We start from the raw sequence: 110,458 nt of genomic DNA, 5'->3' as shown, positions 1-110,458 counted from the left end.
ATGTGGCTCCGCCTCCCCGCCAATAAGAATAGTATCGGACAGAACGATCTTCTCTAAGCTGCTCGCCGAACCAAGGGGAGACAAGCCGTGACCACAAACCGTTTCTGGCAGTTGAACAAGCGCCCTGATGGCGATGATGTCGCGAGCGCGCTGTCTCTGGAAACCGAGCCGATGCCGGAGCTGGCGGACGGTCAGGTGCTCGTCAAAGCCGCTTATCTTTCGATGGATGCAGGTACCCGCATGTGGATGACCGAGCGCGAAGACAGCTACCAGCCGCCGCTGGAACTGGGCACCAAGATGGTCGGCTTGGTGCTCGGTCATGTGGCCCGGTCCCGCCATGCCGGTTTTGCCGAAGGTGATCTGGTGCGGGGCTTTGGGCAATGGGCGGAGCATGCGGTGATTGAGCCGGAACTGGCGGGGCTGGTTGCCGTCGATCCGGCGGTCAGCGATATCAAGCAGCATTTTGGCGTGCTCGGATTTAACGGCTGGACCGCGCTGTGGGGATTGCAGGAAACCGCGGGCGTTGTCGCCGGGCATAATGTGCTGGTCTCGGCTGCCGCCGGCGCAACGGGCGTGCTGGCCTGTCAGATCGCCCGGATCTTGGGGGCGAATGTTTACGGCCTGGCTGGCGGTCCGGAGAAATGCCGCTGGCTGGAAAGCGAGCTCGGCGTTACCCGCGCGATTGATTATAAACAGGACGATATTGCGGCAGAGCTGGCGAAAATCGACGGTGGAATCAATGCCTATTTCGACAATGTCGGTGGCCCTATTCTGGATGCTGTATTGCCCAATATGGCGCTCTATGGCCGTGTCGCGCTCTGTGGTTTGCTGGCGCAATATAAGGGTGACGGGCGCGGACAGGGGCCGGTGAATTTCGACCAGATCCTGATGAAACGGCTGCGGGTCGAGGGCTTTTTCTCACCAGACTTCATGGATCAAGGCGAGCGGCTGACAGTGCAGCTGCAAGACTGGCTGGATCAGGGGTTGATCGACACGCCCTTTGATGTCACCGACGGCATTGAAAATGTGCTGACCGCTTATGGCAAATTGTTCACCGGCGGCAATATCGGCAAGGTTCTCGTTCAGATCTGAACGCTATTCGGGTTTCTGCTCCGGAAAATACCATACCCGGCGGATCAGACCATCCGCAATCTGATAGACTGCGGTGGCGCTTTGCGCCTGGCGGATTCCCTTGCCGTTCAGCCAGGATGCGGTTTCGATCACGCTGACATAGTCGCCATTGACCGACCAGCCGCTCAGGCTACTGCTGATGCTGGTTGGGCTTTTGAAATAACCGGCCATCTCGCTCACCATCTTGTCCTTGCCATTGGTTGTGACTTCGGACTGGTCGCCTTTTATCGTGATCCACTGGATGTCGGGATGCATCAGCGCAGCCATGGCGTTGACATCACGGGCGTTGAACGCGGCGGTATATTGTTCGACCAGCTGCTGATGGCCGGAGGTCTGCACGGGCTTCTCAGCGATTGCCGGTACTGGCAATAGCAGAAGCAACATCATCAACAGCCTTTTCATTCCATTCTCCCCTGATCCGGTCCCTAGACAATCGGTGCAATCAATAGGTCCGTCAAGTTTTGCGCAGCCGCTGGCCCCACAGCGCGAGAATCATGATCAGACTGGCGAAGACCATCGAAATGCCGGCAATGGCATTCCATTGCCCCCAGGCATAGGCCGCGGTGCCGAGCCAGCTTGACAGTCCGCCGCCGAGGAACATGATGACGATATAGACGGTCATCAACCGGGTGCGGATTTCCGGATTGCGATTGAACAGAATCGTGCGATTGGCCACATCCATCGATGCCCCGCCAAAATTGCTGAACAAGACCGGGATCATCAGCAGCCAGATATTGTCACCGGAGGCGAACAGCAAGGCAGCACCGATCAGCTGGGCAACCGCAAACAGGCCGCGCGCCTTTTCAGCCCCGATCCGATCGCACATCCGGCCGGACCAGGGCCCGACGAAAATGTTGATCGCCGCGAGCAGGGCGAGATAGCCGACCACATCGACGCCATAGCCCATCGCCGGACTCGTCAGGTGCAGGCCGATTCCGAGCCACAGCGCCAGAAAAAAGCCAAAGGACAGGGCCTGCAACAGGCCGGCAATCAGCACGTCCGGCATGGTCTTGATGATCGGCCAGAGCGAGGCGATCAGCGCGGCATAGCTTTCCTGGCCATCCTCGTCATCCTTGAGCACCTCGTCCTTTTCCATGATCAGCGGCAGGATTATGGCCAGCGTCAGCGTCAGTCCGGCCCCCACCCAATAGGCCGAGCGCCAGCCGAAATATTCCCCGAGCAGCCCGGCGCCGGCGCGGCTGCCGAGCAGTCCGGCGGTGATCCCGGCGGTCAAGACCCCGGTGACATGCCCAACACGGTCCGGCTGGACCCGCTTGGTGACATAGGCTGGCAGCAGATAGGGCGTGATGGTCATGAATCCGAGCACCGAGGAGGCGAGCACGAAAAGCCGAAAGTCACGCGCGGCGGCCATGGCGATCAGGGCGAGCAGTTGGCCGGTGACAAACAGGATGACCAGCTTGCGGTTGTTGATCCGGTCGCCAAGCGGCAACAGCAGCAATATGCCCAGTGCGAGAGCGATCTGGTTGAAGGCGGGTACCAGCCCGAGAATGGCGCCGCGGACGCCAAACTCGTCGCCAACCGGGGCGATCAGCGGATGGATATAATAGCCATTGGCCACCGCTGCCGCACAGGCCATGGCAAACAGGAACAGCTTGGTATCGCTGATCCGGCGCGGCGCGGTTTTCGGGCGAGAGGAAAGACGATCGGTCAGAAGGAGGGCTTTCGGGTCAGGGCAAGTGGCGGGTCAGGGCAAGTGGCGGGTCAGGGCAAGTGGAAGATGGACAGGATGATCGTCATGCCCAATCGGGCTAGGGGTGGCCGCTGGTGTTTTCGCTAGCATCGATGGTGCGGATCATCTGGTCGAGGACAACATTATAGGTGCGCTCTCGCAACATTTGCACGAGTTTGGGGTCTGCAACTTTCGGGCTGCCGCTGCTGAACGGGGGATGCGGATCATATTCGAGGCCCAGTTGCACTGCTTCGGCAAAATTCTGACCGGCAATTTCGGCGATAACGGTCAGCGCAAAATCGATGCCGGAGGTGACGCCACCGGCGGTAATGACAGCGCCATCCTGGACGACCCGTTGATCGACATGGGTTGCGCCAAACCGCTCCAGCAGACTGGTATAGGCCCAGTGGCTGGTTGCCTTTTTGCCTTGCAGCAAGCCCGCAGCTCCAAGCGCCAGCGATCCGGTGCAGACCGATGTCACGTAGCGGGCGCCGGCGGCCTGGTCGCGAATGAACTGCAATGTAGCGCTGTCCTCGATGACCGCGCGGGTGCCGAAGCCGCCCGGGACACAAAGCAAATCGGCTTGCGGACAGCCGGTAAAATCATGGGTCGGCAGGATGGCAAAGCCACTATCGGTCTGGATCGGTTTGATCTGTTTCGCAGCGGTGTGGACAGAAGCATCGGGAAGGCGCGCCAGAAATTGTGCGGGTCCGGTAAAATCCAGTTGCGTGATAGCGTCAAACACCAGAAAAACGATGGTGATCGGTTGAGATGCGGGCATCGGGCGACTCCTTCGGTTATGAGAAACGCCCAGGCGAACGGCTGATCAAACACCCGCTTCCCGATGGTATCCCATCCAAACTCGCCAGTCGCGGATGGCACGATCCTATCATTGTCTGCTGCCGAACAAAAGCTCCGCGTTGCTAGGCGTAATAGGCGACGCTCTGCATGCCGGTCGCCATGAGCTGCTGATCGCTGTTCCAGATGCTCATATACTGGCTGCTCGCGCCGTGATCGGCATGATGGGTGACCGAATCGATCAGCCACCAGCCGGCGTCAGTGGCTGGAGTGTCGGCAATGATATTGACCTGCCAGTTCATCGAGCTGACCATCGCATTCTTGTCGAGCAGACCCATGATCGAAGGCGGCAGGCTGTCGCCCATACACAGAATCTCGGCAACCGGATCGAGCCCGTCCCGATCCTTCAGACGCATCCAGCGGGTGAGGCGGTTAGTCTTGACGCTGGTATCGATCCGTTTGCCGACAAATTCCATTTTCGAGGTAAAAAATTGTGGTGGTCCGCTGTGGAGATCCGCGTCTGCGGGCAGCGGCGGGAAATCGGGTTTCGCCATATCGGCGGTTTGGATCGCGGTCTCCCGCTGCGCGGCGAAAATGAAATTGCAATGCAGCCCGAGTCCCTTGTCGCCAAACAGCTCGGATTGCACAAAGGCGGTGCTGCGGCCGCGGCGCAGCATTTTGGTTTCGGCGGTCAGGCTGCCGAACAACGGGCCGGTAAAGGCAATCTGGGCGGATCGCAGGCCGGGCAGATCGGGTTCGATATGAGAGGCGGCCTGATAGGCCAGCGCGGTCGACAGGCCGCCAAAGGCGGTCCGGCCTTGCGTCCAGCCTTCAGGCAGGCTGACCGGATTCGCCGCCCCGCCGGTGCCGCACTGGCTGAGAAGGGTGGTCAATGGGACGTTTTGGTGGCTGGAGGCCGTGGCTTGATCGGTCATCGCAACGGCTTATCCCGGTAAATAACCGAAATCTAGTGATAAGATGCGCCTGCGATTTACAATTTTGCCAAGTTGCTTTATGACATGTGCAAGATTTTCAGGCTCTTATTGGGAGTTATTACGATGAGTTACAGCAGTACCCTCACCCGCGCCGACCTGTCGGACACGATGAATCGCCAGGTGGGCCTGTCGCGTGCGGACAGCGCCGTGATGGTGGAGTCCATCCTCGATCACATGATTGCCGCGCTGGTCGATGGCGAAAATGTCAAAATTTCCGGTTTCGGCACCTTTGTCCTGCGCGACAAGGGCGAACGCACCGGCCGCAACCCCAAAACCGGTATCGAAGTGCCGATCGCACCGCGCCGGGTTCTTACGTTCCGGGCCAGCCAGACGATGCGTGACCGTATCATCGCAGCTGGGTAACTGACAGGTCGCGTATGAGTATGACCAAAGATAGCGGTGCTTTCCGAACCATCGGAGAATTGTCCAAAGAACTGAACATCAAACCCCATATCCTGCGATATTGGGAAGAACAATTCGGCATGCTGCAACCGCTCAAGCGCGCCGGGTCGCGGCGTCACTATCGGCCGGAAGATGTCGAGATGGTGAAAACCATCAACCGGCTGCTCAATGATGAAGGCTATACGATCAAGGGCGCCCGGAAATTTCTGACGAGCCGGAAAAACAAACCGTCATCCGCCATCGAACCGCCCCAAAGTCCATCGACCGCGTCGGCTATTCCGATGGCCGCACAAAATAGTGCGGAGAGCGCGTTGATCGTTGCCGAGCTAAAAACTATCAGGGACCGCTTGTCCAACGCGCTGCAACAAAGCTAGGCGGTTGCAGAGCCGGTGTCCCGCTAATCAGTTGTAATCAGGGCCCAGCTCGGGATCGAGGTCACGCGGGCGCGTGAACCGGTCGAAGGTGGCGCAACCATCCCGCAGGTCGGACCAGCTATCGATAGCGAGCGTCAGCTCGGCCAGCGCGGCGGTCGGATATTTTGCTTCCACCGCCTTGCGATTCTCAGAGGATCCGTCGTCCGGCACCAGGTCGAAGATCAGATCCTCCAGTCCGGGATTGTGGCCGACCATCATAACATGCTCGGCATCGGCCCGCGCGCCCCGCAAGACGTCCATCAGGGTCACCGACGACGCGAGATAGATTTTGCGGTCCCAGTCCGGTTCGAACGACAATCCACTGGCGGGTTCCACCTGGTCCAGTGTTTCGACAACGCGCACCGCTGGCGAGGCGAGGACCTGGTCAACCGCCAGGCCATGGCGCTTGATGAAGGTTCCGATAACCGTGGCGGCGCGTTTGCCCTTGCCGTTTAACGGGCGATCAAAGTCACGCGCTACCGGATCGTCCCAGCTTGATTTGGCATGCCGCAAGAGGGTGAGTTTTTTCATAATTCGCCTGTTTCGCCCGTGTGATCTGCGTCATGCCCGAAAGATATGTCAGGGGAAAGTCCGGATTGCAGCCTTTCGCTCTGGGCGGCCTTTATTTCGGTAAGCGCCTGGGCCAGCGGCATCCGTTCAACCGGGGTTCCTTCCGGAAAGGCGGACAGCAGCCGCGACGGGAAAGCGGAGGACAATATGACGAAATGCCCATGATCATCTGCGCGGCGGATTATCCGGCCAAAGGCCTGGGCGAGTCGCGCACGGATGATCCGGTCATCATAGGCGCTGCCGCCGCCGGCCATCCGCCGGGCCTTGTGCAGGATATCGGGCCGTGGCCATGGCACCGATTCCATCACCACCAGCCGCAAGCTGTCGCCGGGCACATCAACGCCGTCGCGCAATGCATCGGTGCCGAGCAGGCTGGCGCGCGGATCATCCCGAAAAATATCGACCAGTGTGCCGGTGTCGATCGGGTCGACATGCTGGGCATAAATCGGCAACCCGCCTTGCGCCATGCGATCGGCGATCCGGGCATAGACGGTGCGCAGTCGGCGAATGGCGGTGAACAGGCCCAGGGTTCCGCCGCCCGCCGCTTCGATCAGCTGGGCATAGCCGCCAGCCAGCGCGGGCATGTCGCCGCGCTTGATGTCGGTCACGATGATCACCTTGGCCTGCCGCGCATAGTCAAACGGACTGGGCACTTCGAACAGGGTCGCGTCCTGATCCAGATGCACGGCGCCGCTGCGCGCGCGGGCGGTGTCCCAGTCTCCGCCGCCTTTCAGGGTCGCCGATGTGATCATCACGCCATGGGCCGGTTTGGTCACCACTTCGGTTACCGGAATGGTCGGATCGAGCCAGTGTCGGCAAATGCCGATATCATATTCCCGCCCTTCGAACCGGTCGATCATCAGCCAGTCGACAAAATCGGGATCGGCCGGCCCGCCGATCCGCGCGAGCAGCGCCAGCCAGCCCGACAGGGTGTCACAGCGCCATCCCAGACTGCCCAGCGCGCCCTCCATTCGGGCCCGCGCCGGCGCGTCCATCCAGTCGGGACCGTCCTCGATCAGATGCTCGATCTCGCTGGCCCAGCCGGACCAGCGGTTTGAGCAAAGCGTCAATCGCCCCAGCGGCGTTGGCAACGGCGTCGATCATTGATCCCTCGACATCGGTCAGTTCGGTTTCGAGACCATAGCCGGCATCGGCGCTCTGGCTTTCATCGCGAGCGAAGACCATCGCACGGACTTCGGCGAGCAAGGCTTCCAGGGGCCCGAAGGCTTCATTCTCGGACAGCCTTTGCAACCAGCCGTCGCCGGGCAGGGCCTCGGCCGCATGGCGCGCGCTTTCGATCGCGCGGCCGCCCTCCTCGTCATAGGAAGCGAGATCCGCCAGGCGCGCGGCGAGGCCTCTCCGGCGGCCGCGGTTCTTGCTCTCGGGACCAATCACCCAGCGCCGGATTTCAATCGCTTCCTGTCCCGACAGGCGGGCGGCAAACATCGAGTCGGCTGCGTCAAACAGATGATGGCCTTCGTCGAAGATCAGCCGGGTCGGCCGGTTCTGCTGTTCACGCCCGCGCGCGGCATTGACCATGACCAGGGCATGATTGGCGATGACAATATCGGCCTGCTCGCTGGCGCGCGCGGATTTCTCGATGAAGCATTTGCGATAATGTGGACAGCCGGCATAGACGCATTCGCCGCGCTGATCAGTGAGCGCCGTGGTGCCATTGCGGCGAAACAGCGTGGTCAGCCAGCCGGGCAGATCGCCGCCAATCATGTCGCCGTCCTTGCTATAGGCGGCCCAGCGCGCGACGAGATGCGCGAGTATCGCGGCGCGTCCGGCAAACCCGCCCTGCAAGGCGTCTTCGAGGTTCAGCAGGCAGAGATAATTTTCCCGGCCTTTCCGGATCACCACTTTTTCCCGAAAGCGGGTTTCGTCAGGATAGATCCGGCGGGTTTCCTGATCGAGCTGCCGTTGGAGATTCTTGGTAAAAGTCGAGATCCAGACCGCTCCCTCGGCTTTGCTGCTCCATAACGAGGCGGGCGCGAGATAGCCCAGGGTTTTGCCAATGCCGGTTCCGGCTTCGGCGAGCAGCATATTGGGTGCGCCTTTGACTTTGCGGGGGCCGAATATGCCGGCAACCGCAGCGGCATAGCGTTTCTGGCCGTCCCGTTTCTCGGCGCCCTTGCCGGTGAGCTGGTCAAGCTGTTCGCTGGTTTCTTCCGGCGTCAGTCCAATCGGTCGGGGCGATGGACGGGGTGGTGCCTCCTCCCACTCCGTGAGTTTTGAAAACAGCCAGCGTTCGGTCTGTTGCGGCTTTTCTAGGCGCTGGGACAGTTCCGCTGCCCATGGCCAGCGCAGACGATAGAGCGCCTGGGCGCTGCTCCAGGCGCCTTCTCTTTCCAGCCAGTCCGCCGCACCGAGGCGATCGAGCAACAGGCTGGCCGCTTGCTGATAGAGGGCGGGGATATCCGCTTCCTGTTCGGGTACGTCCAGATTCAGAGCCTTGGCCAATCCGGTCGGGGTCGGCACGACAAAGCGCGCCGGATGGATGAACGCGAACAGTTCCAGCAGATCGAGACCGGACAGATCGGGATAGCCGAGCCGTTGTCCCATCAGCGGCGCATTGAGCATGATATGCGGCGTTTCCGCGACGCGTCCGATCGCCTCCCCTTTGCCAATCGCACGCGGTTGGTCATCATTGTCGCAAATCCAGATCCCGCTATGACTGGCGTGCAGCGCCGGATAGGGAAGCGCGCGATCGGTCAAGATTTCACCGGCATCGGTTTACCCTCATCGCCTGCCTCTCATCCTGGGGCGTTGGGCCCGGCGAGCGCCACACCGGCATAAAAGCGGTGCATGCCGAACAGCACGATGTAGAGCACGAGCACGATCACGACGCTCAGAATCTCGCGGCCGACCGTTGCCGTCTCTGTCGGCTTCACCCAGGCGCCTTCATTGCGGGAGACCGTGAATATCGAGATCAGCGCCCACAGACCGATGCCACCGAACAGGATTAGCGAGCGGGTATCACCATTGGCCAGCAAGTGCCCTGCCGCCCAGATCACCACGCCGGTCAGCATCGGATGGCGGATGATCTGCTTGATCCGCGATTTGCCCTGGGCGGCCCCGATCAGATAGATGGCGAACAACATGGTCAACATGTTGAGATGCCGGCCCCAGCTGGGCGGGTCATAGACAAATTCCGATATCGCGGTGCGCCAACCATAAATCATCAGCGCGAGACCGGCGATGATCAGCACGGCCACCAGGCCTTGATGCGGCCCTTCGCCAAGCCGGTTCTGCAAGCCGCGGCGGACGCCCGGGGCGACGGATTTGGTGAGGTGAACGATGCTCCAGAGCAACACCCCTGCGATCAAGGCACCCATTTGAAATCTCCTGCTTTTGTGCTGTTCTAACTTGCTATAGACGGTAATGCCACTATTGGCGCAGAACCAAGCAAAATAAACCACGCAAATCAAATAACAGGACTATTCCATCGTGACCGACTATCGTGAAGCCGCACAGCAATCCAAAGCATGGCCATTTGAAGAGGCCCGCAAATTGCTCAAACGCTATCGCGGTGAACGCGGGGCGCCTGCTCCCAAACCTGGTGGTGAGCCGATGCTGTTCGAGACCGGCTATGGTCCGTCGGGCCTGCCGCATATCGGCACGTTTAATGAGGTTCTCCGAACGACCATGGTGCGCCGCGCCTATGAGACGCTGACCGGCAACGCGACTCGCCTGATTGCCTTTTCCGATGATATGGACGGCTTTCGCAAGGTCCCGACCAATGTGCCCAACCAGGACATGCTGGCCGACCATCTCCACAAGCCGTTGACTCAGGTGCCCAACCCGTTCGACACGGACTATGACAGTTTCGCCGCGCATAATAATGCGATGCTGCGGGAATTTCTCGATCGTTTCGGCTTTGACTATGAGTTTATCTCGTCGACCGAACGCTATCAAAGCGGGGCGTTTGACGAGACCTTGAAACTGGTCCTCGCGCGCAACCAGCAGATTCTCGATATCATGCTGCCCACCCTGGGCAAGGAACGCCAGGCGACCTACTCGCCGATCCTGCCGATCAGCCCGAAAACCGGACATGTCCTGCAGGTACCGGTCGAGATTGTCGACGCCGATGCCGGTATCGTGCGCTTTGAAGATGACGGCGAAATGATCGAGCATAATGCCCTGACCGGCGGCGCGAAGCTGCAATGGAAAGTTGATTGGGCGATGCGCTGGGTGGCTCTGGGCGTCGACTATGAAATGTATGGCAAGGACCTGACCGACAGCGGTGTGCAGTCGGGCAAGATCGCCAAGGTGCTGGGTGCGCGCAAGCCCGAAGGCCTGATCTACGAAATGTTCCTCGATGAAAAAGGCGAAAAAATTTCGAAGTCCAAGGGCAATGGCCTCAGTCTCGACGAATGGCTGCGCTATGGCTCCGAAAACAGTCTCGCCTTCTATATTTACCGCGAACCGAAATCGGCCAAGCAATTGCATATGGGCGTGATCCCCAAGGCGGTGGACGAATATTTCCAGTTCCGCGCCAACTGGCATGACCAGGCGCCGGACAAGCAGCTCGGCAATGCCGTGCATCATGTCCATGGCGGCGATGTGCCATCCGATACGATTCCGGTGACCTTCGGATTGCTGCTCAATCTGGTGGGCGTGATGGGTGATGCCGATCGCGAACAAATCTGGGGCTATTTGCGCCAATATGCGCCCGACGCGACGCCCGAGAAATATCCCGATCTCGACGAGCTGATCGGCAATGCCATGGCCTATCACAAGGATTTCATTGCGCCGACCCTGCAGCGGCGCAAGCCGGAAGGGGTGGAAACCGCGGCGCTGGAACGGCTCGACACCGAACTGGCCGATCTGCCGGCCGAAGCCGCTGCGGAAGATATCCAGACCATCGTCTACACGATCGGCAAGGAAGGCGGCTTTGACAATCTACGCGACTGGTTCAAGGCGCTTTACGAAACCTTGCTCGGCAGCTCGCAAGGCCCGCGCATGGGCAGCTTCATTGCGCTCTACGGCATCGAGAATACCCGCAAGCTGATCGGCGAAGCGCTGTCATGAGCAGCTATCATCTCGCGCAAATCAACGTCGGTCGTTTCATCCATCATCGCGATGATCCGGCCAATGCCGATTTCATGAACGCGCTGGACGATGTCAACGCCATTGCCGAGCAATCACCGGGCTTTGTCTGGCGGCTGGTCGGCGACGGCAATGACGCCACCGATATCGTGCCGGATGCGAGCGACCCGCAGCTGCTGGTCAACATGTCGGTCTGGAGCGATGTCGAGGCGCTGGGCGCTTTCGTATATCGTCAGCCGGACCACCTGTCGTTCATGCGCCGTCGCAAGCAATGGTTCGAGAAAATGGATGTGTTCCAGGCGCTCTGGTGGGTTCCTGCTGGTCATGCGCCTTCGGTGGCAGAGGGTTTGGCAAAGATCGCCGAGCTTGCCGAGTACGGCCCTACAGCAGAAGCGTTTTCCTTCCGCCAGCCGTTTCCGGCACCGGACGGAAAACCGGCTGCGCCTGTCCTGGATGAATGCGCCTGATGATCGACATTTTCACCACCGGCGGCACGATCGACAAGGTCTATTTCGATGCCCTGTCCGAATATCATATTGGTCCGACCACGCTCCCCAATATTCTGGCTGAGAACAACGTCTTTGTTCCGCACCGGGTCACCCAGCTGATGCGCAAGGACAGTCTGGAATTGACCGATTCCGATCGCGCGGACATCCATGCGGCGGTCGCGGCGAGTGACGCGGACAAGATTCTCGTCACCCATGGCACCGACACCATGGTCCAGACCGCCATGATACTGGCCGATATTGCCGACAAGACGATCGTGCTGACCGGTGCGATGCAGCCGGCCACTCTGCGCAACAGCGACGCCGAGTTCAATGTCGGTTTTGCGCTGGCGGCGTGCCAGACCTTGCCCCACGGCGTCTATATTGCGATGAACGGCGAGGTATTCGATCCGGCCACCACGCAAAAGGATCGCGCGGCGCACCGGTTCATTCGGCGCTAGTCTTTTCCGGCGACTTGTCGGGCGCGATATGGTGGGTCATGATGCGCTCCGCAAAAGGCATGATTTTGAGGATGGCAGCGATGGTTGCGATCATCATCATATAAGCGACAACGCCATAGAGCGTCAGCCCGGGGATGGTCCACAGCAGCAGGACATCATTGCCACCCGGGACCGCCGCTGCCCCCAGGCCCATCAGAAAGCCACCGACCATATTGGCCGCGGCCTGTTTAAGAGTACCCAGTTGCGGGTGGAACCGGTTTTTGAGCCAGCTGCTGAAAATCGCGCCACCAAACAGCGCGCCAACCGCCAGCTCGACGGTCATGCCGACCGATAGGCCCTGTCCGGCGATTAGGCTGTTGAGCACGGCTGCATAGGACCATTCCGGCCGGGTGCCATAGATCATCGCGGCGCTGATCCCGATGGTCAATAGCGCCAGCATCGAACCATTGCGCTTGACCAGCACCAGATAGGCGCTGACCAATGCGATGGCTGCGAACAGGACCAGTGCGGCTTGCTTGTAAAGGCTGTCCTCAATCGCGACGCGCCTTTGAAAGACCACCGGATCCCACAGCGCAACCCCGTCGGTGCGGAGCACCACCATGGCGAGGCCCAGGCCGACAAAAGTGAGCAAATAACTGAACTTGCCAGTGCCGATATAGCCGACCGTGCCGATGAAACAGCCCTTGTTGATCACCGCTCCCAGGCCCATGATCGCCGCACCGGCGAATAGTGGCCAACCGATGGCAATATCGACCGGAATATGTGCGCGGCCGGAATATTGCAGCAGCAGAAACAGCACCAATCCGGCCCAGGCGGCAACGACCAGCAGGCCGAAGAGCCAATCGGTCTTGCCGTCGCCAATCCAGCGCATGGTCGCAGCGACCGTACAGGTCGCGGCGCGGACCAGTGCAAAGCCGAGGAGAAAAGCCAGAGGAATGATCAGGAAAGCCGTCATGATTCCAATACTTAGCCGATTATGCGGTATTCTCAATCAAGTGAATTGAAATAGAGACAGCAAAGCCTAGATAGAGACCATGCGTATAAACGCCGAATTTGATAAAACCGTTGTTCTCCGGCCGGAGGATATGACCTGGGTGCCTTCCCCATTGCCGGGAGTTGAGCGCAAGATGCTCGACCGGGTCGGCGGCGAGGTGGCCCGCGCAACGTCGCTGGTGCGCTATGCACCGGGGAGCTATTTCGATCCGCACGTCCATAGCGGCGGCGAGGAATTTCTGGTGATCGACGGGATATTTTCTGACGAACATGGCGACTTCCCGGCGGGCACTTATGTTCGCAATCCGATCGGCACGCAGCATAAACCGCATAGCCGGGACGGATGCACGATATTGGTCAAACTGCATCAATTTGATCCCGCCGACACCCGTCAGTTTTCGGTTGCGCTGGATGATCTGATATTTGAAGACGGCGGCGCGCCCGGTGTCGAATTTGCCTGGTTGCATCGGCATGATGGCGAACAGGTCAAGATTGTTCGCTGGGCGCCTGGTAGCGCTTATCCCGAACATGTCCATGAAGGCGGCAGCGAGACTTTCATTCTCGATGGGAGCCTGTCCGACGAATATGGCGACTATCCGACCGGCACCTGGGACCGCACGCCGCCGGGATGGACGCATAAACCCTATAGCGAAACCGGTTGTCTGGCGTGGACCAAGACCGGCCATCTGACGCCCGAGAAATTGGGCCGTTTTCTCTAGCGCGCTGGTGTTGCCGTGATCACGCTCGGGATGTCGTTGCTGGCGTCGTTACCTGTTTGAGTACATCCCAATAGCCCTTGGCAATAGTCATTTGCTCGGTCCGGCCTGCGGCTTTCAACAGGCGATGCGCCTGTGGCAAATTATAACAAGGCACGCCCATGAACAGATGATGCTCGCTGTGATAATTGACCCAATAGGGCGCAACCGTCGCGCGTTCGAACAGATTGGCATAAGTCGTCCGGGCATGGGTGAACGGATCGTCGCTGCCGGTCGTGGTGCAGGCATGTTCGGCAATATTGCGCAGCCGCAGGAACAGTTGAAAAGTGGTCGCCAGGGCAATCATCCAGATCAGAAACGGCCACGGGCCAAAGCCTGACGCATAGGACAGGCCGAGCAGGGCGAGTTGCGCCAGCCAGAACTGGGCCGTGACCTTGCCGATAAACAGCGTCTGCGCATCACTCTGGCGTCCGGGATCGATCGATTCTCCGGTGAGACCGGTTTCTGGCCGCCCCGCCTTGTCGTCATAGGCGCGTAAGACCGCACCGCGGCTCGTGACCAGAAGCCGGAGCGCCGACAGCATCGTGAGGATCTGCCCCCCGCGCTGCTTGATGAAGGTCAATCCGGTCAGATCGCGCAGGATCTTGCGGGTCATGCTGGCCTTGCTGGTTGGAAAGGGTTGCGACAGGCGCAGATCGGGGTCTTCATCCTGCTGGGTATAGCGATGGTGGACCAGATGATAGGCGCGATAGGCTTGCAGGTTGCTGCCGGTAAAAATGCCGGTGGCCCATTGCCCGAGAAAATTATTGGTCTTGCGGTCGGGATGCAAAAGACCATGCGCCGCATCGTGCATGAGGATGGACAGGCCGAGCTGCCGGCTGCCAATGATCACAATCGCGGCAATCCAGGCGACCGGATGGGCGATCCACAGTGCCGCTGCCAAGGCCAGCAGGATGACCGCCCAGCCATGGATAATCAGCCCGATACCGCGCCAGGATGACACGCGTTTCAGCGCCGCCCAGTCATCAGGCGCAAAAATATCGGTCGGACGGGCGGCTTTCACGGCAGACATGAGAAAAACATACTATCCCCGGCCATAAAAAACCAATGGTTTCCATTTTTCCGTGCCGCTATCGGTCCTGCGCGAGCGATAATTGGTCGCAAATGTCTTAATTCTGTCAACTGTGCACGGCATTCAACAGGGCATGTCGTTTCAATCCCCCAGATTCGATGCGCCGAATATTAGTCTCATCGATCCCGAAATGCGGTCCCGCATCCGGCTTTTATTTGTCGCAAAACATGTGTTTTCCGATGAAGATCTGCATGCCGAAGACGGCAATCACGCGCTTTATCATCGCGAAATCCGGGCGCTGCTTGAGCGTATCGGCATGCCTCTGACGCTCGCTGACAGTTACGAAGTGTTGTTCGATCATCCCGGCTGTGACTTTGTCTTTCCGTTGCTCAATCGCGGCGGTTTTCTGAACAGCGAGATGCTGTTGCCGCTCTTGTGCACGCGCTTGGCGATTCCCTTTCTCGGCGCCTCACCGATCCTGCGCGGCCTTTCGGATGACAAGCATCTGACCAAGCTGGAGGCCAAGGCCCGCGGCATTCCAACCGCGCCCTGGGCGATCTATCGGCGCGGCGCCCCGATTGCCGAGCGGCATTGTCCGATGGCCGACCGGATGGTGATCAAGCCCAACGCTTCGTCTGCCAGCTGGGGCGTGTGTGACGCGACCGACTGGGCCGGGGTCGTCCAGGCGGTGACCGAGATCCAGGACGAAGGGCATGATGCGCTGGTGGAACCGTTTCTTGACGGCCATGATATCGAAGTCCCGATGATCCTTTCCGGCGGCCAGCCGACGCTCTGTCCGATGTTCATGTTTGAACAGGCCGATCCTTCGCGGCTCCGCACCTATGCCGAAAAACGGGATCTGACCCAGCGCAGCGGAAAATATGAAACCATCCTGTTCAATGACCCCGAATGGCAACCGCGGATCGCCCATTTCACCCGGCAGATGGCCGCGGTTTTCCATCCGTTTGACTATGGCCGGTTCGAATTTCGGATCAATCCGGATACCGGCGAGCTGATATTCCTGGAAACCAATCTCAACTGCAATCTTTGGTCGCAGAAAATCTATGGCCGGGTCGCCGACCATTTGCACTGGTCGCATGACCAGCTGATCGAGACGATCCTGTCCGAAAGTTTGATGCGTCAGGGCGTGATCAGTCAGCAAACGATTATGGCGGCCTGACCATGGCAGCGAATGTTGTCATCCTTGCCGCCCAACGCCCGGGGGTGATCGACCCGCTCGCAGCCGATCATCACGTCTCGCATAAATGCCTGATCCCGGTCGCTGGCAAGCCGCTGATCGCCCATGTTCTGCGCCGCCTGGCCAGCCACCCCGAGATCAGGGAAATCCGGATCGCGATCGAACCGATAGCCTTTGCCGATATCCGCATGATCCTCGAACAGACGGCCCGGGAAACCGGTTTCGCAGCCCGCCATATGGCCTGCGTCCCGGCAGCGGACAATCTCACGGACAGCGTGCAGGCGGCGATGGCACAGCTGCCCGACGGTGCGACGATCATCACCACCGCCGACAATGCCTTGCTAACCGACGACGCGATAGATGCGATGCTGGCAATGGTCCCGGGAGAAGCGGATGTCGCCGTGGCTCTGGCGCCCAAGGCGGCGGTGCTCGCGGCGCATCCCGATGGCCAGCGGCGTTTTTACAAATTTTCCGACAATCGCTATTCCAACTGCAACCTCTATGCGCTGAGCGGACGGGAGGCCTTGTCTGCGGCGGAGATTTTCCGAGGCGGCGGCCAGTTTGCCAAGAAGGCGGAACGCATTATCGACAGCTTCGGTGTCCTCAACTTGTTGCTGTTGCGAAGTGGCTGGATCAGCTTGCCGGGTGCGATGCGGCGAGTGTCCCGGCGGATCGGATTGACGCTCAAGCCGGTGGTACTGGCAGACGGGCGCAATGCGATCGATGTGGACAATGAACGGTCTTATCGGATCGTCTCGGGACTATTGGACGCGCCGGCCTCCGGAGCCGGCTAGATTTCAACCAGCCCCTGTTCGAATTCTGCCATCCGGTCGCGCATGACCTGCTGGGTGTCGCCATTGTCGGTCGCGCAAACCAACGTGCCGCCGCCGTCGGCCATGATGCGTTCTATGTCCGGCCACATCGCGTCTGGCGAACGTGCTGCGCGCCACATGCCGGCAATTTTTTCATCCATCCGGCGCTCGCCGCCAAAACGATCCGGTCGGGCTTTGGCGCCATCCCAGATTTCGGTGTTGAGCAAGCCCGGGCACAGGATGGTGGTTGCGATATCCTGTGCCGCCAGCTCGCCGCGCAACGCTTCGGCAACCGCCATCGTGCCATGTTTGGTCGCGGCATAAAGCGGAAAATCGCCCTCCGGCGGTCGCAGTGCTGCGGTCGATGCCGTAATCCCGACATGGCGCGGATCGCCATCGAGCAGCGGAACAAAGGCCTGGGCGGTCCAGATTGTGCCCAGCACATTGACTTCATAAGCCCAGCGCACCTGATCCGGTTTGCCGTTGAGCAGCGAGGCTCCCACGCCAACACCGGCATTGAGCCACAGCATGGCAAGACCGCCTCGATCCCGCCGAAATTTCTCCGCAGCGGTCATGGTGGCGTCGCGATCGCTAATATCGAAGACCAGGGGAAAGGCATCGCCGCCGATAAGCGCGGCGGTCTGTTTGGCGGCGTCTGCCCGAATATCCTGAACCGCCACCACCATGCCGGATTCTGCCAGCCGGGTGGCCAGCATGCGCCCGATCCCATCCCCAGCGCCGGTGACCAGCGCCGTGCGGCCTGCAAAAGCCTGTAATCGAGTCATTGGCTCACTCCTTTTGCAATATTTCCGCCAGACGCATCATGAAGTCGGCGCCGCGGACAAATTGATCGACGCTGCAATATTCATCGGGTTGATGGGCCTGTTCGATGGACCCGGGCCCACAGATGACAGTGGGAAATCCGGCCTGCTGAAACTGTCCGGCTTCCGCCGCGTAAGACACGACGCCAGCAGGGCTGTTATCGCCGGTCAGCCGGCGGACAAACGCCTCCGCCGCATCACTGCCATCGGGGCGCATGGGCGGCGCGTTGGACAATTGGGTGACCGTCACACCAGTGCCGGGAAACGCCTCGCGCAATTGCGTATCCAGCGTCGCGGCCTTGGCCTTGAACGGGCGCAGCACCTGCTCCGGATCAACGTCTGGGGGACAGCGCAGGTCGAACAGGAAGCGCGCATGGCGGGCAAGAATATTGGCGGCCGTTCCGCCTTCCATCTGGCCGATTGTCAACGTGGCATGGGGCGGGACAAAGGGTGAGTGCGGATCGGCATCTTCCCATAGCGACCGAGCCAGTTCTGCCAGATCATGCATCAGGTCCACCGCCACCATATTGGCCGACACGCCGAGATGAGTCAGACTGCTATGCGCTTCATGGCCGATAATCTCGACTTCGTGGACGCAAATGCCCTTGTGCCCGGTAATCACTTTCATGCTGGTCGGTTCGCCGATAATCGCCATGGCCGGATCGGGCAATGTGCGGGCCAGCTCGGCGATCATCGCCGGTGCACCCAGGCAGCCGACTTCCTCATCATAGCTGATCGCGAGATGGACCGGTCGGGCGCCCTGCCGGAATTGCGGGACGCCGGCCAGAGCGAGCGCGATAAATCCTTTCATGTCGCAGGTGCCGCGTCCGAACAGCCGGCCGTCGCGTTCGGTGACGGTGAACGGATCGCTGGACCAGTCCTGGCCGTCGACCGGTACGACATCGCTATGGCCGGAAAGAATGATCCCACCCGGACGATCGGGACCGATGCTGGCATAAAGATTGGCTTTGGAGCCGTCGCCATTGCTGACTCGGGTCGCCGAGATTCCGTGATCAGCCAGATAGTCTTCCACCCAGCGGATCAGCGCGAGATTGCTGATTCGCGATGTCGTGTCGAAGGCAATCAGCGAGATCGAGAATCGCACGGGCAGACGATAGCAACGGATTTGTCATGTTTTTCGCATAGACAGGCGGTCGGCAAAAAGAAACTGGGTTACAAAAAGTCTTTATATTTCAGCTATTTTACATTCTGTTACGGATTAGACATTGGATAATTGGCGGATTCTCGTTAGCGACATGATCATGGTTAATCGGTTGTTTACAGATTTTTTTGTAAAGCCTTCTGAGACCAAGGGTGGCATTTGACATATGAGTAGACATATTTCGATCGAACAGGACTTGGCAACGCTGGCGCATATGGCCGCGCGTCTCCTGTCGGTTCCGGTGGCTACGATTACTGCCTATGGCGAAAATCCCGACAATCATGATGATGGTGAAACGATCGCGCATACCGCGATTTCCTGTCATGACGGCTGGGCCGAACAACATCCGGACATCGATCTACATCAACTCGGCAGTCCGCGCACTGCAGTGACGCAGCATCTTGGATGCTATGCTTCGGTGCCGTTACGCAATGCTGATGGATCCGTGGTTGGCATGGCCGCCTGTGCGGATGATCAATTGCGGGAATTAGGCGATGGGGAGCTTGCGCTACTGAAACATGTCGCCGGGCTCGCAGCCGCCGTCATTCGCAGCTAACGCCGCAATCAGGCTTCAACATCCGCGCATTGTAATGCCGCCTTGCCACGGGCGGTGATCATCGTGTCGAGAAACCGCGGCCCTGATCCTTTACCGATCAGGAATGCCTCATAGAGGATCATACCATTGTCGCTGAGATGCTGGACCAGATCGACAAAGGCGACCTGATCGTCTTGGCGATCACCCTCGGCAATGACATCTGGTGTCACTGTTGCGGCGGATGGCCAGGCTTGGTTGAGAGACCCAAGCACATAGCGCTCGGCTGAGGACAGGGTCTCTTCGGGGGAATAAGCACAAGTCATTTTCAGTTAAAAACCACATCAAATAAAGTATGCCCCACTCGCTTTGATTGCGTTAACCTTTATTAAACGAAAAAGTTAAAAAAGGGTTAACAAACTTTCGGCACCTCTCGGCTCAATCTCCGCTTGCAAGCTATCCGGAACTGCCTGTAACCCAGCTTAGAGCAGGGTTTCTAGACTATTTCACAACCCTTAACGAGAAGCGGTTGCCGGGGACCAAAGACCGACATGACGCCCTTAACGCCAGACGAGTTGAATCCCAGGGCTCTTCGAAGGGCGTCAGTTGGCGGGCTGAGTCTATTGGATCACGCGGATCCAGAGGTGCACCAGCCATGATTGACAATCCTGCCACTTATTAATATAGATATCTAATAATTAGATAACAATGGAGAATGACATGGTGTCGCGGCGACAGGTTCTGGTTTCAGGCGGTGCATCGCTGGTTTTAATGGGTGGGGGTCTGGCTGGCTATGTCGGCACCCGGTCGATCACCCGGGCCCAGCAACCCTGGCGAGACGCGGCCGCGGGTTTTGGCGATCCCCGGCTGGATGCGCTCGCTTATGCGATCCTCGCGCCCAATCCACATAATCGGCAGCCATGGCAAGTCCGGCTGGACGGAGATTCTGGCTTCACCCTCTATTGTGATCTTGAAAAACGCCTGCCCCACACGGATCCGCCGAACCGCCAGATCATGATTGGCTTTGGCACGTTCCTCGAAGCGTTCCGGCAAGCGGCTACTGAAAAGGGCTATCGCACCGCAATCACACCCTTTCCCGAAGGAGAGCCGCAACCGGTGCTTGATCAACGGCCGGTCGCGTCGATCCAGATCACCGCCGATCCCGCGGTTGCGAAAGATCCTTTGTTCGCCACGATCCTGAACCGGCGCAGCACCAAGGAGCCGTTTGCACCGCGCGCCGTGCCGGTCGACGAGCTTGCGATGCTACAGGACATGGCGTTTGCCGGCTTGCTTGATCAAGGGCTCTCTTTCCAGACCACCAGCGAACCCGATCAGGTCGCCCGTCTGCGCGATCTCACCTGGCAAGCCTGGCAAGTGGAATATGATGTCCCGCGGACGCAAAAGGAAAGCGTCGATCTGATGCGGATCGGGGCCGCAGAAGTGAATGCGAACCCGGACGGGATTGATCTGAGCGGACCGATGATCGAAACGCTCGCGCTGACCGGTATTGTCTCGCGGGAAAATCTCGCGACCAAGGGCTCTCAGGCTTATGATTCCGGAATATCCATGTACAAGACCATGCTCGAGGAGACTCACAGTTTTGCCTGGCTGGGTTCGGCGGACAACAGCCGGGCCGCGCAACTGCAGAGCGGCATGGCCTGGATGCGGATCAATCAGGCCGCCCATAAAAACGGTCTCGCGCTGCACCCGGTCAGCCAGATCTTGCAGGAATTTCCCGAGATGGAGAATCTCTACGCGCAATTTCATGATGCGGTCGGCATTACAGCACCAGCGCGGGTTCAGGGGTTGTTTCGGCTCGGCTATGCCGCGCTTCCCGAGGCTTCCCCGCGATGGCCTGTGGAATCCTTCATCCTGAACGCCTAAAGGGAGTTATGACCAGCGACACCGAATCCTATACCGCAGCGCGACCCGCCGGACTTTCCGGCGACCCGATCGAATTTGCGGTGATGACCGAAATCGGCATAATCAATCAGTTCGCCCAGACCCTGTTTGAATCGCGCATGCCGGATGGCATGACAGTGGCGCAATTCTCGGTGATCAATCATCTGTTGCGGCTGGATGTACAACAAACCATCAGCGAACTGGCAAGCGCAATGCAGGTGACTCAGCCAACCATGTCGTCAACCGTCCGCAAGCTCGAAGACAAGGGACTGATTGATCTGATTCACGACCCGGATGACCGCCGGGTGCGACGGGTATCGGTGACCGCTGCCGGTGCCGCTGTCCGGACCCAGGCAGTGGCTGCTCTGGCTCCGATCGCTGACACGCTGCGCGAGGACTTGCCCGCTGCGGAATGGGAGGCGCTGCTGCCCCGGCTCGCCCGCATGCGCGCCATCCTGGACGAGATGCGACCCTGACGGTTTACGAACCGAAAAAAGCCCCCATGCCATGATATCAGATAATCTAATGACTGGCATGGGGGCGAAGATCGTGCGGAATCAGAATCCGCGGGACAGAGGCTAGCGCGCCGCGGCGATCCAGTTGTCGATTTTCTGTTCGAGCACTGTCATCGGCAAAGCGCCGGTGTTGAGCACTTGGTCATGAAATTCGCGCGGATCGAATTTATCACCCATGCTGTCCTGGGCCTTTTTCTTCAGCCGCTGGATCGTCAGCGCGCCGATTTTATAAGCTAGAGCCTGCGACGGAATAGCGATATAACGCTCGACTTCGGCCGTCGCATCGGTTTCACCCATGCTGCTATTGTCGAGCATATATTTGATCGCTTGCTCGCGGGTCCAGCCCTTGGAATGGAGCCCGGTATCGACGACCAGCCGCATCGCGCGGAGCATTTCGTCATCCAGATGACCAAAGCGCTGATAGGGGTCGTCAAACAATTCCATCGGGAAGCCAAGCTTCTCCGAATAGAGCGCCCAGCCCTCGACATAGGCGGTATTGCCGCCAAAGCGCATGAAATTGGGCAGCGACTCATTTTCCTGCGCCAGGGAGATCTGGAAGTGGTGACCCGGTGCGCCCTCGTGCAGATAGAGGGTGGTCATGCCCGATGTGTTGCGGGATGGCAGATCATAGGCGTTGAAATAGAACACGCCGGGCCGCGATCCGTCCGGGGTGCCGCTCTGATAGGAGCCGCCCGCCTGGAATTTCTCGATCGACTCGTCATAGGGCCGGATTTCAAGCGGCGATTTGGGCAGGACCTTGAACTGCTCGCTGATCCGCGCGTCTACTTTCTTGCCCAGTGCATAATAGCCGTCGGTCAGGGCCTGTCGTGATTCCGGGTGGAATTTCGGATCGGTGCGCAAATGGGTGAAAAAGTCCGACAGGCTGCCTTCAAACCCGACTTCGTCCTTGATCGCTTCCATCTCGGTCTTGATCCGCGCCACTTCGCTGACACCAAGTTCATGGATATAGTCGGCTTCGAGCGGCAATGTTGTCGTGCCCTCGATCAGATGTTTGTACATCTTGTCGCCGCCCTTCATGTAGGACAGGCCGACGCCTTCGCGCGCGACCGGCAGATATTCGTTTTTCAGAAAATCATGCATTTTCTGATAGGTTGCGAAAATCTTGGTGGTCATGTCCGCATATTCGGCGGTCAGCCGTTTTTTATCGGCATCGCTGAAATCTTCGGGGAAGTTGCGGGTCGGTGCGGTGAACGGGCTGTTCTCCAGCCCGAGACCGATCTGGGTTGCGAGCTGCTCGATGACATTGCCGATGGTCAATTTGGTTTCGACCACGCCGCTGTCCATGCCCTCGCGGAACCGCCCGATTGAGCGTTCGGTCATGGTGATGAATTCGGCATGCCGTTTCAGATTGTCTTCATAATTTTTGACCGTCTTGAATGGCGCGGCGCCCTTGCCGGACGCAAAATTCGGATAGAAGGTGTGAAAGCCGCTGAAATGGTTGAGCGGACGGACAATGGTGAGATCCATGATCTCTTTCGACATGCCCTTGATCGCCTGGTTCTTGGACCGCTTGAAAACATCATAGGCAATTTTGTCCGTGGCGTTGAGCTTGTCGCGATCAATCGCGTTGAGCATCGCCAGTTCCTTCTTTTCGGCGGCCAGCTCGGCGGCGAAATATTCGTCGCTGATATAGTCGCCCAGCCGGTCGGCATAACGCTGGTCGCCGCGGAACAGCGCGCCAATCGGATTGCGGCGCAAACTGTCTTCATCGCTTTGCGCGAACAGCTGTTTCAAACGGGCGCTCTCGGTCATGTCGGCTTTGGCGGCGCTGTCACTCTGGGCGACGGCAGCGGTGGCCGGCAGCGGACTGGCGGGACTGTGCGCGAGCGCGCCCGAAGCGGTCGCAAGAAGGCTGGTGCCTGCGAGCAGGGGGAGTGTTTTGAAGATCATGGTTTTTCCCTATTTTGAAAAGCTGTTATGCATGGCTAACACGGGTTGGTTTCAGCTGCAACGAGTGTTCATGTCGTTGGTCGAAGCCGGTTGACGGTTGGTCGGTCCGGGCTTGCCGAACGGGAGATTACTGGACCCAGAGGCCTTTCCACCGGTTCAGCCGGAACCATTTGGTGATAATATATTTGGTTCCCTTCTCTACCGGTGTCCCCGCATGCAGCGTGTTGAGATTGGGGCGGCCATCGAGACCCATATTGTTCCAGGCGAGCAACATGCCCTTGCGCGGTTCAACCTGATAATCGAGCTGCGGAAAGGCGGTTGCGCCGCCTTGTTCGGGTTCGTTGAGATAGACCATCGCCGTCCATGTCCGCTGGCCGCCATTGGTCGCCTCGACTTGCCAGTAATCCTCGGATTCATGAAAAAAATCATGGTGATCCTTGAACTGTTGGCCAACCGCATAGCGTTGTCCCTGCAGGGTTTCGCTATGGCTGTTGTCGAGCTGCATCAGATCGCAAATCGCCTGATCGATTCGCTGGATATCGGGATCCTCGGCATTGACGTTGCAACTGTAGCTGGTGCGATAGCCTTCCCGTTCGGTGCCCTTGTACAGACCGGACGGAGTGGAATCCGCATCGATCATCGCGATGAGCAGCGCGCAGTCGGCATCGGACAGGAAATTTTGATGGACGTAAAGTTGGGCATGCGGGCTTTCGAGCCATTGCACGCGCGGATGGGCGTTCAAGGCATCGGTCACCTTCCGGCCGATATCGGCCATCCGCTTGGGGCTGTTATATTTGACGCTTTCCCGCTTGGAGATCTTACGCTGCATCGTGGCGGTTCACTCGATTACGCGGCCGCGGACCATCACCCAGTCGACATTTTCGAGGACGGTGATGTCTTCCAGTGGATTGCCGTCAAAGGCGATCAGGTCGGCGGAATAGCCGGTGGCGACCCGTCCGATCTGATTGTCCATCCCGAGCACCTTGGCGGCGCCTGTCGTGGCGCTGATCACGGCTTCCCTGGCGGTCAGTCCGTGGCGCATCATCAAGGCAAATTCCTCGGCGTTGCGGCCATGATCAAACACCCCGGCATCGGTACCAAAGACCACCGGAACCCCCATGTCCTTGGCCATGGTGACCGCTTTTCCAACGGTCCCCAGAGTCTGGCGGATTTTCTCTTCCACCACTGGCGTATAGATGCCTTTGCCAAGGCCTTCGCTGACGCCCTGAAACGCCATCAGCGTCGGAACCAGAGCCGTACCATTGGCCTTCATGACCTTGAGCGCGGCTTCGTCCGCAAATGTGCCATGATCGATCGTGTCTATCCCAGCGCGGGCAGCGGCTTCAATACCGCGGGCGCCGTGGGCATGGGCCATCACTTTGAGGCCCAGCGAATGGGCGGTGTCGGCTATGGACTGCATCTCGGCATCGGTAAAATGCGCTTCGAGACCCCGGCCTTGCTGGGACAGGACCCCGCCGGTTGCGGTGATTTTGATAATGTCTGACCCGGCGCGCGAAGCCTTGCGAACCTTCTCGGCGCATTCGACCGGGCCGGTGCAGCTATAGCCGCTGGCCAGCTGGTCATTGATCGACTCGGTAAAGCCGGTCGTATCGCCATGACCGCCAACAATCGCTAGCGCCGGCCCGGCGGCGATAATCCGTGGTCCCGGGATGACGCCGTCAGCCGTGCCCTTGCGCAGCGAAAAGGCGGAATATTGCGATGATCCCGCTTCGCGCACCGTGGTGAAGCCGGCCTTGACCGTGAGCAGCGCATTTTTCGCGCCGATAACCACGCCCCATTCGGTTGGCTCCGTGGCCTGTTTCCAGAAATCGCCGCCCGGATCTCCGGTCAGATGCACATGCAGGTCGATCAGACCGGACATGACGGTTTTGTCGGATAGGTCGATAGTTATGGCGTCCTGAGGGATTTCAGTGAGCGCGGCATTGCTGCGCGCGATCTCAACGATCCGGCCATCCCGGACCACCACGATCGCCGGACCCGAAAGGCCATCTTCCGCGCTGGTCATCAGATTGCCAACCGTGATGACCTGAGTCTCGGCCAGCGCGACTGGCGCCGCCAAGGGCATCAAGAAAAGTGCAGCCAGCACCGACAGAAAATTTCGCATCATCAGTTCCCCAGATTATTTCCCCCTGTCTGCGAGCAGTGGGCGCGGGTTTCAAGGGAAAATGTCGTCCGGGGTCAAAACAGACCAGGGCCCGCAATCCGTTCCGATTGCGGGCCCTGCTTGACGAAGCCTTTTGAATGATAGGGCCTTAGTAGAAAAAGTCGTAGATCACGTCGACCACTCGGCCATCATAGGTATCGATCAGCAACACATCGTCATAGTAGCGGATCCAGCGGTAGCCGCCATAAGCCGGGGGCAGGCGATAGCGCCAGGGATCGTTGATCCAGTAGCGCGACCCGAAGAACGCGGTGCCGAGATAGACGCCGACATTCCAGCGCCGGTAGCTGTGGTTGCGATAAGGCGAGTAATAGCGCCCGATCCGATAATGGTTGCGGTTGTTATACCGGTAGCGCTTCCAGTCATAGCGCCGGTCATTCCGCCAGCTGCGGTTCCACCGGCGATAGTCGCCGCGATTGTTGCGGTAGCTGTAGCGGCGCTGGTCGCGATAGCGGCGATCAATCCGGCCGTCACGGTTGCGATCGACCCGGCGGTCGACCCGACCATCCCGGTTGCGATCAAAGCGGCGGTCTATGCGGCCATCGCGATTACGATCGAAGCGGCGATCCACGCGACCATCCCGGTTGCGGTCACCCCGCACGATGGCTCTGCGATTCTCGCGATAGCGGCGATCGATGCGGCCGTCGCGATTGCGATCCACCCGGCGGTCGACCCGGCCATTATTGTTGCGATCAAAGCGGCGATCGATCCGACCATCGCGATTGCGATCGAAGCGACGATCGACCCGGCCGTTCCGGTTGCGGTCGCCGCGTGCGGCGGCCCGGCGATCAGCCCGTATGTTGCGATTGCGTTCGTTGCGCGCGGCGCGCTGTCCGCGCTCTGCCCGATTGGCACGACCGACATCGGCGCGGCTACGACTGCCAGAAAAGCCGCGATCAATTCTGCCATTTTGCTGGCGCACCGAGCGGCGTTGCTGCCGCGATTCGGCGCGGTCGCCCTGGGTACGGACATTAGCATTGCCGCGATTGGCCCGGCGCTCCGATCGGCGTGCGTCGCGATTGCCACGATTGGCCTGACGGTCTGTCCGGCGCGCTTCGCGGTTGCCACGATTGGCCCGGCGATCGCCATTGCCTCTTGCCTGGCGGTTGGCGCGCCGTTCAGCGCGACCGTCCCGCTGCAGCGCAGCTGAACCGCTAAGGTCGACCGGGATTATAATATTGGCTGGGGGCGCAGCCGGACTGCTTTGCTGCGGCGCCACTGGTGCAATATTGGCAGCGCTGGCCGCTGCGGGCGTTAACATGGTGGCTGCCATTAAGCCGGCAATATATAATAGACGCATGGCGATACTCCTCTTTCCAGCGACTCCATTTGCCGCATCTCTGGAACGAGTCATAGTCTATTAACCCTGTCCGACAGCTGAACTTGCCTGTAATATTCAGGAAAGAATCGACTTATATGAACAAATTTACTGCGCGTGCGTGTGTATTTTACGCGTCCTGATCCTTTTCCAGCCATTCTTCGAGCCACTTGATGGTGTATTCACCAGACTGGAATTCTTCATCATAAACAAGTTTCTGGTGCAGCGGAATGGTGGTCTGCACGCCTTCGATGACAAATTCGTCAAGCGCGCGGGCCAGCCGCATCATCGCGCCGTCGCGGGTGCGGCCATAGACGATCAGCTTGGCGATCATGCTGTCATAATAAGGTGGAATGGAATAGCCGGCGTAAAGCCCGCTATCGACCCGGACGTGCATGCCGCCTGGTGGGTGATAGCCGGTGACCTTGCCCGGAGAAGGCGCCCAGGTTTTCGGGTTTTCGGCATTGATCCGGCATTCGATCGCATGGCCGGTAAATTCCAGCTCTTCCTGGGTCACCGATAGATCGCGGCCATCGGCAATGCGAATCTGTTCGCGGACCAGGTCAAAGCCGGTGATCATTTCGGTGACCGGATGCTCGACTTGCAGGCGGGTGTTCATCTCGATGAAGTAGAATTCATCATTTTCGTACAGAAATTCGATCGTACCGGCACCACGATAGCCCATGCCTTTCATCGCCTGGACACAGACATCGCCCATCCGTTCGCGCTGTTCGGCGCTGATCACCGGGGACGGGGCTTCCTCGAGCACTTTCTGATGGCGGCGCTGGAGCGAGCAGTCGCGTTCGCCGAGATGAATCGCATTGCCGCGACCATCGCCAAAGACCTGAAACTCGATATGGCGCGGGTCGCCGAGATATTTCTCGATATAGACGGTCGCATCGCCAAAAGCGGCTTTCGCTTCGGTCCCGGCCTGTTTCATCTGGGTCTCGAGCTCGGCCTCGCTGTTGACGACCTTCATGCCGCGTCCGCCACCGCCGGAGGCCGCCTTGATGATGACCGGATAGCCGACCTCTTCCGCGACCTTCTTGGCTACCGCAAGTTCGCTGACCGCGCCGTCCGAGCCGGGGACCAGCGGGATGCCCAGTTCGCCCGCGGTCTTCTTGGCTGCGACCTTGTCGCCCATGACCTTGATATGCTCGGGCTTGGGGCCGATCCATTTGATATCATGCGCTTCGACCACTTCCGCGAAATGGGCGTTCTCGGACAGAAACCCGTAGCCGGGATGAATCGCATCGGCGCCGCTGATCTCGGCGGCCGAAATAATCGCCGGGATGCTGAGATAGCTGTCGGTTGCCGGCGGCGGGCCGATGCAAATGGCTTCGTGCGCCAGCCGTACATGCATAGCGTCTTCGTCGGCGGTGCTGTGGACGGCGACGGTTTCGATACCGAGTTCACGGGCGGCGCGCAAAATCCGCAGCGCGATCTCACCGCGATTGGCGATCAGGATCTTGTTGATGGTCATGCAGCTGCGCTCATCATGCAATCACGACCAGCGGTTGATCAAATTCAACCGGCTGTCCGTTCTCGACCAGAATGGCTTTCACCGTTCCTGCACTGTCGGCCGCGATCGGGTTCATGACCTTCATCGCCTCGATAATCAGCAGCGTGTCGCCGGCGGCAACCTTGTCGCCGACGCTGATGAAATTGGGAGCTTCGGGATCGGGGGCGAGATAGGCGGTACCGACCATCGGCGATTTCTGGGCGCCGGCATGATCGTCCGCCGGAGCTGCTGCTTCTGTCGGCGCCGCTGCGGGAGCCGGAGCCGGGGCTGCAGGTGCCGCTACTGGCGCAGCGACAGCGTGCATTGGCGCGCTGCCCCCGGTGCTGCGCGAAACGCGTATCTTGCGGTCGCCGTCCTCGACTTCAATTTCGCTGAGGCCCGCATCATCCAATATCCCGGCCAATTCCCGCACGACATTAATGTCGACGTTCATATTGCCATCGGTTTCTTTCTTTGCGGCCATACCCGGTTCCTATGTTGAAATTGAAAAGGTGATTCTAAAATTGTTGAACGGCGTCGAGCGCCAGTTGATAACCCAAAGCACCAAAGCCGCAAATTGATCCTTTTGCAACCGGTGCGATCAAACTCTTGTGGCGAAACGCTTCCCGCGCGGCCGGGTTGGACAGATGAACTTCAATAACCGGCGTTGCGACCGCCTTGACGGCATCATGGAGCGCAATCGATGTGTGGGTCAGCGCTCCCGCATTGAGAATGATGCCGCGTGCGCCGTCGGCCGCGGCTTCGTGGATCCAGTCGACCAGATGGCCTTCATGATTGCTCTGGCGAATGTCAACGCCCAGGCCCATCGTTTGGGCGCGATCTTCCAGCTGCCCGGCAATGTCGTCGAGCGTCTCGTGGCCGTAAATTTCGGGTTCCCGCATGCCCAGCAGATTCAGATTGGGTCCGTTCAGAACGAAAATGGTCGTGTTCTGGCTATCCTGTTCCGGCAAGATAATGCTCCCCTTATCGCGCTTTTGGTTGCGGCACTGGTGACCTCTTTATATGGCTCGTTTTCGAAAAGCGAGTTCAAACAAATGGAAATTCAGGTCATGGCCGAAATAGCGATCCAATTAAATGGCGACAGCAAGGCAGTGGCTGCTGGTCTTTCGGTTGCCGATCTGGTCCAGACTCTCGATCTTGATCCGGCCAAGGTGGCGGTCGAACGCAACCGCGAAATTGTCACCCGCTCGACGCTGGGCGACGTGATGGTTGAGGATGGCGATGTGCTTGAAATCGTCCATTTCGTTGGCGGTGGGGACCAGGGACCGGCGGATGAGGATAGCGACAGCTGGAGCGTGGCGGGACAGACATTCCAGTCGCGGTTGATCGTCGGTACCGGTAAATATAAGGATTTCGAGGAAAATGCCGCGGCGGTCGCTGCCGCTGGCGCCGAGATTGTCACCGTGGCGGTGCGCCGGGTGAATGTCATGGATCGCAACCAGCCGATGCTGACCGACTATATCGATCCCAAAAAAGTTACCTATCTGCCCAATACTGCTGGCTGTTTTAACGCAAGTGATGCGATCCGGACCTTGCGGCTGGCGCGCGAGGCCGGCGGCTGGGATCTGGTCAAGCTGGAAGTGCTGGGCGAAGCGAAGACGCTCTATCCGAATATGCGGGAAACGCTCGAGGCAACTGAAGTGCTGGCCAAGGAAGGGTTCAAGCCGATGGTCTATTGTGTCGATGATCCGATTGCCGCGAAACAGCTGGAAGAGGCCGGCGCGGTGGCGATCATGCCGCTAGGCGCCCCGATCGGCTCCGGTCTGGGCATTCAGAACCGCGTGACCATTCGGTTGATCGTCGAGGGCGCCTCTGTGCCGGTGCTGGTTGATGCCGGTGTCGGCACGGCCAGCGACGCGGCGGTTGCGATGGAACTGGGCTGCGACGGGGTGTTGATGAATACCGCGATTGCCGAAGCCAAGGATCCGGTGCGGATGGCCCGGGCGATGCGGCTCGCCGTTGACGCCGGGCGTGAAGCCTATCGGTCCGGTCGCATGGGCCGCCGGATGTATGCCGACCCCTCCAGTCCCCTGTCAGGGCTGATTTAGTCCAATAATACAGCGTGATTCGGTCTATTCTGTAACTAACTGAATAGTAACAATAGTTACATGTCTGACCGTTAATCGACGCGACATTGTCGTTGGTCGAAGCTTCGTGCTGCCGGTCGATCACAATGGCGGTTTATAGAGTTTCGGCTGATTGCCGCTGCCGGTTCGGCTATTTCAAAATACGAGGCGAGAGCAGATCGACATGTCTCAGGGCTCATCCCCGAGCTGCAGGACTTATCAGACTCTCGCACTCTTACCCCCAGTGGGCAGAGCCGGTCCCCCTGAATTCCGGCTCTCCCCCAAAAAGATATGTGAGGAGTGAACCAATGACGAAGACAGTATTGAACAAAGCCCTGTGTGCCGTGGCTGCCATGGCGGTGACCGCGACCGGATTTTCGGCCGCCAGCGCCCAGTCCCGGATCGTTCGGACAGCAACGGTCCAATATGCTGATCTGGATCTGACCAGTTCTGAAGGCAAAGCCACGTTCGAAGGCCGGATCAAAGGCGCCGTGCGGAAAGTCTGCGGCGGTTATGATGCGCGCAATTTCCGGGACGTCACCGATCATAGCAACTGCATGAAGGAAGCCAAGCAATCGGCCAATCGCGCCAAGGTATCGGTGCTCGCCGCCGCTGCGGCCGGTGAACCGACATCCGGTGAGATTGCCGTTGGCAGCTGAGACTATTTAAGAGCCGCGAACCCCAATTAAGCGGCCGCATTTGGCCAATCAATCCTGAACCCCGGTGCCCCTTACACCGGGGTTTATTTTGTCTGGTGCCGGTGATGATCAGCAGACTGCTCCCGCAGCGGCTGGCAGGACATTCTGGTAACGGGTGGCGAGGAAATGGTCTGGCTATCGCCCGGCGAGTTTTTTCGCTTCGGCCAGATGAGTGCGTCCGATCCGGATCTCGGTCCCGCATTTCAAACAGGCGATCCAGATGCCACCGCCGTCGTGGCGCAAGCCGGCAATCCAGTCCCGCCGCACGAGATGGGAGCGGTGCAGGCGGATAAACTTTTCAGGGTCCAGCCGTTCCTCGAGGCCGGTAATGGTCTGGTGCAGCAAATAGCTCGACCCGCCCGCCTCGGAACCGACATGCAGGCGCATATAATCCCGTTCGGCCTCGATCCGGTTGATTTCAGACGCCGCGATGCGCCGCAATTCGGATTTATAGGGCACCCAAAATTCTTCGGCCCAGGGCGAATCCGCCGCTGTGCTGTCTGCTGTGTTTCCGCCCGTTGCCTTGCGTTCGACAACCCGCGAAATGGCCAACGACAGGCGGTCATTCTCGACCGGCTTCAGGACATAATCGATCGCGGCCACGCCAAAGGCCTCAACCGCGAATTTATCAAAGGCGGTGACAAAAATTATGGCCGGCGCAGGAACGAGTTCAGAGAGTTTGCGCGCGACTTGAAGGCCGTCCATGCCGGGCATGGCAATGTCGAGCAACAGCAGGTCGGGCTTGAGTTGCCCGGCCAGGCGAATGGCCGCTTCGCCATCGCTCGCGGTGCCGACCAGATCGATCGCTTCCTGGCGGGCACAGAGCAGCTGAAGGCGCTCGATCGCCAGTGGTTCATCATCGACGATGAGCGTTTTCAGGGTTGTGCCTGGTGCGGTATCAGCTGGATTCTCCATGATCAAATATCAGCCATCAGGGGCATCGTCAGCTCCGCCACAAATCCTCCGGTGTCCCGCCGTCTTGTCTCTAGCCGGGCTTGCGAGCCAAATCTAGTCTCCAGCCGATCGCGGACATTGGCCAGGCCAATGCCGCTGCCCTGATGGCCGGTTTCCGCGGCGGGTCGGCTTTCACCATCATCAGCCACGGTCAGTTTGAGAAAGTCGCCTTCTGACCGGGCGCTGATCGATATCGTGACCGGACGCTTGGAATGGGCGACCCCATGTTTGATGGCATTCTCGACCAGTGGCTGGAGGATCAGGCCCGGAACCAGTAAGTTCATCAGCTCTTCCGGAATGTCGATTTCGGTGTTGAGCCGGCTTGGAAACCGGACCGCTTCAATATCAAGATAGAGATTTTGCAAATGCACTTCTTCGCTCAGTGCCACGTCCTCGAGCGGGTCGCCGGACAGGCTGGTGCGATAGAATTTGGACAGGTTGAGAATCATCTCTTCCGCTTCGGCGGGCTGGCTGCGCATCACCAAGGTGCTGAGGCTGTTGAGCGTGTTGAACAGGAAATGTGGATTGACCTGATAGCGCAGCGATCGCAGCTCGGCGTCTTGCGCGGCCTGGGCAAAACGCGCCGCCTTGCGTTCGACCGTCCGCACTTCTGCGGCATAGCTGAGCGCGAGATAGAGCGAAGCCCAGCTGATGATGAAAAAGAATCGCGAGATCGAATCCTCGACAATGATTTTCAGCGCGAAATTTTCCTGCGCCATATATTTGCGCATGTCCTCGAGATTTTTCTCGTCGATCAGGCTTTCCGGATTGTAGACGTTGAAGACATAGAAATTAAATGCCGCAATCGCGATGGCGCACGGAATCGCGCCGGTAAAGGCGGTGATGATCCGTGTCGACAAGGCGCGATCCTCAAATTGCCGGAGCAGCAGATAGAGCAGGTAGGTCAAACCAATACCAAGGGTGGTCACGATCACCCGGCGCACTGCCATCTCACCCTGGGCTGGCCAATCGCCGACCGCTGCACGCAGGGTGATGATGATGACAAAGAACAGCCAGAAGCCGAGAATCGACAGGATCGCGACCTGCTGACCGACGGACGGTTTGTGATTTCCGATATCAAATTTTCGCATTAATCGTGCAATTCCAAATGAGTGGCCAGCTTAGGGTAATTTGGTATCAATTGTCTCTAGTTGAATCGTGTCCGGTCGAAACAGAGTAGCGGTTGGTCGAAACCTTGCGCCTGTTGCGGCTTAATTTCGCCGTTGTTTGAAGCTTGTAGGGAATTTGGTTGCCGTGTTTAACCAATTCCTAACCATGTTTTGGTCCAATGATGCGTGTGGGATGGCGACAAAGGAAGCGATCATGACCAAAGAGACGGCGCCTGTTCCGGGGGCGATGACCCTGGCTGAAATGAAAGAATTTGCGAGCTTCGGCTCAGCGGCTCAGCGCTATATCCGGCGCTCGCTCGATGTCGGCCTCAACCGGTCGGATGCTATTGAAACATGGTCGCGCGATGCTGTCGAGGAAGCGGGCATTCAGGTACAAATCAAAATGTATCGGCGTCTGCCCGAGATTTGCAAAGCAATCCCGCAAGATTGCGCGATTGACAGTATCGAGACATTCATGCCGGCGCTGGTGGCGTTATCGGCGTTCGATCTTGGCCAAGGCCGGATCAACAGTTTCCCGGCCTATCGCTTTCTCTATGAACGGCTGCTCGGTCCGGATGCAAGGCCATGGTTGCCGGCGAGCTTTTGTGCTGCCGCATCCTTGCCGCATCTGCACCCGAAGACTCGCAAGCTCCTGCTTCAGTCAATCAGCGAAGCAGCGGCGACCGCTCCAGGCTGGTCGAACCGGGAGCCAAGCTTTTTCCCGGAATGGGTCGACAAGGTCGATATCAGCAAAGCCGCGCACTAGGCCGTTGCGGCCAGACGCAAAGCCGGACATCCGCCGGAAAACAGGATAGCGGCAAGACGGCAAGGGCGTTTTTCCGGGTCAGGCAACACGCCTTTCCGATTGAGCTTTTGCCTTGTCCGGCCTATGCACAGGGCCGTATGAAAGCGGGAAAGCCGGTTTGGCGAGATCCCGTCTCCCTGTTGCAAAGGTCCCGATTGCCCATGTCTATTGCGAAACGACGCCTCTCTCCGGAAGAAAGCCGTGGAATGGCCTTGGCAGCGGCGCGCGATTTGCTGATCGAAGCCGGGCCGCAAGCGGTCACCCTGAAAGCGGTTGCTTCGCGAATTGGACGGACCCATGCCAATTTGCTGCACCATTTTGGATCGGCATCGGGTCTGCAAAAATCGCTCGCACAATATCTCACTGATCTGGTCTGCGGCTCGATCGCAGAGGCCGTGGTCAAATCGCGGACCGGAGAAGGCACGGTGCGGGACATTGTCGATCTGACATTTGACGCTTTCGACAAGCAAGGCGCTGGCGCGCTGGCGTCGTGGATGTTGCTGACGGGCAATGAAGACGCGTTGGATCCGATAGTAGACGCCATTCACGCGCTGGTCGACGAGGTTGGCGAAGGCGGTCATGAAGACCGGGAAATGCACGAAGACACGCTGACTCTGGTGCTAATGGCGCTAGGCGATGCCTTGATCGGAGAGCGTCTGGCCGATTCTCTCGACCTGCCTCGCGCCAGCGCCCGAGACATGGCGGAACGTCATCTGGACCAGGCCCTGGAGCGCTGGAAAAAGGAACATGATGGTTAAAAAAGTCTGAACTCCCTCCGAATCGGTTGAGGTTCGGGCAGATTTTTTGACGGCAATTTACATAATCCGGATCGCAACAATGATTTTGTGAGTCGGTTTCATGCAACAACGCCCGGATGCAATAGGTACGGAAAGAACGGTTCATCCCGATGATCCTGCTTGCCACCTGGTTGGCGAGAGCGCGGCGATCGAGGAGGTGCGCAGCCTGATCCGCTATGCTTCCGCCACCCATATCCCCGTGATGATCACCGGTCCTTCGGGATGCGGTAAGGAAGTGGTAGCGCGGGCGCTGCATCGCTGCTCGGCCCGCCAGGACAATAAATTTGTGGGCGTCAATTGCGGGGCGATCCCGCGCGATCTGCTGGAATCGGAACTGTTCGGGCACGAAAAAGGCAGTTTTACCGGCGCGATAGCCCAGCGCAAAGGCCGGTTTGAAATTGCCAGTTCCGGGACCCTGTTCCTCGATGAAATTGGCGACATGCCGTTTGACATGCAGGTCAAATTGCTCCGCGTCCTCGAGGAAAAACAGATCGAACGGATCGGCGGTACCCAATCCATCTCCATCGATGCGCGGATCATTTCCGCAACCCATCAGAATCTCGATCAGGCGATTGTCGACAAGCGGTTCCGGGAAGATCTGTTCTACCGGCTCTCGGTATTCCCGATCGATATTCCCCCGCTCAAGGACCGGCCAGAGGATATCGGTCCGCTGATTCGGCATTTTCTCAAGCAGATTAACGCCGAATCCGATGATGCGTCGGATGCGGGCTCCGATGTTATTCACTTCACCGCCGAGGCGATGCACGCCCTCGAGGCCTATGCCTGGCCCGGCAATGCCCGGGAATTGCGGAATATTGTCGAGCGTGCCGTGCTGCTGTTCCCCGGCATGATGATTTCCGCACAGCAGGTTGCAACCCTGTTCCGGCGCCGGGCGTCAACCGCACCGACCAGCCAGGAAGATGCGATGCCATCGAGCTTTCCGACGGTTGGAACGCCGCCAAAGCCGGTCAAGGCGGTGAACCCGGATCGCCAGTTTCTGGACGACGGCAGCCTCGTAGATGGCTTTGACCTCAAGCAGCATCTGATGGACGAAGAGCGCAAATATCTGCTTTCGGCTTTGAAAATGGCCGAAGGCGTGGTTGCCGAAGCTGCTGGTCTGGTTTCGATGCGGCGGACCACGTTTGTCGAGAAAATGCGGCGGCACAATATTCAGCGCTATATGGCGCTCGGCGACCCGGCGGCGCTGCAATCAAACCCGGTTCAGTCTGCCGCGAACAGCTGATTGTCATCGGCAAAGGCCTTGAATTCCAAGGCATTGCCGCTGGGGTCACAAAAGAACATCGTCGCCTGCTCTCCGGTCTCGCCAGCAAAGCGAATGGTCGGCGCAATGACAAAATCGATCGCCTGGGCGGTCAGCCGATCAGCCAGTTCCTGCCATTGTGCCATCGTCAGCACGACCCCGAAATGCGGGACTGGCACATGCTCGCCATCAACCGGATTGGTCATCACGGACGGCCGGTCGCCGCTATCCAGATGAGTCACGATCTGATGCCCAAACAGGCTGAAATCAATCCATTGCGTGCTGCTGCGTCCCTCCGGGCAACCGAGCAGATCCCCGTAGAAGACGCGGGCCGCGTCGAGATTGTCGACCGGAAAAGCGAGATGGAACGGCCGGAGACCTTCAGTCATGACGCGGTCCTTTCGGTTTGGGCGCCGCGAGAGCGAAGCAATGGTCGATATCGAGTTCGCGATCGCCTGCGCTTCCAGCGGCCGGCCTTTTCATCTCTTCCTCGATCTGCGTCAGGATGATATCGCTTTCGGTCCCGCTCTTGCCTTCGTCCCGCATCACCTCGCGGGCCCGACTATCGAGGACAAAGGCCAGAGTTTTCAGATCTTGCGCCGTTTTGGACAATTTCTCACGCGCATAGACCGTTTCATAGGCGAGCTGCAGCATCACGGCGCATTGGTTGAGCGTTGGCTTCGGTTTTGGCGGCAATTCCGTGTCCAGCAGCGGCAGGCACAGGGCCATGGCGGCATCCACAACCAGGCTCGGGTCCGCCGCTTCGCTGGCTTGGGTTTGTTGATCGGCGACGGCGGCAAGAATGGCGTCGCGCACCTGTTCCCGGCTTTGTCCGGTTTCGCGCATAACACGCTGTCCGATCAATCCGGCATAGGTCTGACCGCGCTCGCTGAGCAGTGGATATTGCAGCGCCTCTTCGGCGCCCCGTTCCTGTTCGGATGCAACAACCGCAAAAGCCGCGACACAGGACAGGTCCCGTTTATGCGTATCGGTCAATGGGCCGGGCTCAGCCGGTTGCGGGGTGCCGGGCGTCATGGCCAGGGCAGCGAAAAGCAGGATGGTCAGTTTCATCCGCTGATCATAGCGGCTAATAACTGGCTCCGCCAATCGGGAAATGCCAAATAATGTTTGAACCCGGACCGGTTAAGCGGCAAAAGCCGCCGGTGATGACGGTCAAAACCCTGCTTCAAACCCATCCCTATTGGATATCTCTTGCGGCCGGAGCGGTATCGGCGACGGGCTTTGCTCCGCTCGGCCTGTGGCCGCTGACGCTGGCGGCACTGGCGGTCTGGATGGTGGTTGTTGACCGGCAATCGACGCGCAAGTCGGCGTTTCTCGCTGGCTGGCTCTTTGGTCTTGGCCATTTCGTCGTCGGACTCAACTGGATTGCCAAGGCCTTTACCTTTCAGGCGGCGATGCCGGAATGGCTGGGCTATATTGCGGTAGTCCTGCTATCGCTTTATCTGGCGGTCTATCCCGCGCTGACCGCCTTGGGCGCGTGGATGATCGGTAAAGGGCGGCCGGTTGGCCTGGTGCTAGCTTTCGCGGCGCTGTGGATTGTGACCGAGTGGCTGCGGAGCTGGGTGTTTAGCGGTTTTATCTGGAATCCGCTCGGATCCGTCCTGACCACGCCCGCCTATGACACCGATGCCGGCCAGCTGGTTTATGGGATGCTGGCCGGTGCCAGCAGAATTGTCGGGACCTATGGTCTGTCCGCACTCATCCTCATCGCGGCTGGCGCGGTGGTGAGTCTGGCCAGTCGCCGATGGAAATCCGGCGTATTGCTGGTTCTGCTGGCATCGGCATTCTGGGTGACCGGGCTGATGAGTTGGCAGATATTGGGCAATATACCGGCTTGCAAGGATGCCGCATCCGGCGATTGCGGACCCCCGGCAATCACCGTGGTTCAACCCAATATTGGCCAGCAAGACAAATGGCAGGCCGGTTATGAAGAACAGAATTTTGCCAAGCTCGCGCAGTTGACCGCGCGCAAATCGAGCACGCCCCGGATCCTGTTCTGGCCGGAAGCGGCGATCCCGGACTATCTCGAAACCGGCTATCCGCGACGCTATTATTACGGGCGTTCCCCGGTCATGGTCCGCGCCCAGCTGGCCAGTTTGATGAAACCTGGCGATATTCTCGTGCTTGGCGCCCTCAAACTCGAGTTTGACGAGGCCGGAGCACCGGATGAACGGCGTGCGGTCGGGGCCCGGAACAGCGTGTTCGTAATGGATTCCGAGCGCGAGCTGATCGCGCGTTATGACAAGAGCCATTTGGTGCCATATGGCGAATATCTGCCCATGCGTCCCTTGCTGTCTGCTATCGGTTTGTCGCGCCTGGCACCGGGGGATTTTGATTTCTGGCCGGGCCCCGGTCCGCGGTCTCTCGATCTGGGCGTGATGGGCAAAACTGGCCTGCAGATCTGCTACGAGATAATATTTTCTGGCCAGGTCGTGGATCGTGCGAACCGGCCCGACTTCATCTTCAATCCCTCTAATGACGCATGGTTCGGTAGCTGGGGTCCGCCACAGCATCTCGCCCAAGCCCGATTGCGCGCGATCGAGGAAGGTCTGCCGGTCATACGGTCCACGCCGACAGGCATTTCCGCGGTTATTGATGCTGATGGCGCCGTTCGCGACAGTATCGCCATGGGCGTTGCAGGCCGGATTGATAGCGCCTTGCCGCGTCCCAAAGCGCCCACCCTGTTTGCGCAATATGGCAATATTCTGCCGCTTGGTTTTGCCTTCGCGCTGATGATATGTGCCATTGCCATTCGCCAGCGCTCTCGTTAAAGATCATATAAACTATTCTTTATGTCCGAACATACCTTTCGAATCCCCAGAAAACTAGGAAGATCCATGCGCGCAGAGTTTATTTTCACCTCCGAATCTGTTTCAGAAGGCCATCCGGATAAAGTCTCGGATCAGGTGTCCGATGCGATTGTCGATCTGTTCCTTGCCAAGGACCCGGAAGCGCGGGTGGCATGCGAAACCCTGACGACGACGGACCGGGTCATTCTGGCCGGCGAGGTGCGCGGTCGCGGCATGATTGATACGGATGGCAATTGGGCGGATGGCGCGCTGGCCGAGATCGAGCGGGTGGCGCGCGATACGGTTCGGAAAATCGGCTATGAACAGGACGGCTTTCATTGGAAAACGCTGACTTTCGAAAATCATCTCCATCCGCAATCTGCGCATATCGCGCAGGGGGTTGATGAAAGCGGCAACAAGGACGAAGGCGCCGGGGATCAGGGCATTATGTTCGGTTATGCGAGCGATGAAACACCCGACCTCATGCCGGCAACATTGCAATATTCCCATCAGATTCTCAAACGCATGGCCGCCGACCGGCACAGCGGCAAGGCTCCGTTTCTGGAGCCTGACAGCAAAAGCCAGGTCACCCTGCGGTATGTCAATGAAGTGCCGGTCGAAGCCACGGCTTTGGTGGTGTCGACCCAGCACGCTGCCGATTATTACAAGGACAGCAGCAACCCGGCGCTCTACGAGCAATTGCGGGATTATGTGATGGGTGTGTTTCACGACGTGCTGCCGGACGGATTTATCACCGACAATACGGTCATCCATGTCAATCCGACCGGGCGGTTTGAAATTGGCGGCCCTGACGGCGATGCCGGACTGACCGGCCGGAAAATTATCGTCGACACCTATGGCGGCGCCAGCCCCCATGGTGGCGGCGCTTTTTCGGGCAAGGACCCGACCAAAGTCGACCGGTCCGCGGCCTATATCACACGCTATCTGGCGAAGAATATTGTCGCTGCCGGATTGGCAAAACGCTGCGCGATCCAGCTCTCCTATGCGATCGGTGTGGCGGAACCGCTGTCGATCAATGTCGATCTGCACGGCACTGGAACCGTGAGCGAAGAAAAGCTCGAAAAATTATTGCCCGAACTGATGCGGCTGACCCCCAAGGGCATCCGGACCCATCTTGGTCTGAACAAACCGATTTACGGCCCCACTGCGGCCTATGGTCATTTCGGGCGCAAGGCGGATGGCGATTTTTTCACTTGGGAAAAAACCGATCTTGTCGATGCGCTGAAAGCGGCTTTTGGCTGATCACCGACTGGCCAAATCGCAAGCGTCAATGCTATGGTCGGAACAGCTGAAATCGCGCGATCGGAATCAAGCCCTTGGAAATGATTAAAATTCTCGCGGCCTGCCTGGTTCTGTGCTGTCCCATGGCCAGCGCCGACGCTCAGACAAAACCGACCGTCGTCGAGGCGTTGCCAAACGGATCCTGGCAGCATGAACCAACGGGCATTATCGCACCGGGAGCGCTTGCAGATTTTGCGCTGAACAAGATTACCGACCATTCGGAGCAACAGCTGGATGTCGTGCTCGATTATCGCAATGCCGACCAGTCCATCATGACCCTCTATATCTATCGCCCGGCGGTTGATAATCTGCCGCTCTGGTTCGATACCGCGCAACGAGCCTTGCGGGCCAATCCCCAACTCAAATCGGCCGAGGCAGGCGCGATCGTCTCCCGTTTTGTTCCGCCCGGTCAGCAGACCCAAAGCGGTATGCTGGCAGTTTATCCCATCGAATCGGAGGGCTATCAAAGCACCGCAGTGGCGATGGTTCCGCTGGCTGGCTGGCTGATCAAAATGCGGCTGACATCGGCAACCCGTTCAAAGGCGCAATTGGCGGCAGCGATTCCCGGGCTTTTTGAGCAGATCACCTGGCCCGAAGCAATGGCAGCCGCGCGCGATGCAGTGCCTATCGCGATGTGTGACAAAAGCTTGAAACTAAAGCAAAAGGTAAAGCGGTTCCGCCCCACATTGACGGATGCTCTGATTGCGGGGGCGGCAGGCATGGCCGACAAAGATGATGAACAGGCGACCGAAAAAGCCGCGGTGGTCTATTGCCGGGATCCGAAGCTCTATGATAGCTATGCCATTTATCGTGCGAACGGCCGGAAAGATGGCTATATTCTGCCGCTGAGTGATGCCGGTCGCGCCGTATCCGTAGGACGCAATGGCATAAGTGGACTGATTAGCGGCGATAGCCGCAGACGCTATTCACCCGCCGTCATGTTGCTTGATCGCACGTTAAACTATCCCGATATCGACAAATTGCCAACGCCTCAGACCTTGCTCGACGCAACCGCTGATGATGCGGTTATGTCGTCGGTCACGACATGGCCGCGCGGGGACAGCACATTGAATATTGGCGTGCCGGCAGACGAAAATGACTGAACCCAAAACCTCTGATCCGACAACCATTCGCCAGCTTTACGGGCGGCGGCAAGGGCATGCCTTGCGCGATGGCCAGGCCGAGCTCGTCGAAAAGCTCCTGCCCCAGATCAGTGTGCCGGTTGACGGCCCGGTCTCGGCGCCGGTGCTGTTTGGCGACAATCGCCCGCTGCATTTCGAAATTGGCTTCGGTGCCGGCGAGCATCTCGCCACGCGCGCCGATATGTTGCCGGATCACGGCTTTATCGGTTGTGAGCCTTATCTCAACGGGGTTGTCGGGGCCTTGCAGCATATCCGCGATGGCATAATTTCCAATGTCCGTCTGCATATGGGCAATGCGCTGGATGTGCTCGAGCGGATCCCGGATGGCAGCCTCAGTTTTGTCTATCTTTTGCATCCGGATCCCTGGCCGAAAGCGCGGCACGCCAAGCGGCGCTTCATGAATCATGGTCCGGTCGATCTGATCGCAGCGAAGTTGAAGCCGGGTGGCGAATTCCGCTTTGGCACCGATCATCCGGTCTATCTCGACTGGGCGATGATGATCATGAGTCAGCGCACCGAGTTTGAGTGGTTAACCGAAGGACCGCAAAGCTGGCTGATCCGGCCGGGCGGCTGGCCGGAAACCCGCTATGAAGCGAAAGCGCGGCGACAGGGCCATGAAGTCTGGTATTTTCGCTACCAACGCCGATAATCTGAGGTCTGTTATCCCCGGCGAGCGAGTCCGGTGTAAACGTCTAATTAACCACGATTTTTCTAGCTCCATGAGCCATTTGTTAACTCTCTCAGCCTATAATTTGCTTAACCAACGCGCGCAACGGCCGTTGTTAAGATTAAGCGGGAGACGAAAAGAAAAATGGACCACACCCCCTCTGAACATGAGACAGCCTCATTGTCTGGTCCAACTGGTGCGCGCAAAATTGACAGCGTAGAGGGCAGCGCCACGCCTGAAGACTTGTTGATTCAGTCCCGCAATCGCTATTTTTCCAGCGCGGTGATCGAGAGCCGCCGCTGGGTTGGTGGCAATCCTTATGCCAGCGCTTTCTTCAACGCCTTGTCGGTAACGTTCCCGAAGGGGGAAACCTTCTTCATGAAAGTGTTGCGGCAATATCGCGACGACGTACCCGAGAAGCTGGGGCGCGAAATTCGCGGTTTCGTGCAACAGGAAGCGGTGCACAGCCGCGAACATCTCTGTTTCAACCGCCAGCTCGAAGAATCGCATTTCGATCTGGCGCGGCTCGAAAAGACATTGTCCGATGTGATTGACTCCATTGGGGACCGGCCGCTGATTGATCAGCTGGTTGCGACGACTTGTCTGGAGCATCTTACCGCCATTCTGGCCCATGAGTTTATCGCCAATCCGGCGCATTTTGAAAAGGCCGATGAAGAGCAACGCAAAATGTGGTTGTGGCATGCATCCGAAGAGATTGAGCACAAGGGCGTCGCTTATGACACCTGGATGCACGCAACCAAGGACTGGTCCCGTTTCCGCCGCTGGCGCACCAAGACGCTGTTCATGCTGAAAATCTCTCTCGGCTTTGCCAAAAACCGGACCATCGGTATTCTCGACTTGCTGAACCAGGACGGGATTTCAGGAATCCGCGCTTGGCTGGGCTTTGCCCATTATGCGCTGGTCAGCCCGGCCCCCGTGCGGCGCACTATGATCCCTTGGGTTCAGTTTTTCCTGCCGCGTTTCCACCCGTGGAACATCGACGATCGCCATCTGATCCAGAAAGCGGAAAGCGTCTACGAAGCTGCAATCATGGATGACGCGACGATCGTCGAAACAACGGCCGGCACCAGCGAAGAGCGTCGCAAAACGCAGCGGCTTCCGAAAGTCGCCTGATCCGGATCAGGCCGCAATCGGTCGCATGACATCACCTTCGTCGCAGTCATCCAGCGCCTTTTCAAATTCGACAGTTGCCACGGTCTGATTGCGGCCTTTGCTGAAGCGGGGTCGGATTTTTCCGGTGCGCTGAAAGCCCAGTTTCTCCAGCACATTGCCAGAAGCCGGATTATCGACGAAATGGCTGGCGACGACCCGGCGATGGCCGAGCGCACAGGCGTTTTCCAGCGCCGCCCTTCCGGCTTCGGTCGCGTAGCCCAGGCCCCAATATTTCCGGGCGATCCAATAGCCCAGTTCAACTTCGTCTTCATTCTGTGCGTCGACGCCGCATGTCCCGATCAGACGCGGCGCGCCTGCGGTTCGTTGATAGATCAGCCAGCGGGGGCTTTTCGGATCTTGCGGCAGCGACAGGAACTGCGAGGCATCCTGCTCGGTATAGGGCCAGGGGGCCCGCGCCAGATTGCGGATGATCGCGGGATCATTGATCGCGGTATATAGGGCTGGCGCGTCTTCAGGCCAACCGGGTCTCAATAACAATCTTGGCGTTCTAGCAAACATTGGGACTCTCCAGAATTTATTGAACCAGACAGCTGGTCCAAACCTCTTCAATGTGCCGCCCCCGGCTTGACCGCCTCGCCTTAGAATAGCGCGGTGACAAATCGGTGACGAATGAGGCAGGGAGAGATAAAAAAAGGGAGAGGGGGTGACCCTCTCCCTGAAACATGGTGGTCCTTTGGACCATCCGGGTCATCCCTCAGAGGATAACCCGTTATCGGTTATCCGGTTATTCGGCGGCTTCGGCCATCATGTCGACAGACACATATTTGCGTCCGAGCTTGCCCTTGTGAAAAGACACCTTGCCGTCGACGAGCGCAAAGAGAGTGTGATCTTTGCCCATACCAACATTGCGGCCAGGGTGGGTTTTCGTGCCACGCTGACGAATAATAATATTGCCTGCCACAACAGCTTCGCTGCCATATTTTTTCACGCCAAGGCGCCGGCCTTCTGAATCACGGCCGTTACGGGAGGAACCGCCTGCTTTCTTATGTGCCATGGTTTAGTCTTCCTTCTTGGCAGCAGGTTTTTTCGCTGCTGGCTTCTTGGCCGGAGCCTTTTTGGCTGCGGCTGGTTTAGCGGCCGTTTTGGTTGCGGCTTTCTTGGCCGGTGCTTTTTTCGCAGGGGCCTTCTTGGCAGGAGCTGCAGCCTTTTTCGCTGCTGGCTTGTCATCCGCTTTCGCAGTTTCCTTTTTGGGCGCCGCTTTCTTGGCAGCCTTTTGCGCACCAATCGCGTTGATCTTGATCACCGTATGCTGCTGGCGATGGCCGTTTTTCCGACGGTAATTGTGCCGGCGGCGCTTCTTGAAGATAATAACCTTCTCGCCTTTTTCCTGCGCTACAATTTCAGCCGCAACGGTCAGGCCTTTGACGTCCTTCATTTCGCCGCCGTCGCCGGCCAGCAGAACGTCATCCAGAGTAACCGAATCACCCGCTTCACCAGCAAGTTTTTCGACTGCGATTATATCTCCTGCGGCAACACGATACTGCTTACCGCCGGTGCGCACTATTGCGAACATGGCATTATTTCCGTTTCAATCTTGTGGTTCCAGCGCGCAAGCAAGGAAACGCGAGTCTCTCGGCTCACGCTGGAAAGAGCGCTCAGCTACTAGATGCTGAGAGAGGTGTCAACCGGCTTTGGCTGATTTTTCGCCCACTATCTGCGGTTTAGGAGTCCTTTGGTCCGGTCCGGGAGGTGTCAGGTGTAATGGTTTGTGGCCATCATCGCGGAAAGCCCGTTGCAGCGTGTCTTGTCCTCGCTTAGGGATTGTCGCCATGAAAAGAACCACGCTGCTACTCTGTCTGACCAGTCTTGGCCTTTCCGCTTGCGCCATGCAGGAAGGAGATTTCCCGACGTTGACCAAGCGGCCGGTTGAAGATTTGTCCGTGGAATCGCCGCAATCGCCCGCTCCGCCGCCCGCTTTGGGGGCGTTGCCAGAGTCCTTGCAGGATCAGGTTGATGCGGTGGTCGCGCGCAGCACGACGGCGCACACCGCCTTTTTGCGGGGCTTGCCGGATGTGGCGCAAGCCGTTCGCTCCGCGCGGGGTGCGGCCCCGGCCAGCGAAACATGGGTGGTGGCCCAGATGAAATTGTCGGCGCTGGAAAACCAGCGCAGCCCATCAATATCGGCGCTTGCCGATATCGACGCGCTCTATCTGCAGCGGCTGGATCGCGAATATCAGGGCACAGAGCCCGGTGGCGCGGCGATTATCGCGCAGTCCCGTGCGCGGATCGCTGATCAGGTGGCCCGGCAACAACGCGAAATTCAGCAGCTCAAAACGGGCCTGCGCTGACCACCGTTACCCGGCAGCCGCTTCAACAGCGGCTTTGTGGACCTTGGCATTCTCGACATAATGGGCCACGCCCATCCGCATTCCCATGATGGCTGGTTCGGTCAGATCGCGCATATATTTGGCTGGCGATCCCGCCCATAACTGACCTGTCGGAATGCGCTTATTGGGGGTCAAGGTCGCCCCGGCGGCGAGCATCGCATCGCCTTCGATGACGCAGCCGTCCATCACGGTCGTGCTGAGCCCGACAAAGGCGCGGTCCTCAAGCGTGCAGCCATGCAGCATCACCATATGGCCGACCAGCGCGTCATCGCCGATGATCGTCGGGTTGCCATTGGGTGTTGCTGGCGTGGCGCTGTCGCAATGGATAGTGGTGCCATCCTGAATATTGCTGCGCGCGCCGATCCGGATGAAATTGACATCGGCGCGGATCACGCAATTATACCAGACGCTTGATTCCGGTCCAATTTCGACGTCGCCGATAATCTTGCAGCCCGGCGCGATGAAAGCGGTTTCGTGAATTTTCGGCGTTTTGCCATTGAATGGCAGAATCAGCGGGTCAGTCATACGGGTGGGTTCCAGTCCTTGGCTTCGATGCGATAGACAATCGTGGGGTTGAGCGTGGCATCATAATTGGGATCGTGAAAATCCAGCTCTGGCCGGTGGGTCATGCCGAGCCGTTTCATCAGACCAACCGAGGCCTTGTTGCCATCGACGGTCAAGGCCACAACAAACGGTGCATTATAACGGTCAAAAGCGGCACTCATCGCGGCGGTTGCGGCTTCTTTGGCATAGCCCTGTCCCCAGGCATCTTCGCGCAACCGCCAGCCAATTTCAAAGGCACCGGTTAGCTTGGGTTGGGGCGCATTGACGCGTTTCAACCCGCAAAATCCGAGCAATTTGTCATCCGACTTGCGCTCGACAATCCAGAAGGTGTGCCCGAAATCGCGCTCATAGCCGCGGACCCGCTCGACCGCGGCGAGAAAGGCGTCCCGGCTCTGGACACCGCCCAGCCAGCGCATGACCGTGGGCGTATTGAGATGGGTCATGAAGGTTTCAATATCATCCGCGCGCCATTGCCGCAGCCGCAACCGTTCGGTTTCCAGGACCGTATCAGTCACGGAGCAAACGCGCCGCATCGGCGGCAAAATAGGTCAGAATGCCCGAACAGCCGGCCCGCTTGAAGGCGATCAGCTTTTCCAGCATCAACGCATCGCGGTCACCGATTCCCGCCGCCGCTCCGGCCGCCACCAGCGCATATTCTCCGGACACCTGATAGGCATAGACCGGAATGTTAAACTCGGTTCTGGCGCGGTAGATGATATCGAGATAGGCGAGGCCCGGCTTGACCATCACGCTGTCCGCCCCTTCCGCAATATCGAGCGCGATTTCGCGCATCGCTTCATCGCTGTTGCCCGCGTCCATCTGATAGCTTTTCTTGTCGCCCTTGAGCGTACCGCTGGACCCCACAGCGTCGCGAAACGGGCCGTAAAAGGCGCTCGCATATTTGGCGGAATAGGCCATGATCTGGACATTGTGATGATTGGCCAGCTCCAGCGTATCGCGGATCAGGCCGACGCGCCCGTCCATCATGTCGGAGGGCGCGATGATATCGGCGCCGGCATTGGCCTGGTTCAGCGCCTGCTTGCCAAGAATTTCCAGCGTCCGGTCATTTTCGACATAGCCCTGATCATTGACCAGACCATCCTGGCCATGGGATGTATAGGGATCCAGCGCGACATCGGTCAGCACCCCTATCGAATCGCCCAGCGCATCCTTGACCGCCTTGGTCGCGCGGCACATCAGATTATCGACGTTCAGCGCCTCGGCGCCATCGTCGCTGCGTTTTTCCGGCGGCGTGTTGGGGAACAACGCAATGCAGGGTATGCCGAGGTCACGGGCTTCTTTGGCCCGCGCGACAATGCCGTCCACCGACCATCGCGATACGCCGGGAAGGGATGCGATCGGATCCTCGACCTGTTCGCCTTCGGTAATGAACAATGGCCAGATCAGATCCGCCGGAGACAGGCGGTTCTCCTGGACCATTTGGCGGCTCCAGGATGACTGGCGGCTGCGGCGCAGACGGGTGCGAGGATATTCAGCTTGGCTCATGGTCCGTCTCCTACCGGTTTCTTGCCGGTATGAAAAGCATCCATGCGCGATTGCCTTGCGCTGTTGAGGGCGGGCTTTGCCAGTCGCCTAGCTGATGTTCACTTTGCTCAGCCGCTGGATCTCTCTCTTGGTCCGGCTCTCGGTCGAGGCGCTGTTAAGCGTTCCGAGGGCCGCGCCCGGTGTCACTTGCTTGAGCCGGCGCAACTCGTCCTTGAACCGCCGCAACTCGCGGCCGCTCAGTTCCGAACGCTGGACAAATTTGACCGAATTGGGATTGATTGTCCGTCCGTTGCGGTACAGTTCATAGTGGAGATGAGGGCCGGTGGAGAGGCCGGTGGAGCCGATATACCCAATGATCTGGCCCTTGCGGACCTTGCGTCCGTTGCTCACCGCGATCCGGCTCATATGCGCGTAGCCCGAGGCCAGCCCGCCGCTATGCTTGATTTTGACAAATTTGCCGAAACCGCCCTTGCGTCCGGCGAAGGTGACCGTGCCGTCGGTTACGGCATAGATCGGAGCGCCATAGCCACCGCCAAAGTCAAGACCGCTATGCATCCGCTTGTAGCGCAGGATTGGATGGCGCCGCATGCCGTAGCCGGACGTCTTGCGGCCTTTGGTCGGGCGGACGAGCTGACCGCTGGATTGACCAACGCCCGAGGCTTCGAACCAGTTGGTGCGGCCACCGCTGGTCCATTTGACCATCTGGGCCTTGGCCTTTCCGCCTCGCTCGATTCCGGCATAGAGCAGTTCACCCACTTCGACTTCGCCGGTTTCGGCCCGGCGATAGCCAAGGATCAGATCAAATTCGTCGGTCGAACGGATGTCGCGCGAGATCGACATTTTCTTGCCGATCACCTGGAGATATTTCTGGACCGCATCGGTCGGCGCGCCGGCGGCACGGGCCGAGCGGTAAAGGCTGCTGCCGACAACGCCGCGGATCCGCAGCGGCGTGTCATCCACCAATATTGGTTTGCGATTGAGTTTGAGTTTGCCATTTTCGCGGACAATTTCGAGGTTCAGGTCAAAGCGGGCGCGAAACGCGAGCTGATCCAGCGGCCGGGCTTCGTTGCGCGATGCGCGGCGGCCGAGGACGACATCGATTTTGGTGCCTGGCTTGATATCGCCGAGCGCCACCGTGTCCGCGATCATCTGGGTAACTGCCCCTGCTTCCTGATTGGCGACGCCCGCGCGTTGCAGAACCCGGCGCATGCTGTCGCCGCGGCCGAGGGTTGCGACCAGTTCAATCGACGGCCGTTCGGGGCTCTGGGCCAGGGGCCGAACCGCGTCGGTGGCGGCCATGCGGATGCCGGTGTCCGAGCCATAGGCCAGTGGAGCGATGGTTTGCGACCGCGCCTGATCCGCCTGAACGCCGGTTAATGCTGCGGCTTGATGGCCGCGGATCGGCCCGAAATCGGGCAGGCAGGATATCGCAACGCCGCAAAGCAGGCCGAGCGACAGGACACCGCGCAGCCAGACAAGGCTGCCAATGTCGCGGCCGAGATCGGGTACCCAGTCAATGTCGCTCAACTGGTCACGCAGGGGATCGAAAAAGCGGGACAGGCTTTCGGCCGAGGCGATGTCGGACAGGGAGGCGTCGGACGGTGCACGGCCAGCAGCGATAGCGGCTGTTCCGGTTCCCTGATCGGCCAACATGTCAATACTCTTGAACAAACGCACCCCTTGGCGATGCAGATCAGCACAGCATCAGGCTCATCTTGCAGCGCAATATTATTTCTCTCTCTCTGTGAAGGAAGAGGGTTAATGTCAAATTAAGATGCAGACCGATGGGGGAGCGATACGATAAAACGTGTAAATTCGCCGATATCCAGCCGAAAACAGTGATTCGGAGCGGTGTTTCCCGGGTTTCTGCTTGCCAGTTTCCTCCAGATCGGCTGTGGTGTGCGCAATGTCTGACTTTTCCGCTTCCCCGGTTACCGCGGTTCTCGGTCCCACCAATACCGGCAAAACCCATCTCGCTGTCGAACGGATGTGTGCGCATTCGAGCGGCATGATCGGGTTTCCGCTGCGCTTGCTGGCGCGGGAAGTCTATGACCGGGTGGTCGCGCTGAAGAGCAAGAACCGGGTCGCGTTGGTCACCGGCGAGGAAAAGATCATCCCCCGCGACGCCCGCTGGTTCCTGTGCACCGCTGAAGCCATGCCGATGGATCGCGAATTCAGCTTTGTTGCGATTGATGAAGCGCAGCTGGGGATCAATCCTGAACGCGGGCATATCTTTACCGACCGCATGTTGAATGCGCGCGGCCGGGACGAAACGATGATCCTGGGGTCGGAAAATTTACGGCCGCTAATTGCCGCTCTGGTGCCCGAGGCCGAGATTATTACCCGGCCGCGCTTTTCGACGCTGAGCTATGCTGGTCCCCGCAAATTGTCGCGATTGCCGCGGCGTTCGGCGATCGTCGCCTTCTCGGTCGAAGATGTCTACGCAATTGCCGAAATGCTGCGCCGACAACATGGTGGCGCGGCGATTGTCATGGGTTCGCTGTCGCCGCAGACCCGTAACGCGCAGGTCAAGCTCTATCAGGATGGCGAAGTCGACTATCTGGTCGCCACCGATGCGATCGGCATGGGGCTCAATCTCGATGTTGCGCATGTTGCTTTCGGTGCGCTCAAGAAATTTGACGGCCGCCGCCGCCGCCGGCTGACGCTCTCGGAAATCGGTCAGATTGCCGGTCGGGCAGGACGGCATCAGAAAGATGGCAGTTTCGGAACATTGTCCGGCATGGCGTCGTCGGATGAATTGCAGCCGGAAGAAATTGAAAATCTCGAAGCGCACAGCTTTCCCAAGCTGGAATGGCTCTATTGGCGCAATGCCGATCCTGATCTCAAGACAGTCGATGCGCTGATTGAATCGCTCGAGCAATCGCCCGGCGACCGGTTGCTGCAGGCGGCTCCCGAAGCGGTGGATCTGGCGATCCTCAAACGCTTGGCGCAAGATCCCGAAGCCCGCCGGCTGGCGGCGGAACCGCGTCTCGTTCGCTTGCTTTGGGAGGCGGCGTCGATACCCGATTTCCGCAAGGTCGGCGCTGATCATCAGGCCCGGTTTGTGGCGTCTCTCTGGCCCCATCTGGCCACGGGCTCCGGCCGTATTCCGCACCATCGGATGGCCCAGGAAATTGCCCGGCTGGAAAATGTCCAGGGCGATATCGCAACCCTCGGCGCCCGCATCGCTGCGGCCCGGACATGGAGCTATATTGCCCAGAAGCGGCACTGGGTGGAGCAGGCGGATGTGATGATCGACCGCACACAGGCGCTCGAGCGGCGTCTCAGTGATGCGATGCACAATCAGCTGACCCAGCGCTTTGTCGACAAGCGCACCCGGGTGCTGATGCGGGGACTGCTAAAAGACCCGTTGTTCCACGATGTGGCGGTAGAGGATGATGGCACAATTCTGGTTGAAGGGGTGGCGATCGGCGTGCTCAAGGGCTTCCAATTTGTCGTACCATCGGATAGCCGGAGGGAAGATCGAAAAATGCTGCTCGCGGCAGCGGAAAGATATTTGGGACGGATCATGACGGACAAAGCAGACTTGTTGGCCAAAGCGCCAGATAGCGAATTGACCCTGGCCGCTGATGATCAGGGGCAGCCGGTGATTTCCTGGCAGGGATCGCGACTGGCCCAATTGGCGCGCGGCAAAAGCCTGCTCCATCCCGAGATCAAGTTTGATCGCGCGCTCAAGGACATGGCCGCGGACAACAGCAAGAAGGTGGAAGAGCGGGTCAAACATTGGGTCGAGGCGATGAAGGCCAAGCATCTTGAAGGGCTGGTCAAGCTCGATGCGCTGGCCAATGACGCCGCGACCCCGGCATCGGTCCGTGCCTTGTTCGCGCAGATTATCGAAGCGGGCGGCATCATTGCGCGGCGACAAGTGGATCAGGCGGTGCGCGCGCTCGACAACGACTTGCGCGGCACCGCGCGCCGCGGCGGACTGGTGTTCGGTGCGCTCGACATTTATCATCACGCGCTGATGAAACCCGGGGCGGTGTTGTGGCGCACGGCGCTGTTCGCGGCACTCGACGAAGAACCAATGATCGCCTTGCCGGGCGACAATGCCGTGCATTTGAAAAGCTGGACCTTTGCTTCCCCCCAACATGCCAGCCGACTGGGCTTCCGGCAGATCGGATCGGAATATGTGCGGGTTGATATGGCCGAGCGGCTGATCAAACAGGCGCATGAATCGCGTCAGGCTGGTGCGGTCTTTGCGATTGATCCGGCCTTGGCAACATCGCTGGGCTTGTCGTCCGAGGCCCGGGATGTTCTGCTCGACATGGCCGGTTTTGTAAAAACAGATGAGGTTCCGGCCGCCAGCCCCGCAGAAGACACAGCTGTGCCAGAGGCCGCACCGGATAACCAGGACCAATCGGGCGCGAACCCATCTGCAGCAACGGGAACAGCTGACTCATCCGAGGCAGCAGAACCCATGGACGCGCCGGTGGCGGACGCTGACCCGGCAGCGGCTGATGAACCGGCACCAACCTATTGGCGCTGGAAAGGTATGGGCAAGAATCGCGCGACCAAAAACCAAGGCAACCGCAAGCAAAAAGGCGGCGGCAAGCGCAAGTCGGGCAAGTCGGAACCGCGGCGCGCCAAGACGGAACCGGTGCTGGCAACCGCTGGCGGCGCGTTTGCCGAACTGGCCGCGCTCAAGGAAAGCATGAAAAAATAGGGTGACGCGTTGAGGACAAAAAGGAGCAACCGGGACAGCGATCGCAGGGCAGAGGGCCAGGCGTTGCGGATCGACAAGCTGCTCTGGTTCCTCCGCTTTGCCCGCAATCGCGCGATGGCCCAAAAACTGGCGAACAAAGGCTATGTCCGGCTCAATGGTCGCCGCGTCGATCGGGCCCATATGATGGTTCGCAAAGGGGATATTCTGACAATTCCCAAGGATCGCGACGTTCATGTCATCCGGATTGCAAAGCTTCCGGTGCGGCGAACCAGCGCCCCCGATGCCCAATCCTGCTTCGAGCGCTTGACCCCCGGCGACTGAATTGCCTGTGCAAACCAACTATTGACGATAGAGTTTTTGCCGAATAGCAAGATGTTATGAGCCGCGGTCTGGGCGGTTTGGTTAGATGGAGTAGCCGACACAATGACTTATGTAGTGACCGACGCATGTATCAAATGCAAATATATGGACTGCGTTGAGGTTTGTCCTGTCGACTGTTTCTATGAAGGCGAGAACATGCTCGTGATCAATCCGAGCGAATGCATCGACTGCGGTGTGTGCGAACCGGAATGTCCAGCCGAAGCCATTTTGCCGGATACCGAAGACGGGCTTGAAAAATGGCTCGAAGTGAACACCAAATATTCCGAAAGCTGGCCGAACATCACGGTCAGTCGCGAACCGCCAGCCGATGCCGATGAATTCAAGGGCGTCGAAGGCAAATTCGAAGCGCACTTCTCCGAAAAGCCCGGCGACGGCGATTAAGCCGCCAGCGGTTTTCTAAACCGGCGCGAGCGCCCCGCACGCTCTCTCTCTTGTGCGTTGCTAAACCGCTTCCACTTCCTGCCGGATGGCGCCGAAAATCGACCGGCCATCGGCGTCAAGCATCTCGATCTTGACCGTATCGCCCGCTTTCATGAACGGGGTCTTTGGTTCGCCATCGGCTATGGTCTCGATCATCCGGATTTCGGCAATGCAGCTATAGCCGAGCCCGCCTTCTGCTACCGGTTTGCCGGGACCGCCGTCGGCATCCTGATTGGATACCGTGCCTGACCCGATGATGGTACCCGCACAGAGCGGCCGCGTTTTGGCGGCATGAGCGACCAGTTGAGCAAGACTGAATGTGGCATCGACACCGGCATTGGCGCGGCCAAACGGCTCACGATTATAGTCAACATGCAACGGCAGATGGATCACTGAATCCTTCCACGATTCTCCCAGTTCATCCGGGGTGACGGCCACCGGTGAAAAGGCGCTCGGCGGTTTGGACTGGAAAAAGCCGAATCCCTTGGCCAATTCGCCGGGGATCAGCCCGCGCAGCGAGACATCGTTGCACAGCATGATGAGACGGATATGATCCGCCGCCGCTTCCGCGCTGACGCCCATCGGAACATCGCCAGTGATGACTGCCACTTCGCCTTCCATATCGCAGCCCCAGGCGGGATCACCCAGAGGGATCGGATCGCGCGGGCCGAGAAACGCGTCGGAGCCGCCCTGATACATGAGCGGGTCATGATAAAAGCTCTCGGGTACTTCCGCGCCGCGGGCTTTGCGGACCAGCTCGACATGGTTGATATAGGCGCTGCCATCGGCCCACTGATAGGCGCGGGGCAGTGGTGAATGGGCCTCGCGTTCGTGAAAGCGCTCGCATGGAACCGCCTGATGCTCAACATCGCGGGACAGGGCTTCGAGCCGTGGACTGCAATAGTCCCAATTGTCGAGCGCCGCCTGCAGGGTCGGCGCAATATTATTGGCTTCGCAGCACCGCGTCAGATCGGTGGAGACCACGACCAGCCGGCCATCGCGCGTGTTGTTCTTCAGCGTAGCGAGTTTCATCTACTATCCCTTTTTTTGGAGCGCCGGTCAGACCGAACGGAGAAATGGAGACTGCCCGAATAGGGATAGACTATCAATGCTCGTCGCGTGCTTTTTCATGCAGCCAGGCGGCATGCTGGGGTGCCTTCTTGGTGCGGTTCCATTCTTCGAGCATCTCCGGGGCCACCCGTTCGAGCTCGGCCATTTCTTCCGGCGTACCGGTGTTGCAGGCCAGCTCGAGCCGGTGTCCGTTGGGATCGAAAAAGTAGATCGACTTGAAGATACCGTGGTTGGTTGGCCCGATCACCTCGATGCCCTCGGCCTCGGCGCGCGCCTTGGCGGCCATCAGGTCGTCAAGGGTCGGCGCCTGAAATGCAATATGCTGAACCCATTGCGGGGTATTGGGGTCGCGGCCCATTTCAGGCTGTTCGGGCAGTTCGAAAAAGGCAAGGATATTGCCCCCGCCGGCGTCCAGGAACACGTGCATATAGGGATCATATTCACCAGTGGAGGGAACATGGTCCTCGCTAAAGGCAACGGTGAACGGCATTGCGAGAATGCGCTGGTAGAATTCAACCGTTTCCTTGGCATCCTTGCAGCGATAGGCGACGTGATGAATGCCGTTGATCTTGGGCGCGGGCGGGATGGCTGGTGTCTTCATTCGGCAGGTTCCGTGTTGAGCACGCCGCGGGCCACCTGGTCCCGTTCGATGCTTTCGAACAGCGCCTTGAAATTGCCTTCGCCAAAGCCGTCATCGCCTTTGCGCTGAATAAATTCAAAGAATACCGGGCCAACTTGCGCCTCGGCAAAAATCTGGAGCAGCAAACGGGGTTCGCCGCCATCGGTTGAGCCGTCGAGCAATATGCCGCGAGTTTGCAATTCTTCGACATTTTCGCCGTGCCCGTTCAGCCGGCCATCCAGCATTTCATAATAGGTTGCCGGCGGCGCGGTCATGAACGGTACGCCCAGGGCTTTCAGCCGGTCCCAGCAGGCCGGCAGATCTTCACAGATCAGGGCGATATGCTGGATGCCTTCGCCGTTAAACTCGCGGAGAAATTCCTCGATCTGGCCCTTGCCGCCTTCGCCTTCTTCGTTGAGCGGAATACGAATCTTGCCATCCGGCGCGGTCAGCGCCTTGGAGGTCAGTCCGGTATATTCGCCCTTGATGTCGAAGAAGCGAATCTCGCGGAAATTGAACAGGGTTTCGTAATAATCCGCCCAATATTTCATCCGGCCGCCATAGACATTGTGGGTGAGGTGATCGATGGTGTGAAAACCGGCCCCTTCGGGATGACGATTCACCCCGGGCAGATATTCGAAATCAATATCATAAATCGAAAGATCCTCTCCCCGTTCGCCGCCTTCATAGCGGTCGACCAGATAAAGAATGGCGCCGCCTATTCCGCGGATTGCCGGGATATGCAGTTCCATCGGGCCGGTATTGACCGACACCGGTTCTGCACCATTGGCCAGCAGATGATCCCACGCCTTGTGCGCATCGCGAACCCGGAACGCCATGCCGCAAGCGGATGGGCCATGTTCGCGGGCAAAATACCAGGCGGGAGATCGCGGTTCGTAATTGATGATCAGATTGATCCCGCCCTGCCGCCACAGGTGGACGTCCTTGCTGCGATGCTTGGCGATGCAGGTAAAGCCCATGGTTTCGAAAACCGGTTCGAGCACGCCTTTTTCGGGTGCGCAAAATTCAACAAATTCAAAGCCGTCGAGGCCGGCCGGGTTTTCAAAAAGATCAGCCATGGGAGCGTTCCTAACAATCAAGAGCAATATAGTTACAAATGAAACTATACTCGGGCCGGCTGAAAAAGGCAAGCGCTGATAAACTTGGACAGCTCGCTTGATCCGCGGACCCAAATTCGCCAAATGACAGCTGTTCCAGTCATCACAAGGTTCCCGAAGACATGCAGAAAATCAAGGCACTGATCGAATCGGTAGCGTTTCAGAATGCGATCATGGCGGTGATCATCGTCAATGCGATTATCATCGGGCTGGAGACATATCCCTTGGCGATGGATAGCTTTGGCCCGGTTCTGCTCGCCCTTGATACGATCGCGATCACCATTTTCGTGATCGAAATTGTGCTCAAGCTGCTGGTCTATCGCCTGGGCTTTTTCAGAAGCGGCTGGAACGTTTTCGATTTTGTCATTGTCTCGGCGGCGTTGCTGCCGCTTGGCGGCAATTTCGCGATATTGCGGGCGTTGCGGATCATCCGGGCGTTTCGCCTGATTTCGGCGATGCCGAAAATGCGCAAAGTGGTCCAGGGCCTGCTCGCCGCTATCCCGTCCATGGGGTCGGTAATATTGCTGCTCGGCCTGATCTTTTACGTGGCATCGGTCATGGCGACGAAATTGTTCGGCAGCGCTTTTCCGCAATGGTTCGGCTCGATCGGCTCGTCGCTCTATTCGCTGTTCCAGATCATGACCCTGGAAAGCTGGTCGATGGGGATCGTCCGCCCGATCATGGAAGTCTATCCCTGGGCCTGGGCGTTTTTTGTGCCGTTCGTGCTGGTCACATCCTTTGTCGTGCTGAACCTGTTTATCGCGATTATCGTCAACGCGATGCACGAGGAAGCCGACGAAGAGCAAACCGCCCAGCGCGATGAAATCCTTGATGAAATCCGGCACTTGCGCAAAGACGTCGCAGCGTTGCGCGCAGAAAAAGCCGCCGCTATCAAATAGACAGCGGCGGCTTTAGTCTGGTCAATGTGCGACACCGGATCACCCGGTGGCATCGGATCCCGTTTCTAGAAAGCGCCGGCCGTCACCGCCAGGCCGGCGATCGCCAGCAGGGTGGAGGTGACCAATATGGCTGGCATATTCCTGACGCATATGCCCTGGCGCGCTTCATTCTTATCCATAGTCATTAGGGATCCCTTGTTTGGTTCTGTGTGTCGATGGCTGGTGCCCGATCAGGACAAGCTGGCAGACAGCATCCAGGATGCTTCTTCCAGTGCCCCGACGCGAGATGTCAGCAGGTCGGCGGTAAAGACGTCATCTGCTTTCTCCGCGAGCTTAACAAATTCGCGCATCTGATCGGCCACGGTCAGATTGTCGCTCGACAGCTGGGTCAGCATGGCGTCGACATCGCCCCAGTCGGTCTGGTCATCAATCGTGCTGTTGTTGATATAAGTCGACAGACCTACGGGAGTTTTGGCACCCAGCGCCCGGATCCGTTCGGCCAGTGCGTCGATCGATTCTGCCAAATCTTCATATTGGGCTTCGGTCATCTTGTGGACGCTGACAAACATCGGTCCGGTCACATTCCAGTGCACCGACTGCGTCTTCTGATAAAGCACATAGGTGGAGGCGAGTACTTCACCAAGCTTCTCCGCCATCTGCACGCGATCGTCGCGTTTCAGATCGGTTTTCATGTCGCGAATGTCTGTTTTTTCAATTGTCGTAGTCATACCTTGGTCCTTTCATATTGCGTGCTCATACGCTTGGCGGAGCACTGCAAAGGGGTTAGCGACGCATCTCGCTTCGATCCGGCCGGCCTAGTGGGTCGGTGGAGAAGCTATTGTCAGGACCGGCGATGCGTCTAGCTCATCGGCCCCCATCATCTGCGCGACGTCGGTCAGCGCAGAGAGAATGGATTTGCGGTGGTCTGTCGTCAGACCGCCAAATTTGGAGAGGAAGTGGTCCTGCAACAACGGCGGTGCCGCTTGCAGCGCGGCCTTGCCTTTCTTGGTCAGCCGGGAATGCACAATCCGCTTGTCGGTGGTGCTGCGATAGCGTTCCACCAGACCATGCTTCTCGAGCTTCTCGAACATCAGCGTTACCGTTGGCTGGCTCAGACTGATATGTTCGGACAATTGTCGCGTCGTGACTTCACCCAGCGCGTCCACCGCTTTCAGCACGACATGCTGGGGTGTGGTCAACCCGGTTTCCCGGGCCAGCTTCTTGGATTGGACATCAATAGCGCGAATGATCTGGCGCAAGCTCGTGAGAACCTGGTCCGCTTGGCTATCGCCCGAATCGCCATATGTTTCGCTCTCAATCATTTAGTGTCATAATGTTTAGAGTACTAAATGAATATTGTCAAGCCGTGATTTGCAAGGTCGTTTTTTGGGCGGCTCAAACCGCGAATTTCTGCCCCAGTTCATGCATTGCAATCGCTGCTTTCGCTGCCTCGCCGCCCTTGTTCTTCTGGCCTTTGTCGGCCCGGGCCAGCGCCTGCGCTTCATTTTCGACCGTGATGATCCCGTTGCCAATCGCCGCGCCATCCAGCGACAGCGCCATGATCCCGCGGGCGCTTTCATTGGAGACGATCTCAAAATGATAGGTTTCGCCGCGCAGGACGACACCCAGCGCGACAAAGCCGTCATATTGCCCGCTGTCGATCGCCATCGCGATGGCGCCAGGCACTTCCAGCGCTCCGGGAACGGTCAGCGTTTCATGCTCATGGCCGCCGGCCGACAATGCGGCCTTCGCGCCGTCGAGCAGCATGTCATTGAGATGGTCGTAAAAGCGCGCTTCGACGATAAGAAATTTGGCCATTATGCGGTCTCCAGTTCTTTGGCTGCGACGCCTGTGGGGATCGCCCGTTGCCCGACAATCCGCAAGCCATAAGCATCGAGGCCGACCAGGTCATGGCTGGTATTGGACAGCAATTCCATATCGCTCACGCCGAGTTCCGTGAGGATCTGGGCGCCGACGCCATAGTCGCGCAACTGATCCATATCAGCCGGTTTTTCTCCGTTCAGACGCGCGACCTGCCGGGAATAGAAATCGGCCATTCGCGGGCTGATGAAGACAATGATACCGGATCCGGCCTCGCCGATAATCTTCATCGATTCTGACAAAGTACCACTATGATCGCCGGTTTTGCCGAAAATATCGTCGAAAATCGCCGTCGCGTGCATCCGCACAAGCGTCGGTTGTTCCGGATCGATATGCCCTTTTTGCAGAACAATCTGTTCCGATTCCGTCGCAGTGTTGAAAAAAGTAAGCGCCTTCCATTCGCCGCCCCAGCGGCTGTCGAATGTCGCTTCCGCCCGCTTTTGCGCGAGATGATCATTGCGCAGCCGATAGGCGATGAGATCGCGAATGGTGCCGATTTTCATGCCATGATGCTGGGCAAATTCGATCAGATCATCGAGCCGCGCCATCTCGCCATCATCTTTCATGATTTCGCAGATCACGCCCGATGGGTTGAGCCCGGCGAGCCGCGAGACATCGACTGCGGCTTCGGTATGGCCAGCGCGGACCAGCACGCCGCCATTGCGCGCCTGCAGCGGGAACACATGGCCCGGCGTGACAATCTCACTCTTGCCCTTGGTGCCATCAATCGCCACCGCAACAGTGCGGGCGCGATCGGCGGCAGAAATGCCGGTGGTCACGCCCTCGCGCGCCTCGATCGAGATGGTGAAGGCGGTTTCATGGGCGGTGCGGTTATTCTGGCTCATCATGTCGAGGCCGAGTTCCTCCACCCGGTCCTTGGCCATCGCCAGACAGATCAGGCCGCGGCCATATTTGGCCATGAAATTAATCGCATCCGGAGTCGCCATTTGCGCCGGGATGATCAGATCGCCCTCATTCTCGCGATCCTCGTCATCGACCAGGATATACATGCGGCCGTTGCGCGCTTCGTTGATAATCTCTTCGGCTGTCGCCATCACGCCGCTGCCGCCGCGCGCGAGATATTTTTCCAGCTTGCCGAGTGTCTCCGCGGTCGGGTTCCAGTCGCTTTCGCCGAGCCGGCGCAGGCTGTTGGCATGCAGGCCCGCCGCCCGGGCCAGTCCCGCCCGGGTTTCTTGTCCGGAGTCGATCAGGTCAATCAGTTGTTCTATCAATATCTTGCTCATGGATGCAGCCCTGTCTATTTGTAAGGTCTATTCCCTAAGCCGCGCTGTTATCACACTGTAATGTGATCCGTCCAGAGCTATATCACATCAAATGTGATAGGGTTTTGATATTTTCGGCCACCTGCTGCCGGTTCTGCGCGGAATTGCTTCATTATATGCGCCATATTGACCAAACGCGCTTGGCTGCGAGCGGCCTAGAGGAAGGCCCGCAATTCGCCAACAAACTGGTCAAACTGGTCGTGGTGCAGCCAGTGACCGGCATCGGCAAATTCCTTCACTGCGACATTGTCCCCGAAATATTGGATGCGGCCGTCTTTCTCAGGATTGCTCGCCCAGCTGTCGGCGCCATAATGCAATTGCGTCGGACAACTGATATTGCTCCAGAGCTCGTGGATATTGTCCTGGGACAGGTCGATCGAATCCCAGTGCTGGACATAGGGATCGAATTTCCAGCTATAGCTGCCATCCTCGTTGCGAATGACCGCGTGGGTTGTCAGGTGCCGCGCCTGTTCGTCGGACAAATGCCCATTGGCGTCCTGCATCCGTTTGAGCGCGTCTTCAAAGGTCGGATAGCGTTTGACTTGCCGTCCGGCGGCCTTGCGCTTTTCCTCGATGCTGTTGCGGACACGTTGCAGCTGGCCGGTTTTCTCGCGTTCGGCGAGCATTTCCGGTCCCGGACCCAGCCCCTCGATCGCCACCAGCTTGCGCACCGTGTCCGGATAGAGCCCGGTATAGCGCAGCGCGATATTGCCGCCCATGCTGTGAGCCACGATCGTTACCGGCGACAGGTCGAGCTGATGGATCAGTTGCGCCAGATCCGTCACCATCGCCATGGTCGTGTAATTGCCATCGGTGCTCCACTGGCTGTCGCCATGACCGCGGACATCCGGCGCGATGATGTGCCAGTCCTCGCGCAGCTCCTGCGCCACCCAGTCCCAGTTGCGGCAATGATCCTTGCCGCCGTGCAACAGGATCAGCGGCGGCTTGTCGGCATGGCCCCAGTCGGCATAGTGCAGCCGCAATCGCTGCGAGAAATAGCTGTGGGATGCGGGGCCAACCAATTCCATCTTTGTTCCTTGTCTTGCGTCTGGTGATCAGAGGGGTTCGGCTGCTCTATAAACCGGGCTGGCCCGGAATGTCGAAGGGTGATTGTGGGGTAGCGGCCGCGTTCCGGTTACAAGCGGGCGATGGACGGCCGCTTGTAACCGGCTGGCGATGATCACCGGCCGGTTGAAAGTTCACACAAATCACACCGGTTCGGGCGGCTCATCACAAAACCCGCTGCGCGCGAGCAGGCCGCTGCGATCGGCGCGTTCCCACTGGAGATCGTCCCAATTGTCGCGATCTGCCAGATCGAGATCGGAGATATCGATATCCTCTGGTGCCATCTGGTTGATCCGGATCATTGCGGCGCGCCTGGCCAGTTCGGTCCTGTCCTCTGCCCCCGACAGCCCATCGGGATCGGAGCTATCCTGATCGGGTGATGGTGCGGCGTCGGCGTCAATCTCCGCGATCAGCGCTTCACAGGGGCTGCCCCTGCCAATCCCTTCCAGCAGTGCGTCAAAATGCGCCGCCGCCGCCCGCGCCGGCTGGCCTTGCTGATCGATACCATCCGCCATCTGGTCGAGCCGCGCCAGCGCGGCCAGAAACAGCGGCGCGCTCCAGCGCTCCCGGGTGCCGACTTCCTCGCCCTGATGCCACACCGCCTCGCGCCAGCCATTCAGGCCCTTGTCGAGCAGTTCATCCTGAAAAATATCCCGTGCATGGATCAGCGCCGCATCCCAGGCCCGGGCAAAGGCCCGCCCATCCGCGCGCCGCCGCAGCCGATAGGCGCTTTCCCGCGACAATCCGGCATAAGCCGCCGCCGCCTTGACATTGCCGATCCGCGCCAATGCTTCGAGAAACAGCACCTGCCGGTCCGGAGACCAGCCATCATGCCGCACCCGCGGCTGCGCCAGATCGGCGGTCGCAGGGATATCGGCAAACTGGTTCTGGGTGGGTTGATCGGTCATACTGGCTTTCCTTTGGTTAGATAGAAAACCAAAGAATAACCGATTTGGTTATATGTAGGAAAGAGCCGATGGGGGTTGGGTTGTGTTAGGGCAAAGGTCGGGGCAGCCCCTCTTTGGCTCGAGCAATCATGTCCTCTAGTCGGGAAAGCTTCAGTTCGCCCAATGCACGACCGGCATGATCAATGAACCGCACGTCAAAATCATCAGATATACCCCTGCGCAGCTCGATGACGCACCGGTCCTGGGCATAGAGTTCGGCAATCCTTTGCTCTTCATCAGGCGGCGAAGCGAAAATGACTGAAAAGCTCTCTTCTAGATTCATGATTTTCTCATCCGCTTGGAAAAATGAATTTCGGATTGGTCTAGGCGATTGTCATCGTCATGTCTGCTCTGACCCGACAGCGGGCACTAGCGATGCTGCTTAAGTTGAAGCAAATCATAAGATCTGAGAATTTCGATGTCCTGGCTGGTCCAGTCCAAGCCTGATATTCTGTCTCGATCTTCCATTTGGTAAAGACCAGCCAATTCCTGAAATTTCTCATTCAGCAAGCTCAGTTTGCTGTTCAGTATTTCTGACAGACTTGCATCCAGAAAATTGGTTCCTGTCAAAGCCCAACAGCTATGGGCGAACACTACAAGTATAATATCACTCCCGAAATTCGTCACGGCTTCTTCATAAAATTCAAACATCCTGCTGTGGTATTCGTCTGACTCCGATGCCAAATTCTGATCCTGCAATTTCGCATGCAAGCTTTTGAAGTCGGTCAATATTGCGACAAGCAAAATGTCAGTTTCGTGATGCATTTTTTTTGATTTTTCCTTAGTATCAATCTTTGCAATGGATAGCAGTCTTCGGCAGCAGTCTTGACGTTCGCAATATCCCTAAAGCGAATGTTAGCGAGGCCATTACCGTCAGCCACCGGTTCGAGACATTTCCGTCAAAGCCTTCTTTATCAATTCAATAGCTTGGTATTTACCAACGTCGGTTGCGATGAGCGGCACATCAATATCCTTCCTGTCGCCAAACCTTGGAATACAAACAATATTGTGGAACCGTCCCCCCAACCTGATATTATCAATATCAATATCCGACAACGAGTATAGCGTTCGTCTCAGCAACACCAATTCATTGCCGCGGATGCCCAACAGGCAATGCTTGGACAACAAGAGATCAACGGTCTGGAAAAGACAAATCACCAGAAAGGCTGACAGGATGATGATCGAAAATACAGGGTGAAACAACAGATCACGCTGGTTCATCAGATGCTCAAAATCAAAAAAGTCACGGCCAAAATTACTGTACCCAACACCAACGATCACCACCAAGGGCAACCAGCAGATTGCTAGATAGGGAAAGAATTGGGTCCTTAGAATGACCCGATCGCATCTTACTCGATTGAAAAATGTCATTCGTGGTGGTCCGGAGTTGATTTGTTGTAGAAGGCTAGAGTTAGCTTGTTGGTTCAGTGTCGGTGTTATCAGCGAAAGCGGACTTTTAAGTAAGCCGCCTGTCATTGCCAACGTGGCTTCATCCAAGAAACCCTCTGCATCGCTTCGGTTTCAGCCGTCAATGCAGAATCATGTTTGCCGCGATATGGACCAAGTCCCCCCATTCTCCATTTGCGCGAGATTGATGGCGATAGGAGACGGCCCCGTCATCACGTCGCACAAAAACAATTCGCTCCACCTTTGCCGGGTTTTCCATGGTTTTGATCCATGATCGCTCATCACCTTCCCAATTTCTGCGGTATTCCGGAAGCGGACGCAAAAGTTGGACCCATCTAGCGGCCTGGTGTGCGTTGACAGACTTGCTGTATTATAATAGCAACACAGCATGAAGCGTGCGCTTGCCATTGTCATTTGCCTTGTCTTCCTCGGTTCCGGTCTGATCCGTATTGGCGTGAGCGCGCTGATGATCGGGCAGGCCATGGGTTGGTGGATGTTCGATGGTGAAGCTGTCGAAGCCTTGGCCGATACACGGCGCTTCATTGCCGAGCGGCCGGTTAACCTGATCGGTTTTACACCGATCTCCTATTTTGCGTTCATCCTGTTCATGGGTGTGACGATCAGCCTGGGCGCCCTGGGACAATTGTGGCGCAAACAATGGGGCCTGGTCCTGATCGGCCTGTACCTGGTCAGCCATGGTTCGCTGTTCCTCAATTTCATGACCGTGAACCCCAAAATCTTTCTATGGGGGTTATCAGTCGTCGCGACATTGATTCTGTTTTGGGCAAACCGGCCAGAAAGGGAAAGGCCAGGCACCAACTTATCGCGCGCGCAGTGATGACAACGTAAGTTATGCCAAGTGATTGCGTGGTTGTCGGCGTGAATTGAGGGCGGGAGTCTGGTTGGTGTCTGGCGGCGTTTGTCGGCCTCTATGCCGCGCTGTTCTTTCCGGCAAAAACCGGCGGCCGCCATGGCTTGAAAGCATCAGGCCGCGAATGACGGCGTGTGGATAGGGCTCTCGGCGCTGTTCTTATCCGATGCGGACAACCGGTTGCGGTCCTCGCCGCCGACCGGGTGTGACTGGCTCATCGGTTGGATCAACAGGATGCTCAGAAAATATCCGATAATCGCGCTGGCTCCATAGCCCACGATTGGCGTGGGATAGGCGCCCATCGCTGCCGCCGCGATCAGCGCTAGCCAGCATGTGGCGAAGGTGGCGTGCAGCAGGCTGCGTTCGGTTCTCGGGATGAAAAATATCGGGGAAACCAGCGCCATGCAGCCGATCCAGAGCGACAGTCCGGTGATGATATGGCTGTCAAAGGCGGTCCAGAGAATATGATCGACAAAGGGCACTGCGGGCAGGCGGTCCGGTAAAAACAGGGTAGTCAGAAAACCAGTTGCACAGACAAGCGCTGCGGTGAACGGCAATCGGCCTGGCCGCCACCAGCCAATCACGGCGACCGCCGCAAACAGCATGCCGGCCATGGCGCGATCCGGTTGCAACGCCATGGCAATGCCGGCCGTGCAGACCGCCAATAGCGTCCAGATATTTTGCACTCTCGCAAAGCTGAGCGCGATGAGGGGCAGAAGAATGAGGCTGGTCTGTATGAAAAAAGGCCCCATCAAGACCCATCGCCTGGCATCGGCAATCGCATAGCCGAAGGTTGCGGTGGCAAACAGGATCAGCGAAGCCGTCACCGCACAGAGGATCACAAACCGATTGGTGATCCGGACCGATATAATCACGGCGATCGCTAACAGGAGCCCGATCGTCATGGCCGCTCCATTGACGATCATCATCATGGCGGGCGCGCCTGCCACTGCCAGATAAGCCAGCCCGATCAGACAGGCGATCACGCCTGAGACGAATGTTATCCTCGTGAACCGGTCTTGCATCGCATCTCTCCATGGTTTTTCGGGCGACAGTTTCAATTCCAGATGAAAGCGACAGCAGGCGATCAGACAGCCGAGCGCGAACATCACGGCTTCGCTGTCCTTTGGCATGTTGGCCATTTCAGCGTCCATCGCCCGGGCCCATTTTTTGCGATGCGCGGGCGTGAGCCAATGGATCAGACGCAGGAGGACCAGGCGCATCATGCGGATTTTGGTTTCAGCTGCGGGGCGGGTGCGGCGCGGGCGTCATCGATCAATCGCTGGGCCACAACGCGCCCGGCTGCCGAAAGGCTGTAAATATGCCGCGGCGGCCGGCCCTCGACAGCCGCGTCCTGCCAGTGCGAGGTCAGAAAATCCTGATCTTCCAGTCTGGCGAGCATCGGATAGAGCGTGCCGGGTTTGATACCGGTCATCTGCATGATCTCATAGCCATGCAGGCCCTGCGGCGCGTCGAGCAAGGCTGTCAGGGCCCGTTTGGTTGCTTTGGAAGGGGCTCTTGTTTTGCGCATGATCACTATATCGATATATATCGATTTAATGTCAATTCTTTCTTCGCATGACCTGATTCCGAGGGCGGGACCTCCCACCGCACCCATCAGATACCGCCGATTGGCAACTCAGCAGTTGCGGTTGCCCCAGATCAGAAAGCGGACCAGCCAATAGCAGCAGCTGGACGATTCCGCATGGCAATGGCAGGACCAGGGTGTTTTTGCGATGCTCGGCTTTTCATGGGATTGCTGCGATCCGTGAACAGGAGGGTGGGATGATAGGGAGACCGGGCGATGGTTAGCGGGTGCAGAATGCCGTCGCCCGGTCTCCCGGGGGTGCGCTTCTCAGGGAGCTTAGAAGCGCAAGGTCAAACCGCCCAGAACCTGGTTTGAGTCGAACGAGCGCTTATGTTCGTTGCGCCGATATTCGACCCGGAAAGACGCATGGCGGTTGATCGCCACTTCCACGCCGCCGCCGTAGATCAGGCGCCCGCCGGTCGCCTTTTCTGTCACGACCGGCGTGGTGTTTCCGGTCACCAGGCCGCGCACGGTATAGCGGTTGAGGCCATAGCCCAGGCGGCCATAAGCGAGGACATTGGGTGTGATGGCAATGCCCGCCCGCGCCGAGACACCGGCTGACCATTTTGAATCCAGTTCAATCGAACCTTCCGGACGCGCCGCGCGCAGGCTTTTGCCATTGGGGCTGAAATCGGCTTCGAGGCCCAGCACTAGCTTGTCAAACTGGGCATCAAATCCGACAAATCCGCCATAGGCAATGCCGCTGGCCTTGTCGTTCAACCGCACCGTATCGGGGGCTGGCAATACAGTTTCGTCAAATTTGCGGCGTTCCCAGCCGGCTTGCACGCCGACCTTCACGCCTTCAAAATTTTCATCGCCCTCGCGTGCATGGGCAACCGATGCTCCGGCAAAACTGGAGAGCGCAACGGCCATGGTGGATAGGATAAGAGTCGTCTTCATGATATGTCCTTTCTTGACATTTTGGGGAAATTTGGGCGCAGAAAATCTGTCTCCAGAAACGCGGCGTCCCGGTAGTAAAAGTGGTAAAATTTCTAGTCTGTGATGGTGATCGGCTGGCCCGGGCCGGGGTCGGAACCGGAGCGCTTGCGGATCAGGGGTTCGGGCTTATCCCATGCTATCACCCCACCACGGGATGGCCGCGACCGGACATGCAGCGTATGACGATATGCTTGCGGTCTGTTTCAGTTTCCGCCGCACCGCTCGCGCCGCCGATCAGGCCGCCCAACAAGGCGCCAGCAACCGCGCCTTCGACCGAGTCGCCCTCGATCGCGCCAAAAGCACCGCCAATGACCGCGCCCGCCAGAGCCAAAACTCCGCTGCCATCATCATGTTTGTTTTTCGCCAGGGCCTGGCAATCGGCCAGATCGGCATGATAGGCCGCGCCCTCATAACCGTCGATGATCGGTCGATATCCGGATGCGGTGTCCGCACAGCCGCCCAGAACAAGGCTGCAAGCGGTCATTCCTGTGATCGCTCCCATTTTCCAGAGTTCCATGTTTAATTTCCTTCGATGAACATTTTGATTGAATATGGCCCGTTACACCGTAAAATCTTTCTGAACCATGAATATTTTTTTCTGTTATACAATAAAATATATCTGTCAAACAAAAGGTAGTTTCTATGATTCAGAAAGCTTTGGTCCAGAATCGATGGCTTTATCGGGTCTTGCGGGTGCTCGCCGGGGTGATGACGTCGCTCGTCGGACTGGTCATTCTCATCACCGCTATTGGCGCCTTGACGGGCGATACCGAAATGCTCGTCGACTTTATTGATATTGAGTCGACCGCGCCCAAGCTGACCATGGTCGCCCAGGCGGCGATCATCTTCTCCAGCGGTTTCGCGATCCTCACATTCTGGTTGCTGTTCCGGTCGATCAACCAGTTTCTGAAACATGCGGAACAGGGCGAGCTGTTTCTGGACAGCACCGCCGATGCGCTGTCCCGCATGGGCCGCGCGATGATTCTGCTCTATATCGTGTTTCTGTTTTTCGACATTCTCTTGCCGATGCTGATCGAACCGAAGCCGATGATCGAAAACGCCATCAGCTTCCTTGTCTATTTGATCGATCCCAATGCCCTGACCTTGCTCATCGGCATTGTTCTCACCGCGCTGGCCGGTGCGCTGCGCGAAGGCTGTGAGATTCAGGACGAATTGCGGCAGATTGTCTGATGGCTATCGAAGTGACCCTCGATGTGATGCTCGCCGTGCGGAAAGTGAAATCCAAGGATCTCGCCGCTCATGTCGGGATCACCGACGCCAATCTCTCGCTGCTGAAATCCGGTAAAGTCAAAGGCATCCGCTTTGAAACCCTGTCCAAAATCTGCGACTATCTGGAGTGCACGCCCGGCGACCTGTTGCGCCATGTGCCGGCCGAGCCCGATAACGCAGCTTAGCGAGCGGTGAGGAGGAGGTGGGTATTGGTGTGGTCCAACCTAAGGCGTTACCAGTATCCAAGATGTATTTTTTCAACAAATGTCCACTGCGCGTCGTCGTAGTAAAACGCATAGGCGCCTATTTCCCCGCCAGGATCGCTATAAGTCAGGAAGGCATGGTTACGTGATTGTGTTGGTGCATTGACGCGCATCGGGCAATCATCTCCCGAGAATGCACCGAAGGTTCGAGCAGGCGAGATGTCGATGCCATCGGAGTCCAGTGTAGTCTCTATCATACTCGCTGATTTTCTTGTTTCCGGATCCTGAAAAAGCCTGGCTTCCAGCGTTGCTGGCGGCCCGTTTTCGTCTGACTTGATGACCATCGTTTTTCCATGGATCGCGACACATTGTGTCCAGGGATATTGTTGGCTGACAAGCTTGTCGACAAGTTCATCGTCGGTGGTTGGCGCGCATGCTGACAGGAGAAGCGCAACAGGGGCAAAGCGAAACATTGCAAGATCATAGGCCCGGAACCGTCAGGCGCAAGAAAAACGGACTGATGAGCCCGCAGCCATTCAGCCGGGGCTATGCAAGGATTTCCGATAGGCCAGAGTGGCAAAAACAAAGGCAAGGACCGCCGGAACGGTCTGCACAACGGCGATTTTCAGCGCAACCGTATAGGCGCCAAAAATCCCGGCAATGGCGACAAAGGCCAAAAAGCAGGTCGCCACCTTGAACCGCCATTGCGCGTCCCTGATGAACAAGGACCAAGTCAGTCCCACCGCCAGGAAGGCGTTGTATAATCCCTGATTGGCTGCCATCGCCACGGTTGGCTCGAACAAATCAGCGGGCAGGCTTGCAAACACGTCTGGTCCGCGAGACACCCAGGCAAATATCTCGAACCAGGCAATATAGAAGTGCAGCGCCGCTATCAGACCGATCAATAGAGTGGCAATTCTGTGCATAACGATCTCTTCTCATTTGCGGCACATTTGGTTGGTTGTGCGCCGTGATTATCCCTTGTTTCCCAATAGCCGAAAAGATAACTGCGCGGAATGACGATTGCCACATTCATAAACTATAATGACAAACCCATATATCTGACCATCGAACCGTGAGCTGATCGCCATGAAATTCCCCCTTGGGAGAATGCGGGGTTCGCTATCAATTGAAAGATGGTGCGGAAGATCGATCGGCATCTACAATAACAGAAAACGAAATTGAGTTTTGGTGCAACACGGACGATTATGAGATCGACATTGTTTCGCCCACCCCGAGAGATGTGTTTATCTGGGAACTATGCGTCGAGCTTGGTTGCTGTGGGAGCCCCAAAGGCACGATTGACGACTTTCTCCCTGAAACTGGAAATCTGACCGCGGTCGAGTTCTCCAAACTGGTCTTCTTTGCCGAAGGAACACACTCAAACCTAGAGCGCGAACCAAATAGACGTCTGCACAAAAACATTCAGTCGCGTTTCATAAAGCAGTTTGGTGAAAAAGCGGTTCCGATCGAGACTTTGCGACATACAAGCGGAAGACCGTTCGATATTGCTGATGACCGCTAGATCCCGATAGCGATAGCAGAAATTGGATCGATCAATTCGCGTTGTCCGTTTGTCGCCTTTCAGACCAAGTCCGAATAACTTGGGCAAGTCCCGAGACAACCCGAGCGAGGCGTTTACTGTCGACTTTTTCGGGCGTATCGCGGCGACTATGATATTGCGGGTATCGAAAGGCCGCCGTATCGGTCACCATCAAGGCAGGAATATCGACGGCGCTGAATGATCGATGGTCTGACCAGTCAATGCCCTGCACAAAAGCGGGAGCGGTGCCTCCTACGCTCGGAAACCTGGCCACTGCCCGAAAATCACCCACCGTCTTTCTCACAAAAGACCGCGCCGAACTATCACCGACAAAGGCGATAAAATTACCTGTCTGAGGGTAGAGAAAACTCAACGGCGGTGGATATTTTTGGCTATTCGGCTCGTCGCTATAATAGCCCATTGTTTCAAGCGACAGCATTCCCAGATAATTCTCATCGCGCTTGTTCAACGCCTTCGCGTAGACGGCGCTGCCCATATAGTCGGTCTTGAAATAGGGCGGCTCTTCATTGACGAAGAACACGAGACGCAGGCGCAAGCCACCCTTGCCATCGAGGTCCCGAAGCTGCCGTGCCAATTCCAATAGGGCCGCTACGCCGCTACCGTTATCATTGGCGCCATGGCTCTTGCCGAAACTGTCGTAATGCGCGCCTATGATCAAGGTTTCCGCATCGCCAGAAGCGGGTTCAATAACCGCTTCAATATTGCGCACGGTTCGATTGCCGACAGAAAAGGGTTGCAATCTAACGGTATAATCCAGCGCAACTAGCTGCTCTTCAATGTAAGCAGCGACATCTTCCAGCGCCGTGAAGTGCTGAATATTATGCGGTCTGGCACCGACAATTGAAACATGCCCGGCCAGAAAATCAGCGGAAGACCGTTCCGGTTGCGATAGCGCGGGCAGATCGCCCTCGAAAGATTGACCGGGAACCGCTGTCATCCACAACAGGCCTATTACCGGAATGGAGAACAAGACTGCCACGGTCAACGCCGCTATCAATCGACCTTGATATTTCTGCAATAGCTGTTTCGCCGGAAATCTCCCCACCTGCAATCAACCGAAACAATGCCTCTGCGTCAAGTTTCTAATGTCCGCCTTTGCGCCCGAGGTGACGTTACATCTCTTGCCTATTTCATCGGTAAAAGCGCCATATAGTTCTGTTTGATATCGCAACAGATCGCGAGCATCTTTTTCGGTCAGCATCGAATATTCAACGGCTTTAACGTGATCAATGGCATAATATTCACACGGCCCAAATTGGTATTCCAGATTGCTTTGCTGTTTCCGGATTACGACGATAAAGTTAGCATCGGAGTCATACCAAACGACCCGCTGTGCTATTGAGAACGCAGTTTTTTTGTTATAAATTTCCGCGTAGTCGTCTGTCAGTGCTTGAAAAAAATAACCTCCCGCTATTTCGGTTTCGACATATTCGCTGGTTGCTTCATCAATAAGCCATGGCACCCCAAACCAAGCAACAATTATCAAAGCAATGAACGAACCGATGACCTTTTTCATATGTTGGTTGTCTACTATGAATTAATCACCGTCAATTCCAATGCCCGCTTTTGCGCTCATAGCGGAAGCTAGCGTAGCGACCGCTTTATCCATCAACTGGATGCAAATAGGGTTCAAGACTATTCCCGTTCGACAAACTTCTCACTCGAAAGTAACCCTCTTCCGATGAACTTTCTTTTTGTTTGCAGCCGAAATCAACTGAGAAGCCCAACTGCGGAGGCTGTGTTTGCAAACATAGACGAAGTATCTGCGCTTTCTGCTGGTACAAATCATGATTCAGAGACACCCTTGTCAGGTGACCTCATAGAGTGGGCAGATACCATCTTCTGTATGGAAGCTAGCCATAAGAGAAAAGTACAGAACGCGTTCCGCGCAATTTTAAGAGAAAAAAGCTCACCGTTCTCGGGATAGCAGACAATTATAGCTATATGGACCCTGAGCTCGTGCGATTAATCCGGGCAAAGTTCCCTCGGTGGTTCACAGACTAAGTGTCCGCAATATCCCGAATGCCGACACCAGTGGCCGGAGATAAAGCCCGCTTTCCGGGCTATCAAATCACCACATGGTACCCACATACAGAGCATCGCTCTTTAACCAGCGGCAAGAAAAGACTATATTTCCATGACAGCAGATTGCCGTGCCCACAGTCTTTGGGTTTGGTGATGATGTAGACATAAAATCCCAGGCCAGCGATAAAATATACCGAAGAAAAAACCATCGAAACCGATAGTTCAGCGCTTGCAACACTCAAAAAAATCGCAAATGAGAGATATGAATTCAGCAGCAATATGTTCGCTTTGGCCCGTCCGATTTTCATACTGAATCCGTGCTCCAGTTGCTTACAGCTAATATGGATGGATCGTGCATGGATTATTTTCTCCAGTGTTCGTCATTGGCAAAATGCGGACGATAGCCACGAAGCTAATGAATTCCTCCTCCATTACACCGTGGTTGCGTTATTTCAGCGCTTTCCTTCAGAAATGAGAATTGAATAACGCCACAACCACCGTCATCCGGGATCGGCAGATTATTGTGGTCTTCCAGCCAATAGCGACCACCAACTTTTGCAGAAAATTGCGTTTTATAGTCTTCCAAACAATTGGGATATCTATCTTTTCGAGTCGAGCAATAGTTTTCTATTTCGTCCTCAAATAGGCTAAATTCAGCTTCGGATGAAGTTATCTTAGTGTAGACAATCTGAACGTCTCCATTTTCTTTATAGGCATAGAATCTCGCATAGTCTCGGAGATCACCTTCACTTTTGGAAGGAAGAATTACCTGACCTTCAATCATATCCATTAGACGGTCTTGTGAATCACTGCATCCAGTTAAGAACAAGGTGGCAATCAGAATAAGGCTAAACTGCGTCACCACCCCACTAGTGCAGCGGCACGCCTGCCAGGGTGATCCGGTGCATTGAGCGGCGGTGGCCCTGATAGTCGTTGAGCGCATAGTGCCAGGTCGAACGATTGTCCCACATGGCGAGGGTGCCGGGTTGCCATTGCAGGCGAAAGTGGAACTGCGGCTGTTCGGTATGGGCGTAGAGTGCGGCGAGCAGCGCCTGGCTGTCGGCTTCGGTCATGCCAACAATATCCAGCGTGAAGCCGGGATTGACATAGAGCCCCTTGGCGCCGGTTTCGGGATGGCGCAGGACGACCGGGTGGATCGCTTCCTGGACCGCGGATTCGCTATTGCCGAAGCGGCCGGAGAAATTCTTCTGATATTCGCTTTGGGCCCCGAAAATATGCGCGTTGCCGTGCCGTGCCTCGAGGCCTTCGAGCCGCGCCTTCATCGTGTCGTCGAGCGCGTCATAAGCGGCCTGCATGCCGGCGAACAAGGTGTCGCCGCCGGTTGGGGGCAGTTCCAGCGCATAAAGAATGGAGCCCATCGCGGGCACCTCGTCATAGCTGTGATCGGTGTGCCAGCCGCCGCCAATATTGACGGTCTGGTCAGGCTCCTTGAGCACCTTGGCGATTTGCGGATAGCCTTCGACCGGCGTGAAGAAGCGGTTGATGTCAATATCGGTCCAGCGCTCGGCAAAGGCGATATGATCTTCCGGTGTCAGCTGCTGGTCGCGGAAGAACAGCGCGCCGCGATCGAAAAACAGCGCCTGCAATTCGGCAAACTGATCGTCCGACAGCTTGGTGATATCGGTATTTTCGACAATTGCGCCGACCGCGTCGCTGGCTTGGCTTATCTGCATGATCTGGTTCCCCTGCCTGTCGAGACTCTTCCTCTTGCCGGAAAGAATATCCCATAGTGTTATCCAACCAGTCTATGATACTATTGCCGTTGATCACAAGCAGGAGTTTTTCGATGACCGACCAAAGCCTCAATCGCCGCCAGCTTCTGGCCGCCACCGCCGCCACCGGCCTGGCCGTTTCCGCCTGCGCCGCCAGCGCCGCCGATGGCAAGACCGATCTCACCGGCAAGGCGATCCTGATCACCGGCTGTTCGTCGGGCTTTGGTTATCTTGGCGCGCTGCACTATGCCGAGCGCGGCGCCAAGGTATTTGCCACCATGCGCAATCTGCCGCGCCCGGAAGCAAAACAAATGCAGGCCATAGCGGACGATGAGGATGGGCTCGATATCACCATCATCGCGCTGGATGTGACTTCGGACGAGTCGGTCGCCAAGGCGGTCGCCGAAGCGGAGCGTCTGAATGGTGGTGCGCTGGATGTCGTGATCAACAATGCCGGCATTGGCACCGGCGCGCCGGTCGAATTGCAGGATGTCGCGATGACCCAATTGCTGTTCGACACCAATGTGGTCGGCATGCAACGGGTGGCGCGGGCCGCCTTGCCGGCGATGCGCGCGAAAAAGGCCGGGCTGATCGTCAATGTCTCGTCGCAACTCGGCCGGGTGATGGTGCCTGGCATGGGGCTCTATTCGGCGACCAAATTTGCGGTCGAATCGATGAGCGAGCAAATGGCTTATGAACTGGTGCCCCATGGCGTCGATGTAACCGTGGTCCAGCCGGGCGGGTTTCCGACCAAGATCTGGGACAATGGCAACCAGCTGACCGCGCCGATGCTCGACCGGGCCGAGGAGGAGCGCAAGGCGGCTTATCCGGCACTGGTCGCGGGCGCCTTGCGGGACGGCGGCGGGTCAACCGATCCGATGGATGTCCCGCGGGCGATTGCCGACCTGATCGCCCTGTCTGCCGGCAAGCGCCCGCTGCGGCTGCCGGTCCATCCTGGCCGCAAGCCCCAACTGGCGATCAACGAAGTCAGCGCGAAGACGCAGGTGGCAATGCTCGGCAATTCGCCCTTCGGTCCGTGGATCAAGGATGTCAACGGCCGGGTCTGATCAGCTGCTGGTCACCGCGCTCGGCTGTTTCACTAGCAGCAGTGGTGCGAGATAGAGGGTCAGAAAGACCATATTGGGTATCAGATTGACGGCATTGCCGCTGGCGACAGAGGCGCTGCTGTCAATCACGAACCAGGTCAGGAAAACCCAGATGCTGCCGCGCCGGATGAGCTCATTGCCTTGGGCCACACCGGGCGCAGAGATGAACAGATACATCGCGCCCAGCCCGCCAAAGACGCCGCCGGCAATCGCAAAGGCGAGCTTCGATTCGGGCGTGGTCAGACCGGCAACCCCGGCATTGCCCGAAGACGCGATCCGCAGGAACAGGTCATTGGCACCGGTGAAATCATTGACCCCGGCAAAGGCAAAGACCACGGCGGTGAGGATCGAAAAGGCGCCGATGACGCGCATGAAGGCAAGAGCTGTCTGGGGTGTCATGATCGGGTCTCCTGTGTTGTGTTGATCGGGATATGCAGCGGCGCCATCCGCAAAACAATTACCTGCCAGGTAGGTGCAACTGGCCGGGGACATGGCATAAGCGGGTGCTAGGCTTGGTGAAACAGGAGCGCGATATGCAGACGGAATTTGGCAGCATCTTGAAGGAATGGCGCAAGGTCCGCCGGTTCAGCCAGCTCGACCTGTCGCTCGAAGCGGATATGTCTGCGCGGCATCTCAGCTTTCTCGAATCCGGGCGTTCCAATCCCAGCCGGGCCATGGTCCTGCGGCTGTCCGAGGCGCTGCAACTGCCCAAGCTGGCTGCCAATCAGGCGCTCAACGCCGCGGGATTTGCCGCGGTCTATCCCAGTCTCGATGACAATGCGCCCGAACTTGCCCCGGTGCACAAGGCGATTGAAACGATGCTCGCCAGCCATGATCCCTATCCCGGTATCGCGATCGACCGGCACTGGAATGTAGTGCAATCCAACCAGGGCGCGACGATCATGATGGCGCTGGCGAGCGGCGAAGCCACGGCCAATCTGATCGACATATTGATCGCCAGCGTCGACATGGGTCTGATCGAAAATTGGGACGAGGTCGCGGTGCTGTCGCTGACCCGGTTGCGCACAGAAATCCTCGAACTGGGCGGTGATGAAACCCTGTCCGCGATGGCGCAGCGTCTGGCCGCCATGGACCGGTTGCAAAATGCCGATATCGGGTCGATCAATCTCAATCAGGCGGTCATCCCGACGGTGTTCCGGATCGGCGAGAACCGGCTATCGCTCTTTTCGACCATTGCCCAGTTCGGCTCGGTGCAGGATACCAAAGCGGGCGAAACCCGCATTGAATTGATGTTCCCGGTCGATGAGGAGACCATTCAGTTTTTCGAAAGGTCCTAGCTGCCATCGCTGGCGTGGACAAAAGTGGGGGACGGGATATCCAGGCGATCAGAGCATTATTATTGGCAAGCCTGCTCGGCAGCCTGGCGGCCTGTTCGCCGCCCGCTGAGCCGGCCAGTTCCGCCGGTCAGGAAACCACAACAAAACTGCCAGCGAGCCGAGTCGAGGCCGGGCATCTCGCCAACTGGCGCAAGAACAGTCCGGACTGGTACGCTGGGGTGGAGCCCTTCCGGATCATCGGCGATGAGCAGCAGGGCATCTATTATGTCGGTACCGAGGGACTCGGCATGTTTTTCATTCCGACGGCAGAAGGCCATATCGTCCTTGACGGCGGCATGCCGGATCAGGGCGGCTATGTCGCGGATGCGATCCGCAAGCTGGGCTATGATCCCAAGGATATCAAGATCCTGCTCAACAGCCACGCCCATCTCGATCATAGCGGCGGGTTGGCCGAACTGAAGGCACTCAGCGGCGCGCAAATGGTCTCCAGCGCCGGCGACCGCGCGGCGCTGGAAGGCGGCTTCTACCTCGGCGCGGAAGACGAGACCTGGCTGGCCGCGCCGCCGGTCAAGGTCGACCGCATCATTGCCGATCGCGACACCGTGACGCTCGGCCCGGTCACCCTCACCGCCCATATCACGCCCGGCCATTCGCGCGGCTGCACCAGCTGGACGATGGAGCAACCCATGGCCGAGAAAGTACACGACGTGCTGTTCTTCTGTTCCGCCACTGTCGCCGGAAACCGGCTGATTGGCCCACCGCAATATGACGGCATTGTCGCGGACTATCGCCGGACATTTGCCCGGACCAAGGACTGGCGGCCCGATGTGTTTCTGGCCAATCATCCGGGCTTTTTCGGCTTCAAGCAAAAGCGTGCGCGGCTGATTGCCGGCGACACCGAGGCCTTTGTCGATCCCGAAGGATTTCCAGCGCTCATAGCAAAGCTGGCAGTTGCCTTTGAAGCGGCGCTGGTCAAACAACAGGCGGAATCTGCGCAGCCGCAATGAAAGGACCGGACCATGCCCAATGCCAAAGACGTGATTGAACAATTCTGGGAGATCCAGAACGGCCACGACTATACCAAGCTGGTTGACCTGTTCGCCGAGGATGCGGTGTTTGAGGATCCGGCAATTGGCCGGGTGGAAGGCAAGCCGGCAATCACCAAGCTGCTGGGCCATCTCACCAAGGAACTGGCCGACAAGAAAATGCATTTTGAAGTGCTGGAAATTGCCGGAGACGAACATGTCGCCTGGTCGCGTTGGCTGTGGAAACGGCCTGAAGGCGATATTGAAGGCGTCGGTCTCTACAAGGTCGCCGACGGTCAGCTGATCTCCTATCGCGACTTTTATGCGGTGCCGGCCGACGGCTAGGCTGCATGGCTTCAGTCCTGCGGCTGAATATCTTCGGGATAGGGATTGCGCGCGATCAGGCCCCAGGATTCGGTGTTGGACAGACTCTGGCGGGCATCGATCTCGATCAGCAATTCCTTGGTCTTATATTCATCCGCACCGATCGCTGAGGACAGCGTGGCGATGCTGCGCCATTTATATTTTTCGCCGTTCAGCAGCAGCAACAGGCGCTCGCGTCGTTTGGCATCGAGACTATTCTCGCGCCGCCGGCCCAGCCAGTGAGTCAGCCAGGCGGTGCTGAGCGATGCCGCCGCGCCGACCACGGCGCCAATCAGGGCGGCAATTTCGGCGCTAATCATCATTCATCGTCTCCAGAAATCGTCCTACCATCCGCTGAACCGCGGCCAGTTGGCAATCACCCGCCCATCGGCATCGAGGATATGATAGCTTTGATGTTGCGCGGCGGTTGCGCAGGCGTGGTTGGGCAGGATACGCAGCTGGTCGCCGATAGCGAGATCCGGCAGGCTGCCCTTGGCACCGGCGCGCAGGGCGAGAATGCCATGTTCCTGATTGGCGCCGGTCATGATCAGATCACCATAGGGTTGCCCGGACAGATTGCAGGCCAGGCCATAGCCCTGATCGACCGCCTGATCGGCGGTGCCGCGATCGCGCGACATCGCCATCCAACCGGCATCGACCAGGATCCAGCCCTTGTCCGGCTGGTGCCCGATCACCGTGGTCAGCACGGACAAGGCGATATGCTCTATGGCACAGATATTCAAACCCGCCATGACCAGATCATAGAACATATAGACCCCGGCGCGGACCTCGGTAACGCCGTCCAGATTGGTGACATGATGGGCGGTGGGCGTCGACCCGATACTGACAATCGGTGCGGGCAGGCCGGCGTCGCGCAAGGCGCTAGCCGCCTGTTTGATGGCGGTGACCTCCTCGGTTGCCGCCGCTGCGAGCGCGGGTGCGGAGCGCGCGTCATAGGATCCACCGGCATGAGTCATCACGCCGGTAACGGCGGCCCCCTCCATTAACAGATTGCCAATCGCGACAATCTGGTCCGCGTCGGACGCGGGGACACCCGACCGGTGGCCGTCGCAATCAATCTCGATCAATGTCGGCAGAGCGCAGTCATGGGTCCGCGAGAAATCGGCAATGGCCCGGGCCATGGCGCTATTGTCGGTGACAATCTTGAGGTCCGCCCCCTGTTGCCGCAAGGCGAGCACGCGCGGGAGCTTGGCGGGGACGATGCCGACCGCCAGCAGAATGTCGGTGATCCCGGCCGCGGCAAATATCTCGGCTTCGCGCAAAGTCGAAACGGTTATCGCCGCCGGCCGGCCTTCGAGGACATGGCGGGCGACATCAACCGACTTGGCGGTTTTCAAATGGGGCCGGTGCAAAACTTCCGGGGCGACCGTTTTGAGATGGTCCAGCAGACGGTCGCTATTGGCATCAACCTTGGCCAGGTCGAGCAGCAGGGCGGGAGTCTGCAGATCTTGCATTAAAAGTCGATCGCCATGCCCTTATGCTCCCAGTCGCCATAGCGGGTGGGGCCATCCTTTTCGACAATCTCTTCGGATTTCTCGATCGGGTCGGGTTGCGGAACCGGCGGACTCTTGGTGAGATGCGCCGGCGCTTTGACATGAGCGGGCCGTTCGCCGGGTTTTCTATTGCGCTGCGCCATGATTTCTCTCGCCCTTCAAATTGAAAAAACCCGCCCCTGCCCCTATATTGAGTGGAAACCGAGGTTATTCAAGCGAGTATTGCGATGAACTTTTTGAAAACAACGATGCTGCTGGCGGCGCTCACCGCCCTGTTCATGGTCATGGGTTTCTCGCTCGGCGGCGGGCGTGGCGCGATTCTGGCGCTGCTTGTCGCGGCCGGCATGAACCTGTTCACCTACTGGAACGCCGACAAGATCGTGCTCAAAATGCACGGCGCGGTCGAGGTGGACGGCAATAGCCATCCGGAATTCTACAACATGGTGAAGAATCTCGCCCAGCGCGCGCAATTGCCGATGCCGAAAGTCTATATTGTCGATCAGGCACAACCCAATGCCTTCGCCACCGGGCGCGATCCGGAAAACAGCGCGGTGGCCGCCACCACCGGCTTGCTCAACATGCTGAGCTATGAAGAGATTGAAGGCGTGATGGCGCATGAACTGGGCCATGTGAAAAACCGCGACACGCTGATCATGACAATGGTTGCAACGATTGCCGGTGCGGTGTCGATGCTCGCCAATTTCGGCATGTTTTTCCGTAGCAATCGCGGGCTGGCGGGAATCTTGGCGGTGTTCATTGCCCCGTTTGCGGCAATGATTGTCCAGATGGCGATCAGCCGCACCCGCGAATATGGCGCCGACCGCGCCGCTGCAGAGATTAGCGGCAAGCCGCTTGCGCTCGCCTCGGCGCTCGGCAAGATTTCGGGCGCGGCGCAGAAAATTGCCAATCCGGTGGCCCAGCGCAATCCGGCAGCGGCACAGCTTTACATCGTTCCAAGCGGTGTGAAGCAGATGTTCTCCACCCACCCGGCGACCGAAGACCGGATCGCGGCCTTGCAGGATTTGGCCCAGGGCGGTGGTTCGGACGGTTGGTCCGGCAAAGCCGATGAGATAGGCGATATGGGCCGGTTGAAATCCCGGCGCAGCGCGCTCGACCCGACACGCTAGCATTGATTCATGCGCGCAAATAGCGCAAGGGCTGCCGCGAAGACGGGAGCCCATCGCCCGTATCATGATCTTGATAGGGCCGGAGATGGGGTCCCGCCTGTGCAGGAACATAACGATTTCTAACGATCAAAAAACGCCTGGTCTCCCGGCTCGTGTCTCCGCCTTGCGGCTGCTGGACGCGGTATGCCGGCGCGGTGAAACGCTCGACCAGGCCCTGCCCGCCGCCACCGCCAAGCTGAGCAATCCCTCGGACCGGTCGCTGGCCCATAATATCGCGGCCAATGCGCTGCGCTGGATGAGCGCACTGGACGCGATGATCGACAGCGCGACCAGGAAGCGCCTGCCCGATGATGCCAAGGCGCGCATGGCGCTGCGCATCGCTCTGGTTCAGGTCCTGGTGCTCGAAACGCCGCAGCACGCAGCGATCGCCACCGCTTTGCCTTTGGTCCATGGTGGGCCCCGCCGGTTGGTGCACGGGGTGTTCTCCACGGTCATGCGGGGGCTGGAATCCGGCAAACTGGCCTTGCCGGATGCGCCGGAGATTCCGGGTGAAACACTGGACCGCTGGACGCATAATTGGGGCGAGTCTGTCGCCATTGCTGCCAGCCAGGCCTGGGCCAGCGCGCCGCCGCTTGATCTCAGTTTCAAGGATGACAATGTCGGAGCGCTGGAAGGCAAACCCCTCGCGCCCCGGCATCTGCGGCTGCCATCAGGATTGCCGGTACCCGAACTGCCCGGTTTTGCCGAAGGCGCCTTTTGGGTGCAGGATCTCGCCGCGTCCCTGCCTGCGCGCCTGCTTGGCGCCGGGGACGGCAAGACCGTGCTCGATCTCTGCGCTGCGCCGGGTGGCAAGACCATGCAGCTTGCGGCGGCGGGCTGGCACACACTATCGGTCGACAATAGCGAGAAACGGATGGAGCGGTTCAACGGCAATCTCGCACGCACAGGCTTGCAGGCGGATGTCGTCATTGCCGACCTGATGCAATGGCAGCCGTCGGAGCCCGCCGATGCGGTGCTGCTCGATGCACCGTGCAGCGCAACCGGCATTTTCCGCCGCCATCCCGATGTGCTCCATTGTATCGGATCGCGCCAGATTGCCGAGCGGGCGGAGGTCCAGGCCGGGCTGCTGCGCCGGGCGGCATCCTGGGTCAAGCCGGGCGGTCTGCTGGTCTACGCGGTCTGTTCGCTCGAACCGGAAGAAGGCGAGGATCAGATTGCCGCATTTCTCGAAGAGAATAGCGGATTTGAAACCGTGCCGGTTGCGGAAGACGAGCGCCCGGCCGCCATATCGGTCACGGCGGAAGGCTGGATCAGAACCCTGCCGGACACGCTCGCCGACAAGGGCCATGTCGACGGCTTTTTCATCGCCCGATTGCAGCGCAAAGCCTGACCGGACGGGAAAATTCAGCCTGTCCCCAAACTGTCCACAGGCCTTTGGGTTGCCGGGCCGTTCGTTGCTTGCGAGGGGCAGGGGAAATGCCTAAACGCAATGCTGAAAAGGAACCGCCATGACCAGCTCTGTCCGCATCGCCCCGTCCATCCTGTCTGCTGATTTTGCACGGCTGGGAGAAGAGGTCCGCGCGATTGACGAAGCCGGTTGCGACTGGGTCCATGTTGACGTGATGGACGGGCATTTCGTGCCCAATATCACGATTGGACCGGCGGTCGTCAAAGCGTTGCGGCCGCATAGCGCCAAGCCGTTTGACGTCCATCTGATGATTTCCCCGGTTGATCAGTATCTCGAGGCTTTTGCCGAGGCAGGCGCGGATATTATCTCCTTCCATCCCGAAGCGGGCGCGCATCCGCACCGCACCGTGCAGACCATTCATACGCTTGGCAAACAGGCGGGTCTGGTGCTCAATCCGGCAACCCCGCTCGATATTCTCGATTATCTGATCGATGATCTCGACCTGATTCTGGTGATGAGCGTCAATCCCGGTTTTGGCGGCCAGAGCTTTATCGACACGCAATTGCGCAAGATCGAAGCCATTCGGCAGCGGATTGACGCCACCGGCAAGGACATCCGGCTCGAAGTCGATGGCGGCATTGATCTCACCACCGCGCCGCAAGCCATTGCCGCCGGCGCGGATACGCTGGTCGCCGGCACCGCAACCTTTCGCGGCGGTCCGGATCAATATGCTGCCAATATTCGTGGTCTGAGGGGTGAATGAGCGGAGACCGGCCAGACGAGGACGGCGCCGCCGATGATCCGGGCGCTGGCGTCAGCCGCTATAGCGGCGAGGACAGCGTAGCACCCGAAGGCAGCAGCCTGACCTTGCGCGCCAGCGGTGATCGCGGCCAGTCCCTCGCCGAACAGACCGCCCTGCTCTATTATCGCATGACCTGGCGGATGCCGCTGCACCGGCTGCGGCTGTCGGGCAAATTGCCGCTGCGCCTGCTTGCGGTGCCGGTGGATCCGGTCGACGGCAACCGGGTTCAGGGCATGGCGGTCCGCGCCGGACATTTCCTGTTTCGCGGCCTCAAGAAAAAGCACAGCAAGACCGATTTCGCGGACCTGAAACTGCCGCCGGCCTTTGAGGATTATATTCACCGGTTTCAATGGCTGCGTGATCTCGACACAGCCGCGTCGCGGGATCAGGCGGTGCCGGTTGCGGAGCAGCTGGTCGAGCAATGGCTTGATGCGAATGGCAAGAAGATCCGCCAGCCCGCCTGGCGTCCCGACAATTGCGGCTGGCGGCTGCTGATCTGGGCGAGCCATGCGCCGCTGATCCTGTCGTCGAGCGATCTCATCTATCGCTCCAAGGTGCTCAACAATATCGCGCGAACCGCCCGGCATCTCGATCGCACCGCTGACAAGGCAACGTCCAGCCTCGGCCGGCTGGTGGCGTGGAGCGGGGTCGTCGCGGCTTCGCTGCTGATCCCCGAAGGACGGGTGCGCCGGATTGTCGGGGAAGCGGGACTGGAAAAAGCGATGGGCGAGTTTTTCTATGCCGATGGCGGATCGGTATCGCGCTCGCCGCTCAACCAGATGGACGCGGTCATCCTGCTGTCGATGCTGAAACAGGTCTATCTGTCGCGCGACGAGGACGCACCGGAATTTCTCGAGACCGCTCTTGCCAAGGCGGTGCCGCCGCTGACCGGACTCACCCATTTCGATGGCAGCATGGGCAATTGGCAAGGCGGCGGCGCGACCTCTGCCGAGCAGGTGGCGCAGGTGATCGAGGCCAGCGGCGTGCGCGCCCGGCCGTTGCGCCAGGCGCGCGACTGGGGCTATCAGCGGGTATCATCGGGACGCTCGGTGCTGATCCTCGATGCCGCGCCACCGCCGATTGCGCGGATGGCGGTTGCTGGCTGTGCTTCGACTCTGGCGTTTGAATTGTCGCAGGGCGACAACCGGATCATCGCCAATTGTGGTGGAGCAGGCCTGGTCGGCGCGACGATCCCGGCATCGCTGGCCCGCGGTCTGCGGACCACCGCCGCTCACAGCACCCTGTGTATCGACAATAGCAACAGCACCTCGATCCTGCCCGACGGCAAGCTCGGTCGCGGCGTCAACGAGGTTGAGCTGTTCCGCCGTGATGTCGAAAATGCGACCCGGCTCGAGGCCAGCCATGACGGCTATGCGCGGCGCTTTGGTCTGGTCCACAAGCGCCTGCTGCTGATGCGATCCGACGGTCTCGAGCTGCGCGGCGAGGATATGCTGATCCCCGACGGCAAGAAACGGCGGCGGCGGAAAAATGACGTCGAATTTGCGCTGCGTTTTCATCTCGGACCGGATATTGAAAGCGATCTGATATCCGAAGGCAAGGGCGTGTTGCTCCGCTTACGCGATGGCAATTTGTGGCAATTCCGCACGACCAGCGGGGAAGTGACGTTGGAAGACAGCGTCTGGGTTGACGGCGAAGGCGTGCCGCATCCGGTCATGCAGATGGTGATTACAGGTGCAGTGGGCAGTGGCGGCGGTGCGACCGGCTGGCTGCTCAAACATATGGGATAATCGGGGATTTTATGACGGACAATATCAGGATCAAACGGGCGCTGCTTTCGGTGTCGGACAAACAGGGCCTGGCCGAGCTTGGCCAGCATCTCGCGGCGATGGGGGTTGCGTTGATCTCGACCGGCGGCACCGCCAAGGCTTTGCGCGATGCCGGGCTTGACGTGGCCGATATTTCCGAGGTTACCGCCTTTCCCGAAATGATGGATGGCCGGGTCAAGACGCTGCATCCGAAAGTGCATGGCGGCTTGCTCGCACGCCGCGACGATCCGGGTCATGTCGCGTCGATGGAAGAGCATGATATTGCCGGCATCGATCTGGTGATCGTCAATCTTTATCCGTTTGCCCAGACCGTGGCCAAGGGCGCGGCGCGCGACGAGATTATCGAGAATATCGACATTGGTGGGCCGAGCATGGTGCGCAGCGCGGCGAAGAACCATGACTTTGTCACCATCGTCACCGATCCTTCCGACTATGACACGCTGCTCGCGGAGCTGAAAGCCAGCGATGGCGCGACCAGCCTGGCCTTTCGCAAGCAGATGGCAGCCAAGGCCTTTGCCGCCACCGCGCGCTATGACAGCATGATCGCGCAATGGTTTGGATTTGCCGATCAGGGGCTGATGTTCCCGCCGACCCTGCCGTTGACCATGAGTCAGCCGACCGAATTGCGCTATGGCGAAAACCCGCACCAGTCCGCTGCGCTCTATTTGCCCGACGGACCGTCGGCGCAGGGCATTGCCCAGGCCGAACAGCTGCAGGGCAAGGCGCTGAGCTATAACAATTATAATGACGCCGATGCCGCGCTTGAGCTGGTCAGCGAATTTCGCGATGGCCCGCCGACCGTGGTCATCGTCAAACATGCCAATCCCTGCGGCGTCGCCAGCGGCGACAGTATTTTGGACGCCTATCAGCAGGCGCTGGCCTGTGACAGCGTGTCGGCCTTTGGCGGGATCATTGCGGTTAATCGGCCGCTCGATGGTGCGGCTGCCGAAGCGATGACCGGCATTTTCACCGAAGTGGTCTGCGCGCCGGATGCCGATGCCGATGCCCGCGCGATTTTTGCGAAAAAGAAGAATCTGCGCCTACTGCTGACCGGCGATCTGCCCGATCCGGCGAGACCCGGCATGGGTATCAAATCCATCGCCGGCGGCTATTTGCTGCAATCGCGCGACAATGGGCAGATTGCGCCGGATGATCTCAAATGCGTGACCAAGCGCCAGCCCAGCGATCAGGAACAGGCCGACTGCCTGTTTGCCTGGACGGTGGCGAAACATGTCAAATCCAATGCGATTGTCTATGCCAAGGATGGCGCGACTGCTGGTGTCGGGGCGGGGCAGATGAACCGGCTGGAATCCGCCCGGATCGCCGCGTGGAAAGCCAAAGATGCGGCGGAGAAAGCGGGTTGGGACGAAGCCCGGACGCTGGGTTCCGCGGTGGCCTCAGATGCCTTTTTCCCGTTTGCCGACGGTCTGATGGCGGCGGTTGAGGCGGGCGCCACGGCGGTTATTCAACCGGGTGGTTCGATCCGCGATGACGAGGTGATCGCGGCAGCGGATGAAGCGGGCCTGGCGATGCTGTTCACCGGTATGCGGCATTTCCGTCACTAGGCTGTGAAAGCGCTCTATGGATGACCGTTCCGATCTGTTCGCCAAGGCCAAGGCAGAGACGCAGGCCGTTTATGAGCGTCAGGCCGGCTATTGGGACGGTATCAGGGACAGCGCGCTTTACGAAAAGCCATGGCTCGACCGGTTTCTGGCGACGCTTCCCGACAAGGCCCGCCTGCTCGATCTCGGCTGCGGTTCGGGTCTGCCGATCGCTGGCTATCTGCTCGATCAGGGCCATGATCTGGTCGGCGTGGACTATGCCCCGGCGATGATTGCACTGGCCCGGGACCGCTATCCTGCGGCCGAATGGCTGGTCCAGGACATGACCCGGCTGAACCTCGCCGGAGGCTTTGATGGCATTTTTAGCTGGGATGGATTTTTTCATCTGGGGATCGCCGAGCAGCGCGCGGTGCTGCCGCAACTGGCGGCGCTGATCAGACCTGGCGGCGCGATTTTATTGACCGTCGGCACCGGCGAGGGCGAGGTGACCGGCACGATCGGCGGCGAAACCGTTTATCATGCCAGTCTGGCGCCGGAAGACTATCGGACGCGGTTGCGCCAATGCGGTTTCGAGACCGTCACCTATGTACCGGAGGATCCGGATTGCCGGAACCGCTCGATCCTGTTTGCGTCAGGCAAATCTGGCTAGCAAGCCACCCGGACGGCGTCTTTTGGTTTATTCGGGGGTTGCAGCCTGGGCGTTCTGGCCATCGCCTTCAGGTGCGGCGATAATATCGCGGGTGACGCTGCCCTTGTCGACGGTAAACGTGTCGGCATCACCAACCGAAGAGCGGATCCCGGCATCGGAATCGCCGGCCTGGCCGACAATGGCGGATTCGGTAATGCTGCGGGCTTGTGATCCGCCAAACATGGCTTCCAGCGTCTGCTGCTGCGCGCCGCCGGTCTGCGGACGGGGCTGACCGGGCTGTGGCGGGGTGAGCGCGAAATCGGGCGGAATGACCAGCGGCGCCTGACGCGACACGGCGAATTCATCGGGGCGATCGCGATCGAACAGGCCGGTGGATCCACAGGCCGAGAGCGCCACCAGCGACAGCAGGCTCAGGCCCATCGTGCTTGTGCGTCCCAATTTACTACCGGAGATACTCATAGTCCCAATCCTCAAAATATGGTCTCACGCTTCATGCGTGGCTCTTTGTCATAGGTCAACTGTCGTCAAGCTGAACATCGGAAGTTTTTTCGCGGATCAGCAGCGCCCGGCCGAGCAGGATCACGACCCCGATCGAGATCGCCGCATCGGCCACGTTGAAGATCAGAAACGGCCGGAAATCCCCGATATGGAGGTCGGCAAAGTCGGCGACATAGCCATATTGCGCGCGGTCGAGAATATTGCCGAGCGCGCCGCCGAGCACGAAGGACAAGGCGATAATGTCCCATTTCGCGCTTTCCCGCCACATCCAGACCAGCACTGCGATGGCGATCAGCCCGGTGAGCGCGACCAGCGCCCAGCGCTGAAAATCGGTCGAAGCGGTCAAAAACCCCATCGAGACCCCGCGATTTTCGGCCCAGGTCAGATCGAAAAGGGCAGCAGCTCGATCTGGCCCTTATTGGGCAGGTCGAGCGTGTGGATGATGATCAGCTTGGAGATCTGATCGGACAGAAAGATGAAGGCCGCGACCACCAGACCGGTGATCCGGTATTTCCTGACCGTTTTGGCATTTTCGGCCGTGCTATCCATGGTCATGCGTTCAATACCCCATCACAGCGGCCACAGAGCGCGCCGTCTTCGGTGACCTCCGGCAACAGGCGCCAGCAGCGCCCGCATTTGTGATTGTCGGTTTTGGTCACGGTGATTTCAGCGCCATCCCGGACATCGGCGACGATGCACAATTCGGCAAATTCCGCTGCGGATAACGAGAGCTCCGCCAACGGATAGGTGACTTCTGCCTCAAGGCTGGAGCGGATGGTTTTTTCGCGCCGCAGCGGTTCAATGGCTTCGGTCACCGCCGCGCGTTGCAGGGCAACCTGGTCCCATTTTTCCGCGAGCGCCGGATTGTTCCACTGGTCGCTGATTGCGGGCCATTCCTTCAAGTGGATCGAATCATTCTCATCGGCAAAGCGGCTCTGCCAGATTTCCTCGGCGGTAAAGACCAGCACCGGCGCAATATAGCGGGTGAGCGCGTGAAACAGGATGTCCATCACCGTGCGATAGGCCATCCGCTTGGGATCATCCGGCGCATCGCAATAGAGACAGTCCTTGCGGATATCGAAGAAAAACGCGCTGAGGTCGTCATTCACAAATTCGCTGATCGCCCGGACATAGGGCCCGAAGGCGAAATTCCCGACATGCTCGCGCAGATCGCAATCCAGCCGGTGTAACCGGTGCAGCACATAGCGCTCGAGCTCCGGCATATCCGCGACCGCGACCCGCTCGCTGTCGGTAAAATCGCTCAGGCCGCCAATCATGTAGCGGAAGGTGTTGCGCAATTTGCGGTAGCTGTCGGTGACGCCCTTGAGGATCTCGTCGCCAATCCGGTGATCCTCGGTAAAGTCGACGCTGGCCGCCCAGAGGCGCAGGATATCCGCGCCATTGACGTTGATGATCTTCTGCGGATCGAGCGTGTTGCCGAGCGACTTCGACATTTTCTTGCCGTTCTTGTCGAGCGTCATGCCATGGGTCAGCACCGCCTTGTACGGCGCATGGCCGCGCGTGCCACAGCTTTCGAGCAGCGAGCTCTGGAACCAGCCGCGATGCTGATCGCTGCCTTCGAGATAGAGATCGGCGGGGGTCTGGTGATCCGGCCATGTGCCGCTTTCGAGCACGAAACTGTGGGTACAGCCGCTGTCAAACCAGACGTCAAGAATATCGGTGATCACTTCATAGTCGTCGAGGCTGTACTGGTTGCCGAGAAATTCCTGGTGATCGGCATTGAACCAGGCATCGGCGCCGCCGGTTTTGAAGGCCGCGATAATCCGTTCGTTGACCGCCGGATCGTTGAGATAGTCGCCAGTCTTGCGATCGACATAGAGCGCAATCGGTACGCCCCAGGCGCGCTGGCGGCTGAGCACCCAGTCGGGGCGGCCCTCGACCATCGATTCGAGACGGCGACGGCCGCGCTCCGGCACGAACCGGACCTTGTTGCGGATTTCGTCGAGCGCGACATCGCGCAGCGTGCCGTTAATGCCCTCGGCATGACCGACGACCATATCGCCATCGCGCGCATCCTGAGCCTGTCGAACGACCGGTGGCGAGGATGCTTCGACGGGCGCAGCAGGCGCGCGGGAAGGGGCCTTGAGCGGCTCGTCCATCGGCACGAACCACTGCGGCGTACAGCGATAGATGATCTTCGCCTTCGAGCGCCAGCTATGCGGATAGCTGTGCTGGAAATCATCGCTGGCCGACAGCAACGCGCCCGCTGCGCGCAGGTCTTCGCAAATCGGGCCGCTGCTGCTGACAAATTTCTTGTTGATCACCCCGCCGGCGCGCTCGTCGCCACGCGGCAGCCAGGCCCAGTCGTCGCGATAGACGCCATCCGCATCGACCGCGAAAACCGGGTTGATGCCATGGGCTTTACACAGGTCGAAATCATCTTCGCCATGGTCGGGCGCCATATGGACCAGCCCGGTGCCGGCGTCGGTGGTGACAAAATGCGAGCCGTCGAGGAACGGGCGGGGTTTGGTGTAGAATTCCAGCGCCGCTTCATCAATCGCACCGGTATTCCCGCGCAGGCGGGAATCCATCTCTTGATCGCTCGATGCTCCACCGTCAGGAGATAGGCTCCCGCCTGCGCGGGAGCACAGGATATCGGCCATCGGGTGTTTGGCGATGGCGCCGGCCAGTTGGGTGCCTTTGAAAGTAAAACACCCGTTTAATATTTCTTCTTCAGCAACAAATGCCGGAAACCGTTTTAGAAAATCATCAACCAGATTTTTGGCGATAATAAAGCAATCATCAACTTCGGCGGTTGTTTCGCCTTCGTCGGAGATTGAAAGAATTACATAATCGATGTCTCCGCCGTAAGCGAGCGCCTGATTGACCGGAATCGTCCACGGGGTTGTGGTCCAGATGACAGCACTTACCTTTTCGCCAGCATCGATGTGTTCTTGGATTGCAGGACAATTCGGCGCTTCGACAATCTCGAACGCCACATCAATCTGGGTCGAGGTGATATCTTCATATTCCACCTCGGCCTCGGCCAGCGCGGTTTTCTCGACCGGGGACCACATGACCGGCTTTGCGCCGCGATAGAGCTGGCCGGCTTCGGCAAATTTCAGCAGCTCCGCAACAATCGTCGCCTCGGCGTCATAATCCATCGTCAGATAGGGCTTGTCCCACTCGGCCAGCACGCCGAGCCGCTTGAATTCCTCGCGCTGGACATTGACCCATTTGTCCGCATATTCGCGGCATTCGGCGCGGAATTCGCTGGCCGGGACCTCGTCCTTGTTGCGCTTTTTCTTGCGATATTGCTCCTCGATCTTCCATTCGATCGGCAGGCCGTGGCAATCCCAGCCGGGCACGAACGGCGCGTCCTTGCCGAGCATGTTCTGGCTGCGGACAACAAGATCTTTCAGCGTCTTGTTAAGGCTATGACCGATATGGATATTGCCATTGGCATAAGGCGGGCCATCGTGAAAAATGAACTTTTCCCGGCCTTCGCGCGCCGCGCGCAGCTTGCCGTAGAGATCGATTTTCTCCCAGCGCTCCAAAATGCCCGGCTCCTTGTTGGCCAGGCCGGCTTTCATCGGGAAATCGGTTTTCGGCAGGAAAACCGTGTCTTTATAATCGGGCGCATTGTCGGTCATGATTGGCGGGGATTAGGCGAGGTTGCAGGCCGGTGCAAGCGCCATTTCACCGCCGCGGAAATGGCCCGCAGAGCTGGCGGATCAAGCGAGCAAATCTTTGGCCCTGGCGCAATCTTTCGCCATCTGCTCCATCAGCCCATCGAGATCGTCAAATTTCTGCTCGCCGCGCAGGAAATGGTGCAGTTCGACCTCGATGGTCTGGTCATAGAGATCCTCGGCAAAGTCGAAAAAATAGGGCTCGAGCAGCTCCTTGGGCGGATCAAAGGTCGGGCGAATGCCAAGATTGGCGGCCCCGTTGACCAGCCGCCCGTCCGGCAGCCGGCCGCGGACCGCATAGATCCCGTAGCGCGGCCGCAGATAATGGCCCATGTCGATATTGGCGGTGGGATAGCCCAGCTTGCGGCCGTTTTTGTCGCCGTGAATGACGGTGCCCTCGATGGCGAAAGGTCGGGTCAGCAGCTGGTTGGCGGTGGCGCAGTCGCCCGCTTTCAGGGCGTCGCGAATCCGGCTCGAGGAGATCACGGCGTCATCGGCATTGACCGGACCGACGGCCTTGGTCGCGAGGCCGAGCGGCCCGCCGAGGCCCGCCATGACCGCAACATTGCCGCCGCGCCCCTTGCCGAAGGTGAAATCTTCGCCGGTGACGATACCGGCCGCGCCGAACCGGTCGACCAGCAGGCGCGCGACAAAATCATCCGCCGTCGTGTTCGCCAGCGCGGCATCAAAGGCAAAGACCAGCATGGCATCGGCGCCAGCGGCGGTGAACAGCCGTTCGCGCTGGTCGAGCGTGGTCAGCCGGAAGGGCGGCGCATCGGGCTTGAAATGGCGGACCGGATGGGGATCAAATGTCGCGATGATCACCGGGCGGCCCTCGGCCCTGGCCCAGTCTATCGCGGTCTGCGCGACCACCTGATGGCCTTTGTGAAAGCCATCAAAATTGCCCAGCGCGATAATCGCACCGCGCAAATGGTCGGGTATCCGATCCTGTCCGTTTAGCCGAGTCATGCGAAGCTATTGGCCAGATTCGACCGGTTGTTCAACCGCTTGTTTCGGTTCTGCCGGCGGCAGGTCGGCGAGCGGGATCAGGCCTTGCTGCAGAACCCGCAGCGCATTGCCGCCCATAACCGCGCGGATTTCGGCTTCGTTGAGGCCAGCATCGAGCAACGCCTGGGTGATGTGGACAATGCCGCTGGTGTCAAAGCGCGTGGTGACGGCGCCATCAAAGTCGCTGCCGAGCGCAGCATGGTCGATGCCGACCAGATCGCGCACATGCACAACCGCCCGGGCCACGCTTTTCGGATCGGTGTCGCACATCGCCCCGTCCCAATAGCCCAGCCCGATAATCCCGCCGGTTGCGGCCACCCCGCGAATTTCATCGTCGCTGAGATTGCGGTTCACACCGCAGACCGCCTGCACGCCGCCATGGCTGGAGACCACCGGTCGACGGGCGATCCGCAGGATTTCGGCAACCGTTGCATGGCTGCTATGCGCAATATCGACGATCATGCCCATATCTTCCATGTCGCGGACGATCTGGCGGCCGAAATCGGTGAGCCCGCCTTTTTCCTCGCCATGCATCGATCCGGCCAGTTCATTGTCAAAGAAATGGACCAGACCCGCCATGCGCATGCCGGATTGGTACAGCTTGCGGAGATTGTCGCGCTTGCCTTCGAGCGTTTGCAGCCCTTCGGCAGAAAAGAGCACACCGATTGGCTTGTCCGATTGCTGCCGTGCGACTTCCAGCCCCTCGACATGTCCGGCGGTGCTGATCGCGACCAGCGCGCCGTCGGATTGGGTTACTGCGCGATCGAGTTTTTCGGCATGATAGAGCTGGCGTTCGAGCAGCGACGTCCAGGTCCGCAGCGGCTGCAACTGGGCGACTGTGAGCAAGGTGATATTGTCGGTTTCGGCGCTGTTGCTGTCGTAATTCTGGTTTTTCGGGGTCTTGGTGACGCTCGAGAAGATCTGCAGTCCGACATTGCCTGCCTGCAGGCGCGGCAGGTCGACATGGCCATAATCGACCGCGTCGGTAATCTTGCGCTTCCACAGCAAGGTGTCGCTGTGGAGATCGACAATCATCAGACTGTCATGCAGTTGCTGGGCCTCGTCCCGGATCGGCGGAAGCGGTTTGCCGTCGACCATATTGGTCTGCTTTTCGAAGAGCGCGGGGCCGAAGACCAGAAAGGCAATCAGTGCGATCACCAGCAACCCGACGATATTCAGCAGAAATTTCTTCATGATGTGGTCCTCTGGAAGGTCACGAAGGAATAAGACGGCCTGTCCCCTTCGGCTTCATGCGGTTCGCGGGCGGTCTCGGTAAAGGGGGAGAGATTGAAATCGTCCAGCACCGTGTCGCCCGTGGCCTCGACATGGACTTCGGTCAGCTCGATCCGATCGGCCAGCGGCAGGAACAGCCGGTAGATTTCGGCGCCGCCGATAATCGCGATGTGGGGCGCGTTGGCCGCGCGGATCGCTTCGTCGACGCTGTGCACGGTGTCCACATCCTCGGCCGACCAGGATCGATCGCGGGTCAGCACGATATGCCGGCGGCCTGGCAGCAGGCCGGGCAAACTGTCAAATGTCTTGCGGCCCATGATCATCGGCTTGCCCTGAGTCAGCGCCTTGAAGTGGCGCAGGTCGGCCGGCAGACGCCAGGGCAAGGCGCCATCCTGTCCGATCACGCCATTGTCGGCGCGGGCGAGGACGAGAAGGATTTCGGGATGATTCATCGACGTGGTCTAGCCGAGACCAGATTGAAAAAACAGCTTCGTCACATGACCCATTTTGCGACCCGGCCGGCTCTCCGCCTTGCCATAGAGATGCAGGTGATGCGCGGGGTCTGTCAGCAGCTCTTGCCAGCTGTCCGGTGAACCGCCGATCAGATTGGTCATCACGACCTTGTCCGCCGCCAGCCCGGTATCGCCGAGCGGCAAACCGCAAATCGCGCGGATATGGTTCTCAAACTGGCTGGTGATTGCCCCTTCGATTGTCCAGTGCCCGCTATTATGAACCCTGGGGGCCATTTCGTTGAACACGGGGCCGTCAGCCGTGGCAAAAAACTCGCAGGTCAGCACCCCGACATAGCCCATGGCTTCGGCCATTTTGGCCGCCAGAGCGCGCGCGTCTTGCTCCTGTTCAAGGATCGCCGCGGGGGCTGGTGCGCTCGACTTGGCGAGGATCCCATCGTCATGGACATTATGCGGCGTGTCCCAGAAGCCGATGGCACCATCCTGGCCGCGCACCAGGATGACCGAAAATTCGTGGCTGAAGGTGACAAAAGCCTCGGCGACCGACGGCTGCCGGGCCACCGCCTCCCAATGACTCGCGAGATTGTCGCCAGGCTTGATCCGGGTCTGGCCCTTGCCGTCATAGCCCATGCGGACGGTTTTCAGCACCGCCGGCGCGCCGACCGTGGCAATGGCCTGTTCGAGCGAGGGCAGGTCATCCACCGCGGCAAAGGCCGCCGGGGTGCCGCCGAGATCTGCCGCGAACCGCTTTTCGGTGATCCGGTTCTGCGCCACGTCCAGCGCTTTGACCGGCGGATAGAGCGGCGCGCAATCGGAAATCGTCTGGAGCGGGGCAACCGGCACATTCTCAAATTCGAACGTGAGCACATCGCAGGCCTCGGCGAACCGGCGCAAGGCCTCGTGATCATCATCGGCGGCGCAGGTAAATTCCGCCGCGACCTCGGCGGCCACGCTGTTCGGGTCGGGTGCGTAGATATGGCAGCGATAGCCGAGTTGCGCGGCCGCCATGGCGAGCATGCGGCCGAGCTGGCCACCGCCCAAAATACCGATGGTTGATCCGGGTGGAAGCGCTGCCATCGGGCGGCCTATTCCGGTTGCTCGGCGACCGCGTCGCTTTGCCGGGCCCGCCAGGTGTCGAGACGCTCGGCAAGAGCAGCATCCTCATTCGCCAAAATCGCGGCGGCCAGAAGGGCGGCATTTTTGGCGCCGGCGTCGCCAATGGCGAGCGTGCCGACGGGAATGCCTGCTGGCATCTGGGCGATGGAAAGCAAGCTGTCGATGCCGTTCAAGGCGCGCGACTGGATTGGCACGCCGAGCACCGGCACGCGGGTCATGGACGCCGCCATGCCGGGCAGATGGGCGGCCCCGCCGGCACCGGCGATGATCGCTTTCAATCCCCGATCAACCGCCGATTTGGCATAATCATATAACCGTTCCGGCGTGCGATGGGCGGAGACGATCTTCACTTCATGGGGCACTGCCAGCGCTTCGAGAATCTCGGCACCAAGCTGCATGGTCGCCCAGTCGGACTGGCTGCCCATAATGATTCCGATTTTCGGTGTGGCTTCGGTCATGCTTGCCCCTGCAATGGATCGCGGAAGCAAAACCGTTTAGCCATGAAATGATCGCAGCGCAATGCGCATTGCCGATAAGCCTGTAACTGGCGCTGCAAGAGCGATCGCGGTATCCTGATTGCGGGTCATTCCTGCCCTGTGTTTCGCTTAACAATATTGACTAAATGACCAACAACAAACTAAAGCTCGGGAAGCAATAAAATATAGTAAATCCGTGTAACGGCAAGAGGATATTCAGATTGACCGGCGATGCTTCCAATAATGCAGAAGACCAGTCGGGCTGTGCCCATTGTGCCGCGCTGGAGGCTCAGAACGCCCAGTTGAAAGAGCAGCTCGCCGAAATGGAGCAGCGGGCGCATCACGATGTGCTGACCGGTTTGCCCAACCGGCGCTATTTCATGGAAAGTCTCGAGCACCGGATCAAGCGCTGCGAGCGCTATGGGGACAATACCGCGTTGCTGTTTCTCGACGTGGATGATCTGAAGAAGGTCAATGACAGCCTCGGCCATGCCGCGGGTGATCTGTTGCTGTGCCGGATGGCTGGCATTTTGCGCGAGAATATCCGGCTGTCCGACATGGTGGCCCGCATTGGCGGCGATGAATTTGCGATGCTGCTCGACAATCTGGATGCCGAACAGGTCGACGCGAAGATCGACTATCTGCTGACCCGGATCAAGGCCGCCAATGTCCAATATGAAGGGCAGACCCTGCAATTTGGCGCGGCGATCGGCTATAGTTTTGTCGGTCCAAAGGATAATGTCGCCGGGCTGATGTCGCAGGCGGACGCCGCGATGTACAAAGCCAAGACAAAATAGCCGGAGCCGGAATCAGCCGTGGATTGACCCCCTAGCGCTCCGACAGATAATAGCGCTCGAGGGCGTTGAGGTCATCGTCCAGATCATAGACGATCGGTTGTCCGGTGGGGATTTCCAGTCCGGTAATCTCGTCATCGGAAATGCCCGACAGATGTTTGACCAGCGCGCGCAGGCTGTTGCCATGGGCGGAGATCAGCACCCGTTTGCCCGATTGCAGTTCCGGGGCGATCCGGCTTTTCCAATAGGGCAAGACCCGGGCAATCGTATCCTTGAGGCTTTCGGTGGCGGGCACTTCAATGCCGGCATAGCGCGGGTCGTTGGACATCTGATATTCGCTGTCGGCGGCCATTGGCGGTGGCGGGGTATCAAAACTGCGGCGCCAGATATGGACCTGCTCGTCGCCATGCTTGTCCCGGGTTTCCTGCTTGTTGAGACCGGTCAAGCCGCCATAATGCCGCTCGTTGAGCCGGTAGTTTTTCTCCACCGGCAACCACAGACGATCCATTTCCTCGAGCGCAAGATTAAGCGTCTTGATCGCTCGCGATTGCAGGCTGGTGAAACACAGATCGGTCTCAATCCCCTTGGCTTTCATCAGCCGCCCGGCTTCCCGGGCTTCTTCCACACCCTTTTCGGTGACATCGACATCCCACCAGCCGGTAAACCGGTTTTCGAGATTCCATTGTGACTGGCCGTGGCGCAGAAGGATGAGTTGGGGCATGGTTTGTCCTGTTTGATTATGGTTGTTCCGCCTTAGCGGCGGGAGGGTGACTCGCCAAGAGGCTAGATGGGTCGCTCCGGCAATCTCAGGCAATTATCCGGTCGAGACAATAATAGGCGCCCAGGCTACCGATGAGATAGGTCGCGGGCATCACGATCCACCGCTCTTCGACAACGCGCAGTCGGTGGATGATCGCCAGCAGCGCGAGCACCGCCAGGACGAACAGGATCTGGCCCAGTTCGACACCGAGATTGAACAAGAGCAACGCCCAGAGCTCCTCGCCCTTTGGAAGGCCAATATCGGCCAGCGCCCCGGCAAAGCCGAGACCGTGAAGCAGCCCGAACAAGAGGGCGATCAGCCACGGCCGTTCAATCGTGATACTGGTCTTGCCGGCGCGCTTGCGGACAATCTCGACCGCGAGGAAAAAGATCGACAGCGCGATCAGCAGTTCAACCGGTCCGCCGGGCAGGGTGAACAGGCCGAGCGCGGTGATCGCCAGCGTGACGCTGTGCCCGAGGGTGAAGGCGGTGACCACCCAAAGAATCTGCCGTCGGCTGCTCAGCAGGACAAGACCGAGCACAAACAGCAGATGATCCCAGCCGAACAGCATATGCGCCGCGCCGATCCAGAGATAATCCCGGACGGCAGACCCCTCGGCCACGCTGAGATCCAGGCTGGCCCTTGCGGGACGCAATATATGGGTGCTGCTGTCCTGACCGGGTCGGCTGATCCGGACGAAGACATCGGTCAGCGTGCGGTCCAGACCCTCAATAGTCAGCGTACCGCGATCGAGCGTGCAATGGGTGGTCCAGCTTTCGACAATCGCGGTGCCGGTGACGACCTGCTGGGTGGCGCCGGGCAAGGCGCATTGGTCGGGCAAAACGGGCCGCATTTTCAGTTTGCGGCCGGACAGGACCGGCTGCTTCCAGACAACCGCAACTTGGCCGTCGGCTTGCTGATCGAGATCCAGCGCCGCCGGGCGCACCTCATGGGCGGAGCCGGGTGCAGCCACCAGCAGCGACAGCAGGCCATAGCAGAGCAGCCACCAAAGCCGGCGCCAGAGCAGGGCCTGGTCCGGCTCGCGGTCACTCTGCCGCTTCAACGATCACCTCATAGCCGCTGACCAGCTCTGCAATCGCGTCCTTCTTGGCTTGCGCGCTTTGGTCTTCTTGCCAGGCCGCGAGCACCTGTGCGCGGATCGGTTCAAATTGGGCAGCGGCGGCGGCGTCAACGGTCTCCACCCGCACCAGATGCAGCCCGTAAGCCGATCCGATCGGTGTGCTCCATTGGGCGGCATCGAGAGCGAACAGGGCGCGGGCGAAATCGGGACCGAACAGGCGCGTGACTTCGCTTTCGGGAATCGCGGCATAGCTGCGCTTCTGGATGAATGGATCGCCGAGACTCTTCCAGTCTGCTCCGGCGGCCAGGCGGCTGCGCGCTTGCAAGGCGATGGCCTCAATCTTCCGGCCATGGGTTTCCGGGCTGAAATACACATGTACGAAGCTCCGCCTTTCGGGGGCAGCGAAGCGGTCGCCTTGCTGGGTGAACCACGCTTTCAGATCGCTATCCGAGGGGACCGGCGCCGCGCTTTCGCTGCCGACCAGAAAGTCCATTTTCTGGGCGAGACGGCGGCGAATGATCGTGTCATCCTCGCCCAGACCGAGGCGCTGCGCCTCGCGGACCAGCACTTCTTCCTGGACATATTGATCGATAATATCCTGGCGATCCTGTCCGGTCGGCAGGCGCCCGGCCGTGTTTGCCCAGATCATCGCAAGCCGGTCCATCTCGGCAGCGCTGACCGTGATCGTCCGGCCCTGCTCTCCCTGATAAGAGGCCCACAGCTGATGGCCGACGACCAGCGCAAGCCCGATCAGGACAAAATGCACGATCGGGTCGCGGAGCAGTTTCGGAATGGCCATTATGTTCAGAGCAACCTTGATTGCCGTTGATTAGATAGTGCTATGCCGTCGGGACATACCAGATCGGCGAAGACCAGGCGCGTTCCTGAATGGTTTTCTGCAACGCCGGGTTGGGCGGAACGCCCGCGCGGATCGCGTCCCAGGTCGACCAGCGGCAAACCGGATTTTCCAGCACCCGGACATAATAGGACGCGCGTTGCCCGGCCTGATGCTCGGGATCGGTCCAGAATGTCTTGAGTTCCGGTGCGCCCTTGTCGGTGGAGATCGAGCAATCGGTCAGATTCACCGTCGCGCCATTGTCGGGGCAGCGACCGGCGGCATCGGGCTGTCCACCATCACTGCAGGCGACGTCGAAAATCTTTTCATTGACCTGGCCGCCGTCGGTCCAGACCTTGATGATCTGGATGCGCTGCAGCGGGGCGCTCATCGCATCGCGCATCGCCCAGACGATAAAGCCCGGCGCCTTGCCGCTACCGGCATCGGCACCCAGCAGATCACCACCCATTGCAACGCCGTCCTGATAGGCCTTCGAGACCATCTCGGGATCGTCGAGCATCGCGGCGTCCCAACCGAAGCCACCGAAAAAGCGCAGCTTGATCCGCGTGCCGGTGGTCGCATAGGTTTCCTTGCGCCGCATTGCGTCAAATATCGCTTCGCGGGTATTTTCTTCCGCCCAGACTGCAGCATAGCCCGAGGCGCCCCAGCGCGCGAACCAGTTTGCGGCGCGCGGATCGAGGGTCACCCCTTCCCAGCTTTTCTTGCCGTCGGGCGGGACCGAACCGCGGGCTTCGGGCGTGCCGTCGACGACGCCGACCTTGGACCAGAACTGCTTCTCGTCAAACGAGCCGCCGGCGACATGGGTATCGGTCGAACCGATCAGGCCGAAGCGGTAGGGATTGGCGCCAACGCTGTCGGCGAGGAGCAGGCCATTGCCGTAGGCTTCCCTTATATAGCTGCCCTTGACGTTGGATTTGATCTGCGACGAGAGCAGATATTCATAAATACCGAAGTCCGCCCATTCGTCATTTGGTGACAGCGCCGGATGGGTTTCGGACGTGCCCTTGACCTGGGTGATCTCGGCGATCGGTTCGTTGCGCATCCGCTGATCGGCATAGGCCTTGGTCAGCGGCTGGCCGTTATAGGTTTCCATCTTGAACATCTCGCCATCGGAGACATTGCTGTTATGCGGGATCGACAGGCCGTCAAAGCCGGCTGCGCGCTGATCATCCATCCACGCCCAGAGATCTTCGGGATTGGTCGAATCCAGCGTCCCGAATGGCATGGCAGGGGCGTCACCGCGGAACACGACATTGCGGTGGAGATTGCCACCGGCAAAGCCGCCGCCCTCGCCGCGGGTGATCCGGGTCGCGGTATATTCATAAGCGGCGAACGTCGTGAACTTGCCGGGCTGGTTATATTTATTGGCCGCATCGATCGTCGCTTGCCAGACATTGCCGACAATCTCGGGATCATAGACGCCCTCCATCTTGCGCCCGTCGCGCACCGCACCGCCAATCAGCTGAAATGCAGCGATGATCTTGTCGGGATCGGCGCTGAACATGTCCTTGGCCATGTCGAGTTTCGAAATTTCGGTGCCTTCGGTGTCCATCGCCGGCAGATGGCCGAGATAGGCGGCATGATCGGTCACCGCCATGAAGTCGAGCGCCGGGCCTTCCAGCTTGAGATCATAGCCAGAAGGGTGGGTGATGGTTTCCCCCATGCCGAACTTATAGGCATCTTCCGGGGTCGTCCGGACGTTGAAAATATAGGCATCGAAGCTGTTGCGGGTATGGATGTGCAGATCACCAAAATAGACATTGCGATCGGGATTGGGCTGCTCGGCTGTTTCGCCGGGCGCCAGCGGCGTCTCAACTGCATCCGCTGGTTCGCTGGCATCCGAGCAGGCCGCCAGCGCGCATAGCGCCGCGAGTCCGAGAATCCGGTTGGTCATAATCATCCTCCTGCGCGTCTTGTGCGCGCTCCCCTGATATCGCTCCGGCTGCTGTCCTGTTCGACTCGATTAGGTTCACAGCTTCGCAAACGATCTGTTCCATCAATACAACGGCAGATTGTTTTCTGTCCAGAGGATCCTATCTGTGGTTGCTTTCGGAGCCGGACTGCCGGACTGAAGCCGGCGTAACCGTTGCCCATAAGACCATCCCCCAAACCCCACAGAGTGGCGGGCATCGGTTACAACTTTTTGTCATCGCGCCGGGTTTTCGTCATTGCGCGCGCTGCGGACCGGTCAGAATAGGCGGTCCCAAAGGCGATTGTCCCGGTTTTTCAGCATGTGGTGGCGCTGCATCTAGTGCCGTGCCTCTGTCAAAATCCTGTGTCTTTTACTCAATATCCCCACCAGATATGCGATAACGGCCTGAAATTAGGCGAATATTCACCATCCTGAGAATGTAACATTTTTGCCACGAAATTGAATTTTCTGCAGTCTTCCGTCGATCACACGTTGATTTAATCCCCTGATTAATCGACTTACACGCTTGATCCGTCGCAAAAAGATCACCTCGCCCCAGGGAATGACATGCGACGATCTGTTCAACGGGAGAAGTTTGTTATGAAGAGTTTCAATAAAATTTTGATGGCGGCGCTGTGCAGCACCGCAATTACCGCGCCAGTCTATGCGCAGGATCTCGGGTGCCGAGGAAGTTGATGACAATGTCATCATCGTGACTGCAACCCGCCGTGCAGAAGATGTCCAGGACATTCCCATCGCGGTGACCGCTGTGAGCCCTGTTCAGCTCGAACAGCAAGGCGTCGTCAATGTCCAGAATATCGGCAGCGTATCGCCAAGCTTCTCGACCTCCAATGCGCAGATCGCATCGGGTTCGGTGGTTTTGCGTATTCGCGGTGTCGGAACGACCTCCAACAATATCGGTTTTGAATCCGCAGTCGGCATTTTCGTCGATGGCGTTTATCAGTCTCGTCCGGGCGTTGCGCTTTCCGAATTTGTCGATGTCGAGCGGGTCGAGGTTCTGCGTGGACCGCAGGGCACTTTGTTCGGCCGCAACACATCAGCGGGTGCGTTGAACATCACCAACAAGCGTCCTGACGTCAGCGAGTTTAGTGGCTTTGCCAATGCGAGCTACGGCAATTACGACCTGATCAGTGTCCAGGGCGCAGTCAACGCGCCAATCGTGCAGGACACATTGGCAGTGCGTCTGACCGGTGCCTATCGTCAGCGCGACGGCTATATTGATGTCGTCGATGGCGCGGGCAATGATATTGGCGATACCAATGATGTCGATCAGTATCTCATCCGTGGCCAATTGGGCTATGAAGGCGATAGCGGTCTGACCGTGCGCCTGATTGGTGACTATTCGAAGAGCACATCGAGCTGCTGTGGCGCCGTGGAATTGCTGCAATCTCCGGTTGAAACCGGCGGGGCCTTTGCCCTGGTCGGTCTTGGCGCGCGCGGTGGTATGGCTGCACCGAATGTTTCCGCCACGCCATTCGACCAGACCGCTGCCGAGCAGGCGCTGGACGACCGGATTTCAACCCAGAGCTTCATTCCGCAGGCGGATGTCGATCAGTGGGGCATCAGCGCCGAAGTCGAATTCCCGCTCGGCGACAATGCCGACGTGATCTACATCGGCTCCTATCGCGATTTCGAATCGGTTGAATCCTATGACTCGGACTTTTCCGGCCTGGATATTTTCAACGTCGACCGTCTCAACACCGACATCCGCACGACAACCCACGAACTGCGCTTCCAGGGTGATCTGTTTGACGGCCGTTTGAGCTGGTTGGTCGGTGCCTATTATTCCGACGAGAAAATCCGTCAGCAGACCGACTTCTCGCTGGGCACGGATTATGATGCGCTGGTCGGCGCCCTGTTCGGCGGTGCAGCTGGGCCGGCTCCTCTGGCATTGTTCTCCGGCGGCATCAGCCCCGCTTCGGTGACCGCAACCAATGCTTATGCCCAGGATAGCGAAAGCTTCTCGGTATTCACCCACAATACGTTTGAAATCACCGACAGCCTCGATTTCACCGTGGGCCTGCGTTATTCGGACGAAAGCAAGACCGGAAGCTTTAGCCAGCCCGCCGTCAACAATGCGCTTTGTCCGGCGATCGCGTCCAACGTGACCGGCACACCGCCAGCGGGTGCGGCGCCTGCGCCGCCACTCGGCACGGCATTGGGCAACGGCCTGTTCGGAACCGGTTGTTTCGCTTTCGTTGCGCCGGCTGATCTTCCGGGATCCGCGACCGCACCGGGCAATGGTCTTCCACTGCCGCGCACCTTTACCGGTGATTTCAGCGACAGCGAGCTGATCTGGACGGTCAAGGCCTCCTATGAGTTTGCTGATCCGATCAATATCTATGCAAGCTTCACCCACGGCTACAAGTCGGGTGGTTTCAACCTCGACTCGACGGCCGCCGTCAGTGGCGCGGATCCGCGCTTCCTGTCGGAAGAAGTGGATGCTTATGAAATTGGTCTGAAGGGCAAGTTCCTCGACAATGCGATCACCCTCAACCTTGCGGCTTTCTACGAGGAGTTCTCGAACTTCCAGGTGCTGGAATTTACCGGCGCCCAGTTCCAGACCTTCAACGTTCCGAAAGCGGAATCGCAGGGTGTTGAAATTGAAGCGGTTATCCGTCCGGATGACAATTTCACCGTCAACGCGGGCGTCACCTATACCGATGCAAACTATCCTTCGGATTGTGCCGGTACGCAAACGTCCAACAACGTGCTTTCGCTGTGCGGAAACTCGCTGACCAACGCGCCGCAGATTGTCGCCATTACCGGCGCCACCTACGAGCGTGATCTTGGCAATGATCTGGACTTCTTCCTGAACGGCCAGGTCCGCTTCGAAAGCGATCGCCGGACCTCGACCCAGGCGTTTGATCCAGCCGATCTGACGACCCGGACACCGGTTCCGTTTGATGTTCAGGACGGCAATGTCAAAATCAACCTGCGTGCCGGCATCGGCAGCCAGGATGATAGCTGGGGCATTGAAGCCTGGGTTCAGAACCTGACCAACGAAACCACCCGCGGTGTGACGTTCAACACCGTATTGCGGTCTGGTTCGCGTTCGGCGTTCCCGCAGGAGCCACGGACATTTGGTGTGACCCTTCGCGGCGCATTCTAACAGACCCAACATGAGTTTGGGGGCATTTCGTCACCACAAGAAGGGGCCGGATTTTCCGGCCCCTTTTTTATGGGGTAAATTCTCCGGGATCAGGCCTGACCGATGTTTGTGCCGGTTCGGGTTGCACGGCGGCAAAATCGGTGCAAAACAAAGGCATGACCAACTATAGTTTCCAATCCGTTCCGGTCCTTCATTTTGGTGAAGGCTGTCTCTCGGTGCTGGCAGAACAGATTCGTGCGCTCGGCGGATCCCGGCCATTGATCGTCACCGATCAGGGCATTGTCGGGGCCGGCCTGATTGCGCCGGTCGAACAGACGCTGTCCGATGCCGGGATGACGGTGGCCCGATTTGATGCGGTGATTGCCGATCCACCGGAAGCGATTGTCGAGCAGGCGATCGCCATGGCGAAACAGAGCGATGCCGATATTGTCGTGGGCCTCGGCGGCGGCAGTTCGCTCGATACCGCCAAAGTGGTTGCGGCCCTCGCTGTCGATGGCGCGCAGGACTTGTCGGCCATTTATGGTGTTGGCCTATTGGCCGCCAAAGGGCTGCCGACGATCCTGATCCCGACAACATCGGGCACCGGCTCAGAGGTCACCGCCATCTCGATCCTGACCACCGGAGAAACCACCAAGGCGGGTATCGTGTCTCCGCACCTGTTTGCCGATGCGGCGATCCTCGATCCGGTTCTGACCGCCGGTCTCCCTGCCGATGTCACCGCCGCGACCGGGATTGATGCGATGGTTCACGCGATTGAGTCCTATACCGGCCGGCACGCGAAAAACCCGATTTCGGACATGCTTGCGATCGAGGCGCTGAAACTGCTCACCGGGCATATCGAACAGGCCTGCCATCACGGCGGCGACATGGTCGCGCGCGAAGCGATGCTGCGCGGTTCGATGCTTGCCGGGCAGGCCTTTGCCAATTCCCCGGTCGGGGCGATTCATGCGCTGGCCTACCCGCTCGGCGGCATCTATCACATTCCGCACGGGCTCTCGAACGCGCTGGTAATGCCGCATGTCATGCAGTTTAACCTCGACCAGGCCGCGCCGCTTTATGCCGAACTGGCGGAAGCCCTCAACATTCCGCGATCAGGCCCGAACAGCGCCGAAGCGCGGGCGCAGGAATTGATCGATGCGCTCGAAGCGCTGGCGGTCCGGGTCAAGGCGCCCCGGCGTCTGCGGGATGTCGGCATTGCGGAAGCGGCGCTTGACGAACTGGCGGAGGCGGCAATGCTCCAGACCCGGTTGCTGGTCAACAACCCGAAAGACGTGCAGCTGGCCGATGCCCAGAGAATTTACGCCAATGCCTGGTGACAATGGGCGCACGGTCCCGCCGCTCTGGGACGATTATCGCGACGGATCGGCGATCACCACCCGGTGGAACGACAATGATCCCTACGGCCATGTCAACAATGCGGTCTATTATTTGTGGTTCGATTCGGCGGTCAATCGCTACCTGATCGAGAAGGGCGCGCTCGATATCGAAAAGAGCGACGTCATCGGACTGGTGGTTCAGACGTCCTGCGAATATTTCGCGCCGATTGCCTTTCCCGATCTGGTCGAAGCGCGCATCCGCGTCGAGAAACTCGGGCGGACCAGCGTGACCTATGGCGTGGGCCTGTTCCGTGAGAACGAGAAGACCGCCTCGGCGGCGGGCCGGTTCACGCATGTCTATGTGGATCGGGCCACGCGGCGGCCAACCCCGCTATCGACTAATCTGCGTGCTGCGCTGGAAGCGATAGTGGTTTAGGTGTTTGTTTCGAGTGCGGGTGGCTGAGGGAGGAGAGTCTTTTTTAACCTCAGGCGCCGGGCGGCGACATCCGTCGCCTTGGCTACGCGCCATAAGGCGCGGCGGCCGGTCGGCCTTGCCTCCGCTGCGCGTCGGTTTGGTGACAGCCTGGAGGGTTTCAACCGAGCGAAGCGAGGCAAGCGCGACTGCGCGCCCGAGCTTATGCGAGGATAGCCAAGGGCGCGGATGCGCCCGCCCGGCGCCTGAGGTAAAACAAAGAATCCCCGCGCCCGGCGCTTGAGGTCTAAAAAAACACCTCCCCTCCGCCGGCCACCCGCGCTCGAAGCCAAAACCTCCCAAGCCGCCGACCGACCATTCAGAAGAAATCCTGTGCGATCTCGCGGACAGCCAAAGGGGGTATATAACAGGCTGGACAATCGCAGGCCCCGGTCCGATAGCGGCATGATGAATTCCCGGTCGCCCATATCAGAAAGCCCCGCGGTGTTGCCAATCGGGTCGGTGCTGACCGGTCTCGCCTTTTTCAATCTGATGGACGTCGCGATGAAAAGCCTCAGCATCGCGCTGGGTGCCTATAACGCGATCCTGTGGCGGGTCTTGCTGGCGCTGATCATTATCGGGACCGTCTATTTTCTGCGGCGACCCAAAATGCCCGGTCCAGCGGCGCTGAAAATCCATCTCCAACGCGGGATCATCACCGTGTTCATGGCCTATTTGTTTTTCTGGGCGCTGGCCCGGGTGCCGATTGCCGAAGCGGTGGCGCTGTCGTTTATCGCGCCGATCATCGCGCTGTATCTCGCCGCCGTGTTCCTCGGCGAAACGATTCACCGCAACGCTATTCTGGCGTCCATTCTGGGCTTGGCCGGGGTCGTGGTAATTGGTTGGGGAAAAATGGCAGGTGCCTATACGGAGGACGAATTGCTCGGCTTTGGCGCGGTTCTGCTGTCGGCTCTGCTCTATGCCGCGAACCTCGTGATCCAGCGCAGCCAGGCGTTGCTCGCGGACCCGGTCGAGATCAGCTTTTTCCAGAATCTTGTGGTCGGGATCAGCTACGCCTTGGTCGCGCCCTTTTTCGCGGTTCTGCCGGGGGCAGAATTTGCGCCCACCCTGCTGGCGGCGGCGTTGCTTTCGATTGTCTCGGCGATGTTCATCGCCTGGGGCTATGCGCGGGCACAGGCGAATATCCTGATCAATCTCGAATATAGCGCCTTTGTCTGGGCGGCTTTGTTCGGTTGGCTGTTCTTCGCCGAACCGGTGACCATTCCGACGGTGGTCGGCACCGTGCTGATCGTGGCGGGCTGCATGCTGGCCTCGCGGCGCAGCAAGCAGCCGGCGCATGTCGAAACCACGGTGATCTGAGCGGATGCCGCCGCCGGGGATGAAAACACCGCTGCCAATTGCCAACCGCCAGGCGCGCTGGCTGTGGCTTGCCTCGCAGGGCTTGTCCGACACGCCGACCGGGCCGCTCGATCTGTTGCCGATGATCAAGCGTCTCGGTTTTGTGCAACTCGACACGATCCGCAATGTCACCCGCGCGCATCACCATATCCTGTGGAGCCGCAACCAGAATTATCGCGAACCGATGCTCAATCAGCTCTTGTCGGACCAACGCGCCCTGTTCGAGCATTTTACCCATGACGCTTCGGTGATCCCGATGGACTATTATCCGATGTGGCAACGCCAGTTCCGGCGCCTGGGGGAACGGTCCCGGCGATCGCGAAAAATCGCCCCGGAAGAGCTGGCCGCGATCAAGGCCCGCATTGCGGCTGATGGCCCTTTGTCGACTCAGGCCTTTGATACCAAGATCACCGGCAAGAAAGAAATGTGGGCGCGGCCACCGCACAAGCATGCGCTCGATCAAATGTGGTATGCGGGCGAACTGACCACGGCGCATCGCGTCAATTTCATCAAATATTATGATCTGGCCGAGCGCGTCATTCCGGCTGATCTGCACAGTCAGGAGCATGACGACGCTATCCAGCAGGACTGGCTCTGCCGGGCGGCGCTCGATCGCCTCGGCTTCGGGTCAGCGGGCGATATACAGCGGTTCTGGGCGGCGCTCGATGCCCGGGAAGTGAAGGCCTGGCTGGCGCAGGTTTCCGATCAGCTGGTGCCGGTTGCGGTGCAGTCGCATAGCGGCGATTGGCTCAACATGCTGGCGCCGGCGGATATTGAAGACCGGCTGAAGGCAGTCCAGCGACCGACATCGCGGCTGCGCATCATCAACCCGTTCGACCCGGCGGTCCGCGACCGGACCCGATTGGCGCGGTTGTTTGGCTTTGCCTATCGCAACGAGATGTTCGTGCCGGCGGCAGAGCGTCAATTTGGCTATTATGTCTATCCGCTGCTTGAAGGGGACCGGTTTGTCGGGCGGATGGAAGTGCAGGCCGACCGGAAAAAGGGATGCCTGACCGTCACCCAGCTATGGCTTGAACCGCGCACGGTCTGGACGCGCCAAAGGGCAGAAAAACTCGATACGGAACTGGCGCGGCTGGGGCGTCTCGTCGCCGCCGATTCCGTGCAATGGACTTGCGAGAGGCCAAGGGGCTAGCGGCTCATATTGACCGCTGCAGCCGGTTTATTTGACGACACCGCTAAATTGCAACTTGCCCGAAGCGCCGGCGGCAATGGCCTTGGAAAAGGTCCACCGGATGTGGGTAACGTCGCTGGGCTGTGCCGCGCGGGTCTGGTTGCCCGTCGCGGAAGGGACGGACACTTTCAGCGCCGTGAGCTTGCCAAAAGTCTTGCCGCCGTCAACCGAGACGACCGCCCAGTCTTCGGCCACGTCGGAAAACCCGACCGCCGGGTGAACGGGATTATTGACCACAAAACCGGTCGCGGCCTTGTTGCCGCGATTATTATAGCTGTTGATGAACAACAGCCTGTCGCCGGGCACCACTTTGACTTCATCGGCAGAATGGTAGGTCGTGACCGTTTTGCCATCGGCCTGTTTCTCAGACCGGACGATTTTGACGGTGCTTTCAATCTTCACGTCGGCTTGCGCGGCGGCCTGCAGTGCGATCGGTGTCACTGGCGCTGCATGGGCGGCTTCGGCGGTTGCGATGCCCATCGTCAGCATCGCGCCGGCGAGCGCCGCTTCGGTGAAAATAGCCCTTTTGGTCGACATGGTGATACTTCCCTGGTCCATAGTCCGGCCCAAAAAAGCAGGACCGCAACTCAATTGGTTCAAAATATGGAACATCTTGGTTAACGATGGGTTAAAATGGCTGTTTAAGGCTGCGTTCATGGCCCGGCTCCGATTATCGATGCCGAAGGAAGACTTGTCGCATTACTCGGCTATTTCATTGGCTTCCTTCCTAGGGAGCGGCTAAGAACAGCGCTATGGGCCGGACCGCTTTTCGCTATTGCTTTTGCCTGATGCTGGTTGCATTTGGATCGGCGGCATTGTCATTCTGGGCAACCGCTTCGGCCTATGCGCAGCCGCGCGCCGATCAAGACGCGGGACAAGCGGAGCCCGCGCTGACCGACCCCGATCCTCTGGATCCTGATCAGCCGCTGACCGAATTTCCCGATTTTGGTGTCGAATGGCCGGATCTGGATGATCCCGATCCGCTCCCGGAAATGATGCCGGTGGAACCGGCGCCAACGGACCCTGTGTCGGTGGACGGGGAGACGGTCGACAGGGAGACGCTGGACGGTGGGACGGTGGACGAGGAAACGGTTGACCCGCTTGCGGAAACCGCCGCCGCCGATGAGGATCTGGACTTTCAACCCGAAGATACGTTGGCCGAGCGCAGCTATGTGATCACTTTTTCCGGACGGCCGACCGCCTTGGGCGACCGTTTTGGCGAACGCTTTGCGGCCTTGTCCGCGCTGCAAGAATATCGCGACGACGATGCGAATTTTGCCCAGATCAAACGCCGGGCCGAAACCGATCGGGTACTGGTGGAACGCCTGCTGCGTATCGAAGGCTATTATGATGCGATTGTCCGGGCCCGGTTCGATGCCGGACAAGGCAGCGATGTGGTGGTTACTTTTGCGATTATTGCCGGGCCCCAATATCGCCTCGACCAGGTCAATCTGCCGGGCGTCGAAGCGGCGGCCGATGATGATCCGGCGCAATTGCGGTCTGCCTTTGGTCTGCAAAGCGGCGCGATTATCAACAGCGACCGGATCGTCGAGGCGCGCGCCCGGCTGGACCGCGAAATGGCGGAATCGGGCTATCCCTTTGCGGAAACCGGAGAACCGGAACTGGTGATTGACCATGCCAATCGGGACGGCGATCTCGGCATCGTGGTGACCCCGGGCGGGCGCTATGCCTTTGGCCAGATTGTCATGGATGATACCAGTCTGTTCGATCCCGATCATGTGGCGTTAATTGCGCGGTTTGAACAGGGCGACCTGTATCGCCAGTCAGATCTCGAAGATTTGCGCCGGGCGTTGATCGCAACCGGCCTGGTGTCGACGCTGACCCTCGAACCGGTCGCGGCGGCAGAACCGGGCGTGGTTGATCTCAAGACAACCGTGACGCCCGCGCCGTTGCGGACCATTTCAGGGGCGATCGGTTATGGCACGGGCGAGGGCGCGCGGTCGGAAGTCAGCTGGGAGCATCGCAATTTTTTCCCACCCGAAGGTTTGGTCCGGCTAACCGGCGTGGTCGCAACCCAGGAACAGTCCGGCAGCGTCACCTATCGGCGCAACAATTTTCGACGCCGCGACAATGTGCTCAACGCGCAGGTCTCGCTCAGCAATATTGATCGCTCGGCCTTTGAAGCGCGCACCTTTTCGGTTTCCGCCAATATCGAACGGCAGAGCAATCTGATTTTCCAGAAAAAATGGAGCTGGTCGGCCGGGGTTGAATTGCTCGCTTCGCAGGAGCGCGACATTGTCGGGGGGATTGAGACCACCGGGCGGGACACGTTTTTCATCGGCGCCTTGCCCGCCACGCTGACCTATGATGGCAGTGACGATCTGCTGGATCCGTCCAGCGGCTTTCGGCTCAGCGCGCGCTTGTCACCGGAAGCGTCGTTGCAGTCCGGCAGTTTTTTCTATGCCCGCAGCCAGATCGACGCCAGCGGCTATGTTCCGGTATCGGAGAAAATCGTGCTGGCGGGCCGGGCGCGGCTCGGCTCGATTGTCGGGGCCGGCAGCAACCGGATCGCGCCGTCCCGGCGCCTCTATGCCGGCGGCGGTGGCTCGGTCCGCGGCTTTGGTTTTCAGCGGATAGGGCCACGGGATGTCAATAACGACCCGTCAGGCGGGCGATCGCTGGTCGAGTTTTCGCTCGAAGCGCGGATCCGGCTGGATGCCTTTGGCGGCAATTTCGGCGTGGTCCCG

General features: G+C 58.8%; 115 protein-coding genes, 2 pseudogenes and 1 riboswitch (1 of these 118 only partly in view). Of the genes and pseudogenes, 48 read left to right on the top strand and 69 right to left on the bottom strand.

Features of this window, described 5'->3' with window-relative positions; translation table 11 throughout:
- Positions 1–87: 87 nt before the first annotated feature.
- Positions 88–1,092, top strand: a complete 1,005-nt coding sequence (locus ACZ1GS_RS16310; protein WP_472696221.1) for an NADP-dependent oxidoreductase — start codon at positions 88–90, stop codon at positions 1,090–1,092.
- A gap of 3 nt (positions 1,093–1,095) precedes the next feature.
- On the opposite strand, the gene ACZ1GS_RS16305 is transcribed toward ACZ1GS_RS16310, so the two are convergent.
- From ACZ1GS_RS16305 to ACZ1GS_RS16290, 4 genes are all read right to left on the bottom strand, one after another.
- A complete protein-coding gene (locus tag ACZ1GS_RS16305) occupies positions 1,096–1,533 on the bottom strand; it encodes a nuclear transport factor 2 family protein (RefSeq protein ID WP_472696220.1) in 438 nt (145 codons plus the stop codon).
- A gap of 52 nt (positions 1,534–1,585) precedes the next feature.
- Positions 1,586–2,728, bottom strand: coding sequence for an MFS transporter (locus tag ACZ1GS_RS16300; protein WP_472696219.1), 1,143 nt, complete (start codon positions 2,726–2,728; stop codon positions 1,586–1,588).
- A gap of 172 nt (positions 2,729–2,900) precedes the next feature.
- The gene (locus tag ACZ1GS_RS16295) at positions 2,901–3,602 is read right to left on the bottom strand and encodes a DJ-1/PfpI family protein (protein WP_472696218.1); all 702 of its coding nucleotides are present in this window, start codon (positions 3,600–3,602) and stop codon (positions 2,901–2,903) included.
- Between the two features lie 20 nt (positions 3,603–3,622).
- Positions 3,623–3,704: riboswitch (ZMP/ZTP riboswitch) on the bottom strand.
- 40 nt (positions 3,705–3,744) lie between these two features.
- The gene (locus ACZ1GS_RS16290) at positions 3,745–4,554 is read right to left on the bottom strand and encodes a thioesterase family protein (RefSeq protein ID WP_472696217.1); all 810 of its coding nucleotides are present in this window, start codon (positions 4,552–4,554) and stop codon (positions 3,745–3,747) included.
- Positions 4,555–4,677: 123 nt separating this feature from the next.
- Between ACZ1GS_RS16290 and ACZ1GS_RS16285 the strand changes: the two genes are divergently transcribed.
- Both ACZ1GS_RS16285 and ACZ1GS_RS16280 read left to right on the top strand, forming a co-directional pair.
- Positions 4,678–4,977 (top strand): integration host factor subunit alpha, encoded by a 300-nt coding sequence (locus ACZ1GS_RS16285; RefSeq protein WP_472696216.1) that lies wholly within the window; start codon positions 4,678–4,680, stop codon positions 4,975–4,977.
- A 14-nt stretch (positions 4,978–4,991) separates the two neighbouring features.
- Complete coding sequence (locus ACZ1GS_RS16280; RefSeq protein ID WP_472696215.1) at positions 4,992–5,390, top strand: MerR family transcriptional regulator; 399 nt, start codon at positions 4,992–4,994, stop codon at positions 5,388–5,390.
- Between the two features lie 27 nt (positions 5,391–5,417).
- Here the strand turns inward: ACZ1GS_RS16280 and ACZ1GS_RS16275 are convergent, their stop codons facing one another.
- The 3 genes and pseudogenes from ACZ1GS_RS16275 to ACZ1GS_RS16265 form a co-directional block, all read right to left on the bottom strand.
- Entirely contained in the window at positions 5,418–5,960 is a 543-nt protein-coding gene (locus tag ACZ1GS_RS16275) for a SixA phosphatase family protein (protein ID WP_472696214.1), read from the bottom strand.
- Positions 5,957–8,717 (bottom strand): annotated as a pseudogene (locus tag ACZ1GS_RS16270) (ATP-dependent DNA helicase). The gene ACZ1GS_RS16275 and the pseudogene ACZ1GS_RS16270 overlap by 4 nt, the downstream one beginning before the upstream one ends.
- A gap of 38 nt (positions 8,718–8,755) precedes the next feature.
- Positions 8,756–9,337, bottom strand: coding sequence for an NnrU family protein (locus tag ACZ1GS_RS16265; protein WP_472696213.1), 582 nt, complete (start codon positions 9,335–9,337; stop codon positions 8,756–8,758).
- 112 nt (positions 9,338–9,449) lie between these two features.
- On the opposite strand from ACZ1GS_RS16265, the gene ACZ1GS_RS16260 reads away from it, so the two are divergent.
- Genes ACZ1GS_RS16260 through ACZ1GS_RS16250 form a run of 3 tightly spaced genes read left to right on the top strand, consistent with a single transcriptional unit; the run spans position 9,450 to position 11,997 of the window.
- Positions 9,450–11,033 (top strand): lysine--tRNA ligase, encoded by a 1,584-nt coding sequence (locus ACZ1GS_RS16260; protein ID WP_472696212.1) that lies wholly within the window; start codon positions 9,450–9,452, stop codon positions 11,031–11,033.
- On the top strand, positions 11,030–11,518 hold the full coding sequence (locus tag ACZ1GS_RS16255; RefSeq protein WP_472696211.1) for a DUF3291 domain-containing protein: 489 nt from the start codon (positions 11,030–11,032) through the stop codon (positions 11,516–11,518). The genes ACZ1GS_RS16260 and ACZ1GS_RS16255 overlap by 4 nt, the downstream gene beginning before the upstream one ends.
- Complete coding sequence (locus tag ACZ1GS_RS16250) at positions 11,518–11,997, top strand: asparaginase domain-containing protein (protein ID WP_472696210.1); 480 nt, start codon at positions 11,518–11,520, stop codon at positions 11,995–11,997. Before ACZ1GS_RS16255 ends, ACZ1GS_RS16250 begins: the two co-directional genes overlap by 1 nt.
- On the opposite strand, the gene ACZ1GS_RS16245 is transcribed toward ACZ1GS_RS16250, so the two are convergent.
- The gene (locus tag ACZ1GS_RS16245) at positions 11,984–12,952 is read right to left on the bottom strand and encodes a YeeE/YedE thiosulfate transporter family protein (protein WP_472696209.1); all 969 of its coding nucleotides are present in this window, start codon (positions 12,950–12,952) and stop codon (positions 11,984–11,986) included. The genes ACZ1GS_RS16250 and ACZ1GS_RS16245 overlap by 14 nt on opposite strands.
- Before the next feature lie 79 nt (positions 12,953–13,031).
- Between ACZ1GS_RS16245 and ACZ1GS_RS16240 the strand changes: the two genes are divergently transcribed.
- Positions 13,032–13,709 (top strand): cupin domain-containing protein, encoded by a 678-nt coding sequence (locus ACZ1GS_RS16240; RefSeq protein ID WP_472696208.1) that lies wholly within the window; start codon positions 13,032–13,034, stop codon positions 13,707–13,709.
- A gap of 19 nt (positions 13,710–13,728) precedes the next feature.
- On the opposite strand, the gene ACZ1GS_RS16235 is transcribed toward ACZ1GS_RS16240, so the two are convergent.
- Positions 13,729–14,778 (bottom strand): fatty acid desaturase family protein, encoded by a 1,050-nt coding sequence (locus tag ACZ1GS_RS16235; protein ID WP_472696207.1) that lies wholly within the window; start codon positions 14,776–14,778, stop codon positions 13,729–13,731.
- Between the two features lie 229 nt (positions 14,779–15,007).
- On the opposite strand from ACZ1GS_RS16235, the gene ACZ1GS_RS16230 reads away from it, so the two are divergent.
- Both ACZ1GS_RS16230 and ACZ1GS_RS16225 read left to right on the top strand, forming a co-directional pair.
- Positions 15,008–15,958, top strand: a complete 951-nt coding sequence (locus tag ACZ1GS_RS16230; protein ID WP_472696206.1) for a D-alanine--D-alanine ligase family protein — start codon at positions 15,008–15,010, stop codon at positions 15,956–15,958.
- Positions 15,959–15,960: 2 nt separating this feature from the next.
- A complete protein-coding gene (locus tag ACZ1GS_RS16225) occupies positions 15,961–16,770 on the top strand; it encodes an NTP transferase domain-containing protein (RefSeq protein ID WP_472696205.1) in 810 nt (269 codons plus the stop codon).
- Here the strand turns inward: ACZ1GS_RS16225 and ACZ1GS_RS16220 are convergent.
- Together ACZ1GS_RS16220 and argE are read right to left on the bottom strand one after the other, a co-directional pair.
- Positions 16,767–17,573 carry an SDR family oxidoreductase gene (locus ACZ1GS_RS16220; protein ID WP_472696204.1) on the bottom strand — a complete coding sequence of 269 codons (807 nt, stop codon included), beginning with the start codon at positions 17,571–17,573 and terminating at the stop codon, positions 16,767–16,769. The two genes, ACZ1GS_RS16225 and ACZ1GS_RS16220, sit on opposite strands and share 4 nt — an antisense overlap.
- 4 nt (positions 17,574–17,577) lie before the next feature.
- Positions 17,578–18,714: an acetylornithine deacetylase gene (gene argE / locus ACZ1GS_RS16215; RefSeq protein ID WP_472696203.1), complete on the bottom strand. Its 1,137-nt coding sequence runs from the start codon at positions 18,712–18,714 to the stop codon at positions 17,578–17,580.
- A gap of 223 nt (positions 18,715–18,937) precedes the next feature.
- Here argE and ACZ1GS_RS16210 point away from each other — a divergent pair, with 223 nt between their 5' ends.
- A complete protein-coding gene (locus ACZ1GS_RS16210) occupies positions 18,938–19,327 on the top strand; it encodes a GAF domain-containing protein (protein ID WP_472696202.1) in 390 nt (129 codons plus the stop codon).
- Positions 19,328–19,335: 8 nt separating this feature from the next.
- Here ACZ1GS_RS16210 and ACZ1GS_RS16205 read toward each other — a convergent pair whose 3' ends face one another.
- Positions 19,336–19,629, bottom strand: coding sequence for a hypothetical protein (locus ACZ1GS_RS16205; RefSeq protein ID WP_472696201.1), 294 nt, complete (start codon positions 19,627–19,629; stop codon positions 19,336–19,338).
- A 394-nt stretch (positions 19,630–20,023) separates the two neighbouring features.
- Between ACZ1GS_RS16205 and ACZ1GS_RS16200 the strand changes: the two genes are divergently transcribed.
- The gene (locus tag ACZ1GS_RS16200; RefSeq protein ID WP_472696200.1) at positions 20,024–21,187 is read left to right on the top strand and encodes an Acg family FMN-binding oxidoreductase; all 1,164 of its coding nucleotides are present in this window, start codon (positions 20,024–20,026) and stop codon (positions 21,185–21,187) included.
- An 8-nt stretch (positions 21,188–21,195) separates the two neighbouring features.
- A complete protein-coding gene (locus ACZ1GS_RS16195; RefSeq protein WP_472696199.1) occupies positions 21,196–21,681 on the top strand; it encodes a MarR family winged helix-turn-helix transcriptional regulator in 486 nt (161 codons plus the stop codon).
- 102 nt (positions 21,682–21,783) lie between these two features.
- Here the strand turns inward: ACZ1GS_RS16195 and ACZ1GS_RS16190 are convergent, their stop codons facing one another.
- The 7 genes from ACZ1GS_RS16190 to aroQ form a co-directional block, all read right to left on the bottom strand.
- Positions 21,784–23,631, bottom strand: a complete 1,848-nt coding sequence (locus ACZ1GS_RS16190; RefSeq protein WP_472696198.1) for a DUF885 domain-containing protein — start codon at positions 23,629–23,631, stop codon at positions 21,784–21,786.
- 127 nt (positions 23,632–23,758) lie between these two features.
- On the bottom strand, positions 23,759–24,460 hold the full coding sequence (locus ACZ1GS_RS16185) for a prolyl hydroxylase family protein (protein WP_472696197.1): 702 nt from the start codon (positions 24,458–24,460) through the stop codon (positions 23,759–23,761).
- A 9-nt stretch (positions 24,461–24,469) separates the two neighbouring features.
- Positions 24,470–25,756, bottom strand: coding sequence for a metal-dependent hydrolase family protein (locus tag ACZ1GS_RS16180; RefSeq protein WP_472698161.1), 1,287 nt, complete (start codon positions 25,754–25,756; stop codon positions 24,470–24,472).
- A 148-nt stretch (positions 25,757–25,904) separates the two neighbouring features.
- A complete protein-coding gene (locus ACZ1GS_RS16175) occupies positions 25,905–27,113 on the bottom strand; it encodes an RcnB family protein (RefSeq protein ID WP_472696196.1) in 1,209 nt (402 codons plus the stop codon).
- Positions 27,114–27,261: 148 nt separating this feature from the next.
- A complete protein-coding gene (gene accC / locus ACZ1GS_RS16170; RefSeq protein ID WP_472696195.1) occupies positions 27,262–28,614 on the bottom strand; it encodes an acetyl-CoA carboxylase biotin carboxylase subunit in 1,353 nt (450 codons plus the stop codon).
- Between the two features lie 13 nt (positions 28,615–28,627).
- On the bottom strand, positions 28,628–29,116 hold the full coding sequence (gene accB / locus ACZ1GS_RS16165) for an acetyl-CoA carboxylase biotin carboxyl carrier protein (protein WP_472696194.1): 489 nt from the start codon (positions 29,114–29,116) through the stop codon (positions 28,628–28,630).
- A gap of 34 nt (positions 29,117–29,150) precedes the next feature.
- Positions 29,151–29,603, bottom strand: a complete 453-nt coding sequence (gene aroQ, locus ACZ1GS_RS16160; RefSeq protein WP_472696193.1) for a type II 3-dehydroquinate dehydratase — start codon at positions 29,601–29,603, stop codon at positions 29,151–29,153.
- 99 nt (positions 29,604–29,702) lie between these two features.
- Here aroQ and thiS point away from each other — a divergent pair, with 99 nt between their 5' ends.
- The gene (gene thiS, locus ACZ1GS_RS16155; RefSeq protein ID WP_472696192.1) at positions 29,703–30,701 is read left to right on the top strand and encodes a sulfur carrier protein ThiS; all 999 of its coding nucleotides are present in this window, start codon (positions 29,703–29,705) and stop codon (positions 30,699–30,701) included.
- Between the two features lie 326 nt (positions 30,702–31,027).
- Entirely contained in the window at positions 31,028–31,378 is a 351-nt protein-coding gene (locus tag ACZ1GS_RS16150) for a UrcA family protein (RefSeq protein WP_472696191.1), read from the top strand.
- Positions 31,379–31,552: 174 nt separating this feature from the next.
- Here ACZ1GS_RS16150 and ACZ1GS_RS16145 read toward each other — a convergent pair whose 3' ends face one another.
- Complete coding sequence (locus ACZ1GS_RS16145; RefSeq protein ID WP_472696190.1) at positions 31,553–32,332, bottom strand: LytR/AlgR family response regulator transcription factor; 780 nt, start codon at positions 32,330–32,332, stop codon at positions 31,553–31,555.
- Positions 32,333–32,334: 2 nt separating this feature from the next.
- Positions 32,335–33,462, bottom strand: a complete 1,128-nt coding sequence (locus tag ACZ1GS_RS16140) for a sensor histidine kinase (RefSeq protein WP_472696189.1) — start codon at positions 33,460–33,462, stop codon at positions 32,335–32,337.
- Positions 33,463–33,694: 232 nt separating this feature from the next.
- On the opposite strand from ACZ1GS_RS16140, the gene ACZ1GS_RS16135 reads away from it, so the two are divergent.
- From ACZ1GS_RS16135 to ACZ1GS_RS16125, 3 genes are all read left to right on the top strand, one after another.
- Positions 33,695–34,246: a hypothetical protein gene (locus ACZ1GS_RS16135; protein WP_472696188.1), complete on the top strand. Its 552-nt coding sequence runs from the start codon at positions 33,695–33,697 to the stop codon at positions 34,244–34,246.
- A gap of 200 nt (positions 34,247–34,446) precedes the next feature.
- The gene (locus ACZ1GS_RS16130) at positions 34,447–35,043 is read left to right on the top strand and encodes a TetR family transcriptional regulator (RefSeq protein WP_472696187.1); all 597 of its coding nucleotides are present in this window, start codon (positions 34,447–34,449) and stop codon (positions 35,041–35,043) included.
- 100 nt (positions 35,044–35,143) lie between these two features.
- Positions 35,144–36,325 carry a sigma-54 interaction domain-containing protein gene (locus ACZ1GS_RS16125; RefSeq protein WP_472696186.1) on the top strand — a complete coding sequence of 394 codons (1,182 nt, stop codon included), beginning with the start codon at positions 35,144–35,146 and terminating at the stop codon, positions 36,323–36,325.
- On the opposite strand, the gene ACZ1GS_RS16120 is transcribed toward ACZ1GS_RS16125, so the two are convergent.
- Both ACZ1GS_RS16120 and ACZ1GS_RS16115 read right to left on the bottom strand, forming a co-directional pair.
- Positions 36,304–36,732: a VOC family protein gene (locus tag ACZ1GS_RS16120; protein WP_472696185.1), complete on the bottom strand. Its 429-nt coding sequence runs from the start codon at positions 36,730–36,732 to the stop codon at positions 36,304–36,306. The genes ACZ1GS_RS16125 and ACZ1GS_RS16120 overlap by 22 nt on opposite strands.
- On the bottom strand, positions 36,725–37,414 hold the full coding sequence (locus ACZ1GS_RS16115; protein ID WP_472696184.1) for a hypothetical protein: 690 nt from the start codon (positions 37,412–37,414) through the stop codon (positions 36,725–36,727). Before ACZ1GS_RS16115 ends, ACZ1GS_RS16120 begins: the two co-directional genes overlap by 8 nt.
- A gap of 53 nt (positions 37,415–37,467) precedes the next feature.
- Here ACZ1GS_RS16115 and lnt point away from each other — a divergent pair, with 53 nt between their 5' ends.
- From lnt to ACZ1GS_RS16090, 5 genes are all read left to right on the top strand, one after another.
- A complete protein-coding gene (lnt, locus tag ACZ1GS_RS16110; RefSeq protein ID WP_472696183.1) occupies positions 37,468–39,135 on the top strand; it encodes an apolipoprotein N-acyltransferase in 1,668 nt (555 codons plus the stop codon).
- 66 nt (positions 39,136–39,201) lie between these two features.
- Positions 39,202–40,416: a methionine adenosyltransferase gene (gene metK / locus ACZ1GS_RS16105; protein WP_472696182.1), complete on the top strand. Its 1,215-nt coding sequence runs from the start codon at positions 39,202–39,204 to the stop codon at positions 40,414–40,416.
- A gap of 80 nt (positions 40,417–40,496) precedes the next feature.
- Positions 40,497–41,558: a hypothetical protein gene (locus ACZ1GS_RS16100; RefSeq protein ID WP_472696181.1), complete on the top strand. Its 1,062-nt coding sequence runs from the start codon at positions 40,497–40,499 to the stop codon at positions 41,556–41,558.
- On the top strand, positions 41,551–42,246 hold the full coding sequence (gene trmB, locus ACZ1GS_RS16095; protein WP_472696180.1) for a tRNA (guanine(46)-N(7))-methyltransferase TrmB: 696 nt from the start codon (positions 41,551–41,553) through the stop codon (positions 42,244–42,246). The genes ACZ1GS_RS16100 and trmB overlap by 8 nt, the downstream gene beginning before the upstream one ends.
- Positions 42,247–42,444: 198 nt before the next feature.
- A complete protein-coding gene (locus ACZ1GS_RS16090; protein WP_472696179.1) occupies positions 42,445–43,398 on the top strand; it encodes a metal-dependent hydrolase in 954 nt (317 codons plus the stop codon).
- A 6-nt stretch (positions 43,399–43,404) separates the two neighbouring features.
- On the opposite strand, the gene ACZ1GS_RS16085 is transcribed toward ACZ1GS_RS16090, so the two are convergent.
- The 3 genes from ACZ1GS_RS16085 to rplU form a co-directional block, all read right to left on the bottom strand.
- On the bottom strand, positions 43,405–43,956 hold the full coding sequence (locus tag ACZ1GS_RS16085; protein WP_472696178.1) for a GNAT family N-acetyltransferase: 552 nt from the start codon (positions 43,954–43,956) through the stop codon (positions 43,405–43,407).
- A gap of 226 nt (positions 43,957–44,182) precedes the next feature.
- Positions 44,183–44,452, bottom strand: a complete 270-nt coding sequence (gene rpmA / locus ACZ1GS_RS16080) for a 50S ribosomal protein L27 (RefSeq protein ID WP_472696177.1) — start codon at positions 44,450–44,452, stop codon at positions 44,183–44,185.
- 3 nt (positions 44,453–44,455) lie between these two features.
- Positions 44,456–44,971, bottom strand: a complete 516-nt coding sequence (gene rplU / locus ACZ1GS_RS16075; protein ID WP_472696176.1) for a 50S ribosomal protein L21 — start codon at positions 44,969–44,971, stop codon at positions 44,456–44,458.
- 256 nt (positions 44,972–45,227) lie between these two features.
- Between rplU and ACZ1GS_RS16070 the strand changes: the two genes are divergently transcribed.
- Positions 45,228–45,746: a hypothetical protein gene (locus tag ACZ1GS_RS16070; RefSeq protein ID WP_472696175.1), complete on the top strand. Its 519-nt coding sequence runs from the start codon at positions 45,228–45,230 to the stop codon at positions 45,744–45,746.
- A 6-nt stretch (positions 45,747–45,752) separates the two neighbouring features.
- On the opposite strand, the gene ACZ1GS_RS16065 is transcribed toward ACZ1GS_RS16070, so the two are convergent.
- The 4 genes from ACZ1GS_RS16065 to ACZ1GS_RS16050 all read right to left on the bottom strand — a co-directional run bounded on the left by ACZ1GS_RS16065 (position 45,753) and on the right by ACZ1GS_RS16050 (position 49,508).
- Positions 45,753–46,310 carry a gamma carbonic anhydrase family protein gene (locus ACZ1GS_RS16065; protein WP_472696174.1) on the bottom strand — a complete coding sequence of 186 codons (558 nt, stop codon included), beginning with the start codon at positions 46,308–46,310 and terminating at the stop codon, positions 45,753–45,755.
- Positions 46,307–46,864: a GNAT family N-acetyltransferase gene (locus ACZ1GS_RS16060; protein ID WP_472696173.1), complete on the bottom strand. Its 558-nt coding sequence runs from the start codon at positions 46,862–46,864 to the stop codon at positions 46,307–46,309. The genes ACZ1GS_RS16065 and ACZ1GS_RS16060 overlap by 4 nt, the downstream gene beginning before the upstream one ends.
- Positions 46,857–47,855 carry a porphobilinogen synthase gene (hemB, locus tag ACZ1GS_RS16055; protein ID WP_472696172.1) on the bottom strand — a complete coding sequence of 333 codons (999 nt, stop codon included), beginning with the start codon at positions 47,853–47,855 and terminating at the stop codon, positions 46,857–46,859. Before hemB ends, ACZ1GS_RS16060 begins: the two co-directional genes overlap by 8 nt.
- 87 nt (positions 47,856–47,942) lie before the next feature.
- Positions 47,943–49,508: a peptidoglycan DD-metalloendopeptidase family protein gene (locus ACZ1GS_RS16050; RefSeq protein ID WP_472696171.1), complete on the bottom strand. Its 1,566-nt coding sequence runs from the start codon at positions 49,506–49,508 to the stop codon at positions 47,943–47,945.
- A 253-nt stretch (positions 49,509–49,761) separates the two neighbouring features.
- Here ACZ1GS_RS16050 and ACZ1GS_RS16045 point away from each other — a divergent pair, with 253 nt between their 5' ends.
- The 3 genes from ACZ1GS_RS16045 to fdxA all read left to right on the top strand — a co-directional run bounded on the left by ACZ1GS_RS16045 (position 49,762) and on the right by fdxA (position 53,301).
- On the top strand, positions 49,762–52,539 hold the full coding sequence (locus ACZ1GS_RS16045) for a helicase-related protein (RefSeq protein ID WP_472696170.1): 2,778 nt from the start codon (positions 49,762–49,764) through the stop codon (positions 52,537–52,539).
- Between the two features lie 9 nt (positions 52,540–52,548).
- Positions 52,549–52,860 (top strand): S4 domain-containing protein, encoded by a 312-nt coding sequence (locus tag ACZ1GS_RS16040; RefSeq protein ID WP_472696169.1) that lies wholly within the window; start codon positions 52,549–52,551, stop codon positions 52,858–52,860.
- Positions 52,861–52,962: 102 nt separating this feature from the next.
- Positions 52,963–53,301, top strand: a complete 339-nt coding sequence (gene fdxA / locus ACZ1GS_RS16035; protein WP_472696168.1) for a ferredoxin FdxA — start codon at positions 52,963–52,965, stop codon at positions 53,299–53,301.
- A 60-nt stretch (positions 53,302–53,361) separates the two neighbouring features.
- Here the strand turns inward: fdxA and ACZ1GS_RS16030 are convergent, their stop codons facing one another.
- The 3 genes from ACZ1GS_RS16030 to hppD form a co-directional block, all read right to left on the bottom strand.
- Complete coding sequence (locus ACZ1GS_RS16030) at positions 53,362–54,372, bottom strand: fumarylacetoacetate hydrolase family protein (RefSeq protein ID WP_472696167.1); 1,011 nt, start codon at positions 54,370–54,372, stop codon at positions 53,362–53,364.
- Between the two features lie 73 nt (positions 54,373–54,445).
- Positions 54,446–55,012: a VOC family protein gene (locus ACZ1GS_RS16025; RefSeq protein ID WP_472696166.1), complete on the bottom strand. Its 567-nt coding sequence runs from the start codon at positions 55,010–55,012 to the stop codon at positions 54,446–54,448.
- Positions 55,009–56,109, bottom strand: coding sequence for a 4-hydroxyphenylpyruvate dioxygenase (gene hppD, locus ACZ1GS_RS16020; protein WP_472696165.1), 1,101 nt, complete (start codon positions 56,107–56,109; stop codon positions 55,009–55,011). Before hppD ends, ACZ1GS_RS16025 begins: the two co-directional genes overlap by 4 nt.
- Before the next feature lie 161 nt (positions 56,110–56,270).
- Here hppD and ACZ1GS_RS16015 point away from each other — a divergent pair, with 161 nt between their 5' ends.
- Positions 56,271–57,047, top strand: a complete 777-nt coding sequence (locus ACZ1GS_RS16015; protein ID WP_472696164.1) for an ion transporter — start codon at positions 56,271–56,273, stop codon at positions 57,045–57,047.
- Between the two features lie 230 nt (positions 57,048–57,277).
- Here the strand turns inward: ACZ1GS_RS16015 and ACZ1GS_RS16010 are convergent, their stop codons facing one another.
- The 9 genes from ACZ1GS_RS16010 to ACZ1GS_RS15970 form a co-directional block, all read right to left on the bottom strand.
- A complete protein-coding gene (locus ACZ1GS_RS16010; protein WP_472696163.1) occupies positions 57,278–57,775 on the bottom strand; it encodes a Dps family protein in 498 nt (165 codons plus the stop codon).
- A gap of 87 nt (positions 57,776–57,862) precedes the next feature.
- Positions 57,863–58,369 carry a MarR family winged helix-turn-helix transcriptional regulator gene (locus tag ACZ1GS_RS16005; protein WP_472696162.1) on the bottom strand — a complete coding sequence of 169 codons (507 nt, stop codon included), beginning with the start codon at positions 58,367–58,369 and terminating at the stop codon, positions 57,863–57,865.
- Between the two features lie 73 nt (positions 58,370–58,442).
- Complete coding sequence (gene ribH, locus ACZ1GS_RS16000) at positions 58,443–58,865, bottom strand: 6,7-dimethyl-8-ribityllumazine synthase (RefSeq protein WP_472696161.1); 423 nt, start codon at positions 58,863–58,865, stop codon at positions 58,443–58,445.
- Positions 58,865–60,172: a 3,4-dihydroxy-2-butanone-4-phosphate synthase gene (ribB, locus tag ACZ1GS_RS15995; protein ID WP_472696160.1), complete on the bottom strand. Its 1,308-nt coding sequence runs from the start codon at positions 60,170–60,172 to the stop codon at positions 58,865–58,867. The genes ribH and ribB overlap by 1 nt, the downstream gene beginning before the upstream one ends.
- A 194-nt stretch (positions 60,173–60,366) precedes the next feature.
- Positions 60,367–61,239 (bottom strand): alpha/beta fold hydrolase, encoded by an 873-nt coding sequence (locus ACZ1GS_RS15990; RefSeq protein ID WP_472696159.1) that lies wholly within the window; start codon positions 61,237–61,239, stop codon positions 60,367–60,369.
- Between the two features lie 180 nt (positions 61,240–61,419).
- Entirely contained in the window at positions 61,420–62,184 is a 765-nt protein-coding gene (locus tag ACZ1GS_RS15985; protein WP_472696158.1) for a hypothetical protein, read from the bottom strand.
- A gap of 85 nt (positions 62,185–62,269) precedes the next feature.
- Positions 62,270–62,506, bottom strand: a complete 237-nt coding sequence (locus tag ACZ1GS_RS15980; protein ID WP_472696157.1) for a hypothetical protein — start codon at positions 62,504–62,506, stop codon at positions 62,270–62,272.
- Positions 62,507–62,592: 86 nt separating this feature from the next.
- Positions 62,593–62,988: a hypothetical protein gene (locus tag ACZ1GS_RS15975; RefSeq protein WP_472696156.1), complete on the bottom strand. Its 396-nt coding sequence runs from the start codon at positions 62,986–62,988 to the stop codon at positions 62,593–62,595.
- Positions 62,989–63,096: 108 nt separating this feature from the next.
- Positions 63,097–63,720 (bottom strand): hypothetical protein, encoded by a 624-nt coding sequence (locus tag ACZ1GS_RS15970; protein WP_472696155.1) that lies wholly within the window; start codon positions 63,718–63,720, stop codon positions 63,097–63,099.
- A gap of 298 nt (positions 63,721–64,018) precedes the next feature.
- On the opposite strand from ACZ1GS_RS15970, the gene ACZ1GS_RS15965 reads away from it, so the two are divergent.
- Entirely contained in the window at positions 64,019–64,468 is a 450-nt protein-coding gene (locus ACZ1GS_RS15965; protein ID WP_472696154.1) for a hypothetical protein, read from the top strand.
- Between the two features lie 146 nt (positions 64,469–64,614).
- Here ACZ1GS_RS15965 and ACZ1GS_RS15960 read toward each other — a convergent pair whose 3' ends face one another.
- The 4 genes from ACZ1GS_RS15960 to ACZ1GS_RS15945 form a co-directional block, all read right to left on the bottom strand.
- A complete protein-coding gene (locus ACZ1GS_RS15960) occupies positions 64,615–65,727 on the bottom strand; it encodes a hypothetical protein (RefSeq protein WP_472696153.1) in 1,113 nt (370 codons plus the stop codon).
- Positions 65,724–66,032 (bottom strand): PadR family transcriptional regulator, encoded by a 309-nt coding sequence (locus tag ACZ1GS_RS15955; protein WP_472696152.1) that lies wholly within the window; start codon positions 66,030–66,032, stop codon positions 65,724–65,726. Before ACZ1GS_RS15955 ends, ACZ1GS_RS15960 begins: the two co-directional genes overlap by 4 nt.
- 333 nt (positions 66,033–66,365) lie before the next feature.
- The gene (locus ACZ1GS_RS15950) at positions 66,366–66,989 is read right to left on the bottom strand and encodes an outer membrane protein (RefSeq protein ID WP_472696151.1); all 624 of its coding nucleotides are present in this window, start codon (positions 66,987–66,989) and stop codon (positions 66,366–66,368) included.
- Positions 66,990–67,167: 178 nt separating this feature from the next.
- Positions 67,168–67,545 carry a glycine zipper domain-containing protein gene (locus ACZ1GS_RS15945; RefSeq protein ID WP_472696150.1) on the bottom strand — a complete coding sequence of 126 codons (378 nt, stop codon included), beginning with the start codon at positions 67,543–67,545 and terminating at the stop codon, positions 67,168–67,170.
- A gap of 125 nt (positions 67,546–67,670) precedes the next feature.
- Here ACZ1GS_RS15945 and ACZ1GS_RS15940 point away from each other — a divergent pair, with 125 nt between their 5' ends.
- A complete protein-coding gene (locus tag ACZ1GS_RS15940; RefSeq protein WP_472696149.1) occupies positions 67,671–68,219 on the top strand; it encodes a hypothetical protein in 549 nt (182 codons plus the stop codon).
- Complete coding sequence (locus ACZ1GS_RS15935) at positions 68,219–68,443, top strand: helix-turn-helix domain-containing protein (protein ID WP_472696148.1); 225 nt, start codon at positions 68,219–68,221, stop codon at positions 68,441–68,443. Before ACZ1GS_RS15940 ends, ACZ1GS_RS15935 begins: the two co-directional genes overlap by 1 nt.
- A 47-nt stretch (positions 68,444–68,490) precedes the next feature.
- Here the strand turns inward: ACZ1GS_RS15935 and ACZ1GS_RS15930 are convergent, their stop codons facing one another.
- Both ACZ1GS_RS15930 and ACZ1GS_RS15925 read right to left on the bottom strand, forming a co-directional pair.
- Positions 68,491–68,934, bottom strand: a complete 444-nt coding sequence (locus tag ACZ1GS_RS15930) for a hypothetical protein (protein ID WP_472696147.1) — start codon at positions 68,932–68,934, stop codon at positions 68,491–68,493.
- Between the two features lie 63 nt (positions 68,935–68,997).
- The gene (locus ACZ1GS_RS15925) at positions 68,998–69,387 is read right to left on the bottom strand and encodes a DUF1304 domain-containing protein (RefSeq protein WP_472696146.1); all 390 of its coding nucleotides are present in this window, start codon (positions 69,385–69,387) and stop codon (positions 68,998–69,000) included.
- 203 nt (positions 69,388–69,590) lie between these two features.
- Here ACZ1GS_RS15925 and ACZ1GS_RS15920 point away from each other — a divergent pair, with 203 nt between their 5' ends.
- Entirely contained in the window at positions 69,591–69,986 is a 396-nt protein-coding gene (locus ACZ1GS_RS15920) for a hypothetical protein (protein WP_472696145.1), read from the top strand.
- A 31-nt stretch (positions 69,987–70,017) separates the two neighbouring features.
- On the opposite strand, the gene ACZ1GS_RS15915 is transcribed toward ACZ1GS_RS15920, so the two are convergent.
- The 4 genes from ACZ1GS_RS15915 to ACZ1GS_RS15900 all read right to left on the bottom strand — a co-directional run bounded on the left by ACZ1GS_RS15915 (position 70,018) and on the right by ACZ1GS_RS15900 (position 73,744).
- Positions 70,018–70,962 carry a M28 family peptidase gene (locus tag ACZ1GS_RS15915; protein WP_472696144.1) on the bottom strand — a complete coding sequence of 315 codons (945 nt, stop codon included), beginning with the start codon at positions 70,960–70,962 and terminating at the stop codon, positions 70,018–70,020.
- Between the two features lie 114 nt (positions 70,963–71,076).
- On the bottom strand, positions 71,077–71,541 hold the full coding sequence (locus ACZ1GS_RS15910; RefSeq protein ID WP_472696143.1) for a hypothetical protein: 465 nt from the start codon (positions 71,539–71,541) through the stop codon (positions 71,077–71,079).
- Between the two features lie 921 nt (positions 71,542–72,462).
- Entirely contained in the window at positions 72,463–72,840 is a 378-nt protein-coding gene (locus ACZ1GS_RS15905) for a hypothetical protein (protein WP_472696142.1), read from the bottom strand.
- Positions 72,841–72,919: 79 nt separating this feature from the next.
- Positions 72,920–73,744, bottom strand: coding sequence for a TauD/TfdA dioxygenase family protein (locus tag ACZ1GS_RS15900; RefSeq protein ID WP_472696141.1), 825 nt, complete (start codon positions 73,742–73,744; stop codon positions 72,920–72,922).
- 113 nt (positions 73,745–73,857) lie between these two features.
- On the opposite strand from ACZ1GS_RS15900, the gene ACZ1GS_RS15895 reads away from it, so the two are divergent.
- Positions 73,858–74,850, top strand: a complete 993-nt coding sequence (locus ACZ1GS_RS15895; RefSeq protein WP_472696140.1) for an SDR family oxidoreductase — start codon at positions 73,858–73,860, stop codon at positions 74,848–74,850.
- Here the strand turns inward: ACZ1GS_RS15895 and ACZ1GS_RS15890 are convergent, their stop codons facing one another.
- Complete coding sequence (locus ACZ1GS_RS15890) at positions 74,851–75,288, bottom strand: hypothetical protein (RefSeq protein WP_472696139.1); 438 nt, start codon at positions 75,286–75,288, stop codon at positions 74,851–74,853.
- A gap of 134 nt (positions 75,289–75,422) precedes the next feature.
- Between ACZ1GS_RS15890 and ACZ1GS_RS15885 the strand changes: the two genes are divergently transcribed.
- The 3 genes from ACZ1GS_RS15885 (at position 75,423) to ACZ1GS_RS15875 (ending at position 77,557) form a co-directional block, all read left to right on the top strand.
- The gene (locus ACZ1GS_RS15885) at positions 75,423–76,187 is read left to right on the top strand and encodes a helix-turn-helix domain-containing protein (RefSeq protein WP_472696138.1); all 765 of its coding nucleotides are present in this window, start codon (positions 75,423–75,425) and stop codon (positions 76,185–76,187) included.
- A 62-nt stretch (positions 76,188–76,249) separates the two neighbouring features.
- Positions 76,250–77,194: a subclass B3 metallo-beta-lactamase gene (bla, locus tag ACZ1GS_RS15880; protein WP_472696137.1), complete on the top strand. Its 945-nt coding sequence runs from the start codon at positions 76,250–76,252 to the stop codon at positions 77,192–77,194.
- A gap of 12 nt (positions 77,195–77,206) precedes the next feature.
- Complete coding sequence (locus ACZ1GS_RS15875; RefSeq protein WP_472696136.1) at positions 77,207–77,557, top strand: nuclear transport factor 2 family protein; 351 nt, start codon at positions 77,207–77,209, stop codon at positions 77,555–77,557.
- Between the two features lie 11 nt (positions 77,558–77,568).
- On the opposite strand, the gene ACZ1GS_RS15870 is transcribed toward ACZ1GS_RS15875, so the two are convergent.
- From ACZ1GS_RS15870 to ACZ1GS_RS15860, 3 genes are read right to left on the bottom strand one after another with little or no spacing between them, the layout of a single operon-like run.
- On the bottom strand, positions 77,569–77,898 hold the full coding sequence (locus ACZ1GS_RS15870) for a hypothetical protein (protein ID WP_472696135.1): 330 nt from the start codon (positions 77,896–77,898) through the stop codon (positions 77,569–77,571).
- Positions 77,899–77,919: 21 nt separating this feature from the next.
- Complete coding sequence (locus ACZ1GS_RS15865; RefSeq protein ID WP_472696134.1) at positions 77,920–79,050, bottom strand: alanine racemase; 1,131 nt, start codon at positions 79,048–79,050, stop codon at positions 77,920–77,922.
- Positions 79,050–79,232, bottom strand: a complete 183-nt coding sequence (locus tag ACZ1GS_RS15860; protein ID WP_472696133.1) for a DUF1674 domain-containing protein — start codon at positions 79,230–79,232, stop codon at positions 79,050–79,052. Before ACZ1GS_RS15860 ends, ACZ1GS_RS15865 begins: the two co-directional genes overlap by 1 nt.
- An 84-nt stretch (positions 79,233–79,316) precedes the next feature.
- On the opposite strand from ACZ1GS_RS15860, the gene ACZ1GS_RS15855 reads away from it, so the two are divergent.
- The 6 genes from ACZ1GS_RS15855 (at position 79,317) to ACZ1GS_RS15830 (ending at position 86,424) form a co-directional block, all read left to right on the top strand.
- Positions 79,317–80,216 carry a M48 family metalloprotease gene (locus ACZ1GS_RS15855; protein ID WP_472696132.1) on the top strand — a complete coding sequence of 300 codons (900 nt, stop codon included), beginning with the start codon at positions 79,317–79,319 and terminating at the stop codon, positions 80,214–80,216.
- Positions 80,217–80,301: 85 nt separating this feature from the next.
- A complete protein-coding gene (locus tag ACZ1GS_RS15850) occupies positions 80,302–81,606 on the top strand; it encodes an RsmB/NOP family class I SAM-dependent RNA methyltransferase (RefSeq protein ID WP_472698160.1) in 1,305 nt (434 codons plus the stop codon).
- 118 nt (positions 81,607–81,724) lie between these two features.
- Complete coding sequence (rpe, locus tag ACZ1GS_RS15845; RefSeq protein ID WP_472696131.1) at positions 81,725–82,387, top strand: ribulose-phosphate 3-epimerase; 663 nt, start codon at positions 81,725–81,727, stop codon at positions 82,385–82,387.
- Positions 82,384–84,174 carry a heparinase II/III family protein gene (locus ACZ1GS_RS15840; protein ID WP_472696130.1) on the top strand — a complete coding sequence of 597 codons (1,791 nt, stop codon included), beginning with the start codon at positions 82,384–82,386 and terminating at the stop codon, positions 84,172–84,174. Before rpe ends, ACZ1GS_RS15840 begins: the two co-directional genes overlap by 4 nt.
- 11 nt (positions 84,175–84,185) lie before the next feature.
- Complete coding sequence (gene purH, locus ACZ1GS_RS15835; RefSeq protein ID WP_472696129.1) at positions 84,186–85,778, top strand: bifunctional phosphoribosylaminoimidazolecarboxamide formyltransferase/IMP cyclohydrolase; 1,593 nt, start codon at positions 84,186–84,188, stop codon at positions 85,776–85,778.
- A 16-nt stretch (positions 85,779–85,794) separates the two neighbouring features.
- The gene (locus tag ACZ1GS_RS15830; protein ID WP_472696128.1) at positions 85,795–86,424 is read left to right on the top strand and encodes a class I SAM-dependent DNA methyltransferase; all 630 of its coding nucleotides are present in this window, start codon (positions 85,795–85,797) and stop codon (positions 86,422–86,424) included.
- A gap of 27 nt (positions 86,425–86,451) precedes the next feature.
- Here the strand turns inward: ACZ1GS_RS15830 and ACZ1GS_RS15825 are convergent, their stop codons facing one another.
- The 8 genes and pseudogenes from ACZ1GS_RS15825 to purE all read right to left on the bottom strand — a co-directional run bounded on the left by ACZ1GS_RS15825 (position 86,452) and on the right by purE (position 94,857).
- On the bottom strand, positions 86,452–86,883 hold the full coding sequence (locus ACZ1GS_RS15825) for a DUF3035 domain-containing protein (RefSeq protein ID WP_472696127.1): 432 nt from the start codon (positions 86,881–86,883) through the stop codon (positions 86,452–86,454).
- 55 nt (positions 86,884–86,938) lie between these two features.
- Positions 86,939–87,471: pseudogene (lspA, locus tag ACZ1GS_RS15820) on the bottom strand (signal peptidase II).
- A 2-nt stretch (positions 87,472–87,473) separates the two neighbouring features.
- A complete protein-coding gene (gene ileS / locus ACZ1GS_RS15815; protein ID WP_472696126.1) occupies positions 87,474–90,536 on the bottom strand; it encodes an isoleucine--tRNA ligase in 3,063 nt (1,020 codons plus the stop codon).
- Between the two features lie 81 nt (positions 90,537–90,617).
- Positions 90,618–91,541, bottom strand: coding sequence for a bifunctional riboflavin kinase/FAD synthetase (locus ACZ1GS_RS15810; protein ID WP_472696125.1), 924 nt, complete (start codon positions 91,539–91,541; stop codon positions 90,618–90,620).
- Between the two features lie 6 nt (positions 91,542–91,547).
- Positions 91,548–92,774, bottom strand: coding sequence for a dipeptidase (locus tag ACZ1GS_RS15805; protein WP_472696124.1), 1,227 nt, complete (start codon positions 92,772–92,774; stop codon positions 91,548–91,550).
- Positions 92,771–93,265, bottom strand: a complete 495-nt coding sequence (locus tag ACZ1GS_RS15800) for a dihydrofolate reductase (RefSeq protein ID WP_472696123.1) — start codon at positions 93,263–93,265, stop codon at positions 92,771–92,773. The genes ACZ1GS_RS15805 and ACZ1GS_RS15800 overlap by 4 nt, the downstream gene beginning before the upstream one ends.
- 9 nt (positions 93,266–93,274) lie before the next feature.
- Positions 93,275–94,360, bottom strand: a complete 1,086-nt coding sequence (locus tag ACZ1GS_RS15795; RefSeq protein ID WP_472696122.1) for a 5-(carboxyamino)imidazole ribonucleotide synthase — start codon at positions 94,358–94,360, stop codon at positions 93,275–93,277.
- A gap of 8 nt (positions 94,361–94,368) precedes the next feature.
- Complete coding sequence (purE, locus tag ACZ1GS_RS15790) at positions 94,369–94,857, bottom strand: 5-(carboxyamino)imidazole ribonucleotide mutase (protein ID WP_472696121.1); 489 nt, start codon at positions 94,855–94,857, stop codon at positions 94,369–94,371.
- Between the two features lie 239 nt (positions 94,858–95,096).
- On the opposite strand from purE, the gene ACZ1GS_RS15785 reads away from it, so the two are divergent.
- Complete coding sequence (locus ACZ1GS_RS15785; protein ID WP_472696120.1) at positions 95,097–95,672, top strand: GGDEF domain-containing protein; 576 nt, start codon at positions 95,097–95,099, stop codon at positions 95,670–95,672.
- 31 nt (positions 95,673–95,703) lie between these two features.
- Here ACZ1GS_RS15785 and gpmA read toward each other — a convergent pair whose 3' ends face one another.
- From gpmA to ACZ1GS_RS15765, 4 genes are all read right to left on the bottom strand, one after another.
- Positions 95,704–96,390, bottom strand: a complete 687-nt coding sequence (gpmA, locus tag ACZ1GS_RS15780) for a 2,3-diphosphoglycerate-dependent phosphoglycerate mutase (RefSeq protein ID WP_472696119.1) — start codon at positions 96,388–96,390, stop codon at positions 95,704–95,706.
- Between the two features lie 85 nt (positions 96,391–96,475).
- Positions 96,476–97,492 carry a HupE/UreJ family protein gene (locus ACZ1GS_RS15775; RefSeq protein ID WP_472696118.1) on the bottom strand — a complete coding sequence of 339 codons (1,017 nt, stop codon included), beginning with the start codon at positions 97,490–97,492 and terminating at the stop codon, positions 96,476–96,478.
- Entirely contained in the window at positions 97,476–98,309 is an 834-nt protein-coding gene (locus ACZ1GS_RS15770) for a peptidyl-prolyl cis-trans isomerase (RefSeq protein ID WP_472696117.1), read from the bottom strand. The genes ACZ1GS_RS15775 and ACZ1GS_RS15770 overlap by 17 nt, the downstream gene beginning before the upstream one ends.
- A 40-nt stretch (positions 98,310–98,349) precedes the next feature.
- Positions 98,350–100,260 (bottom strand): DUF3604 domain-containing protein, encoded by a 1,911-nt coding sequence (locus tag ACZ1GS_RS15765; RefSeq protein ID WP_472696116.1) that lies wholly within the window; start codon positions 100,258–100,260, stop codon positions 98,350–98,352.
- A gap of 682 nt (positions 100,261–100,942) precedes the next feature.
- On the opposite strand from ACZ1GS_RS15765, the gene ACZ1GS_RS15760 reads away from it, so the two are divergent.
- The 5 genes from ACZ1GS_RS15760 to ACZ1GS_RS15740 all read left to right on the top strand — a co-directional run bounded on the left by ACZ1GS_RS15760 (position 100,943) and on the right by ACZ1GS_RS15740 (position 107,711).
- On the top strand, positions 100,943–103,411 hold the full coding sequence (locus ACZ1GS_RS15760) for a TonB-dependent receptor (RefSeq protein WP_472696115.1): 2,469 nt from the start codon (positions 100,943–100,945) through the stop codon (positions 103,409–103,411).
- Between the two features lie 155 nt (positions 103,412–103,566).
- Positions 103,567–104,727, top strand: coding sequence for an iron-containing alcohol dehydrogenase (locus ACZ1GS_RS15755; RefSeq protein ID WP_472696114.1), 1,161 nt, complete (start codon positions 103,567–103,569; stop codon positions 104,725–104,727).
- Entirely contained in the window at positions 104,696–105,163 is a 468-nt protein-coding gene (locus ACZ1GS_RS15750) for an acyl-CoA thioesterase (protein WP_472696113.1), read from the top strand. The genes ACZ1GS_RS15755 and ACZ1GS_RS15750 overlap by 32 nt, the downstream gene beginning before the upstream one ends.
- Before the next feature lie 441 nt (positions 105,164–105,604).
- Entirely contained in the window at positions 105,605–106,519 is a 915-nt protein-coding gene (locus ACZ1GS_RS15745) for a DMT family transporter (protein WP_472696112.1), read from the top strand.
- A gap of 19 nt (positions 106,520–106,538) precedes the next feature.
- Positions 106,539–107,711 (top strand): winged helix-turn-helix domain-containing protein, encoded by a 1,173-nt coding sequence (locus tag ACZ1GS_RS15740; protein ID WP_472696111.1) that lies wholly within the window; start codon positions 106,539–106,541, stop codon positions 107,709–107,711.
- Positions 107,712–107,738: 27 nt separating this feature from the next.
- Here ACZ1GS_RS15740 and ACZ1GS_RS15735 read toward each other — a convergent pair whose 3' ends face one another.
- A complete protein-coding gene (locus ACZ1GS_RS15735; RefSeq protein WP_472696110.1) occupies positions 107,739–108,308 on the bottom strand; it encodes a hypothetical protein in 570 nt (189 codons plus the stop codon).
- Positions 108,309–108,502: 194 nt separating this feature from the next.
- Here ACZ1GS_RS15735 and ACZ1GS_RS15730 point away from each other — a divergent pair, with 194 nt between their 5' ends.
- Positions 108,503–110,458, top strand: the 5' portion of a protein-coding gene (locus tag ACZ1GS_RS15730) for an autotransporter assembly complex protein TamA (protein WP_472696109.1). It continues 189 nt past the right edge of the window; 1,956 of the gene's 2,145 nt are visible here — the first part of the coding sequence; it begins with the start codon at positions 108,503–108,505; its stop codon lies beyond the right edge, outside the window.

The sequence above is a fragment of the Parasphingorhabdus sp. W113 genome, assembly GCF_055693205.1.
Note: the sequence above shows the minus strand (reverse complement) of the source record. Positions and strands in the feature narration are given on the sequence as shown.

Bases quoted from the DNA above. Each gene is read 5' to 3' on its own strand.
- ACZ1GS_RS16100 (WP_472696181.1), top strand. From the start codon at position 40,497: ATGATTAAAATTCTCGCGGCCTGCCTGGTTCTGTGCTGTCCCATGGCC.
- ACZ1GS_RS15955 (WP_472696152.1), bottom strand. From the start codon at position 66,032: ATGCGCAAAACAAGAGCCCCTTCCAAAGCAACCAAACGGGCCCTGACA.
- ACZ1GS_RS15850 (WP_472698160.1), top strand. From the start codon at position 80,302: ATGGGGTCCCGCCTGTGCAGGAACATAACGATTTCTAACGATCAAAAA.
- ACZ1GS_RS16235 (WP_472696207.1), bottom strand. From the start codon at position 14,778: ATGTCTGCCGTGAAAGCCGCCCGTCCGACCGATATTTTTGCGCCTGAT.
- ACZ1GS_RS16190 (WP_472696198.1), bottom strand. From the start codon at position 23,631: ATGATCTTCAAAACACTCCCCCTGCTCGCAGGCACCAGCCTTCTTGCG.
- ACZ1GS_RS15830 (WP_472696128.1), top strand. From the start codon at position 85,795: ATGGATGACCGTTCCGATCTGTTCGCCAAGGCCAAGGCAGAGACGCAG.
- ACZ1GS_RS15770 (WP_472696117.1), bottom strand. From the start codon at position 98,309: ATGGCCATTCCGAAACTGCTCCGCGACCCGATCGTGCATTTTGTCCTG.
- ACZ1GS_RS16050 (WP_472696171.1), bottom strand. From the start codon at position 49,508: ATGTTGGCCGATCAGGGAACCGGAACAGCCGCTATCGCTGCTGGCCGT.
- ACZ1GS_RS16185 (WP_472696197.1), bottom strand. From the start codon at position 24,460: ATGCAGCGTAAGATCTCCAAGCGGGAAAGCGTCAAATATAACAGCCCC.
- lnt (WP_472696183.1), top strand. From the start codon at position 37,468: ATGTTTGAACCCGGACCGGTTAAGCGGCAAAAGCCGCCGGTGATGACG.
- ileS (WP_472696126.1), bottom strand. From the start codon at position 90,536: ATGACCGACAATGCGCCCGATTATAAAGACACGGTTTTCCTGCCGAAA.
- ACZ1GS_RS15895 (WP_472696140.1), top strand. From the start codon at position 73,858: ATGACCGACCAAAGCCTCAATCGCCGCCAGCTTCTGGCCGCCACCGCC.
- ACZ1GS_RS15990 (WP_472696159.1), bottom strand. From the start codon at position 61,239: ATGGAATTGGTTGGCCCCGCATCCCACAGCTATTTCTCGCAGCGATTG.
- ACZ1GS_RS16005 (WP_472696162.1), bottom strand. From the start codon at position 58,369: ATGATTGAGAGCGAAACATATGGCGATTCGGGCGATAGCCAAGCGGAC.
- ACZ1GS_RS15985 (WP_472696158.1), bottom strand. From the start codon at position 62,184: ATGACCGATCAACCCACCCAGAACCAGTTTGCCGATATCCCTGCGACC.
- ACZ1GS_RS16070 (WP_472696175.1), top strand. From the start codon at position 45,228: ATGAAAAGAACCACGCTGCTACTCTGTCTGACCAGTCTTGGCCTTTCC.
- ACZ1GS_RS16180 (WP_472698161.1), bottom strand. From the start codon at position 25,756: ATGCGAAATTTTCTGTCGGTGCTGGCTGCACTTTTCTTGATGCCCTTG.
- ACZ1GS_RS15950 (WP_472696151.1), bottom strand. From the start codon at position 66,989: ATGAAGACGACTCTTATCCTATCCACCATGGCCGTTGCGCTCTCCAGT.
- ribH (WP_472696161.1), bottom strand. From the start codon at position 58,865: ATGGCCAAATTTCTTATCGTCGAAGCGCGCTTTTACGACCATCTCAAT.
- ACZ1GS_RS16275 (WP_472696214.1), bottom strand. From the start codon at position 5,960: ATGAAAAAACTCACCCTCTTGCGGCATGCCAAATCAAGCTGGGACGAT.
- purH (WP_472696129.1), top strand. From the start codon at position 84,186: ATGACGGACAATATCAGGATCAAACGGGCGCTGCTTTCGGTGTCGGAC.
- ACZ1GS_RS15800 (WP_472696123.1), bottom strand. From the start codon at position 93,265: ATGAATCATCCCGAAATCCTTCTCGTCCTCGCCCGCGCCGACAATGGC.
- ACZ1GS_RS16290 (WP_472696217.1), bottom strand. From the start codon at position 4,554: ATGACCGATCAAGCCACGGCCTCCAGCCACCAAAACGTCCCATTGACC.
- ACZ1GS_RS16280 (WP_472696215.1), top strand. From the start codon at position 4,992: ATGAGTATGACCAAAGATAGCGGTGCTTTCCGAACCATCGGAGAATTG.
- ACZ1GS_RS16210 (WP_472696202.1), top strand. From the start codon at position 18,938: ATGAGTAGACATATTTCGATCGAACAGGACTTGGCAACGCTGGCGCAT.
- ACZ1GS_RS16195 (WP_472696199.1), top strand. From the start codon at position 21,196: ATGACCAGCGACACCGAATCCTATACCGCAGCGCGACCCGCCGGACTT.
- ACZ1GS_RS15855 (WP_472696132.1), top strand. From the start codon at position 79,317: ATGAACTTTTTGAAAACAACGATGCTGCTGGCGGCGCTCACCGCCCTG.
- ACZ1GS_RS16265 (WP_472696213.1), bottom strand. From the start codon at position 9,337: ATGGGTGCCTTGATCGCAGGGGTGTTGCTCTGGAGCATCGTTCACCTC.
- ACZ1GS_RS16255 (WP_472696211.1), top strand. From the start codon at position 11,030: ATGAGCAGCTATCATCTCGCGCAAATCAACGTCGGTCGTTTCATCCAT.
- ACZ1GS_RS16030 (WP_472696167.1), bottom strand. From the start codon at position 54,372: ATGAAACTCGCTACGCTGAAGAACAACACGCGCGATGGCCGGCTGGTC.
- ACZ1GS_RS15875 (WP_472696136.1), top strand. From the start codon at position 77,207: ATGCCCAATGCCAAAGACGTGATTGAACAATTCTGGGAGATCCAGAAC.
- ACZ1GS_RS15940 (WP_472696149.1), top strand. From the start codon at position 67,671: ATGATTCAGAAAGCTTTGGTCCAGAATCGATGGCTTTATCGGGTCTTG.
- ACZ1GS_RS15825 (WP_472696127.1), bottom strand. From the start codon at position 86,883: ATGAGTATCTCCGGTAGTAAATTGGGACGCACAAGCACGATGGGCCTG.
- metK (WP_472696182.1), top strand. From the start codon at position 39,202: ATGCGCGCAGAGTTTATTTTCACCTCCGAATCTGTTTCAGAAGGCCAT.
- rplU (WP_472696176.1), bottom strand. From the start codon at position 44,971: ATGTTCGCAATAGTGCGCACCGGCGGTAAGCAGTATCGTGTTGCCGCA.
- ACZ1GS_RS15860 (WP_472696133.1), bottom strand. From the start codon at position 79,232: ATGGCGCAGCGCAATAGAAAACCCGGCGAACGGCCCGCTCATGTCAAA.
- ACZ1GS_RS16135 (WP_472696188.1), top strand. From the start codon at position 33,695: ATGACCAAAGAGACGGCGCCTGTTCCGGGGGCGATGACCCTGGCTGAA.
- ACZ1GS_RS16130 (WP_472696187.1), top strand. From the start codon at position 34,447: ATGTCTATTGCGAAACGACGCCTCTCTCCGGAAGAAAGCCGTGGAATG.
- ACZ1GS_RS16085 (WP_472696178.1), bottom strand. From the start codon at position 43,956: ATGTTTGCTAGAACGCCAAGATTGTTATTGAGACCCGGTTGGCCTGAA.
- ACZ1GS_RS16305 (WP_472696220.1), bottom strand. From the start codon at position 1,533: ATGAAAAGGCTGTTGATGATGTTGCTTCTGCTATTGCCAGTACCGGCA.
- ACZ1GS_RS15745 (WP_472696112.1), top strand. From the start codon at position 105,605: ATGATGAATTCCCGGTCGCCCATATCAGAAAGCCCCGCGGTGTTGCCA.
- ACZ1GS_RS15930 (WP_472696147.1), bottom strand. From the start codon at position 68,934: ATGTTTCGCTTTGCCCCTGTTGCGCTTCTCCTGTCAGCATGCGCGCCA.
- ACZ1GS_RS16140 (WP_472696189.1), bottom strand. From the start codon at position 33,462: ATGCGAAAATTTGATATCGGAAATCACAAACCGTCCGTCGGTCAGCAG.
- ACZ1GS_RS15935 (WP_472696148.1), top strand. From the start codon at position 68,219: ATGGCTATCGAAGTGACCCTCGATGTGATGCTCGCCGTGCGGAAAGTG.
- ACZ1GS_RS15735 (WP_472696110.1), bottom strand. From the start codon at position 108,308: ATGGACCAGGGAAGTATCACCATGTCGACCAAAAGGGCTATTTTCACC.
- hppD (WP_472696165.1), bottom strand. From the start codon at position 56,109: ATGGCTGATCTTTTTGAAAACCCGGCCGGCCTCGACGGCTTTGAATTT.
- ACZ1GS_RS16010 (WP_472696163.1), bottom strand. From the start codon at position 57,775: ATGACTACGACAATTGAAAAAACAGACATTCGCGACATGAAAACCGAT.
- ACZ1GS_RS15980 (WP_472696157.1), bottom strand. From the start codon at position 62,506: ATGAATCTAGAAGAGAGCTTTTCAGTCATTTTCGCTTCGCCGCCTGAT.
- ACZ1GS_RS16065 (WP_472696174.1), bottom strand. From the start codon at position 46,310: ATGACTGACCCGCTGATTCTGCCATTCAATGGCAAAACGCCGAAAATT.
- ACZ1GS_RS16025 (WP_472696166.1), bottom strand. From the start codon at position 55,012: ATGAAGACACCAGCCATCCCGCCCGCGCCCAAGATCAACGGCATTCAT.
- ACZ1GS_RS16150 (WP_472696191.1), top strand. From the start codon at position 31,028: ATGACGAAGACAGTATTGAACAAAGCCCTGTGTGCCGTGGCTGCCATG.
- ACZ1GS_RS15805 (WP_472696124.1), bottom strand. From the start codon at position 92,774: ATGAAGAAATTTCTGCTGAATATCGTCGGGTTGCTGGTGATCGCACTG.
- ACZ1GS_RS16125 (WP_472696186.1), top strand. From the start codon at position 35,144: ATGCAACAACGCCCGGATGCAATAGGTACGGAAAGAACGGTTCATCCC.
- ACZ1GS_RS15810 (WP_472696125.1), bottom strand. From the start codon at position 91,541: ATGACTCGGCTAAACGGACAGGATCGGATACCCGACCATTTGCGCGGT.
- ACZ1GS_RS15900 (WP_472696141.1), bottom strand. From the start codon at position 73,744: ATGCAGATAAGCCAAGCCAGCGACGCGGTCGGCGCAATTGTCGAAAAT.
- ACZ1GS_RS15740 (WP_472696111.1), top strand. From the start codon at position 106,539: ATGAAAACACCGCTGCCAATTGCCAACCGCCAGGCGCGCTGGCTGTGG.
- hemB (WP_472696172.1), bottom strand. From the start codon at position 47,855: ATGAGCCAAGCTGAATATCCTCGCACCCGTCTGCGCCGCAGCCGCCAG.
- ACZ1GS_RS15960 (WP_472696153.1), bottom strand. From the start codon at position 65,727: ATGATGCGCCTGGTCCTCCTGCGTCTGATCCATTGGCTCACGCCCGCG.
- ACZ1GS_RS15965 (WP_472696154.1), top strand. From the start codon at position 64,019: ATGAAGCGTGCGCTTGCCATTGTCATTTGCCTTGTCTTCCTCGGTTCC.
- ACZ1GS_RS16250 (WP_472696210.1), top strand. From the start codon at position 11,518: ATGATCGACATTTTCACCACCGGCGGCACGATCGACAAGGTCTATTTC.
- ACZ1GS_RS16295 (WP_472696218.1), bottom strand. From the start codon at position 3,602: ATGCCCGCATCTCAACCGATCACCATCGTTTTTCTGGTGTTTGACGCT.
- ACZ1GS_RS15760 (WP_472696115.1), top strand. From the start codon at position 100,943: ATGCGCAGGATCTCGGGTGCCGAGGAAGTTGATGACAATGTCATCATC.
- ACZ1GS_RS15795 (WP_472696122.1), bottom strand. From the start codon at position 94,360: ATGGCAGCGCTTCCACCCGGATCAACCATCGGTATTTTGGGCGGTGGC.
- thiS (WP_472696192.1), top strand. From the start codon at position 29,703: ATGGCCGAAATAGCGATCCAATTAAATGGCGACAGCAAGGCAGTGGCT.
- rpe (WP_472696131.1), top strand. From the start codon at position 81,725: ATGACCAGCTCTGTCCGCATCGCCCCGTCCATCCTGTCTGCTGATTTT.
- rpmA (WP_472696177.1), bottom strand. From the start codon at position 44,452: ATGGCACATAAGAAAGCAGGCGGTTCCTCCCGTAACGGCCGTGATTCA.
- ACZ1GS_RS15870 (WP_472696135.1), bottom strand. From the start codon at position 77,898: ATGATGATTAGCGCCGAAATTGCCGCCCTGATTGGCGCCGTGGTCGGC.
- trmB (WP_472696180.1), top strand. From the start codon at position 41,551: ATGACTGAACCCAAAACCTCTGATCCGACAACCATTCGCCAGCTTTAC.
- ACZ1GS_RS16240 (WP_472696208.1), top strand. From the start codon at position 13,032: ATGCGTATAAACGCCGAATTTGATAAAACCGTTGTTCTCCGGCCGGAG.
- ACZ1GS_RS16200 (WP_472696200.1), top strand. From the start codon at position 20,024: ATGGTGTCGCGGCGACAGGTTCTGGTTTCAGGCGGTGCATCGCTGGTT.
- ribB (WP_472696160.1), bottom strand. From the start codon at position 60,172: ATGAGCAAGATATTGATAGAACAACTGATTGACCTGATCGACTCCGGA.
- ACZ1GS_RS16115 (WP_472696184.1), bottom strand. From the start codon at position 37,414: ATGAAACTGACCATCCTGCTTTTCGCTGCCCTGGCCATGACGCCCGGC.
- ACZ1GS_RS15885 (WP_472696138.1), top strand. From the start codon at position 75,423: ATGCAGACGGAATTTGGCAGCATCTTGAAGGAATGGCGCAAGGTCCGC.
- ACZ1GS_RS15865 (WP_472696134.1), bottom strand. From the start codon at position 79,050: ATGCAAGATCTGCAGACTCCCGCCCTGCTGCTCGACCTGGCCAAGGTT.
- ACZ1GS_RS15905 (WP_472696142.1), bottom strand. From the start codon at position 72,840: ATGGATATGATTGAAGGTCAGGTAATTCTTCCTTCCAAAAGTGAAGGT.
- accC (WP_472696195.1), bottom strand. From the start codon at position 28,614: ATGACCATCAACAAGATCCTGATCGCCAATCGCGGTGAGATCGCGCTG.
- accB (WP_472696194.1), bottom strand. From the start codon at position 29,116: ATGGCCGCAAAGAAAGAAACCGATGGCAATATGAACGTCGACATTAAT.
- ACZ1GS_RS16015 (WP_472696164.1), top strand. From the start codon at position 56,271: ATGCAGAAAATCAAGGCACTGATCGAATCGGTAGCGTTTCAGAATGCG.
- fdxA (WP_472696168.1), top strand. From the start codon at position 52,963: ATGACTTATGTAGTGACCGACGCATGTATCAAATGCAAATATATGGAC.
- ACZ1GS_RS15945 (WP_472696150.1), bottom strand. From the start codon at position 67,545: ATGGAACTCTGGAAAATGGGAGCGATCACAGGAATGACCGCTTGCAGC.
- ACZ1GS_RS16120 (WP_472696185.1), bottom strand. From the start codon at position 36,732: ATGACTGAAGGTCTCCGGCCGTTCCATCTCGCTTTTCCGGTCGACAAT.
- ACZ1GS_RS15975 (WP_472696156.1), bottom strand. From the start codon at position 62,988: ATGCATCACGAAACTGACATTTTGCTTGTCGCAATATTGACCGACTTC.
- ACZ1GS_RS16045 (WP_472696170.1), top strand. From the start codon at position 49,762: ATGTCTGACTTTTCCGCTTCCCCGGTTACCGCGGTTCTCGGTCCCACC.
- ACZ1GS_RS15840 (WP_472696130.1), top strand. From the start codon at position 82,384: ATGAGCGGAGACCGGCCAGACGAGGACGGCGCCGCCGATGATCCGGGC.
- ACZ1GS_RS16205 (WP_472696201.1), bottom strand. From the start codon at position 19,629: ATGACTTGTGCTTATTCCCCCGAAGAGACCCTGTCCTCAGCCGAGCGC.
- ACZ1GS_RS16220 (WP_472696204.1), bottom strand. From the start codon at position 17,573: ATGACTCGATTACAGGCTTTTGCAGGCCGCACGGCGCTGGTCACCGGC.
- gpmA (WP_472696119.1), bottom strand. From the start codon at position 96,390: ATGCCCCAACTCATCCTTCTGCGCCACGGCCAGTCACAATGGAATCTC.
- ACZ1GS_RS16225 (WP_472696205.1), top strand. From the start codon at position 15,961: ATGGCAGCGAATGTTGTCATCCTTGCCGCCCAACGCCCGGGGGTGATC.
- ACZ1GS_RS16245 (WP_472696209.1), bottom strand. From the start codon at position 12,952: ATGACGGCTTTCCTGATCATTCCTCTGGCTTTTCTCCTCGGCTTTGCA.
- ACZ1GS_RS15915 (WP_472696144.1), bottom strand. From the start codon at position 70,962: ATGACAGCGGTTCCCGGTCAATCTTTCGAGGGCGATCTGCCCGCGCTA.
- ACZ1GS_RS15755 (WP_472696114.1), top strand. From the start codon at position 103,567: ATGACCAACTATAGTTTCCAATCCGTTCCGGTCCTTCATTTTGGTGAA.
- purE (WP_472696121.1), bottom strand. From the start codon at position 94,857: ATGACCGAAGCCACACCGAAAATCGGAATCATTATGGGCAGCCAGTCC.
- ACZ1GS_RS16300 (WP_472696219.1), bottom strand. From the start codon at position 2,728: ATGGCCTGTGCGGCAGCGGTGGCCAATGGCTATTATATCCATCCGCTG.
- ACZ1GS_RS16145 (WP_472696190.1), bottom strand. From the start codon at position 32,332: ATGGAGAATCCAGCTGATACCGCACCAGGCACAACCCTGAAAACGCTC.
- ACZ1GS_RS15890 (WP_472696139.1), bottom strand. From the start codon at position 75,288: ATGACACCCCAGACAGCTCTTGCCTTCATGCGCGTCATCGGCGCCTTT.
- ACZ1GS_RS16285 (WP_472696216.1), top strand. From the start codon at position 4,678: ATGAGTTACAGCAGTACCCTCACCCGCGCCGACCTGTCGGACACGATG.
- ACZ1GS_RS15910 (WP_472696143.1), bottom strand. From the start codon at position 71,541: ATGAAAAAGGTCATCGGTTCGTTCATTGCTTTGATAATTGTTGCTTGG.
- ACZ1GS_RS15925 (WP_472696146.1), bottom strand. From the start codon at position 69,387: ATGCACAGAATTGCCACTCTATTGATCGGTCTGATAGCGGCGCTGCAC.
- ACZ1GS_RS15750 (WP_472696113.1), top strand. From the start codon at position 104,696: ATGCCCAGAGAATTTACGCCAATGCCTGGTGACAATGGGCGCACGGTC.
- ACZ1GS_RS16175 (WP_472696196.1), bottom strand. From the start codon at position 27,113: ATGCGTCTATTATATATTGCCGGCTTAATGGCAGCCACCATGTTAACG.
- ACZ1GS_RS15765 (WP_472696116.1), bottom strand. From the start codon at position 100,260: ATGACCAACCGGATTCTCGGACTCGCGGCGCTATGCGCGCTGGCGGCC.